Annotated in this window: 82 protein-coding genes, 4 tRNA genes and 1 pseudogene (1 of these 87 running past the window's edge); 47 read left to right on the top strand and 40 right to left on the bottom strand. The window is 69.8% G+C overall.

Annotated features, from left to right (window positions below; genetic code table 11):
• Nucleotides 1–76 precede the first annotated feature (76 nt).
• Nucleotides 77–2410: a Tex family protein gene (locus tag JHY01_RS01470; protein ID WP_307814137.1), complete on the bottom strand. Its 2334-nt coding sequence runs from the start codon at nt 2408–2410 to the stop codon at nt 77–79.
• Nucleotides 2411–2546: 136 nt separating this feature from the next.
• Here JHY01_RS01470 and JHY01_RS01465 point away from each other — a divergent pair.
• The 4 genes from JHY01_RS01465 (at nt 2547) to JHY01_RS01450 (ending at nt 5439) form a co-directional block, all read left to right on the top strand.
• A tRNA-Gly gene (locus JHY01_RS01465) sits at nt 2547–2619 on the top strand.
• Between the two features lie 24 nt (nt 2620–2643).
• Nucleotides 2644–2715, top strand: a tRNA-Val gene (locus tag JHY01_RS01460).
• Nucleotides 2716–2763: 48 nt separating this feature from the next.
• Nucleotides 2764–2837 (top strand) — tRNA-Cys (locus JHY01_RS01455).
• A gap of 559 nt (nt 2838–3396) precedes the next feature.
• A complete protein-coding gene (locus JHY01_RS01450) occupies nt 3397–5439 on the top strand; it encodes a cellulase family glycosylhydrolase (RefSeq protein ID WP_205323810.1) in 2043 nt (680 codons plus the stop codon).
• 92 nt (nt 5440–5531) lie between these two features.
• Here the strand turns inward: JHY01_RS01450 and JHY01_RS01445 are convergent, their stop codons facing one another.
• From JHY01_RS01445 to JHY01_RS01435, 3 genes are all read right to left on the bottom strand, one after another.
• Nucleotides 5532–5732 carry a hypothetical protein gene (locus JHY01_RS01445; RefSeq protein WP_205323809.1) on the bottom strand — a complete coding sequence of 67 codons (201 nt, stop codon included), beginning with the start codon at nt 5730–5732 and terminating at the stop codon, nt 5532–5534.
• A 295-nt stretch (nt 5733–6027) separates the two neighbouring features.
• Complete coding sequence (locus tag JHY01_RS01440; RefSeq protein WP_205323808.1) at nt 6028–7347, bottom strand: PHB depolymerase family esterase; 1320 nt, start codon at nt 7345–7347, stop codon at nt 6028–6030.
• A gap of 110 nt (nt 7348–7457) precedes the next feature.
• Nucleotides 7458–9806 carry a sialidase family protein gene (locus tag JHY01_RS01435; protein ID WP_205323807.1) on the bottom strand — a complete coding sequence of 783 codons (2349 nt, stop codon included), beginning with the start codon at nt 9804–9806 and terminating at the stop codon, nt 7458–7460.
• A 494-nt stretch (nt 9807–10300) separates the two neighbouring features.
• Between JHY01_RS01435 and JHY01_RS01430 the strand changes: the two genes are divergently transcribed.
• The 4 genes from JHY01_RS01430 (at nt 10301) to JHY01_RS01415 (ending at nt 18182) form a co-directional block, all read left to right on the top strand.
• Nucleotides 10301–11005, top strand: coding sequence for a hypothetical protein (locus tag JHY01_RS01430; RefSeq protein ID WP_205323806.1), 705 nt, complete (start codon nt 10301–10303; stop codon nt 11003–11005).
• A 319-nt stretch (nt 11006–11324) separates the two neighbouring features.
• A complete protein-coding gene (locus JHY01_RS01425; RefSeq protein WP_205323805.1) occupies nt 11325–14741 on the top strand; it encodes a discoidin domain-containing protein in 3417 nt (1138 codons plus the stop codon).
• Between the two features lie 405 nt (nt 14742–15146).
• Nucleotides 15147–16826, top strand: coding sequence for an RICIN domain-containing protein (locus tag JHY01_RS01420; protein WP_205323804.1), 1680 nt, complete (start codon nt 15147–15149; stop codon nt 16824–16826).
• A gap of 333 nt (nt 16827–17159) precedes the next feature.
• Nucleotides 17160–18182 (top strand): LacI family DNA-binding transcriptional regulator, encoded by a 1023-nt coding sequence (locus JHY01_RS01415; RefSeq protein ID WP_205323803.1) that lies wholly within the window; start codon nt 17160–17162, stop codon nt 18180–18182.
• 55 nt (nt 18183–18237) lie between these two features.
• Here the strand turns inward: JHY01_RS01415 and JHY01_RS01410 are convergent, their stop codons facing one another.
• Nucleotides 18238–19440, bottom strand: a complete 1203-nt coding sequence (locus JHY01_RS01410; RefSeq protein WP_205323802.1) for a Gfo/Idh/MocA family protein — start codon at nt 19438–19440, stop codon at nt 18238–18240.
• A gap of 110 nt (nt 19441–19550) precedes the next feature.
• On the opposite strand from JHY01_RS01410, the gene JHY01_RS01405 reads away from it, so the two are divergent.
• Nucleotides 19551–20372 (top strand): helix-turn-helix domain-containing protein, encoded by an 822-nt coding sequence (locus JHY01_RS01405; protein ID WP_205323801.1) that lies wholly within the window; start codon nt 19551–19553, stop codon nt 20370–20372.
• A gap of 156 nt (nt 20373–20528) precedes the next feature.
• Here JHY01_RS01405 and JHY01_RS01400 read toward each other — a convergent pair whose 3' ends face one another.
• The 4 genes from JHY01_RS01400 to JHY01_RS01385 form a co-directional block, all read right to left on the bottom strand.
• Nucleotides 20529–22916, bottom strand: a complete 2388-nt coding sequence (locus JHY01_RS01400) for a sialidase family protein (protein WP_205323800.1) — start codon at nt 22914–22916, stop codon at nt 20529–20531.
• Nucleotides 22917–23116: 200 nt separating this feature from the next.
• A complete protein-coding gene (locus JHY01_RS01395) occupies nt 23117–24058 on the bottom strand; it encodes a carbohydrate ABC transporter permease (RefSeq protein WP_205323799.1) in 942 nt (313 codons plus the stop codon).
• Nucleotides 24055–25038, bottom strand: a complete 984-nt coding sequence (locus JHY01_RS01390) for a sugar ABC transporter permease (RefSeq protein ID WP_205323798.1) — start codon at nt 25036–25038, stop codon at nt 24055–24057. Before JHY01_RS01390 ends, JHY01_RS01395 begins: the two co-directional genes overlap by 4 nt.
• Before the next feature lie 80 nt (nt 25039–25118).
• Complete coding sequence (locus JHY01_RS01385; RefSeq protein ID WP_205323797.1) at nt 25119–26813, bottom strand: extracellular solute-binding protein; 1695 nt, start codon at nt 26811–26813, stop codon at nt 25119–25121.
• Between the two features lie 245 nt (nt 26814–27058).
• Here JHY01_RS01385 and JHY01_RS01380 point away from each other — a divergent pair, with 245 nt between their 5' ends.
• Nucleotides 27059–28306, top strand: coding sequence for an ROK family transcriptional regulator (locus tag JHY01_RS01380; protein ID WP_205323796.1), 1248 nt, complete (start codon nt 27059–27061; stop codon nt 28304–28306).
• Between the two features lie 110 nt (nt 28307–28416).
• Entirely contained in the window at nt 28417–30567 is a 2151-nt protein-coding gene (locus JHY01_RS01375) for an alpha-galactosidase (protein WP_374199472.1), read from the top strand.
• Nucleotides 30568–30717: 150 nt separating this feature from the next.
• Here the strand turns inward: JHY01_RS01375 and JHY01_RS01370 are convergent, their stop codons facing one another.
• Entirely contained in the window at nt 30718–30882 is a 165-nt protein-coding gene (locus JHY01_RS01370; protein ID WP_205323794.1) for a hypothetical protein, read from the bottom strand.
• Nucleotides 30883–30905: 23 nt separating this feature from the next.
• Nucleotides 30906–31115 (bottom strand): hypothetical protein, encoded by a 210-nt coding sequence (locus JHY01_RS01365; protein WP_205323793.1) that lies wholly within the window; start codon nt 31113–31115, stop codon nt 30906–30908.
• A gap of 202 nt (nt 31116–31317) precedes the next feature.
• On the opposite strand from JHY01_RS01365, the gene JHY01_RS01360 reads away from it, so the two are divergent.
• A complete protein-coding gene (locus JHY01_RS01360; RefSeq protein ID WP_205323792.1) occupies nt 31318–31752 on the top strand; it encodes a universal stress protein in 435 nt (144 codons plus the stop codon).
• A gap of 111 nt (nt 31753–31863) precedes the next feature.
• Here JHY01_RS01360 and JHY01_RS01355 read toward each other — a convergent pair whose 3' ends face one another.
• Entirely contained in the window at nt 31864–34611 is a 2748-nt protein-coding gene (locus JHY01_RS01355) for an HAD-IC family P-type ATPase (RefSeq protein WP_205323791.1), read from the bottom strand.
• A gap of 214 nt (nt 34612–34825) precedes the next feature.
• Between JHY01_RS01355 and JHY01_RS01350 the strand changes: the two genes are divergently transcribed.
• Nucleotides 34826–35263 carry a universal stress protein gene (locus tag JHY01_RS01350; protein WP_205323790.1) on the top strand — a complete coding sequence of 146 codons (438 nt, stop codon included), beginning with the start codon at nt 34826–34828 and terminating at the stop codon, nt 35261–35263.
• Nucleotides 35264–35393: 130 nt separating this feature from the next.
• Here JHY01_RS01350 and ppdK read toward each other — a convergent pair whose 3' ends face one another.
• Together ppdK and JHY01_RS01340 are read right to left on the bottom strand one after the other, a co-directional pair.
• Nucleotides 35394–38114, bottom strand: a complete 2721-nt coding sequence (ppdK, locus tag JHY01_RS01345) for a pyruvate, phosphate dikinase (RefSeq protein ID WP_205323789.1) — start codon at nt 38112–38114, stop codon at nt 35394–35396.
• Nucleotides 38115–38330: 216 nt separating this feature from the next.
• Nucleotides 38331–38810: an Hsp20/alpha crystallin family protein gene (locus JHY01_RS01340; protein WP_205323788.1), complete on the bottom strand. Its 480-nt coding sequence runs from the start codon at nt 38808–38810 to the stop codon at nt 38331–38333.
• A gap of 309 nt (nt 38811–39119) precedes the next feature.
• Here JHY01_RS01340 and JHY01_RS01335 point away from each other — a divergent pair, with 309 nt between their 5' ends.
• Entirely contained in the window at nt 39120–40094 is a 975-nt protein-coding gene (locus JHY01_RS01335; protein WP_205323787.1) for a phosphotransferase family protein, read from the top strand.
• Here the strand turns inward: JHY01_RS01335 and JHY01_RS01330 are convergent.
• The 4 genes from JHY01_RS01330 to JHY01_RS01315 all read right to left on the bottom strand — a co-directional run bounded on the left by JHY01_RS01330 (nt 40091) and on the right by JHY01_RS01315 (nt 43722).
• Entirely contained in the window at nt 40091–40573 is a 483-nt protein-coding gene (locus JHY01_RS01330) for a DUF4188 domain-containing protein (protein ID WP_205323786.1), read from the bottom strand. The two genes, JHY01_RS01335 and JHY01_RS01330, sit on opposite strands and share 4 nt — an antisense overlap.
• A 111-nt stretch (nt 40574–40684) precedes the next feature.
• Entirely contained in the window at nt 40685–43069 is a 2385-nt protein-coding gene (locus JHY01_RS01325; RefSeq protein ID WP_205323785.1) for a phosphoketolase, read from the bottom strand.
• A 72-nt stretch (nt 43070–43141) separates the two neighbouring features.
• On the bottom strand, nt 43142–43387 hold the full coding sequence (locus JHY01_RS01320) for a hypothetical protein (RefSeq protein ID WP_205323784.1): 246 nt from the start codon (nt 43385–43387) through the stop codon (nt 43142–43144).
• On the bottom strand, nt 43336–43722 hold the full coding sequence (locus tag JHY01_RS01315) for a winged helix-turn-helix domain-containing protein (protein ID WP_240192219.1): 387 nt from the start codon (nt 43720–43722) through the stop codon (nt 43336–43338). Before JHY01_RS01315 ends, JHY01_RS01320 begins: the two co-directional genes overlap by 52 nt.
• Nucleotides 43723–43839: 117 nt before the next feature.
• Here JHY01_RS01315 and JHY01_RS01310 point away from each other — a divergent pair, with 117 nt between their 5' ends.
• The 3 genes from JHY01_RS01310 (at nt 43840) to JHY01_RS01300 (ending at nt 45351) form a co-directional block, all read left to right on the top strand.
• On the top strand, nt 43840–44502 hold the full coding sequence (locus JHY01_RS01310; RefSeq protein WP_205323782.1) for a GNAT family N-acetyltransferase: 663 nt from the start codon (nt 43840–43842) through the stop codon (nt 44500–44502).
• Nucleotides 44499–45161 carry a GNAT family N-acetyltransferase gene (locus tag JHY01_RS01305; RefSeq protein ID WP_205323781.1) on the top strand — a complete coding sequence of 221 codons (663 nt, stop codon included), beginning with the start codon at nt 44499–44501 and terminating at the stop codon, nt 45159–45161. Before JHY01_RS01310 ends, JHY01_RS01305 begins: the two co-directional genes overlap by 4 nt.
• A 114-nt stretch (nt 45162–45275) precedes the next feature.
• Nucleotides 45276–45351 (top strand) — tRNA-Gly (locus tag JHY01_RS01300).
• Between the two features lie 78 nt (nt 45352–45429).
• Here the strand turns inward: JHY01_RS01300 and JHY01_RS01295 are convergent.
• The 4 genes from JHY01_RS01295 to JHY01_RS01280 form a co-directional block, all read right to left on the bottom strand.
• Entirely contained in the window at nt 45430–46074 is a 645-nt protein-coding gene (locus tag JHY01_RS01295; protein ID WP_205323780.1) for a TetR/AcrR family transcriptional regulator, read from the bottom strand.
• A 108-nt stretch (nt 46075–46182) separates the two neighbouring features.
• A complete protein-coding gene (locus JHY01_RS01290; protein WP_205323779.1) occupies nt 46183–47685 on the bottom strand; it encodes an MFS transporter in 1503 nt (500 codons plus the stop codon).
• 265 nt (nt 47686–47950) lie between these two features.
• Nucleotides 47951–48133, bottom strand: coding sequence for a hypothetical protein (locus tag JHY01_RS01285; RefSeq protein ID WP_205323778.1), 183 nt, complete (start codon nt 48131–48133; stop codon nt 47951–47953).
• 134 nt (nt 48134–48267) lie between these two features.
• Nucleotides 48268–49839, bottom strand: coding sequence for a serine/threonine protein kinase (locus JHY01_RS01280; RefSeq protein WP_205323777.1), 1572 nt, complete (start codon nt 49837–49839; stop codon nt 48268–48270).
• A 281-nt stretch (nt 49840–50120) separates the two neighbouring features.
• Between JHY01_RS01280 and JHY01_RS01275 the strand changes: the two genes are divergently transcribed.
• From JHY01_RS01275 to JHY01_RS01250, 6 genes and pseudogenes are all read left to right on the top strand, one after another.
• Nucleotides 50121–51266: a citrate synthase/methylcitrate synthase gene (locus tag JHY01_RS01275; RefSeq protein WP_205323776.1), complete on the top strand. Its 1146-nt coding sequence runs from the start codon at nt 50121–50123 to the stop codon at nt 51264–51266.
• A 63-nt stretch (nt 51267–51329) separates the two neighbouring features.
• Entirely contained in the window at nt 51330–53405 is a 2076-nt protein-coding gene (gene pta, locus JHY01_RS01270) for a phosphate acetyltransferase (RefSeq protein ID WP_205323775.1), read from the top strand.
• A 50-nt stretch (nt 53406–53455) separates the two neighbouring features.
• Nucleotides 53456–54640, top strand: a complete 1185-nt coding sequence (locus tag JHY01_RS01265; RefSeq protein WP_205323774.1) for an acetate/propionate family kinase — start codon at nt 53456–53458, stop codon at nt 54638–54640.
• Nucleotides 54641–54777: 137 nt separating this feature from the next.
• Nucleotides 54778–55233 carry a hypothetical protein gene (locus JHY01_RS01260; RefSeq protein ID WP_205323773.1) on the top strand — a complete coding sequence of 152 codons (456 nt, stop codon included), beginning with the start codon at nt 54778–54780 and terminating at the stop codon, nt 55231–55233.
• Nucleotides 55234–55434: 201 nt separating this feature from the next.
• Nucleotides 55435–55692 (top strand): annotated as a pseudogene (locus tag JHY01_RS27955) (multicopper oxidase domain-containing protein); the annotation flags it as partial.
• A 35-nt stretch (nt 55693–55727) separates the two neighbouring features.
• Entirely contained in the window at nt 55728–55964 is a 237-nt protein-coding gene (locus JHY01_RS01250; protein ID WP_205323771.1) for a multicopper oxidase domain-containing protein, read from the top strand.
• A 79-nt stretch (nt 55965–56043) separates the two neighbouring features.
• On the opposite strand, the gene JHY01_RS01245 is transcribed toward JHY01_RS01250, so the two are convergent.
• Nucleotides 56044–56478 carry an SsgA family sporulation/cell division regulator gene (locus JHY01_RS01245; protein WP_091043033.1) on the bottom strand — a complete coding sequence of 145 codons (435 nt, stop codon included), beginning with the start codon at nt 56476–56478 and terminating at the stop codon, nt 56044–56046.
• Nucleotides 56479–56879: 401 nt separating this feature from the next.
• Here JHY01_RS01245 and JHY01_RS01240 point away from each other — a divergent pair, with 401 nt between their 5' ends.
• Nucleotides 56880–57545: an O-methyltransferase gene (locus JHY01_RS01240; RefSeq protein WP_205323770.1), complete on the top strand. Its 666-nt coding sequence runs from the start codon at nt 56880–56882 to the stop codon at nt 57543–57545.
• Between the two features lie 80 nt (nt 57546–57625).
• Here JHY01_RS01240 and JHY01_RS01235 read toward each other — a convergent pair whose 3' ends face one another.
• Nucleotides 57626–58429 carry an SDR family oxidoreductase gene (locus tag JHY01_RS01235; protein WP_205323769.1) on the bottom strand — a complete coding sequence of 268 codons (804 nt, stop codon included), beginning with the start codon at nt 58427–58429 and terminating at the stop codon, nt 57626–57628.
• A gap of 122 nt (nt 58430–58551) precedes the next feature.
• On the opposite strand from JHY01_RS01235, the gene JHY01_RS01230 reads away from it, so the two are divergent.
• The 7 genes from JHY01_RS01230 to JHY01_RS01200 all read left to right on the top strand — a co-directional run bounded on the left by JHY01_RS01230 (nt 58552) and on the right by JHY01_RS01200 (nt 66381).
• Complete coding sequence (locus JHY01_RS01230; RefSeq protein ID WP_205323768.1) at nt 58552–59856, top strand: sensor domain-containing protein; 1305 nt, start codon at nt 58552–58554, stop codon at nt 59854–59856.
• Nucleotides 59857–59974: 118 nt separating this feature from the next.
• Entirely contained in the window at nt 59975–60616 is a 642-nt protein-coding gene (locus tag JHY01_RS01225) for a response regulator transcription factor (RefSeq protein WP_205323767.1), read from the top strand.
• A gap of 153 nt (nt 60617–60769) precedes the next feature.
• Nucleotides 60770–61735 carry an acyl-CoA desaturase gene (locus tag JHY01_RS01220; RefSeq protein ID WP_205323766.1) on the top strand — a complete coding sequence of 322 codons (966 nt, stop codon included), beginning with the start codon at nt 60770–60772 and terminating at the stop codon, nt 61733–61735.
• 83 nt (nt 61736–61818) lie between these two features.
• Nucleotides 61819–64191 (top strand): excinuclease ABC subunit UvrA, encoded by a 2373-nt coding sequence (locus JHY01_RS01215; RefSeq protein WP_205323765.1) that lies wholly within the window; start codon nt 61819–61821, stop codon nt 64189–64191.
• Between the two features lie 158 nt (nt 64192–64349).
• Nucleotides 64350–64793: a helix-turn-helix transcriptional regulator gene (locus JHY01_RS01210; protein WP_205323764.1), complete on the top strand. Its 444-nt coding sequence runs from the start codon at nt 64350–64352 to the stop codon at nt 64791–64793.
• A 10-nt stretch (nt 64794–64803) separates the two neighbouring features.
• Nucleotides 64804–65208, top strand: a complete 405-nt coding sequence (locus JHY01_RS01205) for a VOC family protein (RefSeq protein ID WP_205323763.1) — start codon at nt 64804–64806, stop codon at nt 65206–65208.
• A 384-nt stretch (nt 65209–65592) separates the two neighbouring features.
• Entirely contained in the window at nt 65593–66381 is a 789-nt protein-coding gene (locus JHY01_RS01200) for a thioesterase family protein (RefSeq protein ID WP_205323762.1), read from the top strand.
• Nucleotides 66382–66573: 192 nt separating this feature from the next.
• Here the strand turns inward: JHY01_RS01200 and JHY01_RS01195 are convergent, their stop codons facing one another.
• From JHY01_RS01195 to JHY01_RS01175, 5 genes are all read right to left on the bottom strand, one after another.
• Nucleotides 66574–67182 (bottom strand): hypothetical protein, encoded by a 609-nt coding sequence (locus JHY01_RS01195; protein WP_205323761.1) that lies wholly within the window; start codon nt 67180–67182, stop codon nt 66574–66576.
• A 181-nt stretch (nt 67183–67363) separates the two neighbouring features.
• A complete protein-coding gene (locus JHY01_RS01190; protein WP_205323760.1) occupies nt 67364–68203 on the bottom strand; it encodes an alpha/beta fold hydrolase in 840 nt (279 codons plus the stop codon).
• 61 nt (nt 68204–68264) lie between these two features.
• Entirely contained in the window at nt 68265–69539 is a 1275-nt protein-coding gene (locus JHY01_RS01185) for a right-handed parallel beta-helix repeat-containing protein (RefSeq protein WP_205323759.1), read from the bottom strand.
• A 122-nt stretch (nt 69540–69661) separates the two neighbouring features.
• On the bottom strand, nt 69662–70459 hold the full coding sequence (locus JHY01_RS01180; protein ID WP_205323758.1) for a metallophosphoesterase: 798 nt from the start codon (nt 70457–70459) through the stop codon (nt 69662–69664).
• A 19-nt stretch (nt 70460–70478) separates the two neighbouring features.
• Nucleotides 70479–72107 carry a helix-turn-helix transcriptional regulator gene (locus JHY01_RS01175; RefSeq protein WP_205323757.1) on the bottom strand — a complete coding sequence of 543 codons (1629 nt, stop codon included), beginning with the start codon at nt 72105–72107 and terminating at the stop codon, nt 70479–70481.
• A 130-nt stretch (nt 72108–72237) separates the two neighbouring features.
• Here JHY01_RS01175 and aceA point away from each other — a divergent pair, with 130 nt between their 5' ends.
• Both aceA and aceB read left to right on the top strand, forming a co-directional pair.
• Nucleotides 72238–73548, top strand: a complete 1311-nt coding sequence (aceA, locus tag JHY01_RS01170; RefSeq protein WP_205323756.1) for an isocitrate lyase — start codon at nt 72238–72240, stop codon at nt 73546–73548.
• Between the two features lie 107 nt (nt 73549–73655).
• Nucleotides 73656–75245 (top strand): malate synthase A, encoded by a 1590-nt coding sequence (gene aceB, locus JHY01_RS01165; RefSeq protein ID WP_374199471.1) that lies wholly within the window; start codon nt 73656–73658, stop codon nt 75243–75245.
• 111 nt (nt 75246–75356) lie between these two features.
• On the opposite strand, the gene JHY01_RS01160 is transcribed toward aceB, so the two are convergent.
• Nucleotides 75357–76478 (bottom strand): hypothetical protein, encoded by a 1122-nt coding sequence (locus tag JHY01_RS01160; protein WP_205323754.1) that lies wholly within the window; start codon nt 76476–76478, stop codon nt 75357–75359.
• A 292-nt stretch (nt 76479–76770) separates the two neighbouring features.
• Complete coding sequence (locus tag JHY01_RS01155; protein ID WP_205323753.1) at nt 76771–77478, bottom strand: FadR/GntR family transcriptional regulator; 708 nt, start codon at nt 77476–77478, stop codon at nt 76771–76773.
• Nucleotides 77479–77620: 142 nt separating this feature from the next.
• On the opposite strand from JHY01_RS01155, the gene JHY01_RS01150 reads away from it, so the two are divergent.
• The 3 genes from JHY01_RS01150 (at nt 77621) to JHY01_RS01140 (ending at nt 80540) form a co-directional block, all read left to right on the top strand.
• Nucleotides 77621–78124: a gluconokinase gene (locus JHY01_RS01150; RefSeq protein WP_205323752.1), complete on the top strand. Its 504-nt coding sequence runs from the start codon at nt 77621–77623 to the stop codon at nt 78122–78124.
• A gap of 48 nt (nt 78125–78172) precedes the next feature.
• A complete protein-coding gene (locus tag JHY01_RS01145) occupies nt 78173–79564 on the top strand; it encodes a GntP family permease (protein WP_205323751.1) in 1392 nt (463 codons plus the stop codon).
• A gap of 124 nt (nt 79565–79688) precedes the next feature.
• Complete coding sequence (locus JHY01_RS01140) at nt 79689–80540, top strand: virginiamycin B lyase (protein ID WP_205323750.1); 852 nt, start codon at nt 79689–79691, stop codon at nt 80538–80540.
• Nucleotides 80541–80722: 182 nt separating this feature from the next.
• On the opposite strand, the gene JHY01_RS01135 is transcribed toward JHY01_RS01140, so the two are convergent.
• Both JHY01_RS01135 and JHY01_RS01130 read right to left on the bottom strand, forming a co-directional pair.
• A complete protein-coding gene (locus JHY01_RS01135; RefSeq protein WP_205323749.1) occupies nt 80723–81913 on the bottom strand; it encodes a M20 family metallopeptidase in 1191 nt (396 codons plus the stop codon).
• A gap of 166 nt (nt 81914–82079) precedes the next feature.
• Nucleotides 82080–83876 carry a bifunctional UDP-sugar hydrolase/5'-nucleotidase gene (locus tag JHY01_RS01130; RefSeq protein WP_205323748.1) on the bottom strand — a complete coding sequence of 599 codons (1797 nt, stop codon included), beginning with the start codon at nt 83874–83876 and terminating at the stop codon, nt 82080–82082.
• Between the two features lie 219 nt (nt 83877–84095).
• Here JHY01_RS01130 and JHY01_RS01125 point away from each other — a divergent pair, with 219 nt between their 5' ends.
• The 5 genes from JHY01_RS01125 to JHY01_RS01105 all read left to right on the top strand — a co-directional run bounded on the left by JHY01_RS01125 (nt 84096) and on the right by JHY01_RS01105 (nt 87148).
• Nucleotides 84096–85094, top strand: a complete 999-nt coding sequence (locus JHY01_RS01125; protein ID WP_205323747.1) for a 2-dehydropantoate 2-reductase — start codon at nt 84096–84098, stop codon at nt 85092–85094.
• 101 nt (nt 85095–85195) lie between these two features.
• On the top strand, nt 85196–85549 hold the full coding sequence (locus JHY01_RS01120) for a YbaB/EbfC family nucleoid-associated protein (RefSeq protein WP_205323746.1): 354 nt from the start codon (nt 85196–85198) through the stop codon (nt 85547–85549).
• Nucleotides 85549–85878, top strand: coding sequence for a hypothetical protein (locus JHY01_RS01115; protein WP_205323745.1), 330 nt, complete (start codon nt 85549–85551; stop codon nt 85876–85878). The genes JHY01_RS01120 and JHY01_RS01115 overlap by 1 nt, the downstream gene beginning before the upstream one ends.
• Nucleotides 85875–86894, top strand: a complete 1020-nt coding sequence (locus JHY01_RS01110) for a hypothetical protein (RefSeq protein WP_205323744.1) — start codon at nt 85875–85877, stop codon at nt 86892–86894. Before JHY01_RS01115 ends, JHY01_RS01110 begins: the two co-directional genes overlap by 4 nt.
• On the top strand, nt 86891–87148 hold the full coding sequence (locus JHY01_RS01105) for a hypothetical protein (RefSeq protein ID WP_205323743.1): 258 nt from the start codon (nt 86891–86893) through the stop codon (nt 87146–87148). The genes JHY01_RS01110 and JHY01_RS01105 overlap by 4 nt, the downstream gene beginning before the upstream one ends.
• A gap of 11 nt (nt 87149–87159) precedes the next feature.
• Here the strand turns inward: JHY01_RS01105 and JHY01_RS01100 are convergent, their stop codons facing one another.
• From JHY01_RS01100 to JHY01_RS01085, 4 genes are read right to left on the bottom strand one after another with little or no spacing between them, the layout of a single operon-like run.
• Nucleotides 87160–88218: an ATP-binding protein gene (locus tag JHY01_RS01100; protein WP_205323742.1), complete on the bottom strand. Its 1059-nt coding sequence runs from the start codon at nt 88216–88218 to the stop codon at nt 87160–87162.
• Complete coding sequence (locus JHY01_RS01095) at nt 88215–88886, bottom strand: response regulator transcription factor (protein ID WP_205323741.1); 672 nt, start codon at nt 88884–88886, stop codon at nt 88215–88217. Before JHY01_RS01095 ends, JHY01_RS01100 begins: the two co-directional genes overlap by 4 nt.
• Nucleotides 88887–88898: 12 nt before the next feature.
• Nucleotides 88899–90545, bottom strand: coding sequence for a serine hydrolase (locus JHY01_RS01090; protein WP_205323740.1), 1647 nt, complete (start codon nt 90543–90545; stop codon nt 88899–88901).
• 47 nt (nt 90546–90592) lie between these two features.
• On the bottom strand, nt 90593–91891 hold the full coding sequence (locus JHY01_RS01085; RefSeq protein WP_205323739.1) for a BNR-4 repeat-containing protein: 1299 nt from the start codon (nt 91889–91891) through the stop codon (nt 90593–90595).
• A gap of 185 nt (nt 91892–92076) precedes the next feature.
• Between JHY01_RS01085 and JHY01_RS01080 the strand changes: the two genes are divergently transcribed.
• Nucleotides 92077–92823 carry a GAP family protein gene (locus JHY01_RS01080; protein ID WP_205323738.1) on the top strand — a complete coding sequence of 249 codons (747 nt, stop codon included), beginning with the start codon at nt 92077–92079 and terminating at the stop codon, nt 92821–92823.
• Between the two features lie 39 nt (nt 92824–92862).
• On the opposite strand, the gene JHY01_RS01075 is transcribed toward JHY01_RS01080, so the two are convergent.
• Nucleotides 92863–94020, bottom strand: coding sequence for a cellulose binding domain-containing protein (locus JHY01_RS01075; RefSeq protein WP_205323737.1), 1158 nt, complete (start codon nt 94018–94020; stop codon nt 92863–92865).
• Nucleotides 94021–94237: 217 nt separating this feature from the next.
• Between JHY01_RS01075 and JHY01_RS27165 the strand changes: the two genes are divergently transcribed.
• From JHY01_RS27165 to argG, 4 genes are all read left to right on the top strand, one after another.
• A complete protein-coding gene (locus JHY01_RS27165; RefSeq protein ID WP_205324039.1) occupies nt 94238–94849 on the top strand; it encodes a glyoxalase in 612 nt (203 codons plus the stop codon).
• A gap of 131 nt (nt 94850–94980) precedes the next feature.
• Nucleotides 94981–95343 carry a hypothetical protein gene (locus JHY01_RS01065; protein ID WP_205323736.1) on the top strand — a complete coding sequence of 121 codons (363 nt, stop codon included), beginning with the start codon at nt 94981–94983 and terminating at the stop codon, nt 95341–95343.
• 190 nt (nt 95344–95533) lie between these two features.
• Nucleotides 95534–95989, top strand: a complete 456-nt coding sequence (locus JHY01_RS01060) for a hypothetical protein (RefSeq protein WP_205323735.1) — start codon at nt 95534–95536, stop codon at nt 95987–95989.
• 165 nt (nt 95990–96154) lie between these two features.
• Nucleotides 96155–97615 (top strand): argininosuccinate synthase, encoded by a 1461-nt coding sequence (argG, locus tag JHY01_RS01055; RefSeq protein WP_205323734.1) that lies wholly within the window; start codon nt 96155–96157, stop codon nt 97613–97615.
• Nucleotides 97616–97668: 53 nt separating this feature from the next.
• Here the strand turns inward: argG and JHY01_RS01050 are convergent, their stop codons facing one another.
• Together JHY01_RS01050 and JHY01_RS01045 are read right to left on the bottom strand one after the other, a co-directional pair.
• On the bottom strand, nt 97669–98322 hold the full coding sequence (locus JHY01_RS01050; RefSeq protein WP_205323733.1) for a maleylpyruvate isomerase family mycothiol-dependent enzyme: 654 nt from the start codon (nt 98320–98322) through the stop codon (nt 97669–97671).
• Nucleotides 98319–99176, bottom strand: a complete 858-nt coding sequence (locus JHY01_RS01045) for an alpha/beta fold hydrolase (RefSeq protein WP_205323732.1) — start codon at nt 99174–99176, stop codon at nt 98319–98321. Before JHY01_RS01045 ends, JHY01_RS01050 begins: the two co-directional genes overlap by 4 nt.
• A 138-nt stretch (nt 99177–99314) precedes the next feature.
• On the opposite strand from JHY01_RS01045, the gene JHY01_RS01040 reads away from it, so the two are divergent.
• A protein-coding gene (locus tag JHY01_RS01040; protein WP_205323731.1) for a LacI family DNA-binding transcriptional regulator crosses the window boundary here: on the top strand, nt 99315–99723 show its beginning. The gene runs 626 nt beyond the window's last position; the window shows 409 of its 1035 coding nt (coding positions 1–409); it begins with the start codon at nt 99315–99317; its stop codon lies off the right edge, out of view.

Genomic DNA, 99723 nt, shown 5'->3' with positions numbered 1-99723 from the left:
GGTCCCCCCGGCCCCCCCCCTTATGGGGCGGCGCGGGGGGTGGCCGGGGGGCGCCCCGGGACTCGCTGCGGTGGGGCTACTTCGTGAGCCCGGCTCGGCGCAGCGCCTCGGCCATCGCGCTCTGCGGGGCCGCCTGCTGACCGCCGCGCTGGCGCGGCTGCTGCCGCCCGTTCCCCTTGCCGCCCTTGTTCCCGCCGCCTTGGCGCTGGCCGCCGCGCGGTTCGCCGCCTCCGGCCGCCACCTCGTCGTCGAGCCGCATGGTGAGCGCGATGCGCTGGCGCTGGAGGTCGACCGAGACCACCTTGACCTTGACCACGTCACCAGGCTTGACGATCTCGCGCGGGTCCTCCACGAACCGGTCGGCGAGCGCCGAGATGTGCACCAGGCCGTCCTGGTGGACGCCGATGTCGACGAACGCGCCGAAGGCGGCGACGTTCGTCACGGCCCCTTCGAGGAGCATCCCGGGCTTGAGGTCCGAGACCTTCTCCACGCCCTCTTTGAAGGTGGCGGCCTTGAACTCCGGGCGCGGGTCGCGTCCGGGCTTCTCGAGCTCGGCGAGGATGTCGGAGACCGTGGGCACGCCGAATCGGTCGTCGGCGAAGTCGCCGGGCTTGAGCTTGCGGAGCGTCTTGGCGTCGCCGACGAGAGCGCCGATCGGCGCGCCGGTGGCGGCCAGGATGCGCTCGACCACCGGGTAGGCCTCGGGGTGCACGGCCGAGGCGTCGAGCGGGTTGGCCCCGCCCGCGACCCGGAGGAACCCGGCGGCCTGCTCGAAGGCCTTGGGGCCCAGGCGGGGCACGCTCAGCAGCGCCTTGCGGTCGGCGAAGCGGCCGTTCTCGTCGCGGTACGCCACGATGTTCGCGGCCACGCTCTCGGAGAGTCCCGACACCTGAGACAGGAGCGGAACGGAAGCGGTGTTCAGGTCCACGCCGACCGCGTTCACCGCGTCTTCGACTACGGCCTCAAGGGATTTCGTGAGTTTGGACTCAGTCAGGTCGTGCTGGTACTGGCCGACGCCGATGTGCTTCGGTTCGATCTTCACCAGCTCCGCGAGCGGATCCTGGAGCCGCCGCGCGATCGAGACCGCCCCGCGCAGGGAGACGTCCATGCCCGGCAGCTCCTTCGTCGCGTACGCCGAAGCCGAGTAGATCGAGGCCCCGGCCTCGGAGACCACGATCTTCGCCAGCTCAGCGGTGCTGCCGAGGGCCTTGATGAGGTCGGCCGCGAGGCGGTCGGTCTCGCGGGAGGCCGTGCCGTTGCCGATCGCGATGAGCTGCACGCCGTGCTTCTTGACGAGCGCGCCGAGGGTCGCCAGTGAAGCGTCCCATTGGTTCTGCGGCTGGTGCGGCATGATCGCGGTCGCGTCGAGGACCTTGCCCGTGGGGTCGACCACGGCCACTTTGACTCCGGTGCGGTAGCCCGGGTCGAGCCCCATCACGGTCTTCGGTCCCGCCGGGGCCGCGAGCAGCAGGTCCTTCAGGTTCGCGGCGAAGACCTTCACGGCCTCGTCCTCCGCGAGCTGCCACAGCCGCATCCGCAGGTCCACGCCCAGCTTGACGAGGATGCGCGTGCGCCACGCCCACGAGACGGTCTTGGCGAGCCACGCGTCGGCGGGCCTGCCCTCGTCGCGAATCCCGAACTTCGCGGCGATCACGGCCTCGCTGTCGGCCCCGTCCGCCTCCGATGCTCCGGGCTCCAGGGAAAGCGAGAGCGCCTCCTCCTTCTCGCCGCGCATGAGCGCGAGCACCCGGTGCGACGGCAGCGTGGTGAACGTCTCCGCGAATTCGAAGTAATCCGAGAACTTCGCGCCCTTCTCCTCGGCTCCGTCGCGGACCCTCGAGACCAGCCGGCCCCGCCGCCACATGCGTTCGCGCAGGTCGCCGATGAGGTCGGCGTCCTCGCTGAACCGCTCGGTGAGGATCGCGCGCGCCCCGGCCAGCGCCGCGGCCGCGTCCGGCACCTCCTTCGCGGCGTCGATGTATGCCGCGGCGGCGGTGTCCGGGTCCTGTGAGGGATCACTCAGCAGGAGTTCCGCGAGCGGCTCCAGGCCGGCCTCGCGGGCGATTTGGGCCTTCGTGCGGCGCTTCACCTTGAAGGGCGCATAGAGGTCCTCGAGTCGCGCCTTCGTGTCGGCGGCGTCGATTTGCGCGGCGAGCGTCTCGGTGAGTTTGCCCTGCTCGGCGATCGATTCGAGCACCGCCTTGCGGCGGGCCTCCAACTCGCGCAGGTAACCCAGGCGCTCCTCGAGGGCGCGCAGTTGCTCGTCGGAGAGGCCCCCGGTGGCCTCTTTTCGGTACCGGGCGATGAAGGGGACGGTGGAGCCGTCGTCGAGAAGCGCGACGGCCGAGCGGACTTGATGGGAGCCGACCGAGAGTTCCTCGGCGATGCGTTGATCGATAGCTTGAGCCACGGGAGGATTCTGCCAGAGTGCTGCGACAACATGGTCCGAAGCCGGAAGCCCCGACCCCCCGGTGGACGCTCGGCCGGGCATTGGGTAAAGTTCTATCCCGTCGCCGGGGGAACGAAAAAGCCCCTGGAAAAGACATGCGGACGTAGCGCAGTTGGTAGCGCGACACCTTGCCAAGGTGTAGGTCGCCGGTTCGATCCCGGTCGTCCGCTCGGAGCTCGAAAGAGCGCTATCCCGGACGATTAGCTCAGCGGGAGAGCACTCCCCTGACACGGGAGAGGTCACTGGTTCAATCCCAGTATCGTCCACCGCCGGTCGGGGTCCAGAATGTACGGTCTGGGCCTCGATCACGTCAGGGTGGGTTGTCCGAGTGGTTAGGTAACGGCCTGCAAAGCCGTGCACACGGGTTCGAATCCCGTACCCACCTCCACATGATCTCCCCGTCGTCTCGGGCCCGGTTCGCGGGCCTTGGCCGACTCCACCCGATCCACGTTTGATCCGCCGTTGGTCCGTGGGATCCGGGGTCGAGAGAGCGCCATGGTGCCGCGGCGTATGGCCTGCTCAGAAGTCATGTCGCCCGATCGGGGCAATATCTCTCGGAGACGAGTTCGGATTGCGCTATCCAACGTCGCATTCGCGCCCGAGGCTGCGCGTCTGCATCCCCGCAGCGCGTCCAGGTCGGACGCCGCGCGGGTTTGGCGTACCCGCCGACCTCCCACTCCTTTGTCAAGGTCAGAAACCAACCAGCGATCACACGCCGCCGCTTGAGAAGGATTGGCCGCCAGTGTGAGTGCCACAGTGTCAAAGTATATCCCTAATGTCTACTTGATGGTTCTATGGCGCCCTGCGGCGAGCGCTTACTTGGTCCTGTTGATTGACAAAGTCATCGGCGGCTGCGTACCGTACTTGACATCGAGCAGAAATCCACATGCCTCGATACATCCGAACCCCTTCCCTTCATGAATCCCATCTCCTGCAAGGAGTCCGAGATGAGTCCAAGCACGGTGCATCGGCGACGGCTGCGCCTCGGCGTGATCGCCGCCTCTGCCGTCACCCTTCTGTCCACCAGCCTCCTCGGGGCGGTCAGTGCCCACGCGGCCCAAGGCTGCGAGGTCGACTACCAGGTCACCGGCCAGTGGTCGGACGGCTTCAACGCCAACGTCGAGGTCACCAACCTCGGCGATCCCATCGACGGCTGGGCCCTCGAATGGGCGTGGTCCGACGGCCAGCGCGTCACGAACCTGTGGAGCGCCAAGGACAAGAGTAAGGACGACGCGGCCAGGGTCGAGAGCTTGGGCTACAACGCCAAGCTCGCGACCGGGGACTCGGCCTCCTTCGGGTTCACCGGCTCCTTGACCGGCGCCAACACCGACCCGACCGAGTTCCGCCTCAACGGCCGCCTCTGCGACGGCACCGTCGGCGAGCCGTCGACCGGCTGGGCCGACGCTGAAGAGCAGGTCGCCGCCATGCAGCCGGGCTGGAACGTCGGCAACACCCTCGACGCGCTCGGCGGCGAGACCAACTGGGGCAACCCGATGATCACCGAGGAACAGCTCCAGACGGTGAGGGCGGCGGGCTACAACTCGATTCGCCTTCCGGTCACCTGGGACGAGTTCACCGGCGAAGGACCGGATTACACGATCGCCCCCGAACGCATGGAGCGCGTCGCGCAGGTCGTCGACTGGGCGATCGCGAACGACCTGCAGGTCATGCTCAACATCCACCACGACTCGTGGATGTGGATCGACGAGCTGCCGAGCGACCACGACAATGTGATGGCCAAGTTCGAGGCGATGTGGACGCAGATCGCGACGCGGTTCAAGGACTACCCGGCCGGGCTGTCGTTCGAGAGCAACAATGAGCCGGCGTTCGAGGGCGTCTCCCACGAAGAAGGCGACGTCTACAACGCGGAGCTGAACCAGGCGTTCTACGACGTCGTGCGCAACTCGGGCGGGTACAACGGCAACCGGCTCCTGATCCTGCCGTCGCTGCACACCAACGCCGATCAGGTGCGCCTGGACCCGCTCAAGACCATGATCGAGGGCCTCGACGACCCGATGGTCGCCGCGACGATCCACTACTACAGCTTCTGGCCGTTCACCGTGAACATCGCCGGTTTCACCACGTACAACGAACAGGTCCAGCAGGACCTCGCCGACTACTTCCAGCGGGCGCACGACACTCTGGTGGCGAACGGCATCCCGGTGATCGTGGGCGAGTGGGCGGTGTTCAACTACTCCCCGCCGTGGGCGCCCGAGCGGATCGAGCAGGGCGAGATGCTGAAGTTCTTCGAGGACCTGCAGTTCCAGGCCCGCGAGAATGAACTGACGACGATGCTGTGGGACGCCGGCCAGTTCCTCAACCGGGCGACCCTCGAATGGCGCGACCCGTACATCGCCGAGCGCCTCCAGACGGAAGTGACGTCGCGTTCGGGGACGACCTCGTTCGACCGGATCTACCTGGAGCAGTCCGGGACCATCACCGACGAGTCACTCACGCTGAACCGCAACGGCCTTGATTTCGAAGGCCTGTGGGAGGGAGATGTGAGACTCGATGAGGGCACCGACTACACGGTCTCGGGCGACACGCTCACCCTGACCGCCGCGGCGCTCACCCGCCTCGCCGGCGACCGCGCCTACGGCGTCAATGCCATTGTCGAGGCCCGCTTCTCGGCCGGATCGCCGTGGCGGATCTACATCAAGACCAACGACCAGCCCGTGCTCTCGGACGCGACCGGAACGACGACCTCGTTCAACATCCCGACCGAGTTCAACGGCGACAACCTCGCCACCATGGAGGCGAGGTACGCCGACGGCACCAACGCCGGGCCCGCGACCTGGACCCCGTTCCAGGAGTTCGGGCACAGCTTCATCTACGACTACGAGGCGGGCACGATCATCCTCAACACGGTGTTCCTCGAAACGCTCAGAGAGGGCGAGCCCGCCACCCTGACCTTCCACTGGTGGGGCAGTGACACCGTCACCTACACGGTCACCAGGACCGGCACGACGGTGACCGGAACGGCCTCGTAGCGGCCGCACCGCTTCCCTTCCTTCACAACGACAACCGCCGGGCCGGAGCCGATGCTCCAGCCCGGCGGGCAGTTCTTTTGGGCGGCTCAGTCCTAGAGCGGCCAAGTCTTCGTCAGTTCTGCGATCGCGTCGGCGAGACCCGAGGCCGCGGTATCCGCCTCCTCCTGCGTGGCGCCCTCGTCGTCCTTCGCGGCCTGGGCCGCGTCGCGCGCGGCGATCAGCGCCGCCGCGTCGCCGAGGAGGACGCCATGCGTGAATGGTGGACCGATCGGGATCCGCGAGTCCCGCCGCACCAGCACTGCCGCCTTCGGTCCGTCGTTGGCCCGTGGGATCCACGGTTGTTGGAGAACCGGATCGCCGTCGTCCGTCCGGCTGCCTTCAATCGAGCGCGTCGGCGGACCAGGTCGCGGTGAGGACGCTGGGCGTGTGCCCGGCCTCGCGGAACGCCTGCTCGACGGCGGGCTCGGGGCTGTTTCGGCCGCCGGTGGCTGCTCGTTGGCATCTCCGCGGTCGGTCCGGTTGGAACGCCATTGACGAGAAGGAGCGCCGGGCCGAAGGCCCGGCGCTCCTTCTACTCATCGCGATCGGCTAGCGAAGGGTCCATTGCTGGTTCGATCCGCCGCTGCAGGTCCACAGGATGATCCTGGTGCCGTTGTTGGTGCCGCCGCCGAAGGCGTCCAGGCAGAGGCTGTTGTGGGCGTTGGTGATGGTGCCGTCGGCGTTGACGTTCCAGCGCTGGTCCGCGCCGCCCGAGCAGTCGCCGATCACGGCCTTGGTGCCCTCGGCCGTGCCCGAGCCCTGCGCTTCGAGGCACTTGCCGTTCACCTGCAACTCACCGGAGACGGTGTGGGTGAACGTCTGGTCGGCGCTGCCGTTGCACTTCCACAGCACCGCTTGCGTCCCGTTCGCCGTCCCTGCGCCGGGGATGTTCACGCAGCGGTTCGAGGCCGCGCCCACGATCTCGCCGACGACCGGCTCGCCGGTGAGGCCGAAGAATCGAAGCGTCTCAAGGGGTTGGTAGGGCAGTCCGTGGTCGACGCCTTCCATGCTGATCGCCTCGACCGGAGCCTGGCCGCCGGTGCCGCCGTAGCGGGTGCGGGTCCAGGTCGGCTCCGGGTGGTCGGTGTAGTCGGCGACCTGGTCGGTGCCGTTGACGTTGGTCCACTGGTCGATCTGCTCCCCGAAGTTCGGGTAGTAGAGCGCCTGGTCCTCGGTGCCGTGCCAGATCTGCATGCGGGGCCACGGCCCGTCGAAACCGGGGTTCGCATCGCGGACCGCGTCACCCCACTCCTGCGGAGTCCGGTCGATCTGGCCGGTCGCGCAGTCGCTGTTCCACTCCGATCCGTTCGTCGTCGCGAAGCAGGTGAACGGCACGCCGGCGTAGACCGACCCGGCCTTGAAGACCTCCGGGTAGACGCCGAGGAGGACGTTGGTCATCATCGCGCCCGAGGAGACGCCGGTGGCGAAGACCCGGTCGGCGTCGGCTCCGTAGGCGGCGATCACATAGTCCACCATGGACTTGATGCTCACCGAGTCGCCGCCGGTCCCCGACAGCGAGGCCTGCGAGGCGACGTCGAAGCACTTGCTCTCGCGGGTCACCGACGGGAAGACCACGATGTAGCCGTACTGCTCCGCCAGTTCGTCCCACTCCATCCAGTCGTAGACGTTGGTCGCGGAGCCGGTGCACCAGTGGCTGGCGACCACGATCGGCGGGTTCGGTGCGACGTTGTCGGGCACGTACACGTACATCTCGAGGTTGCCGGGGTTGTCACCGAAGTCGGTGATCGGCGTGAGCTGTGCGGCATGGGCCGCCTTGGGCGCCATGAACACTGCGAGCGCCGAGGCGAGGGCGAGGGCGATCGCGAAGACCGCCGCCGCGCTGCGGCGCCAAGGTATGACTGTGGACAAGAGCTTGTTCCTAACGTTGTCGAGGGGTCGCCCGTCGGGTGGCGAACCTGCGCTGGGGTACTGACGCGCGGTCTATGGGGCCGCCCCGCCGAGCGCGGCGGCCTGTTCGCTCAGGCGATGTCGCCGTAGACGATGCCGCGGGCGGAGAGATAGACGCGGCCGTAGATGTTCGGGTCGCCGGTGATGGCCGACCCGGCGAAGGCCCATTGGTGCTCGTCGTCGTTGATGCGGTGCCAAGTGATGCCGCCGTCGATCGAGCGGAAGATGCCGTCTTGGCCGCCGACGGTGGCCGAGATGTAGATCGCCGGGTAGCCCCGTCGCGTGGCGGCCTTGCCGAAGCCGACGCCGATCGCCAGGTCGACGGCGCTGATGCGTGTCCAGTTGGTGCCGCCGTCCTTGGAATGCCACAGGCCGGTCGCGACCTCGTCCTTGTCGCTGCGGCCGCCGAGCCAGACGTGGCCCCGCTTGCCGGGCGCGACCCGGAAGTCGTCGACGCCTTCGGCGGGCAGGCCGGTCGCCCCGGTGTCGGCGAAGGTCTTGCCGCCGTCGGTGCTGCGGTAGAACGTGCCGCCTGCGAAGGCGTATACGTTGGCGGGGTCGACGCGGTCGGAGCGGACTCTGGCTCCGGCCGGGAGCCCCTGGACCTGGTTCCAGGTCGCGCCCAGGTCGCTGCTGTGGAACGCGGTGACGGTGGTGTTGGAGGGAGACCACACGATCACCTTGGCGTCGGCGGTGATCGCGACGGTGCCGCCGCTGTTGCCCGGGAGGCCTTCGGGCCGTGTCGCGTCCTGCCAGGTCTGGCCGCGGTCGGTGGAGACGGTGACCTGGCTGGAAGCGTCGCCGTGGACGTCGCCGCTGCCGACGATGACGTCCCTGTCGGCCGCGGCGTAGTCGAGACTGGTGCCGCCCCAGTCGGAGCGGAACATCCGCTCGGCCCGGCCGAGATCGGTGTGGACGAACCCGTTGACGTCGCCCATGGCGGAGACGAGGGTGCCGCCGAGCGCGGCGAGGTCGCGGACCCAGGTCATCTCGATGCCTTCGGCGCGCACGCCGACGGTGAACTGGTCGATCGGCAGGGCGACGCGTTCGCCGGCTGCGTTCTCGCTGACGAGTTCGCCCTGGGCGTCCCACTGGGTCAGGTTCTCGGTGCCCCAGATGGTGGCGCCGGTGCCCCACATGATGCGGTCGGAGTTGTGCGGGTCGATCGCCAGGCCCTCGATCATCCAGCCGTGCTTGACCGCGTATGAGGCTCCGTTGTCGGTGCCGCGCCAGTCCAGCCAGGGCGAACCGGAGCTGTCCATGACGAACCGGTCGGTGCGCTCGTTCTCGCTCACGAGGTCCCAGCTGAGCGACCAGGTGGCGCCGGAGTCGGTGGATCGGAACAGGATCTCGTCGGGGCCCCAGTTGTTGCACGTGGAGGCCATGAGGGTGCCGGGGTTCTGGCGGTCGACCGTGACGGCGCCGAACCCGGGGATGGGGCGGCCCGGGTTGTACGGCGGGGTGACGTCGGTCCACTCGCCGGTCTGGGTCGACAGGCGCTGGATCCGGCCGCCTCGGCCGGACGCGGGCCCGCCGTTGTAGGGCCCGGGGTCATGGCTGGTGATGACGTACAGGTACCCGTTCGTATTGTCCACAGCGGACTGCTTGGGGATCGTGCGGTTCCCGTCCGCATCGCCCAGCGCCTCGGCGGCACCCGGGACCGGAGTCCAGCTCTCGCCGCCGTCCTCGGAGACGTACAGCGGGTCGGCGGGGTCGGCCACGCCCACATAGATCTTGCCGCCGATCTGGTCGAAGTCGATCCAGATGACGCCCTGGTTGTCGGAGAGGTATTCGTTGTTCGGGTCCACGACGAAGTTGCCGGGGTTGGGGAAGGACTCGACCTGCGCCCAGGTGCGGCCGTAGTCGCGCGAGCGCCACAACCCGTTGCCGGAAGGGGCTCCCAGGTACAGCTCGGCGTTGTCGGCGGGGTTCACCACGAGGCGTTCGCCCATGCCGCGACCGGGCATGTTGCCGCCCTGTTTGAACGGCAGCTCCGCGACGCCCCAGGTCTCGCCCTTGTCATCGGAGTACAGGATCGCGCCGTTGTTGCCGTCCCAGCTGATGGTGTAGGCACCGACCGCGGCGTAGACGCGGTTGGTCTCGACCGGGTCGGAGGCCATCGAGACCACGTACTGGTAGCCCCACTTGTCGCGAGGCACCCAGTCGGTCAGCGGCTTCCAGGTCCGCGTCTCCTCCTGCCACCGGAAGGCGCCGGCGACGTCGGTGCGGGCGTAGATCAGGTTCGGCTCGGTCTCGTTGAAGATGATCCCGGGGACGAAACCGCCGCAGTTGACCACGACGTTCTTCCAGGCGTAGGCATCGGCGCATTGCTGGCCGGGTTTGGCGAAGGCCGTGCCGGGCAGGGCTCCGGCCGCGACCGCGGCCGCGCCGAGTGTGGCGGCGAAGGTGCGTCGTCGCATGTTGTGCTCCTTTGTAGACAAAACGGTGAGATGTCGACCTGCGCGGCGGTGCGACCGCGCAGGTCTGCTTCGTTGCGCTGTGGGGACTCGGGGGCAGTGCATCGAGGGATGCAGATCTCTGAACTACTGCGGAGCACAGTACGCAACAACCATCGAGTTTGTCAACTAACAGGATTAAGTAACTGGTAGTCGCTGGACGTTCCGGCCGAGTTGGGGCCGAGACGCCGCTGGACTTCTGCCCGTGGGTGTCCGAACGTCGCCAAGGTCGCCTTCGGCTTCGCGTCAGGGGAAATTGGAGACCGGAGTCAAGGGAGGAACGCTCTTTCCTGGTCGTTTACCTGTCGCGAGCGCACTCGGCCATCCTCGGGCGGTTCGGCGCGAGATGAGAGATATGGACATCGACTTTGTAATGTGGTTACATCAACCTATCGACATTCCTGGATGTATGGATGTCAGCGACCGAAGCCGAGTTCCTCGAGAAAGGCGTGTCCCACATGCAACGCAGATCGCTCCTCGCCGCCGCACTGGCCGCACCGCTGGCCACCGCGGGCGCCGTCGGCACCCTCCAGTCCCCCGCACACGCCGCCGCCTGGTATACCGAAGACGATTGGGGGAAGTGGACGGACGGCGCCTACACGGTCAACAACCACGTCTGGGGCAGTGGCGCCGGCGCCCAGTCCATCTGGGCGAACTCCTACTCCAACTGGGGCGTCTGGGCCGACCACCCCAACACCGGCGGCGTCAAGTCCTACCCGCACGTCAGCTACCAGCTCGGACGCGACGTGTGGAACATGGGCAACGTCTCCGCCAACACCAACGTCACCGTGCCCACCGGCTCGAACCTCGCCTACTGCACCACCTACGACGTGTGGGGCAACGACCACGACCACGAGATCATGATCTGGACCCAATGGCACGGCGCCGTCGGCCCGATCGGGTCCTACGTCACCGACGTCCACCTCGGCAGCCAGAACTGGGCCCTCTACCAGGGCACCAACGGCTACAACGCGGTCTACAGCTTCCTGGCCCGCAACCACACCACCAACACCTGGGTCGACATCACCGCGCACGCCCAGTGGCTGGTGGCCAACGGCCGCATGCCGCGGGTCCGCATCGACGAGATCGCGTTCGGCTTCGAGATCACCTCGTCCGCCGGAGGCCGCAACTTCACCTGCAACAACTACTCGCTGTGGACCTAGAAGATCCAATCGCTGCTGGGCCGGAGTGGACCGCTCCGGCCCAGCAGCGTTTCCCGAGGGCAGCCGGCGTGCCGGTCCCGGGATCGCAGACCGGGAGGTCCGGCAGACCATAGATAACGATATCTAGAAAGTCGCCCATCACGCCAGTTGAAGTCCCGCCTCAGTCGACCTGACACCTTTCCGCCAGAAGCAAACCTCGTCGAGTTGCTGCTCAACCAGCAGTTTGCGATCGCGCGCATGAACCTTGCCAGTGACACTGCAATGAGATATCGTTATCCCTCGATAGAAAACGGTCTCTCGAACGGAGCAGGTACCTCAAATGCATCCCTCCACGGCCGCCCTTCGCGACCGCGCCGCCCTCCCCGGGCGGGCCGGCGCGTTCTTGGCGGCGATGCTGCTGTCCATCGGACTCTTCCAACTCGTCCCGGCCGCCGAACCCGCGGCCGGGCAGGACACCGGGACCTGCGACGTGCAGATCCACTCCACGACAAGCGAAGCCGGATTCAGCCATCCCGGCATCGGGCTCACCGAGCCGATCCTGGAGAACGTGCGCACCCAGCTCGCGGCCGGAGCCGAACCGTGGGCCTCCGGGTTCGAGGCGCTGCAGCAGTCCGGCGCCGCCGGTGAGAACGTGAAACCGTCCAACGCCGGCTCCGACCCGACCAAGCCGCGCACGACCGCGTTCAACGCGGGCACCAGAGGGATGTTCGAGGCGGACGGCCTGAAGTCCTACACACAGGCGGTCATGCACGTGCTCACCGGGAAGGAGGTCCACCGCAAGAACGCCCTGGCCATCATCCGCAACTGGGGGCAGATGGATCCCGCCAAGTTCGAGTACTACACCGACTCGCACATCCACAACGGCATGCCGCTCTTCCGCATGGCCGCCGCCGCCGAACTGCTGCGGTACACCGGCTGCGGCGAGGACCCGGCCCTCGTGCTGACCGACGGCGACGCCCGGGCCTTCAGCGAGAACCTCATCAGGCCCGCCATCGCGACGTTCATGTCCTCCCCGGACCACTTCATGAACCAGCACAACTACCCGCTCCTGGGCTCCATGGCCGGATCGATCTTCATGGACGACGCCGCGCTGTACGAGGAGAAGGTCGAGTGGTTCACCGTCAACGAGACCGCCGAGGACGAGGGCTTCAACGGCTCCATCGCCCGTCTCGCCCGCTGGGTCGACAAGAACGACAAGACCGGTGAGCCCATCGACGACCCCCACGTGCAACTCGTCGAGATGGGCCGAGACCAGGCCCACGGCGGCGGCAACCTCACCAACTTCGCGGCCCTGTCGCGCATGATGATGGCGCAGGGCACGAAGGTGCACCCGGTCGACGGCACGGTCTCGACCGCCGAGGACGCCGTGGGGCCCTACGAGTTCCTGGACGACCGCATCATCAAGGCCGCCGACTACTTCTGGCAGTTCATGTCCGGCCGCGACCCCGAGTGGACGCCCGTGGGATACGCGATCTCACCCGACGGCACGATCCGCGACACCTACGACCACATCGCCGACGGCTACCGCGGCCGGTACGCGACCGCGAGCTTCTGGGAGATCTACTACTACTACAAGTATCAGCGCGGTGCGGACGTCGAGGCGATGGCCCCGTTCTTCGCCGAGGCCTACACCAAACGCCCCACCCCCGTCCAGATCGGGTGGGACGGCCGCGACGGCGGCGGCGACTCGTGGATGTTCGCGCCCGCCGAGGCTGCGGGCGAAACCGCCCGGGTGCCGAACGCCGACCCCGACCTCCTCGAAGTCGAGCAGCGGTACACGCACCTCGCCGGTGACGTCCAGGACGGCGACGGATTCGTGAGCATGGCAGGCGGATCGAAGATCGCCTACCTCAGCGGCGCGAACAACAAGCCGCAGCAGGGCTTCCTCGTCCGCACCGAAGCCGCGGCCGTGATCCACCTGGGCGGCGTCAGCCACGACGACACCGTCCGCCGCGACACCACCGTGACCGTGCCGGACACCGGCGGCGAATGGCGCTACGTCACGGTCACCAGAGGCATGGACAACATCCTGTTCATCGAGACCGAGGGTGCGACGGTCGACATCGACCACATCAACACCAACGCCGGGGCCGAACTCGACGGGCCGCTCTTCCCCGAGGACGCGGCCGACCGGATCGTCGGCTGGTCCGGCGCCGACCTCACGCTCGACCTCGCGGCCGTCGGCCCCGACGACATCACCTACAGTGCCGCCGACCTCCCCGACGGCGCCGAACTCGACCCGGAGACCGGCATGCTGACGTGGACCGGCGATGACTCGGGCACGATCACCGTCGCCGCTGACGACGGCACCAGCGTCGCCGCGCGAACGATCACGCTCGACGCCGCCGCCGACCGCCAAGTCGCGCTGGCGCTGGCCGAAGAGGAGTACGAGCCCGAGGACGGGTACGAATCGGCGACCGAGGACGCCTTCGCCGCCGCTCGCGCAGCGGCCGAGGCGCAACTCGAGGACGGCACGGACGCGGCCTTCGCGACCGCCTTGGCGGGCATGGTCGCCGCGGTCGAAGGCCTGCGCCTGATCTCGCCGAAGGCCGACGTGGACGGCAGTCTCGACTACTCGGAGGTCCTCCACGCCTCCACCGCGGCGGAGCGCACGCCGCTCCTCGTGGACGGGGACAACCAGACCGGCACCGTCTACCCGCAAGCCGTCGACAAGTCGCACGTCTTCGACTTCGGCCCCGACTTCCGGGTGTCGGCTAGGGAGTTCGGATTCCAGAGCAACATCTTCGCCGACCGGCTCGCCAACTCGGCGGTGTACGGCTCGAACGACGGCGTCGACTGGACCCGGCTCACGCCGGGGGTCACGCGGTTCACCCAGGACTTCAACACCCTCGAAGTGGCACCGGAGCTCCGGGACGACCAGTTCCGGTATGTCAAGGTCCAGATGATCGAACAGCTCCCGGACGTCCTCTACGGGATCATCCGCGGCGTGTTCGAAATGACCGAGTTCCACATCTACGGCGAGCGCCACGAGATCGGCAACCAGATCAGGTCCGCCTCCATCGCCTCCGAGGACGCGGTGGCGGGCAAGGTCGCCATCGGCGACACCGTGACCGCCACGGTCATCACGAAGCAACCGGTCGACGCCGTCTCGGTGAACGTCATGGGCGTGACCGCGGAGGCGGCTTCAGCGGACGGCGTCAACTGGACCGCGTCGGTGCCGCTCGAAGGCGTCGAGGCCGGACCGGTCACCTTCACCGCCGACTACACGGTCGACGGTGAAGCCGGGCCCCTCCTTCACGGCACCACCGACGGTTCCAAGTTGTTCGTCGGCGGCAACCGCGATCAGTGGATCGACGTCGCGAACCTCGCCACCGTCCTCGCCTCCGACAAGCAGTGGCCCGGCAACGGGCTCCCCGCCGACGAGATCGGCTACCTGCTCTTCGACGGCGACGAGAACACGGCAGGGGACTTGAACACCGGCGTCGGTTCGTACTACACAGTGGATTTCGGCGCGAATGCGTCCGTACGCCTCGACGAGGTGTTCTTCCTGCCGCGTCTGTGCTGCACGTCCCGGTCCGACGGCACCGTCGTCCAAGGCTCCAATGACGGCCAGACCTGGACCACCCTGACCGAGCCGCTGACGGGCACCGCCGCCGGCGTCTGGCAAGGGCGGGCCGTCGCCGACGACGCGTACTACCGCTACTTCAGGATCTACAACCCGAACCGCTGGCACGGCAACCTCGGCGAAGTCCAGTTCTTCGGGGACTTCGCATAACCACTGGCCACCCCGGCCATGCGCCCCGCCGCGACCGTTCCTCGGTCGCGGCGGGGCGTCGTCTTCGCGGACGGCCCGAGTCCTGTCGCAGGAGGAGGTTCGGGTCGACGGAGCGGGTGAGGGGAGCGCCAGCGGACGGGCCGTTCGGCTTCATGAAGGGGGATAACGATTTCAAATCGAGGCGGCCTGATCAGGCTTGTCAGGGCCAGACCGACGCTCCGAGATACTCATGGATTTCTTGTTCACGCGGTCTCATACGGTGATGATGTTCGACATCGATGAGAACTTGTAGCTCTCTATATTGACATATATAAATGATAACCTTATCTTGGAGATGAAGGAGAGCGCTATCCGACGCGGGTCGCATACCCCGTCCACCCCTCGCCAGAAAGCCGAAGGAGCACCATGTCCGACGACCAGACCGACCGTTCACTGCCGCGCACCGGCTTCAACCGGCGCAACCTGCTGAAGGGCGCGGTCACCGCAGGCGCCCTGGCCGCCGCGGGCGCCGGCGGCCTCGCGATCGCGCAGGCCCAGCAGTCCGATCCGATAGGCGCCCAAGCGTTCGCACACCCCGGCGCGCTCCACACGCAGGCCGACCTCGACCGCATGGCCGCCAAGGTCGACGCCGGCGCCCAGCCCTGGAAGGCGGGCTGGGACAAACTCGTCGCCAACGCCCACTCGCAGAGCACCTGGACGCCCCGGCCGGTCGAGGAGATCGTCCGCGGCAGCACCGACAAACCGCAGAACTACTGGCTGCTCTACAACGACGCGCACGCCGCCTACCAGAACGCCCTGCGCTGGCACATCAGCGGCGACACGGCGCACCGCGACGCGGCGGTGCGGATCTGCAACGCGTGGTCGCAGACGCTGAAGTCCATCTACTGGCCCCCTTCGGACTCGCGTCTCGCCTCAGGCATCTACGGCTACCAGTTCGCCAACGCCGCCGAGCTGATCCGCGGCGCACCCGGCTTCGACCTGGGCCGGTTCCAGCGGATGATGATGACCGTCTTCTACGAGCTCAACAGCGATTTCCTGGTACGGCACAACGGCACCTGCGATACCCACTACTGGGCCAACTGGGACCTCTGCAACATGGCCTCGATCATGGCGATCGGGATCCTGCGCGACGACCGGGCATTGATCGACGAAGCGGTGGACTACTTCCACAACGGCGCGGGCGCCGGGTCGATCGACAACGCGATCCCGTTCGTCTACGACGATCTCGGACTCGCCCAATGGCAGGAGTCCGGCCGCGACCAGGCGCACTCCATCATGGGCATCGGACTCATGGGCGCCTTCATGGAGATGGCCTGGAGCCAGGGCATCGACCTGTACTCCGCCCGCGACAACGCCTTCGCGAAGGCCGCCGAGTACGTCGCGCGCTACAACCTCGGCTACAACGTGCCGTTCACGACCTACCGCAACTGCGACGGTATCGAGCACACCGTCGTCTCCGAAGGCTCTCGCGGGCAGATCCGACCCGTCTGGGAGCTGGTCTACAACCACTACAGCGCCAGGAAGGGCATGCGCATGCCCAACGTCGCGCGCATGGCCGCCCTCGCGCGCCCCGAAGGCGGCGGCGGCGACTACGGCGGCAACTCCGGTGGGTTCGACGCCCTCGGCTGGGGCACGCTCGCGCACCTGCGGTCCACCCCGGCCGTCGTCTCCGGCGCCACCTACTTCCTGATGTGCGAACGCTCGGGAAAGCTCCTCGAGAACGCCCGCTCCACAGTCGACGGGCGCCCTGTCATCCAGTGGGGCGAGAACGGCGGCGCGCAGCAGCGCTGGCGCATCACCGATGTCGGAAGCGGCCACTACAAGCTCGTCTGCGAGCACTCGGGCAAGGCCCTCGACAACGGGAACGTCACGAACGAGGGCGCCCAGGTCAAGCAGTGGACCGACAACGGCGGATCCACTCAGCGGTGGAAGATCACCGATGTGGGCGGCGGCGCGGTCAAGCTCACCTGCGAACGCTCCGGCATGGTGCTCGACAACGGCAACAAGGAAGCCGACGGCGACGTCGTCATCCAGTGGGCGGACAATCACGAGGTGACGCAGCGCTGGCGCCTGATCCGAGTCTGAGGCGTTGGAGCGCTTCACGTCTCGTCGCTCAGCCCCTTGTCGGTGCCGTTGAGGGCGAGGCGCGAGGTGCCGGAAGGGTCGACCTCCGTTGCCCACCTTCGAGAGAAGGTTATCAACGCAATTGATATCCATCAATGGCTACTTCTCGCGAGGGTCGGCAACGGAGGAGGAGGTCGCATTGCACGTGGTCATATTCGCAGTTCAAGGTGAGAGTATGGCAGTTCGTCAGGAGTTGGAAGCCGATCGAATCTCGTTCAGGCAATCGAGATAACGATAATCACGATCGTGATGGTCGAACGCTGTTCGAACTGGTCGTCTCGTATCCTCGAACGCATGACCTCCTCGAAGTCGTACCGCGCCCCCGTCCTCGCCGACGTCGCGAAGGCGGCCGGCGTCTCGGTGCCCACCGTCTCCCGCGTGCTCAACGGGACCAAGAACGTCGCCCCGGAGCTGGCCCAGCGGGTCCTCGTGGCGGTGAAGGAGCTCGGTTACCGGCCGAACAGCGCCGCCCGCTCACTGCGGTTGAGCCAGCCGAACCTCATCTCGATCATCGCGGAGGCCACGACGTCGACCTACGGTTACGCGGGCACGCTGCGCGGGGTCGAGACCGCGGCCCAGCAGGCGGGCATGTCGGTATCGATCACCATCGTCGCCTCCGATGAGGACGAGTCGGTGATGCGTGCGGTCGACCTCGCCCTGTCGCAGCCCATCGGCGGGGCGATCGTGTTGGAGTTCCGTCGCGCCGGTATCAAAGCCTCGCGGGCGCTGCCAGAATCCCTGCCGGTCGTCGCCGCTGGAGGCGGATCGGAGCGCGCGGACGGCACTCTGGCGGCGTTGATCGATGAGACCGCGGGCGGCCGCCAGGTGACGGAATACCTGCTCCGGCAAGGACATCGCACCGTTCACCACATCGCGGGCCCCACTGCGGGAAAGACCTCGGGCCGCACCGAGGGCTGGCGCGCCGCTCTTCAGGACGCCGGTGTCGAAGTCCCGACGGTGATGAGCTCCGAGTGGGACGCCCTCGCCGGTTACCGCTGGGGCGAGCGGATCGCCGGGCGCGACGACGTGACCGCCGTGTTCTGCGGCAACGACGAGATCGCCCTCGGCGTCATGCGGGCCTTGGCTGACCGCGGCATCGACGTCCCAGGTGATGTCTCCGTCGCCGGTTTCGACGGCCATCCCCTCGTCTCGCTCTGGCGCCCTTCCCTGACGACCGTCGAGCAGGATTTCGAGGACCTCGGCGCTCGGGCGTTCAACCTGCTGTCGCGACGCCTCCAAGGCGAAGGCGACCTGCAGTCCTCGGTGGTCAAGCCCCAACTGGTGGTCCGGGAGTCCACGGCGCCGCCGCGCCGCTGATCTCCGCGGCCGGAGGCGACCCGGCCCTGGCGCACGGGCGCGCCAGGGCCGATCGCTACTGCCGCTGCGGAGCGTCGCCGAAGTCGTCGATGCGGAGTCGTTCGCCGCCGCGCAGCGCGGACTCGTGGGCCACGATGCCGGGCAGTGTGTATCGGGCGGCGACCCAGGCGTTCACGCTCGGCAGCCGCTGCTCGTTCACGGCGGTCACGAAGTCGTGCACGAGCAGCTGGTGGCTGCCCATGTGGCCGTTGCCGAGGCCCTTGAACTCGACCGGGAGCCCGGAGGTGTCGTGCACGGGCGCGTGCCCGGAGATGAAGGAGTCGTGCAGCGCCGGGTCGACGTTGGCGAGCACGGGGTCGTCGGCGCCGGTCGCATGGCCGGGCCGCACCAGCTCGGTGAGGTCGTCGAGGGGGCCGGACCGCTCGTGCCAGAACGTCGCGCGCGAGCCCTGCTCGAGGATGCCCTCGGTGCCGTAGAAGGTGAAGCGGGACTCGGGGATCCAGTGGGCGAGGCCGACCCGGCGGAACTCGTTGGTGCGCATGCTCCCGCCGTCGGCGGTCTCGAACAGCGCCGTGGCGTTGGAGAAGTCGTTGCCGAACATGCTCACGGACTTGTCGAAGACGCCGTCGCCGCGCTGGTCGGGCACGCCGATGGCGCTGACGCTGACGGCGTGGGTGTTCCAGGCGCCGAGCACGCCGCCGATGGCGTGGGTCGGGTACTTCATGGGCGGGAAGCTGGCGGTCCGCTTCCAGTCGGCGCCGCCGCTGTACTGGTAGGCGGCGTAGAAGCCGTGGTCCATGTCGTGCACGTAGTCGCCCTCGGCGTAGAAGAGGCGGCCGAACGATCCTTCGGCGGCCTTCTGCCGGGCGAGTACGGTGGCGGGGTGGTAGAAGCTGGTCTCGCCCATCATGTAGGTGAGGCCCGTTTCCTTGACGGCCTCGATGATCGCGCCGATCTCCTCCGCGGTGAACGCCATCGGCACGGCCGAGTAGACGTGCTTGCCCGCGCGCAGCGCCCGTTCCACGAGCGGCCCGTGGGTCCAGCGCTGGGTGAAGATCGCGACGGCGTCCACATCGGAAGCGAGCATCGCGTCGAAGTCGTCCTCCACGCCCGCCAGGCCGAGTTCGCCGACGAGCGCGGCGGAGCGCTCGGGCAGGAGGTCGGTGACGGTGACGCGGGAGACCCCGGGGTGGGCGTTGAACAGTTTCGCGAACGCGCCGGCGAACTGGCCCGCGCCGACGAAGCCGATGGAGAACACAGGAGCTCCTTGGTGATCGAGGATGATCGGTCGTGACCGGTGCCGACCGCTGCGGCATCACCGTATAGGTTCGGATCAGAGAAGTCTTCACTGATTGGAACGAGTCTTTCTTGGATTCTCAGATCGAGCTCGCCCCGCCTGAGCTGGTGGGGTGGGCCGGGCGCCCGGTTCTCATGGACACCGCCCACCAGCACGACGACCTGGAGATCAACTTCGTGGCCGAGGGCGGCACGATGCTCTACCTGTTCGGCGGCGAGCCGGTCGAGATCGGTCCGGGATCGGTGGCGGCGTTCTGGGCGGCCGTGCCCCACCAGCTCGTCGCCAACGCCGCGACGCGCGCGCACTGGGTGCACGTGCCGTTCGCGACGTTCCTCGGCTGGGGCCTGCCGACCGCACTGGTGGGCCGCCTGCTCTCGGGGATGCCGCTCATCGCTCCGCCTTCGGCCGCAATGGATTCGGACCCGGCGAACTTCACCCAATGGGCGGCCGACCTGGCCAGCGGGCGACCTGAGCGCCGCCGCATCCTGCTGCTCGAGGTCGAAGCGCGGGTCCGGCGCCTCGCGCTGGACGCGCCGCAGGCCCCGGCGCGCCGGTACTCGGTAGGGGATCCCGCTCTGCGCCATGTGGTCACGATGGCCCGGCACATCGCCGAGCACTTCCGGGAACCGCTGACGGTCGCTGATGTCGCCGCCGCGGCGCGCTTGCATCCCGGCTACGCCATGGCGCACTTCGGCAAGATCGTGCGCACCACGATCATCGACTACCTCACCCGGTGCCGTCTGGCCGAGGGGCGGCGCCTGCTCGTCACCACCGACCTCCCGATCGCGGCCGTCGCCGCCGATTCGGGCTTCAGCTCGGTCAGCCGGTTCTACGCCGCCTTCAAGACCGAATGCGGCGTACCGCCCGCCGCCTACCGCCGCCAGCACCGATGACGAGCGCCGCCCCGGACCGGTGGCGGCCGACCGAGCCTCCACCGCCCATCGGCTCCGCCGCTGCGATCGCCGGTCTGCGTCCGTGTGTCGTCGGCCGTGTCCAGGCCGAGCGCGACGAGGAAGCCGCCCCGTGGGAACCGGGGCGGCTTCCCTCCCTCAGTCGGCGATGTCGCCGTAGATGATGCCGCGGCCGTTGGTGGTGAGGTAGACGCGGCCGTAGATCTGCGGGTCGCCCGTGATGGCGGACCCCGACCAGGCCCACTGGTGCTCGTCGTCATTGATGCGGTGCCAACGGGTGCCGCAGTCGATGGAGCGGTAGATCGCCGCCTTGCCGTCGATCACCGCCGAGGTGTAGACGGCCGGGTAACCGGATCGCTTGGCGGCCTTCCCGAAGCCGACGGACTCCGCCGTCTCGAACGCGGCGATGCGCTTCCAGGTCGCCCCGCCGTCCTTTGAGCGCCACATGCCGCCCCCGATGCCCTCCTTCTCGTCGCCGCGCCCGGCGAGCCAGACGTGGTTCTTGCGGCCGGGGACGGCCCGGAAGTCCTCGACGGCCGCGGCGGGCAGGCCGGTCGCTCCCGTGTCGGTGAAGGTCTTGCCCCCGTCGGTGCTCCGGAAGAACGTGCCGCCCGAGAACGAGTACAGGACCGAGGCCTTGACGCGGTCGGACCGGATCTTCGCACCGGCCGGAAGCCCCTGGACCGGATTCCAGGTCTCACCCAGGTCGGTGCTGTACACCGGGGTGACCTCGGTACCGCTGGGGGACCACAGGATCGTGGAACCGTCCGCGGTGATCGCGACGGTGCCGCCGTGGCCGTTGCCCGGGACGCCCTCGACGCGCGCGGCGTTCCGCCAGGTCTTCCCGCGGTCGGTGGAGACGCCGACGTGGCCTTTCTCCTCACCGTGCACATTGCCGGTGCCGACGACGATGTCCGGGTTCGACTGGGCGAAGTCGACGCTGGTGCCGGTGGACCAGTCGGTATCGATCATCGGTTCGGCCCGGTCGAGGTCGGTGTGGACGAAGCCGCCGACGTCGCCGACGGCCGAGACGAGCGTCCCGCCGAGCGCCGCGAGGTCGAGGACCGCGCACTCCTCCAGGCCTTCGACCCGCACGCCGACCGTGAACTGCTCGACCGGCAGTGCGACGCGCTCGCCCGCCTCGTTCTCGCCGATGAGCTCGCCCTGGGAGTCCCACTTCGTCAGTTCCTCAGTGCCCCAGATGGTGGCACCGGTGCCCCACATGATCCGGTCGGAGTCGTGCGGGTCGATCGCGAAGCCCTCGATCATCCACCCGTGCTTGACCGCGTATTGCGGCCCCTGGTCCTCGCCGTTCCAGTTCAGCCACGGGGAGCCCGTGCTGTCCATGGAGAACCGGTCGTGGCGGTCCTGGCCCTCGGCGTAGTCCCAACTGATCGACCAGGTCTGCCCGGAGTCGGTGGAGCGGAACAGGATCTCGTCGGGGTACCAGTTGTTGCACGTGGAGGCCATGAGAGTGCCGGGGTTCTGACGGTCCACGGTGACACCGCCGAAGCCGGGCATGACGCCCCTCGGGTTGTACCCGGGGGTGACGTCGGTCCATTCACCGGTCTGGGTCGAAAGCCGCTGGATCTTGCCGCCGTCGCCCGAGGCGGGCGCGCCGGTGAAGGGGCCCGCGTCCCAGCTGGTGATGACGTACAGGTAGCCGTTCGTGTTGTCCACGGCAGCCTGCTTCGGAATGGTGCGGTTGCCGTCGGCGTCGCCGAGCGCCTCGGCCGCACCGGGGACGGGCTTCCAGGTCGCGCCGGCGTCCTCGGACACGTACAGCGGGTCGTCCGGGTCGGCCACGCCCACATAGATATTGCCGCCGATCTGGTCGAACTCGATCCAGATCACGCCCTGGTTGTCGGCGGTGTAGGGGTTGGCGGGGTCGACGACGAAGTCGCCCGGGTTGGGGAAGGACTCGACCGCCGCCCAGGTACGGCCGTAGTCGGTGGAGCGCCATAGACCGTTGCCGCTGGGGGTGCCCAGGTACAACTCGGCGTTGTCTGCCGGGTTGACGACCAGCCGCTCGCCCATGCCGCGGCCGGGCATGTTGCCGCCCTGCTTGAACGGCAGCTCGGCGACGCCCCAGGTCTCGCCCCGGTCGTCGGAGTAGAGGACCGCGCCGTTGTTCGGGTCCCAGTCGATCGTGTACGTGCCGACCGCGGCGTAGACGCGGTCGGGCTCGACCGGGTCGGTGGCCACGGAGATCACGCCGGTGTAGCCCCACTTGTCGCGGCCCACCCAGTCGAGGAGCGGCTTCCAGGTCCGCGTGTCCTCCTGCCAGCGGTAGCAGCCGCCGATGTCGGTGCGGGCGTAGATGAGGTTCGGCTCGGTCTCGTTGAAGACGATACCGGGCACGAAGCCGCCGCCGTTGATCGCGGCGTTCTTCCAGGTGTAGACGTCGCTCTTCTTCTTGTCGCGGTCGTTGTCGCCGGCCCAGGCGGGCAGGGTGCCGACCGCGACCGCCGCGGCTGCGGCAGCGGCACCGACTGATGCGGTTGCGGTGAACGTGCGTCGTCGCATGATGTTCTCCTTTGCGTTGGTTGTGAGAGGAAGGGTCATCGCCCGGACCGCGGAGGCGGTCCGACGGAAGCGTTCGATTGCGTTGCCCGGCATCGGTCATCGCAGCAGTGCGGGGCGGGCGCGGGGGAGCGGGGACATGGGCGTCCGGGCCCGGCAAGATCCGGACGCCCTCCCCTTGCGGACCCTCACAGACCGCGGGCTCAACCTTTGATGGCGCCGGTGATGACGGCTTTCGTGAAGTGTTTCTGGATGAAGGGGTACATGATCACGATGGGGACGATGGTGCAGACGACAACGGCCATCTTGAGTGCGGCGGTGGGTGCGGCTTCGCCCCTGGCCTGGTACTGGGCGGCGGCCTGGGCGCCTTCAGGGAGACCCTGGGTGGACATGAGCATGCGCTGCAGCACGACTTGGATCGGCTGGGTCTCCAGGCCCGGGGTGTAGAGCACGGCCTGGAAGTACATGTTCCAGTAGCCGACGGCGTAGAACAGGGCGATCACGGCCAGGATCGCCTTCGACATCGGCAGCACGATCCGGAACAGGGTGCGGAATTCGCCGGCGCCGTCGATCTTGGCCGCGTCGATCAGCTCGCCGGGGATCGAGTTCATGAAGAACGCCCTGAGGATGATGATGTTGAAGGTGCCCACGGCCCCGGGCAGGATCAGCGACCAGTAGGAGTTGAACAGGCCGAGGTTCTGCACGACCAGGAACGACGGGTACATGCCGGGTCCGAACAGGAACGTGAGCAGGATCAGCCACAGGATCGGGCGGTGCAGCAGCGATCCGGTCCGCGAGAGCGCGTAGGCGCCGCAGATGGTCAGGGCCATGCTGATGGCGGTGCCGACGGCGGTGAGGGTCAGGGTCAGCAGCAGGGAGTCGGTGAGCGCGCCGCCGGAGAAGATCTCGCGGTAGGCCTGGACCGAGACGTCGGTGGGCAGGATCAGCAGGGACCCGCCGGCGCGGTTGAGGGCTTCCTCGCTGGCGAAGCTGGTGGCGACCACCGCCCAGATCGGCAGGACGATCGCGGCGGCGTAGCAGACCATGAACAGGGTCTTGACGGCTTTGCCGGCGAGCGAGGGCTCTTCGTCCCAGACGGGCCGGTTCTTGGTGCGACGGCGGGGTTTGATGTCGATGGCGGTCATGACTTCTGGTAGATCCCTTGCTCTCCGAGGCGGTGCGCGATGTTGTTGGACACCAAGATGAGGATCAGGCCGATGACGCCCTTGAACAATCCCGCGGCGGTGCCGAAGGACTCGCCCTGGTTGCCGATGATCGACTGGTAGTACACGTAGGTGTCGAGCACTTCGGTGGCCTGGTAGCCCACGGCCTGGCGTTGGAGCTGGTACTGCTCGAAGCCGACGGTGAGGATCCCGCCGATCTGGAGGATCAGCAGCAGAATGATGACCGGCCGGATGCCGGGGAGGGTGATGTGCCACATGCGCCGCCACCGGCCCGCGCCGTCGGAGGCCGCGGCCTCGTACAGGCTCGGGTTGATCGAGGCGAGGGCGGCCAGGAAGATGATCATGCCCCAGCCGGCGTCCTTCCACGCCCACTGCATCCAGACCAGGAGCAGGAACGTGTCGGGGTTGGAGGTGAAGTTCAGCCGTTCGCCGCCTGAGCCCATGATCCAGTTGGAGACCAGGCCGTCGGCGCCGAGGACCTGGACGAACACGGTGACGACCAGCACCCACGAGAAGAAGTGGGGCAGGTAGACCACCGACTGGAACGTCGAGCGGACCTTGAGGGAGATGATGGAGTTCATCGCCAGGGCCAGGACGATCGACAGCGGGAACATGAACAGCAGGTTGAGCACGGAGAACTTGAGCGTGTTCAGCAGTGCCGGAGCGAAGTACGGGTCGTTGAACACCCGCGCGAACCACGCGAAGCCCACGAACGGGTTCTCCCAGAACGGCCGGTAGGGGCTGTAGTCCATGAACGCGATGATGTTCCAGGCCGAGGGCCAGTAGTGGAACACCATCAGGTGCGCGACCACCGGGAGGGCGAGCAGCAGGAGGGGCCAGTCGTGGCGGAGGCGCTGGACCACCGTGCGCTTGCGTCTGACCACGGGCGGGCGGGGGGCGTCGTCCGTGTCCGGTGGTGCCGTGCTCTGGAGTGTTGCCATCGCTTGAGATTCCAGTCGTGTAGTTCCGGGTACGGGCGGGGGGGGGGGCCCCCCCGCCCCCCCCCCCCCCCACCAGGGCGCTACTCGTCGCCGTAGACGTTCTTGTACGCCTCGGTGTAGTACTCGCGGGCGACCTCGCCCCCGTTCTTCATGTACGTCTCGACCATCTCGGGGATCGAGGAGAGCTCGGCGCGCCCGTAGGCGACGTCCTGCTGCTGGTCCCAGAGGGTCGTGCCGGCGGCCTTCGCCTCGGCGGGGGCCTCGATGCGGATGCCCTGGAAGGGGGGCTCCACGAAGTACTCCTTGATCGAGGCGTTGTACTCGAAGCGCGCGGCGACCATGTCGGGGTCGCCGGTGAGGAACGTGTCGACCTGGCAGGCGAACGCCTTGAGGTTCACCGGGTTCTGGACGACCTCGCTGCCGACCGCGGTGTAGGCGGGGTTGCCGTCGGCGTCCATCTCGAAGTGCGTGCCTTCGACGCCGTAGTTGAGCAGCTCCCACTCCGTGGTGCCGTACGGCGCCGCGGTCCAGTTCGCGACGTCCAGGATCTCCTCGACCTGCTCTTTGGAGAGGCCCTTGTTGAGGAAGGTCCAGCCGCCGATCCCGGCGGACACCGGCACGATGGGCGTGCGGCCCTTCGCGGCCAGCGGCGGGAGCGGGGCGACCGCGCCCTCGGCCTCGCCCTTCTTCACCAGCAGGTTGTAGTCGTTCCACCGGACGAGGTTGTCCTGGGTGAACATGACCTGCCCGGCCATCTGCATCGCGGCGGCGTCGAGGGTCCCGGTCGGGGCGTCCGGGTGGATGAGCTTCTCGTCCCACAGCGTGCGGCGGAACTCCATGAGTTCGGTGAACTCGGGCAGCTCGATGTTGTTGATCATCTTCTTCTGCTCGGGGTCCCAGTTCCAGCCGTCGATGCCGCCGAGGCCGAACCACTGGCCGAGGAACCAGTCGAGCCCGGCGAAGGCCCAGCGGCCGTTCGCGTCGTCGGACCAGGCGCGGCAGACCTCGAGGAGCTCTTCGACCGTGGTCGGCATGGCCAGGCCCTCGGCCTCCAGGAGGTCGGTGCGGGCGAGGATGCCGTTGCCCTGACCGCCGCTGTAGTTCATGGGGATGCCGTAGATGCCCGCGGTCTCGGGGTCATCGGGGTCCTTGGAGAACACGGCCTGGCCCCAGGCGGCGGACGGGATCGCCGCGAGCAGCGGCCAGCGGTCGGCGATGTCGCCCTCCACGATCTCGGAGAGGTCGTAGAAGCTGTTGACGACGGTCTCGCGGAAGTTGCCGAAGGAGCCGGTCATCCAGTTGAACAGCGCGATGCCGTCGCCGTACTCGTCGGCCTTGATCCACTGCACGGCGGTGTCGCCGTAGGTCATGCCGTCGCCCTGGCGGAGCTTGAGCACGGTGCCGCCCCAGGAGTCGGCGAGCGTCGCGAAGTACGGGTCGTCCTGCGCGGGGGCGGCGCCCCAGCACGGCACGGTGATCTCGTAGGTGCCCGTGCCGGAGGGCAGGTCGGTGACGGCCTGGGCCGGGTCGGGGTAGGAGGTGAACGCTGACGGGTGGTGCGGCGGCTCACCGACCAGGTCGGGCTGGACCGGCAGCGGCCATTCCTCGTGGTCGGGCAGGAAGTCGAAGCCTTCGCTCTCCTGGGTGGAGCCGCCGTCGGATTCGATGCCGGCGCAGGCGGCGAGCGGAAGGCCCGCGGCCCCCGCGGCCCCGAGCCCGGCGACCTTGAACAGGGAGCGGCGCTTGAAGGGCGCGCTTTCGGAGGGAGTAGCCATGGAGCTGACCTCGTTGTCGTAGAGGGACTAAGGGGAGCCCAGGTCGAGGGTGTATCGAGGGATGCGCATCCCTGACCTGGTGCGATGTACGGTACGCAGATGTCGTCTAGTTTGTCAACTAGACGTACCAAGTATTGGCGGCACGTCGGGTGGGAAAATGGTTATGAACTAGACATATAAGGGCACACATCGGTGAATGAGCGCCCCGATAACGTTGGCTGAGTACAAACCGAGGAGAACGCCACATGCAGACGACGTCGCCACCGCGGGCCGAGGGCCGCCCGCCTGGGGGTCCGCTCAGCGGACTGGAGCGCAGCGCCCTTCGCGAGCTGCTGATCCACGGTCCGAAGTCGCGCGCGGAGATAGCGCGGACGATCGGCATCTCGCGGACGAGTCTCACGGTGGTCATGCGCGCGCTGATCGAGCAGGGCCTGGTCACCAGTGGTGCGATCGAGCTGCGCGGGGCGACCGGCCGGCCCAGCGAGGTTCTCCACATACGCCCCGAGGGCAGGCGGTTCCTCGGTGTCAAGCTGACCAGCGACAGGCTCTTCGCCGTCGTCACCGACCTCAAAGCGCAGGCCCTCGCCGAGTTCGACGAGCCCCTGGCGTCGCGGAAGGTCGAGAACGTCGTCGCGCAGATCGGCGGCGCCTACGAGCGCCTCTCGGGCGAGTACCCCGGCATCGCCGCGGCGGGGATCGGTCTCGCCGGGGACGTGGCCTCCGCGGGCGGGCGCCAGATCGTGCTGGAATCGCCGTTCCTCGGCTGGCGCGAAGTGCCGCTGGCCGACCTCGTGAGCGAGCGCCTGGGCGTGCGCGCCGCCGCCGAGAACGACGTCCGCGCCCTGACGGTGGCCGAGCACTGGTTCGGCGTCGGCGTGGGGTACGAGTCCATGGTGCTCATCACGGTCGGTACCGGGATCGGGGTCGGCATCGTCGTGGACGGGAAGGTCGTGACCGGCGCCAACGGCAGGGCCGGCAGTCTCGAGCACCTGCCGGTCGACCCGAGCGGGCCGCGGTGCGAACGCGGCCACCGCGGCTGCCTGGCCTCGTACCTCTCGAACGCGGCGATCGTCGGCGCCCTGCGCACCCCGGGCCTGGACTACGCGAGCGTCGTGGACCTCGCGCGAAGCGGCGACCCCGCCGCCAGGCAGGCGTTCCGCGACGCCGGGCACGCGCTCGGCGTTCTGGTGGCGACGCTGGCGAACACCGTGGACCCCCAGAAGATCATCGTCACCGGCGACGGCATCGCGGTGACCGAGTTCGCACGGAACGAACTCGACGCCGCGGTCGAGGCCGGCCGCCACCCCGACAGCGCGCCGATCACCATCGACATCCAGCCGTTCGAGTTCGACGAGTGGGCCCGGGCCGGGGCCGTGCTCGCGATCCGGGACTTCCTGGGGCACGAACCAGAGTTAGTACTCTCTGTTGACAAAGCCATGCGACTTGTCGATACTTGGACGGCCCCGAACCCGTCCATCGAGGAGTCCGCATGACCGAACCGCGAGCCGTTGCCGAAGCCCCTCACTTCAGGCAGACCGACCCGGCGCCGAGCGAGGCCGCTGTCGGCGTCCCCGACGGCCTCGACGACGGCGGGAAGACGCGGATGCTCTGGGCCGGGGGCGTCTCCGTGGTCGTGCACCTGCCCGAGCAGGGGCTCCCCGAAGTGCTGCACTGGGGTCGGGACCTCGGGGACCTCAGCTACGGGGACTTCGAGCAGCTGCGTCGGGCCCGCACTCGCCCGGTTTCGCCCAGCGCGCTCGACGCCCCCTGGCCCCTCACCCTGGTGCCGGGCGAGCAGGACGGTTGGGAGGGACGCCCCGGCCTCGCCGCGCACCGCGCAGGCCAGGCCCAATACCCCCGGTGGACCGTCGCCGACTCGGGATTCGAAACCGACGTCGACACTGGGACGCTGCACCTCCGAGCCGAAGCCCCCGGCCTCCTCCTCCGCAGCGAACTTCACCTGGACGACGCCGGAGTCCTCCGCATCGCGCATGAACTCGTCAACACGAGCGATCAGTGCTTGTCGCTCGCGGCGCTCGAAGCCGTGATGCCCGTGGACGACCGGGCCGCCGAGGTCCTCGATTTCACCGGCCGCTGGACCCGCGAACGCGTCCCTCAGCGCGGCCCGCTCGCGCAAGGCAGCCGCGTGCGCGAGACCCGGCGCGGCCGCACCGGCCACGACGCCCCGTTCGCCCTCATCCTGGGCACCCCCGGCTTCGACGCCGCCGCAGGCGAACTGTGGGCGGTGCACCTCGCCTGGAGCGGCGACGCCGTCTACCGCCACGACGCCCTCCCCGAAGCGCGGACCGTCCTCGGCGCGGGCCCGCTCATGCGGCCCGGGGAGATCGAGCTCGCGCCAGGCGAGTCCTTCCGCACCCCCGACGCCGTGTTCGTCTGGAGCGACCGGGGACTCGACGGCCTCGGTGAGCGGTTCCACCGCTCGCTGCGGGCCCGGCCCTCGCACCCTCGCGAGCCCCGCCCGGTCGTGCTGAACACTTGGGAGGCCGTCTACTTCAAGCACGACCTCGACCGCCTGGAGACACTGGCGCGCAGGGCCGCCGGCATCGGCGTCGAGCGGTTCGTGCTCGACGACGGCTGGTTCCTCGGCAGGCGCGACGACCGCGCCGGGCTCGGCGACTGGACCGTCGACCCCGCGGTCTGGCCGCAGGGCCTGCACCCCATCGCGCGGACGGTCCGCTCCCTCGGCATGCAGTTCGGCCTATGGTTCGAGCCCGAGATGGTCAACCCCGACTCCGACCTCGCGCGCGAGCACCCCGAGTGGCTGCTCCAGCCTCCGTCGACGCGAGCGTGGCGCGGGCAGTACGCGCTCGACCTGACCCGCCCCGAGGCGTTCGACCACCTCCTCGGCTCGATCTCGGCGCTCGTCGGCGAATACGAGCTCGACTACATCAAGTGGGACCAGAACCGCGACCTCATCGAGGCCGTCCATGATGGACGAGCGAACGTCCACCGGCACACTGAAGCCGTCTATCGGCTCCTCGACCGGCTCCGCGCTCTGCACCCGACGCTCGAGATCGAATCCTGCGCCTCCGGTGGCGCCCGCGTCGACCTCGGCATCCTCGACCGCACCGATCGGGTGTGGGCATCCGACACCAACGACCCGCTGGAGCGCTTGGCGATCCAGCGGTGGACGGAGCTGCTGCTGCCCCTCGAACTCATCGGCTCGCACATCGGCCCGCCGACCGCCCACACCACCCATCGGGCGGCGAGCCTGGACTTCCGGATCGCGACCTCGCTCTTCGGCTCCGCGGGCATCGAATGGGACATCACCGCCTGCACGCCGGACGAACTGGACCGGCTGCGCCGCGCGATCACCTGCTACCGCCGCCTGCGCGGCCTCCTCCACACTGGCACGCTCAGCCATCCCGACACCGGCGACGACGGAACCACCGCCACCGCCGTCGTCAGCGACGACCAGAGCCACGCGGTCATGCGCATCGCCCGGCACGCCACCGGGAACCGCGCCCTCGCCACGGCACTCCGCGTCCCAGGTCTCGATCCCGGACGCCGCTACCGGATCGCGCCCGTGCTCGAGCTGCCGGTGCCGCGTGGACTCGACGAGGCGCCCCCGCCTTGGCTGGAGCACGGCGCCCTGCTGCTCCCCGGCGCGGTGATCGCCGATGTGGGGCTGCAGCTCCCGCTCCTCGCGCCCGGAGAGGCGATCATCCTCGAAATGCTCGCTGAGCCGCTGCCGAATGCCTTCGGATCAACCGGGACTCATCGAGAGCCATGACCGAAGTGGAGCAAGGGCCTCCATGAAGAACGGCATCGACCTCTCGAGTGATGCCTCCGGCGACCAGGCGTCGCTCGAGGTCTGCGGAACGTAGCGCCGGGTGAACTGATTTCAGGGACACGACGCGGCCGGAGCGGCCGAGGAATCGCGTCACCGCCGTCGCTTCGCGGTGTTGCCGGCGTGCGCTGCGGACAAGTCGAGGGCGACGGCCAGGATCAACGTGCCGGCCCAGGCGTTGACCGGGTCGAAGAGCAGTGGATCATTGCCGCCCACGAGATTGGCGATGAACCAGACGATGAACCAGATGAGTGTCACGACCGGTACTCCTCTCAGGTTGCTCAAAGCTCATTGTCGCCCGGCGGCTCGGGTCGTACCCCCGGTCTGCGGTGATCGCCGCGTACGGCGCCCATGATGACGGCGATCAGCAACGGACAGGCCGCCAGGAACATGCCGATCAGGATCAGAGTGGGGGAGATCCCCGCGTAGAGCAGCGCCAAAGCGCCGAGCGACACGGTGACCACGTAGGCGGTCGGGCGTTCGATCTGCATGGCGGTTCGCCTCCTCCGTCCAGCTTTCGCCCGCTCGAAGCGGCGGGGCAGGGTCGAAGGTCCCGTCTCGAACGTCCGTCGGCCCCGGCACCGGGCACCGCAGGCGGCGCGGTGACCGCGGGCCCGCGGAACCAGGACGTTCGGCTCTGGTCCCGTGCTCCCGGAGCGGCGAGGCTGGGGGTTCGAGAGGAAGGAGCGGGCCATGCCGGAACGCAAGCAGGCGAAGCGGATCGTCGTCGGGGTCGACGGATCGGCGCCGTCGAAGGAAGCGCTCGCATGGGCGATGGAGCACGCCGAGGAGTCGGGATCGTCGGTGCTGGCCGTGCTGGCCTGGCATATCCCCGCCAACTACGGGACCGCGGCGATGGTGCTGCCCGCGGCGGAGTTCGCCGATGAGGCGCGGCGGGAGCTCGAGAAGATCACGGACGAGTCCGCGGCGGAGCGGCCGGGGGTCCGACTGGAGCGCCGCGTCGTCGAGGGGCACCCGGGGAAGGTCCTGCTCGACCTTGCCGAGGACGCCGACTTGCTGGTGGTCGGCTCCCGCGGGCACGGCGGATTCGTCGGGGCCCTCATCGGCTCCGTGAGCCAGTACTGCGCCACCCACGCCCGCTGTCCGGTGGTGATCATCCGGCCATAGGGCCGCGACTGCAACGGGGCGGCACGCGCCGCCCCGTTGCTCTTCGTCTGGAGCGCGCCTTCTCCGGTGACGCGATGCCGGCGGGACGGGTTCCGTCCCGCCGGCGTCGTCTCAGGTCGTCGGGACCGATGCCCCGAGCCGCTCGGTACGGCGGTTCTGGATCCGCTTCTCCACGGCCACTACGAGACTGGTCACCGCGGCGATCAGGAGGATGCGCAGCCACACGTCGGGGCCGATCGGGGCGGTCTCGAACACGGCGTTCATCGCCGGCGTGTAGGTGATGGCGAGCTGGGCGGCCGCCTGCACGGCGAGCCCGACGATGATCCACCGGTTGGAGAACAGGCCGATCCGCCACGCCGAACGTGTCAGCGACCGGCAGCTGAACAGGTAGAAGGCCTCGACGGTCACGAACACGTTCACCGCCGCGGTCCGCGCTTCGGCGATGCCCGCGCCGTTCGCGAGCTCCCAGTTGAACAGCCACCACGAACCGGCCACGAGCAGTACCGACACCAGCGCGGTCCGGAACAGGATCGCCCCGGTGAGCAGCGGTTGCCCCGGCCGCCGCGGTGGCCGGGTCATGATCCCCGGTTCCTTCGGCTCGAACGCGAGCATCAGGCCCAAGGCGACCGCGGTCGTCATGTTGATCCACAGGATCTGGCTCGGCAGGATCGGCAGGGCCGCGCCGAAGAGGATCGCGGCCAGGATCACGAGTCCTTCGCCCAGGTTCGTCGGGAGCGTCCAGGTGATGAACTTGGTGAGGTTGTCGAAGACGCCGCGGCCCTCCTCGACGGCGGCTTCGACGGTCGCGAAGTCATCGTCGGTCAGGACCATGTCGGCCGCCTCCTTGGCGACGTCGGTGCCGCTCGCGCCCATGGCGACACCGATGCCGGCCTGCCTGAGCGCGGGGGCGTCGTTGACGCCGTCGCCGGTCATCGCGACCACGTGCCCGCTCTCCTGCAGGGCGGCGACGAGCCGCAGCTTCTGATCGGGAGCGACACGGGCGAACACCGCGGTCCGCTGCACCGCGTGAACGACCGCGTCGTCGGGCAGCGCCGCGAGTTCGGCGCCGGTCAGGACGGCCCCGTCGCCGTCGGCGAGCAGGCCGACCTTCCGGGCGATCGCGGCGGCGGTAGCCGCGTGGTCGCCGGTGATCATCTTCACCGAGATGCCCGCCGACCGGCAGGCCGCGACCGCTGACGCCGCCGCTTCGCGGGGCGGGTCGAGCATGGCCTGCAGCCCGGTGAGGACGAGTCCGTCGAGTGCGTCCTCGTCGAGGTCGCCCCAGTCGGAGGTTTCCGGACCGGTCGCCGGGCGCACCGCGGTCGCCAGCACGCGGAGCCCGCGGTCGGCCAGGTCCGCCGCGGCGCCCGTGACGGCGAGGTGGTCGAGGGGCCGGACCGCACCGTCCGCGTCCATCTGCGTGCCGCAGCGTTCGACCAGCCGCTCGACGGCGCCTTTCACGAGTACGAGCCGGTGCCCGTCGCCGCGGCGATGGGCGGTGGCCATGAACTGCCGTTCCGAGCTGAAGGGGATCGTGGCGACGCGCGGCAGGTCCGCACGGGCCGCGTCGGCATCGAGTCCCGCCTTCGCGGCGGCCACCAGCATCGCGCCTTCGGTGGGGTCGCCGATCACGCTCCATTCGCCTTCGTGCCCGGTCACGTTCGCGTCGCTGCAGACCGCTCCGGCGAGCAGCGTCCAGTGCAGTGCCCGGTCGTGTTCGGTGCCGACCGCACTGCCCGAGCCGTCGTGAACCGCTCCCGCGGGCGCGTAGCCGGAGCCGCTGACCTCGTACCGCGCGCCGGGCGTCCAGATCGCCTGCACCGTCATCTGGTTCTCGGTGAGCGTGCCGGTCTTGTCGGTGCAGATCACCGTGGTGCTGCCGAGCGTCTCGACGGTCGGCAGGCGCCGGATCACCGCCCGCCGCCGCGCCATTCGGGCCACGCCGATCGCCAGCGTGACCGTCACCGCGGCGGGGAGCCCTTCCGGGATCGCGCCCACGGCGAGGGCGACGGCGGCCGTGAACGTCGCGACCGCGTCATGGCCGCGCAGCAGCCCGATCGTGAAGGTGACGGCGGCCAAGGCCAGAATGGCGACGGTCAGGAGGCGGCTGAACCCGGCGAGCTTCGCCGTGAGCGGCGTCGCCAGGGTCTGGGCGGCGCCGATGAGCCGGTGGATCTCGCCCAATTGCGTGGCGGTGCCGGTCGCGCACACCACGCCGGTGCCGGATCCGGAGGTGACCAGCGTGCCCGAGTAGCCCATGTTGCGCCGGTCGGCCACCGGAAGCGCCGCCGGCAGCGAGTCCACCTGCTTCTCCACCGGTTCGGATTCGCCGGTCAGCGCCGACTCGTCGACCCGCAGCCCGATCGAGTGCGTCAGCCGCAGGTCCGCGGGGATCTTGTCGCCCGCCTCGAGCCTGACGAGGTCGCCGGGCACCAGCACCTCGGAGGGCACGCTCCGCTCCCGCCCGTCGCGTACGACCCTGGCCTGCGTGCGGACCATCGACCGCAGACCCGCGAGTTCCGCCTCCGCCTTGGACTCCTGGATGAAGCCGATGACCGCGTTGACGACCACCACCCCGAAGATCACGGACGAGTCGACGTACTCCCCGAGGACGGCGGTGACCGCCCCGGCGGCCAGCAGGACGTAGATCAGCGGATTGTGGACCTGCCGCAGGAGGCGCACCAGGACACCGGCGCGCACCGCCTCGGGCAGGCTGTTCGGCCCGGTCCTGGCGAGGATCGCCATCGCGGCCTCGCTGGACAGGCCGGACACCGAGTCGGTCGCCAGCAGCCGCAGCGCCGCTTCGGCCTCCAGCTCGTGATAATCGCGCGACACGCTCGTGTCGACCGCGGCCGTCACGGGAGATCCCGAATGCGGTCCGGGGCGGTTCCGATCTCCGGGCGCCGTCGCGACCCGTCTCGCGCTGTTCGTCTCGATTCGCTCATGTTGTCAGCTTGAACGACTGGAAAGCGGTTCATCAGGGACGATGGTCCCGATCCGGATCGCGATCGTCCCTCGCCGGAGCCTCAGGCCCCGCATAGATTGCATCCAACGAGCGAGTAAGGAGACAACGATGGTGGAGAACAAGAGCGAACGGGTCGTGGTCGGCATCGACGGCTCGCCCGCTTCGCTGGAGGCACTGCGGTGGGCGATCGCGTACGCCGAGCGCACCGGGGCCGAGGTCGAAGCGCTCCACGCCTGGCAGATCCCGACCACCTACGGGACACCGGTGGAGGTCGTCCCCGGTGAGCGCTTCGCGGAGACGGCCGAGCGGGCCCTGAAGGGATCGGTCGCCGAGGTCCTCGGCGACCGGACCGCCCCGGTGGTCGTTCCCGTGGCCGAGATGGGATACCCGCCCAAGGCGCTGGTCGAGCGCTCGAAGGAGGCCGACCTGCTGGTGGTCGGCAGCCGGGGCCGAGGCGGCCTGGCCGGGACCCTTCTCGGCTCGGTCAGCCTGCACTGCGTCACGCATGCCGCCTGCCCCGTCGTGGTGATCAGGGCCGCGGAGTAAACGCACGTCGAAGGGGCGGACCGGCAGGTCCGTCCCTTTCCCTGTGCGGTCACCGAGGTGCGGCGGCCGGCCCGGCCGCCCACCGGCGGGCCCGCTCCGGCCCGCCGGTGGGCGTCACCGTCGATACCGATCAGCGTTTCGCGGCGCGTGGACGGGCGTCCGGGCCGGCCTTCGCGGCCACGGCGGCCCTGCCGGCCTCGAGCCGCGCCACGGGAACCCGGAACGGGGAGCACGAGACGTAGTCCAGACCGACCCGGTCGAAGAAACGAACCGAGGACGGGTCGCCGCCGTGCTCGCCGCACACGCCGATCGCGAGGTCGGGCCGGACCGCGCGGCCTTCGTCCACCGCGATCGACACCAGGCGCCCGACCCCCACCTCGTCGAGGGACTCGAACGGCGACGCCGCGAAAATCCCCTTCTCGAAGTAGACGGGGAAGAACGAGCCCTCGACGTCGTCGCGCGAGAAGCCCCACGTGGTCTGCGTCAGGTCGTTGGTGCCGAACGAGAAGAACTCGGCGCGCTCGGCGATGCGGCCGGCGGTGAGCGCGGCCCGCGGCAGCTCGATCATCGTGCCGATCTTGGCGCTGATCGCGAACCCGGCCGTCTCGGCGACGTCGTCGAGCACCCGCTGGATCTCCTCGCGCATCAACTCGAACTCCTCGGGGCCGCCGATGAGCGGCACCATGATCTCCGGCCGCGGGTCGCCGCCGGCCCTGATCCGCGCCGCGGCCGCCTCGGCGATCGCGCGGACCTGCATGGCCACCAGGCCCGGCACGACCAGGCCCAGCCGCACCCCGCGCAAGCCCAGCATCGGGTTCTGCTCGTGGAGGCGGCGGACGGCCTGCAGCAGCCGGACATCGCCGCCGTCGACGGCGCCCCGCTCCTCGGCCAGCGCCACCTTGACCGAAAGGTCGGTGAAGTCGGGCAGGAACTCGTGCAGCGGCGGGTCGATGAGCCGGATCGTCACCGGCAGCCCGTCCATCGCCGCGAAGATCCCGACGAAGTCGCCCAGTTGCATCGGCAGCAGCTCGGCGAGCACCTTGTCCTGCTCCGCCGCGGACTCGGCGAGGATGAGCTCCTCGACATGGTGTCGGCGTTCGCCGAGGAACATGTGCTCGGTGCGGCACAGGCCGATGCCCTCCGCCCCGAACTGCCGGGCCCGCGCCGCGTCGGCGGGCGTGTCGGCGTTGGCGTGGACGCCGAGGCGCCGGTGCTCATCGGCGTAGACCATCATGCGGGCCACCGCTTGGAGCACCGGGTCGAGGTGGCGCTCATCGGCGTCGAGGCGGCCTTCGAAGTATTCGACGACCGCCGAGGGCACCACTTCGATCGCGCCCGCGTAGACCGCACCGGTCGTCCCGTCGATCGAGATCAGGTCGCCTTCGCGGACGACGGTCCCGTCGGGGGCGGTGAACCGGCGCTCCTCAGCGTCGACCTCGAGGGTGTCCGTGCCGACCACGCAGGTCTTGCCCATGCCCCGGGCGACCACCGCGGCGTGGGAGGTCTTGCCGCCGCGGCTGGTGAGGACGCCTTCGGCGGCGATGATGCCCGGCAGGTCGTCGGGGCTGGTCTCGCGGCGGACGAGGATCACCGGGCCTTCGTGGCGTGTGGCGGCGGCCGAGTCGAAGACGGCCGCGCCGACGGCCGCGCCCGGCGAGGCCGGCACGCCGTTGGCGATCGGTTCGCCGTCGCTGTGCGGGTCGAACTGCGGGAACATCAGCTGTACGAGCTGCTCGCCGGTCACGCGGCCGAGGGCCGTCTTGACGTCGATGAGCCCGTCGTCCAGGAACTGGACCGCCAGTCGGAAGGCGGCCGCCGCCGTGCGCTTGCCGACCCGGGTCTGGAGCATCCACAGCTTGCCGCGCTCGATGGTGAACTCGACGTCGCACAGGTCCCGGTAGTGGCCTTCCAAGACCGACATGACGCCCAGGAGTTCCTCGAAGGACGCGGGGTCGATCCGTTCGAGCTCCTGAAGGGGCACGGGGGTCCGGGTCCCGGCGACGACGTCCTCGCCCTGGGCGTTCGCGAGGTAGTCCCCGTAGACGCCGGGCGCGCCGGTGGCGGGGTCGCGGGTGAAGGCGACGCCCGTGCCCGAGTCGGGCCCCAGATTGCCGAACACCATGGACATGACGTTGACGGCGGTGCCGAGGTCGTGCGGGATGTGCTCGCGAGCGCGGTAGACACGGGCGCGTTCGATGTTCCAGGAGGAGAACACGGCCCGGACGGCCATGTCGAGCTGCTCGCGGGGATCCTGGGGGAAGTCGCGGCCGGTCGCCTCGCGGACGATGCGCTTGTAGGCGGCGACGACCTCGCGCAACGCGGCCGCGTCGAGGCCGTCGTCGCCGGCGACGCCGCGGGACCGCTTGACCTCGTCCAGCGCGGTCGCGAACTCGCCCGGGTCGATGCCGAGCACGGTCGCGCCGAACATCTGGACGAGCCGGCGGTAGGAGTCCCAGGCGAACCGCTCGTCGCCCGCGGCCGCGGCGAGCCCGTCCACAGAGGCGTCGTTGAGTCCGATGTCGAGGACGGTCTCCATCATGCCGGGCATGGAGTACTTCGCGCCCGACCGGACCGAGACCAGCATGGGGTTGTCGGCGGCGCCGAGCCGCATGCCGCGCGCGCTCTCCAGCCGCTTCAGGTGCTCGCCGATCTCCTCGGCCAGACCCGGCGGCTCCTTGCCGTCGGTCAGGAACCGCCGGCACGCCTCGGTCGAGATCGTGAACCCGGGTGGGACGGGCAGGCCGAGATTGGTCATCTCGGCGAGGTTCGCGCCCTTCCCTCCGAGCAGGTCCTTATGGTCCATGTCGCCTTCGGCGAACCCGTACACGTAGCGTTGCCTGGTCTCGTTCATCGCACCGATCTCCTCGCCGTTAGTGTCTCCTCTCAATTGGAGGACGTCCGGCGAAACCGCGTACGAGGCGGCGACGAACGCGCTGCGGCGATCGAGCGGTTCACCGCCGACCCGCGCGAAACGGCCGAGACCGACGGCGCGGCGCACCGCTGAGATCTTCAGGGGACGCGCGAACGGCCCCGGGGAGACCCCGGGGCCGTCGGCTTCGGCGCGTGCTTACTCGGCGTCCTCGGACGTCGCCTCGCCCTCGATCTCGGCCTTGGGCTCGACGCCCTTGATCGGGATGCGCTGGGCCTGCGGGGCCGGCTTGACGGCGCCCGAGATGCGAATCGTCAGGATGCCGTCGGCGACCTCCGCACTGAGCTGGTCGGCGGTGATGCCCTCGCGGAGCTGGAACTCGCGGCGGAACGAACCCCCGGCGAGTCCGCGAACGAGGTAGCGGTCGCCCTCGGCGGCTTCGCGCTGGCGGCGCTCAGCCGTGATCGAGAGGCGTCGGCCTTCGAGCTCGACGGTGACGTCCTCAGGGCTCACGCCCGGGACGGCGGCGGTGACCACGAGGTCCTCGCCTTCGGTGTAGACGTCGGCGCGCAGCGAATACTGGGTCGAGCCCCGGCCGAAACCGGCTCGGACGAGCCGCTCGAATTCGCGGTCGAACTGCCGGAACGCCGCGTAAGGGTGCTGGTAGCGAACGATCATGGTGGCTGTCTCCTTCCTCAGGATTAGCACTCGGTGGTGGAGAGTGCTAACGACCTGTACGACACCCGGCCGGATCCGAATATTTCTGCCGTGTCCCAGATCACACGGCATTGCCGCGCGGTGGCGGGTCCCGGGCGTGGTTCACCAGGTCGTCCTTGCCGAACCTCCGCACCGGCCGCTCGCTCCTCGACGTGAGCCCCGCGGCTCGACCACAGCCGGTCTTCCACGCTGTGCGCCCGCGTCCCACCAGGCAAGAGCGCCATGGTTTCCCGCTTGCGCCGGAGTCGCTCGCCGCCGCAGACTGATCCGATGGAAATCGCGATTCGCCCCAAGCTCGACCGCGCCGACGTCGAGGAGCTCGCCCGGAAGCACCTCCCGGGACCGGTCGAGGTCGTCGGCCATGAAGAGTTCAAGGACGGGTTCTTCAACGCCGCGCACGCATTGGCGCTCGCCGACGGCCGCCATGTGGTCGTCAAGGTCGCCCCGGGCAAGGAGCACAAGCTGCTGCGCTACGAGGTCGACCTCATGGCGACCGAGATCGAATGCTTCGAACGCGGCCTCGCCGCGGGCGTGCCGATGCCGGCGCTCCACTACGGCGACCCCGAAGGGGGCGTGATGATCATCGACCGGCTCAAGGGCACCGTGCTGCCCAGGGCCCGCGACGAGATCTCCGAAGAGGACTTCCTGGCGCTGCGACGGGAGATCGGGGCCTTGAGCGCGCGTTTCGCCACGGTCACCGGGGAGCGGTTCGGCTACCCGCGCAAGAGCGGTCGCACGGTCGCCGACTCCTGGTCGGCGTCGTTCCAGGCGATGATCGACGACGTCCTCGCCGACATCGCCGAGAACGGCTCGCCGCTGCCGCGACCGGCCGAGGAGATCGCCGCGATCGTCGCCGCCGAGCACGAGCTGCTCGACGAGGTGACCCGGCCGGCGCTCGTCCACTTCGACCTGTGGGACGGCAACGTCTTCGTGGAGCGGGACGAGTCCGGTTGGCGCGTCGAGGCGTTCATCGACGGCGAGCGGGCCTTCTACGGGGATCCGATCGCCGAGATCGTCTCGCTGGCGTTCGGCGCCGAGGACGAGCAGGCCGCCTCCGTCGAAGGATTCCTGGGCCGGGCGATGACCGCGGGGGAGGAGCGGCGGCTCGCCCTCTACCGGGTCTACCTGATGCTCATCCTCATCGCCGAATGCGAGGTGCGCGGCTTCGACGAGGAGCAGACGTCGCACCAGCGCGGCTGGTCGACCGAGAGCCTGCTCAAGAACCTCGCGCTGCTGGAGTCCTAGGCGGCCGTGCCCGCCGAGTGGTCGTGGTCGTCGGGGTCGGTGCGGGTCGCGTCCCGCTCCTTGGTGGCGCGGGCGAGGCCGTACGGCGGCATGTTGATGTACGAGGTGTCGTAGTCGCCGGCGCGGACCTTGTAGAGCTCGTGCCACAGGCCGACCTCGCCGTTGCTCTTCACGTTGCGGTTGAACCACTTCCAGAAGCCGCGGTGGGCGTGCGCCTGCGAGTGCGCGTAGCGCTCCAGGTGCTCTTCGCTGCGCCAGTACTGGACGACCATGATCACGCGGCCGCCGATCATGGTGCGCGAGTCGAGCAGACCGAGGTCGGGCTCGGCTTGGAGTTCGCGGAGCATCTTCGGCATCGACGCGAACACCGGCACCCACTTGCGGAATCTCCAGAACTTGTTGATCCGCATGCCGACCGTGAAGACCACGAGGTCCTCGCCGTAGTCGACCACGACGCGACCGGGCCTGACCTTCGCCACGTGCAGTCCTCCCAAGGGGTTGCGAGCATGCCTCCCCTCAGAGACTAACGAAGCGTGTTCACCTCGTGTCAAGCCGTTGGACGGATCCGGCTGCGCCGCTTCGGTATCCGTCTAGTGCGGCCACTGCCATTCGGCCACCGCGGGCAGGTCCTCGCCGTAGATGCGGGTGTGCTCGCGGGCGGCGTGCCGGGCGTCGACCATCCGCTGCCGCAGGCCCGCCGCGTTCTGGCCGAGGCCGGGCACGCGGTCGATGACGTCCATGACGAGGCGGTACCGGTCGAGGTCGTTGAGCATGACCATGTCGAACGGCGTGGTCGTGGTGCCCTCCTCCTTGTAGCCGCGCACGTGGAGGTTCTCGTGGTTCCGGCGTCGGTAGGTGAGCCGGTGGATGAGCATCGGATAGCCGTGGAAGGCGAACAGCACCGGCTTGTCGGCGGTGAAGATCGTGTCGAACTGGCGGTCGCCGAGGCCGTGCGGGTGCTCGGAGTCGGGTTGGAGCCGCATGAGGTCGACGACGTTGACGACGCGGACCTTGAGCCGGGGCAGGGCTTGGCGCAGCAGGTCCGCCGCGGCCAGCACCTCCAATGTGGGCGCATCGCCGGCGCAGGCGAGCACGACGTCCGGTGACTGCCCGTCGTCGGTGGAGGCCCACTCCCAGATGCCGAGGCCCCGTTCGCAGTGGCGCACGGCCTCGTCCATGCCCGTGTACTGCAGCGTGGGCTGCTTCCCGGCGACCACGACGTTCACGTACTGGCGGCCGCGCAGGCAGTGGTCCATGATGGACAGGAGCGTGTTGGCGTCCGGCGGCAGGTAGACCCGCACGACCTCGGCCTTCTTGTTCATGACGTGGTCGATGAACCCGGGGTCCTGGTGCGAGAAGCCGTTGTGGTCCTGGCGCCACACGTGGCTCGACAAGAGGTAGTTGAGCGAGGCGATCGGCCGGCGCCACGGGATGCCGTTGGTGGTCTTGAGCCACTTCGCGTGCTGGTTGAACATCGAGTCGACGATGTGGATGAACGCCTCGTAGCTGGTGAACAGCCCGTGCCGGCCGGTGAGCAGATAGCCCTCGAGCCAGCCCTGGCACAGGTGCTCCGAGAGCGCCTCCATGACCCGCCCGTGCGGGGCCTGGTGCTCGTCCGTCGGCAGGATCTCGGCCGTCCACTGCCGATCGGTGGTCTCGAACGCCGCGTCGAGCCGGTTCGAGGCGACCTCGTCGGGCCCGAAGAGGCGGAACCGGTCCGGGTTGGCGCCGATGACGTCCCGGATCCACCTGCCGAGAACCCGGGTGGCCTCGCCGACGGTGCGGCCGTGGCCCTCGACCTTCAGGCCGTATTCGCGGTAGTCGGGCAGCACCAGGTCGCGCAGCAGCAGGCCGCCGTTGGCGTGCGGGTTGGCGCTCATGCGCCGCGCCCCCTGCGGATGGAGGTCGAGCAGTTCGGGCGCGGGCCCGCCCATGGCGTCGAACAGCTCCTCGGGCCGGTACGAGCGCATCCACTCCTCGAGCATCGCCAAGTGGTCGGGGTTGGTGCGCACCGCCGCGAGCGGCACCTGGTGGGCCCGCCACGTGCCCTCGACGGGAACACCGTCCACTTCGTCGGGTCCGGTCCATCCCTTCGGAGTCCGGAGGACGACCATCGGCCAGTGCGGCCGCACCGGCTGCCCGTTCACGTTCCGGCGCGCGTCGGCGCGGATCTCGGCTATCCGGTCGAAGCAGGCGTCGAATGTGGCCGCCAGCTGCTGGTGGACGCTCGCGGGGTCGCTGCCCTCCACCATGAACGGCTCGTAGCCGACGCCGCGGAAGAACGACATCCGGTCCTCGTCGGAGATGCGCGCGAAGATCGTCGGGTTGGCGATCTTGTAGCCGTTGAGGTGCAGGATCGGCAGGACCGTGCCATCGGTGACGGGGTTGAGGAACACGTTCGAGAACCACGAGCCGGCCATCGGGCCGGTCTCGGCCTCGCCGTCGCCCACGACGCACGCCACCGTCAGCTCGGGGTTGTCGAACGCGGCCCCGTACGCGTGTGAGAGCGCGTAACCGAGTTCGCCGCCCTCGTGGATCGAGCCGGGCACGTCGGCGGCCACGTGCGAAGGAATGCCGCCGGGGAAGGAGAACTGGCGGAAGAGCCGCTTCATGCCCTCTTCGGAGTGGTTCACCGAAGGGTGCAGTTCCGGGTAGGTGCCCTCGAGCCAGGTGTTGGCGACGATCGCGGGACCGCCGTGACCGGGCCCGGTCACGTAGATCATGTCGAGGTCGCGGGCGGCGATGCAGCGGTTCAGGTGCGCGTAGATGAGGCTCAGGCCGGGACTGGTGCCCCAGTGGCCGAGCAGGCGCGGCTTGACGTGCTCGGGGCGCAGCGGCTCCCGGAGCAGGGGATTGTCGAGCAGGTAGATCTGGCCGACCGTGAGGTAGTTCGCGGCCCGCCAGTAGGCGTCGATGCGGGCCAGCTCGTCGTCGGTCAAAGGCGCTGTGGCGAGGCCGGATCGGGTCGTGTCCATGCGTCCGAGGGTGCCGTATCGGGCGCGCCCTAACCGCGATTCACGCGAATTCTTCGCACGGCGCTCGCGGCGTCAGTCGACCTCTTTGAGCATCCGCTCCACGGACGCCAAGCGGCCCTTGATCTCCGCGAGCGAAGCCTTGACCTCGGCCGCGTCCAGATTGGCCTTGGCCGCGAGCTCGCGGTAGCCCTCCTCGCGGGCGGCGGAGGCCTTGGCCTTCGCGGTGGTGGCGAAGTAGAAGATGACCGCGACGATCACCACCACGATCAGCAGGAAGAATCCGAAGACGAACAGCATCCCGGCTTGTTCAGTGGGCATAACGAGGTTTCCCTTCTCGGGTCGGTCTCGGGCAGGGTCGGCAGCGCCGACTTCACGATCTGCGGCGTGATCTCCAGGGCGAACGGGACCGCCTCGAAGTACTTGACGGCCTTGCCGTCCTCCGAGAGCTCCAGCGAACCCCTCACCAGGCCCGCGGCCTGGAGCTTCTGCAGGTGCATGTGGAGCAGCGGGCGACTCATCCCGAGCTGGCGGGCCAGGAGGCTCACGTACTGCCTCCCGTCCGCGAGCGCGCCCAGAATGCGCAGCCGGTGCGGGTTCGCCAGGGCCGAGCAGGCCGCGAGCAGGGCCGCGCCGGTCAACTCCTCGGACTCCATGAAAACCATCCTTGTCGTATGTCAGGAAATTCTGACACATGTCAGCGGCAACTGCAAACCCCGGCCCGGCAGGTAATCCGATTGCCCGGCCCCGCGCCGACCGGAAGAATCTGCCCCATGCTCGCCGACCACTTGCCGATCTACCGGCTGCGCCTCAGGACCGAACGCCTCGAACTGCGCCTGCCCGCGACCTTCGACGAGATCGCCGCCCTGGCCGATGTAGCCGTGGCCGGTGTCCACGACCCCGGATTCATGCCGTTCGGCATCCCGTGGACCGCGGGCAGTCCCAAGGCGGTCGCCCGCGGCGTCGCCCTCTGGTACCACCGTGCGATCGGACGCTGGGACGAGCAGGGCTGGACGCTCCCGTTCTACGTCTTCCACGAGGGCGAACCGATCGGTGTGCAGGACATCAAGGGCCAGGAATTCGCCGCCACGCGCGAGGTCAGCACCGGCTCATGGATCGGCCGCGCCCACCAGGGCAAGGGACTCGGCAAGGAAATGCGCGCGGCCGTCCTCCACTTCGCGTTCGCCGGACTCGGCGCGGACTACGCGACCAGCGGCTCATACGACGGCAATGCCGCCTCTGCCGGTGTCTCACGCAGCCTCGGCTACCGCGAGGACGGCATCAAACTCCCTGTGGTGCAAGGCATCCGCCGCACGGAACAGCGCTGGCGGCTCTCCCGCGAAGACTGGGAGGCGAACCGCGAGCACGAAGTCGCGATCGACGGGCTCGACGACGACGTACTGGACATGCTCGGCCTCGCGAAGGAAACCTCATGACACTCACCGACTACCTCCCCGTCTACCGCCTCCGCCTCCGCACCGAACGCCTCGAACTGCGTTTGCCGGACCTCGACGACCTCGTCGCCCTAGCCGACCAGGCCGCTGCCGGCATCCACGGCCCGGAGTTCATGCCGTTCGAGATGCCGTGGACCGAATGCGAGCCGATCGAGCGCGGCCGCCGGACCCTGCAGCACCAGATGGGTGTCATCGCGGGCATCGCCTCTGAACGGTGGATGCTGCCGCTCGTCGCCGTCCACGACGGCGGGGTCGTGGGCATGCAGGAGGTCGGCGCGACGGCCTTCAAGGCGACCCGCGAGGCCACCACCGGCTCGTGGCTCGCCCTCGCGCACCACGGCAAGGGCTTCGGGACGGAGATGCGCGCCGCCGTGCTCGATTTCGTCTTCAACGGGCTGGGCGCCGACTTCGCGCTGAGCGCATCGTTCGAGGGCAACGGGCCCTCAGAGGGCGTCTCGCGCAAGCTCGGCTACAAGGCGGACGGCATCGACCACAAGGTCCTGAACGGCGTCCGCCGCCAGGACAACCGGTGGCGGCTCTCGCGCGAGGACTGGGAGGCCCACCGCAAGCACGAGGTCGCGATCGAAGGCCTGGACGCCGAGGTCCTCGCGATGCTCGGCCTGGACGACGCCGAGGCGTGACCGCAGTGGGGCGCCCAGGCGTGAGCCGCGCCCCAATCGGTACCAAGGCCCTATCAAGTCCCGGTGAACGATGCGCTAAAGTAATCACCGTTCCCCGGTCAACACCGGAGAAATGCGGACGTAGCGCAGTTGGTAGCGCGACACCTTGCCAAGGTGTAGGTCGCCGGTTCGATCCCGGTCGTCCGCTCCACATGAAAGGCCCGGCCGGATGGCTGGGCCTTTCTTCTTGCACCGAATTACGGGCCGCCCGAACGGGCGGCCCTTTCGCTTACGCCTTGGCGTCCTTGGGGACCCAGCGCAGATTCATCTCCTCCTCTGTGGGCGGCGAGGACGGGAGCGGGGCCCTCGCGGGGGCCCGCAGCGCCTGCAGATACAGCTCCAGGCTCCGCAGCCGCACGTCGCGGGTCCGCTCGGCGTCGCCGATGTCGATCGAGGCCAGCGACTCGGTGATCATGATGATGTCGCCGATCAGGGCGTCCTCGCGGATCACGCCGGTCTCGTGCAGCTTCCGCATGAGCGCGTCGTTCAATTCGGCCGCCGCCGCGCCCGCCTGGAACATGTCCGGCGTCGGCGTGAACGTCCCCGCCAGCTTGACCGTGATCGACGCCGTGTCGGCTGCGACGATCTGCCTCATGAAGCGGCAGAACGCCTCCCACATGTCGCCCTCGGAGTCGACCGCCTCCTGCACCAGCTCGACATGCTTGGCCAGACCGTCCCCGCAGAGCTTGCGCAGCAGGTCCTCCTTGCTCGGGTAGCGCCGGTACAGCGCGCTGATGCCCACCCCGGCTCGCTTGGCGACCTCCGCGATCGGCGCCTCCGGGTTCGCGACGAACACCTCGTGGGCGGCTTCGAGGATCAGCTTGTCGTTGCGGGCGGCCTGCGCTTTGCGCCCGCTCAGCGGCTTGTCGGTCATGACGGCATCCTATCCGGAACAGAGCGATTCATTCTGCTGCACCTTCCTCGCGTACGCCCGCGACCGGCCGTACCCGCGCGGGCCCGACCGGTCGAAGGACGCGACTTCCTAGTGATCGGCCTTGGCCTGCTTCGGCAGCCCGAAGGCCACCAGGAACGCCACCACCGTCAGGCCCGCGGTCAGTCCGGTGACCAGCTGGGCCGCCCCCATCGACTCGGCCGCGCCGCCGCCGATGGCGAACTGGCTGAAGAAGACCGTGCCGAGACCGGCCACGCCGAGCGCCGCCGCGCCCTGCTGGAAGGACTCCAGGAGCCCCGAAGCCGAGCCGACCTCGTGGTCTTCGAGGTCGCCGGTGATGATGCCGAAGAGCGGCACGAAGATCATGCCCATCCCGATGCCGTAGACCAGCAGCGCCGGGGCGAGGGCCCAGGTGCCGGGGGCCGCGGCCGCGCCGAACTGGAACCACAGCACGACCAGGCCGGCGATCATCACGACGAGACCGAGGTGGAGGACTTTCCGCCCGAGCTTCGGGGCGAGGCCCGCGCTGGCGCCGGATCCGATGAACGCGCCGACCGCCCAAGCGGCCATGGCCAGGCTCGCCTGGAGCGGGCCGAAGCCGAGACCGAGCTGGAGGAACAGGCCCACCGCGAGCGAGAACCCGGTGATCGAGCCGAAGAAGACGACGACGAATGCGATGCCGGAGGTGTACGAGCGCTTCTTGAAGACGCTCATCTCGATCAGCGCGGACCGGTTGGAACGGGCGCGCTTGACCTGGTTGCGGGCGAAGAGGGCGAGCACCGGGACGGCGGCGACGAGCATGGCGATCGACCAGGCGGGCCAACCGAGTTCGTGGCCTTCGACCAGCGGGACGAGCAGCAGGCTCATGCCGACAGCGGCGACGACCGCACCGCCGAGGTCGAGCTTGAGGCCCTTGGTGACCGGGGCCCCGGCCGGGAGGGTCTTGGCGCCCAGGACGAGGGCGGCGACGCCGAGCGGCAGGTTGAGCAGGAAGATCGAGCGCCAGCTGGTGCCGAACAGGTCGGCGTCGACGAGCAGGCCGGCCACGATGGGCCCGGCGATGGAGGCGAGGCCGATCATCGGGCCGAAGAGGGCATAGGCCTTGCCCATGTCGCGGCCGAACATGTCGCGGATGAGCCCGAAGCACTGCGGCACCATCACGGCCGCGAACGCGCCCTGGACCACGCGGGCGACGAGCAGGAGCTCGATCGTTCCGGCGGCCCCGCAGGCGAGCGAGGCGATCAGGAAGCCGACGAGGCCGACCATGAGGACCTTCTTGCGGCCGAACATGTCGCCGAGGCGTCCGCCGGTGAGGAGGCCGACCGCGAGGGCGAGGGTGTATCCGGCGGCGAGCCACTGGATGGTCGAGGCGGTGCCGCCGAGTTCGGTGCGGATCGCGGGGGCGGCGACGTTGACGATCGAGGCGTCGAGCAGGTTGAGGAGGGTCGCCGCGAGGATCGCGATGAGACCGAGCCAGCGCCGGGGGTAGACGGCGGGCGCTTCGGCCGGACCGGAGACGGTCTCGAAGGTGTCGAGGGACGCGGCGCGTGCGGGCGCGGCCTCGGTGGTCGGGGTTTCGGCGGTGAAGGTCACGGTTGCCTCCGGGTTCTCGGTGTTAGTGGAACGGAACGCTTGATTCCACTATAGCAGACCGGAATGATCTGTTCCACTAGGAGGGCCGAGCAATCGTGAAGAGAACACGATGACGGGTTCGAGCAGCGAAAACGCCCGGTCGATCACCGACCGGGCGAGGGAGTATGCAGGCATGAGCCTTCAGGACGGGCGACGCTCGCGAGCCGTGAATGTGCACGGCGACCACCCCGACTCAGGGGCGCGACGGCCTCTCGCCGCACGCGGATCAGGTCTGCTGCGTCCCCTTGAGCAGCTCGAAGATGATGATCATCGCGACCGCCGCGATCACCAGCCACAGTGTGGCCTTGCGGAACTTGTGGCGGGCGCCCGGTGAGAACCACATGATCGCCGCGATGATGAGCAGCACACCGACCACCACGCCCGGCGCGGAGCTGATTCCTTCGTCCACCTTGATCCCTATCCCGTCGATGCGACCGTGTCCCGACCGTTCTACCGGTCGCTCACCCAATCATTCAGGCCCGGGCCCGGCCGGTCAACCTATTCGCCCCTGCGGCGCGGTGATTCGCCGAACCCGTTGCCGGGTCACAGCATGCAGCTCGTGCCCTCGGCCTGGCGCTCGTGGAAGTACACAGTGATCTGCGCGCCGTACTCGGCGGTCTCACCGGCGCCAGGGCTCTGCTGGATCACCGTGCAGTGCGCAGGCTCAGGGGTGATGTAGTAGTAGCCGACCGCGGCGACCACATTCGAGAACCCGTCGGCGTTCAGCTCGTCGCGGGCGTCGAACGTGGTCTGGCCCCGCACGTCCGGCACTTCGCCGCTGCCCTCCTTCACGGGTGCGTCGTCGGAGTCCTCGTCGCCACCGCCGCCGGTCTGCCCGCCGGTCGCTCCCCCGTCCTCGGAACCGCCCTCCTCGGAACCGTCGCCGTCGCCCTCCCCGCCGGACTCCTCGGCGGCGCCGGTCGTCTCGGCCGCGGACTCGGAAGCAGCGGCGCTGCCGGTCGCGGACGGGTCCTGCGCCGAGGCCGCGTCCGATGCCGAGGCCGCCCCGGTGGGCGTCGTGTCCTCCGCGCCATCGGCGACCTTCCCATCGCCCGCGAATGGATTCAGCGCCAAGACCGCGATCACCGCCAGCGCCAGTACGACCGCGACCCCGACGAGGATCATGCGGCGCCGTCGGCGCGGTGCCGCTGCGGGCGGCTCGACCGCCGGCTGCGAAGGCGGCGTCACCGGCGGGTCCGCCGGAGGCGTGAACGGCGCCTGCGCGACCGGGACGTCCACGGTGCGGGCCTCCATCGAGGACCCGACCGCCGGGGGCGTCGCGACCGGATGCTCCCCGGTCGTCGCCGCCCGGGCCGCCGCCGCGAGGACGTCGCCGGACTCCCAGCGCTCCTCAGGGGACTTCTGCAGCGACCGGGAGACGACCCCGGCGACCTCGGCGGGAACGTCGGCGGGCAGCGCCGGAGGCTCGGAGTACAAGTGGCCGTGGATCACCGCGGCCGGATCCTCCGCGTCGAACGGCGGTGTCCCGGCGAGGCACTCGTAGGCCACGGCCCCCAGCGAGTACAGGTCGGACGCTCCGCTGACGCCCTTGTCCCGCAACTGCTCCGGCGAGACGTACGGCGCCGTCCCCAGCACCTGGTCGCTGGGGGTCAAGCGCGCCCGGTTCGCGAACAGCGAGATCCCGAAGTCCACCACCTTGACCCGGTCGTCGGCGTCGACGAGGATGTTGCCCGGCTTGATGTCCCGGTGCACGATCCCGCGCCGGTGCGCGGCCGCGAGCGCCTCGGCCGCCTCCGCCATGATCCGCATCGTCCGTGCCGGGTCGAGCCGCTCCTCCCGATGCAGCAGCTCCGCCAGCGAGACGCCGTCGACCAGCTCCATCACCAGGAACACGACCGTCCGGTCGCCGTCGGGCTCCTCACCGAAGTCGTAGACCTCCACGCACCCCGGGCCCTTCAGGCTCGCCAGGGTCTTCGCCTCCCGCTCGAAGCGGTCCCGCGGGCGCTGCGAGGCGTCGAGGCCCGCGTGCAGCACCTTGACCGCCACGGTGCGCTCGAGCCGCTCGTCCTCGGCCCGCCACACCGAACCCATGCCGCCGGCGGCGATGACGCGGTCGAGACGGTAGCGGCCGGCGATGAGCGTTCCGGAGTCCACGGGCAATCCTCGTTCGGGGTGTCCATTTTCGCGCGAACCCCTGCGGGCCATGGGGAGAGGGAACCGGCGGCTCGCGGTGTCGGCGCTGCTGTCGGGCAGGACGTCCACTCTAAAGCGCCCCCGCCACGGCCCCGCCTCCGCCCGGACGGTGACGCGGACCCGGGCGGCCGTTCAGGTCCGCGCCGCGCGAAATCCCGTAGGCTGTCTAGCGAACCGGGGCGGCGATCGCGACAGCAGACGTCACCAGGCGGCCCACAGGCGCGCCGGACGAGGAGTAGCCAATGACCGAATTCATCGAAGTCCCCAAAGGCCTGGACCGTGTCATCGTCGCCGACACCGAGATCGGCGACGTGCGCGGCGACGAGGGCTTCTACCACTACCGCGAGTACAACGCCGTGGAACTCGCGCAGCGGTGCTCGTTCGAGCAGGTCTGGTACCTCATGACCCACGCCGCGCTGCCCACCCGCGCCCAACTCGACGAGTTCAAGTCCCAGGTCGCCCCCTACCGCACGCTCACCCCCGAACTCCGCGAGCTCCTGCCCCACCTCAAGGGCTCGACGCCGCTCGACGGCCTCCGCACCGCGCTCTCCGCCGCGTGCGCGTCCCGGCCCATGAAGCCCCTGCTCGACATCGACGAGGCCGCCCGCGCCGACGACGCGCGCTTCGCCTGCGCCGTCACGCCCACGATCCTCACCGCCATGTGGCGCATCGATCAGGGCCTCGAACCCCTCGACCCGCGCGCCGACCTCGGCTACGCCGCGAACTACCTGTACATGATGACCGGCGAAGTCCCCTCCGAAGACGCCGCGCGCGCGGTCGAGCACTATCTCATCCTCACCATCGACCACGGCTTCAACGCCTCCACGTTCACCGCCCGCGTCATCGCCTCCACCGGCGCCGACCTCGGCGCGGCCCTGGTCGGCGCGATCGGCGCGCTCTCCGGCCCGCTGCACGGCGGCGCGCCCGCCCGCGCCCTCGACGCCCTCGACGCCATCGGCGGACCCGACAACATCGACGGCTGGATCCGCGGCGAACTCGACGCCGGTCGGCGCATCATGGGCTTCGGCCACGCCGTCTACAAGACCGACGACCCGCGCTCGCTGCACCTGCGGGACGTCGCCGACGGACTCGACGGCGACATCGTGGACTTCGCCAAGACCGTCGAACGCCGCGTCGTCGAGATCCTCGCCGAAGTCAAACCCGGCCGCAAGCTCTACACGAACGTCGAGTTCTACGCCGGCGTGGTCATGGAGCTCGCCGGGGTGCCGCGCACCATGTTCACGCCCACGTTCACCACCAGCCGCGTGGTCGGCTGGTGCGCCAACATCCTCGAACAGGCCCGCGACTCCAAGATCATCCGCCCCAGGGCCCGCTACGTCGGCACACCGCCGCCGCAGCCCGTCCCCGAAGACGGCTACGCCGACTGAGAGGACACGGGCGCAAGCTCACAGGTGAGCCGCCGCGCAGATACGCTGCGCGGCTCGCACGGGATGGATAGCGTTGGAGCCGTGGCTCAAAGTCTCTACCTCGCCAGTCTCGACCCCGGCAGCGGCAAGTCCGCCGTAGCGGTCGGCGTCATGGACCTGCTCACCCGGCGCGCCGGGTCCGTAGCGGTGTTCCGCCCCATCGTCCGCGACGACAACACCCTCGCCGGCGACCCGATCATCACCCTCCTCCGCGACCACTACCGCCTGCCGAGCCCTTACGAGGCCTCGGTCGGCGCCACCTACTCCGACGTCCGCGCGGACGCCGACGCCGCCCTCACCCAGATCGTCGAGCGCTACCACGCGCTGGCCGACGCGCACGACGTCGTCCTCGTCGTCGGCTCCGACTACTCCGATGTGGGCGCTTCGGTCGAGTTCACCTACAACACCCGCATCGCCGTGAACCTCGCCGCGCCGATGCTCCTGATCATCACCGGTTTCCACAAGAGCCCCCCGGACATCGCGGCGGCGCTGCGCTTCGGCGTGGCCCAAGCCGAAGCCGACCACGCGACCGTGCTCGGCACCATCGTCAACCGCGTCGACGCCTCCTACGCCGACGTCGTGAAGGCCGCGCATCCCGGCACCGGCGTGATCGTCGAAGACCCGGAGATCGAGGCCCCCACCGTGGGCGAGCTCATCGAAGCCGCCGACGCCACCCTCATCTCCGGCGACCCCGAGGTCTTCACCCGCACCGTCGGCGACGTCGTCGTCGCCGCGATGACCCTCCCCAACCTCCTCACCCGCCTCGCCGACGACAAGGCCGTGATCCTCCCCGGGGACCGCTCCGAAGTCCTCCTCGGACTCCTCGCCGCCCACCTCGCCGAAGGCACGCCGAGCCTCTCGGCCGTGTTCCTCACCGGCGGCATACGACCGGAGCCGCAGATCCTCGACATCGTCGCCGGACTCGACTCCCGCCTGCCGATCGCCTTGGTGCGGCTCGACACCTTCGACATGGCGAACCTCGTCGGCGACGTCTCCGGCTCGCTCGCCGCCGGCGGCCAGCGCAAGATCACCCGCGCCCTCGAGGACTTCGCGGCCGGTGTGGACGGTGCCGACCTGCTCGACCGGCTCGCGCTGGCGAAGCCGACCGTGGTCACGCCGATCATGTTCGAGCACGCGATGATCGGCCGCGCGAAGGCCCTCGACAAGCACATCGTGCTGCCCGAGGGCGCCGAGCCGCGCATCCTCAAGGCCGCCGAGATCCTCACTCGGAGGGACGTCGCCCGCCTGACGCTCCTCGGCGAGGAGTCCGAGATCCGCTCGCAGGCGGCGCAACTGGGCGTGGACCTGGGCGGGGTCGCGATCCTCAACCCGGGCGACCACGAGATCCGCGAGCGCTTCGCGAAGGAGTACGCGCAGCTGCGCGCCCACAAGGGCGTCACCGTTGAACAGGCCTACGACACGGTCGCCGACGTCTCCTATTTCGGCACGATGATGGTCCACACGGGCATGGCCGACGGCATGGTCTCGGGCGCGGTGCACACCACGGCCCACACGATCCGGCCGTCGTTCGAGATCATCAAGACGAAACCCGAAGTGGCCGTGGTCTCCTCGGTGTTCTTCATGTGCCTGGAGGACCGTGTGCTCGTCTACGGCGACTGCGCGGTCAACCCGAACCCCGATGCCGAGCAACTGGCCGACATCGCGCTATCCTCTGCTGACACCGCCATCGAGTTCGGCGTGGAACCGCGCGTGGCGATGCTCTCCTGCTCCACCGGCACCTCGGGCCACGGTGAAGCCGTGGACAAGGTCCGGGCGGCCACCGAGATCGTCCGGTCCCGCAGACCGGGTCTCCCGGTGGAGGGTCCCATCCAGTACGACGCCGCCGCCGATGCCGGCGTCGCCGGAACGAAGCTGCCCGAATCGCAGGTGGCGGGGAAGGCCACGGTCTTCATCGTCCCCGACCTGAACACCGGCAACAACCTGTACAAGGCCGTGCAGCGTTCCGCCGGGGCGATCGCGGTGGGCCCGGTGCTCCAGGGCCTGCGCAAGCCCGTGAACGACCTGTCGCGGGGCGCGACCGTGCCCGACATCGTCAACACCGTCGCGCTGACCGCCATCCAGGCGAGCCGGCCCGATTGAGCTCCGGAAGGCCTGAGCTCCCGCGGGCCCGAGCGCGAGAAAGGAATGCCATGAGCGCACCGGTCCTGGTGATCAACTCCGGGTCTTCGTCGATCAAGTACCAGCTGGTCGACGGTGAGACCCTGGAGGCCTCGACTTCGGGCGTCATCGAGCGCATCGGGCAGTCGGAGTCGATCCTCACCCACAAGCACGCGGGCGAGAAGCACCAGACGACCACGCGCCTCGCCGACCACGCCGCCGGGCTGGAGGCGATGGTCGCGGTGTTCGAGGAGCACGGGACCCCGCTTTCGGGGGCCGGGCTCATCGCGGTGGCGCACCGGGTGGTGCACGGCGGTGAGCGGTTCGTGCAGCCGGTCGTCGTGGACGACGAGGTCGAGCAGGCCATCGAGGAGCTGGCGGCGCTCGCGCCGCTGCACAACCCGGCGAACCTGGAGGGCATCCAGGTGGCGCGCAAGCTGTTCCCGAAGCTCCCGCAGGTCGCGGTGTTCGACACGGCGTTCCACGCGACGATGCCCGAGCGGGCGCACCTGTACGCGGTGCCGAGGGCTTGGCGCGAAGAGCACGGGGTGCGCCGGTACGGGTTCCACGGCACCTCGCACGCGTACGTCTCCCGCAAGGCCGCCGAGCTGCTCGGCAAGAGCCCCAAGGAGGTCAACGTGATCGTGGCCCACCTCGGCAACGGCGCCTCGGTGTCCGCCGTGGAGCGCGGGCGCTCGATCGACACGTCGATGGGGTTGACGCCGCTGGAGGGCCTGGTCATGGGGACGCGGTCGGGCGACATCGACCCGGCGATCGTGTTCCACATGCACCGCCGGACGGGCGCCTCGTTCGCCGACCTGGACGCGGCGCTGAACAAGGAGTCGGGGATGCTCGCCCTGACCGGGCAGATCGACATGCGCGTAGTCGAGGCGGCCGCCCGGTCCGGCGACCGGTCGGCGCAGATCGCCCTGGAGATCTACTGCTACCGGATCCGCAAGTACATCGGCTCGTACATCGCCGCGCTCGGCGGGGCGGACGCGATCGCGTTCACCGCCGGGGTGGGGGAGAACAGCCCGGAAGTGCGCGCGGGCGCGCTCGGTTCGCTGGTGGCGCTCGGCGTGCACCTCGACGAGGCCGCGAACGCGGCGGGCGGGCCGGTCATCTCGACGCCGCAGTCGCCGATCACGGTGATGGTCATCCCCACCAATGAAGAGGGCGAGATCGCCTCGCAGACGGCGGCGCTCCTGCGTTCTTGACACCTGACCGCCCGCGCGGGAACCCGCGCCTCGGAAACGGGGCGCGGCTCCCTGTCTTCCCCGAACTTCGACACTCTCAGTGTGCCTATCATCACGTTGGGCAACGGTTGAGTCGCCCCCGAGCAGGAGGCACCCGAATGAGAGTCGTCTACCGCGTCCTCGCGTACGTCATCGCCGCTGAGGTAGCACTTCAGGCCGCGTTCACGGCCTACGCCGTCGCCGGCCTCGCCATCTGGGTCGAGGACGGCGGCGTGCTCGACGCCGCCGTCATGGAGAGCGAGGACCCTCCGTTCGACGAGGCCGTCGGGTTCATGCTCCACGGCATCAACGGCATGATGGTCGTCCCGGCCCTGGCCCTGATACTGCTGATCATCTCGTTCTTCGCCAAGGTCAAGGGCGGCGTGCTCCTCGCAGTCCTGGTCCTGGCTTGGGTGATCGTGCAGGTCCTCCTCGGCATCTTCGGCCACGAGGCGGCGATCCTCGGCCTGCTGCACGGCCTCGTCGCGTTCGCGGTCTACGGGACCGCGTTCATGGCCGGGTACCGCGCCAAGCGGCCCGCACCGGAGGCGGCGGCCGGGGATGCGCCTCAGTAAGCGCGCCAAGACCCTCGCGGCCGCGGCCGCGGCCGTCGCGGTCCTCGCGCCCGTCGCCTGGTTCTGGCAGGCCAGTCTGCTGCCCGAGTCCTACTCGGTCGCGGACATGGGCGGCCACGACCACGGCGGCGGGTCGCCCGGCGGCGGCGGGGAGACCGTTCCCGTCGACGAGCTCACCGTTCCCGACGACCCGAAGCGGACGTGCGCGCCACCCTCACCGCCGAACGCGGGCGCTTCGCGCTCGCCTCCGGCCGCGAGGTGGACGGCTACACCCTCAACGGTGTCTCGCCGGGCCCGGAGATCCGCGCCGAGCAGGGCCAGCTCGTCGAGGTCGTCCTCGAGAACGCGGACGTCCCCGACGGCGTCACCCTCCATTGGCACGGCGTCGACGTGCCCGGCGCCATGGACGGTGCCGCCGGGGTCACCCAGGACGCCGTCGGCGCCGGCGAGTCGTTCGTCTACCGGTTCGTCGCCACCTGCACGGCCATCACGCCGTGGTGCTCTCCCGCGACGGGGTCGCCGCGACCGGCAGCCCCTGGTGGGTCGATTCACTGGAGGTGCGCGACGGCGAGGCGTACGAGGTCGCCTTCGTCGCGGACGACCCGGGGATCTGGATGGACCACTGCCACAACCTGCCGCACGCCGTGGAGGGCCTGGTCGCGCACCTGCTCTACGAAGGGGTCAGTGAGCCGTTCCGCATCGGCGGGCCCGCCGGGAACCGCCCGGAGTGACCGCCGCGCTGCGGGGACGCGAAAGGGCGGACCGGGAATCCCGGTCCGCCCTTTCCCGCTGGTATGGCGGATCGGCGCGTCAGACGCCGCCGGCCAGGAGCTTGGTGAGGGTCGTGTCCATGTCGACATAGCCGGATTCGCGGCCGCGAGGGACGAGGCTGTAGGCCCGGCGGAGGAACCGCTGCACGACGCCCCGGTTGATCTCGAACAGCGCGTTCCCGTCCGGTGAGGACAGTGCCAATGCGACCGACTCGCCCCGCGGGGTGGTCCAGGGCCACACGCGCACGTCGCCGATCCCCGTGGGCTCTTCGAGCCCCTTCGCGAGCAGCTCCCGCGAGAAGGACCACGCCACCTGGTCGGCGTCGGTGCCGTCGGGGTGGAACATGACGCAGACGGCATAGGGATCGTCCGGGTCGTAGCGCAGGCTCGCACGCACGCTCACCGTCGCGAAGTCGGGCGCGACGAGCCGCATGGTGGTACCGATATCGACTGTCGCCGATCGTGCCATGCTCATAGCGTTACCCCCCCAGTGTGCGACCGGCTCCCCCCGAAGACGGCCGTCATTCCAATCCGCCGCCGCACCGGAGGTCCGGAACTTCGGCCGCGAACAAGTCGTGATTCAGGTCTATCATTCAAGCCCTTGCACCGTACGAGGATCCGCAAGACCGAGACCGGCGCGTTCCCCTGATAAGGGGGCAAATTCTGACAAAAGACCACGGTCGATCATCGTTCTTTGTCGTAATTACAACAACGTCCTTCACCCTTTAGCGGTACTATTCCCGACCGCCAGTCCGGGTAGTCGCAAATCGCCGTTACGACTCGGTTGCGAATCCCGGAAATCATCGGTGTGAATCGGGCGCGACGGCGGTGATAGCGTTTGACCGACGTTCTCGGACTCCTCGGAAGGGGCGAACCATGGGCCAGGCGCAATGGACCGAAGTCGACACGTTCCTCACCTCGCTGATCGTCGGTGAGGACGAGGCCCTCACCGAGGCGACCGCCGCCGCGCAGCGGGCCGGGCTGCCGCCGATCTCCGTGTCGGCCGCCCAGGGGAAGCTCCTGTACCTGCTCGCGAAGACGCTCGGCGCGAAGCGCGTGCTCGAGATCGGGACGCTCGGCGGCTACAGCGCGATCTGGATGGCGCGGGCCCTGCCCAAGGACGGGCACCTCGTCAGCCTCGAATACAGCCCCCGGCACGCCGAGGTCGCGAGCGGGAACATCGCCCGCGCGGGACTCGTGGGGATCGTCGAGATCCGTGTCGGCGCCGCCGCCGAGAGCCTCCCGAAGCTGGCCGCCGAAGGCGGCGAACCCTTCGACATGGTCTTCATCGACGCCGACAAGGGCGGGTATCCGGACTATCTGGACTGGTCGCTCCAGCTGACGCGGCCGGGCGGACTCATCGTGGCCGACAACGTGGTGCGCGGCGGGGCCGTGGCGGACGGGCTCAGCAGGGACCCCAACGTGCAAGGCGTGCGGTCCTATCTGGAAAAGGTGGCGGCGGACCCGCGACTGGAAGGCACCGTCATGCAGACCGTGGGCGTCAAGGGCTACGACGGCCTCTCGATCGCCCGGGTCGTCTGAGCGCGCCACTTCTTCAGGTGACTCGGCGGCCGCGATCGAAGCCGACGAAACCAGTGAAAGCCGACGGCGGTCAGCTGAAGTCAGCGGCGCTGGTAGTCCGCGAAGCGGCGCAGGACCAGGCCGATCAGGCGGGTCATGAGCCGCCGCGGACGCCTCGGCAGCAGATGCGCCTCAGGCCAGTTCTTCCAGTCCGGCACCACGTAGCCCTTGTCGCCGTCGAGCGCCCGCAGCGACTGCCGCACGATCGACTCCGGGTCGGCCAGCAGCCAGCCCAGGCGCCGCTCGTCGTACTTGATCCCGTTCGCGATCGGGAAGTCCGTGTCCACCGGACCCGGGCACACCGCCAGCACCTTCACGCCCGTGCCCTTCGTCTCGACCCACAATCCGAGGCTGTAATTCACGACGAACGCCTTCGTCGCCGCGTACAGCGCCATGTACGGCTGCGGCTGGAACCCCGCCATCGACGACACGTTCACCACCGCCCCCGACCCGCGCGCGACCATCCCCGGCAGGAACCGCTGCACCAGATCGGCGACCGCCACCACGTTCACCATCGTCACATCGCGGTTGTAGTCGGCGTCGATCTCCGCGTCCCGGCCGAACGTGCCGATCCCCGCGTTGTTCACCAGCACCTCGACCGCGATCCCAGCCGCCGCCACGGCCTCCGCGATCCGCTCCGCAGCGCCCGGAACCGCCAAGTCCTGCACCGCCACCCGCGCCTCCACGCCGTACGAGGCGCGCAGCTCCGCGGCCAGCGCCTCGAGCTTCGCCTCCGACCGCGCCACCAGGACCAGACGGTGCCCTCGCGCCGCCAACTGCCGCGCGAAGGCCGACCCGAGACCCGCCGAAGCGCCCGTGACCAGCGCCCACGTTCCCTCGGCCATACCGGTCCCCCTCTGCGATAATGGAAAGGCAGGCCCCAGCCTAGCGAGCGGCACGGCCGCAGCGGTCGCGCCGCAGGCAGCGGCGGGGAAGACAGAAAAGCAGCAGGTAGGCTTGCCGCACCATGTCGATACCGGCCAATCCCATCACGCGGCGTCTGGCCCTCCCGGGCTGGTCGGTCCTGCGATTCAGCCTCACCCTCGTAGCAGGGGCGCTCCTGGCCGCCGCGATCGTCACCGGCGTGCTCGTCGTCTTCTGGATCGGCATCCCCGTCGCCGTCTTCGTCCTCCTCGCCATCCGCATCTGGGCCAACACCCAGCGGCGCGTCATCGGCGAGCAGCTCGGCGTCCACATCCCCGTCCCGTACCGGCCCCGCGCGAAGGGCCGCTTCGACCAGCAGGCCCTGTGGCTCATCCGCGAGGCCGCCACCTGGCGCGACTTCGCCTGGCTCGCGATCGACGCGACCCTCGGGTTCGTCGTCAACCTCCTCTACCTCGGTGTCTTCGGCATCGCCGTCTACTACCTGGTGCAGCCGCTGCTGCTCGCCACGGTCTTCCACGCCGCGCCGAGCCCGTTCGTCAACGACTTCGGGTTCTACGAGTTCGACACGCCCGCCAAGACGCTCATGCTCGTGCCGTTCGCGCTGGCCTGCGGCGTCGCCTGGTGGCGCTGGGGCGAACTGTTCCTGCGCTGGTACGCGCACCTCGGCGTACTGCTGCTCGGGCCCACCGCGAAAGCCCTGCTGACCGAGCGGGTCTCGGAGCTGCGGCAGGCCCGCGACCAGACCGCCGGCCATGCCGCGGCCGAGCTGCGCCGGATCGAACGGGACCTGCACGACGGCGCGCAGGCGCGCATCGCCGCGCTCAGCCTCACCCTCGGCATGGCCGAGGAACTGCTCTCGCAGCAGCGGCCCGACCAGGCCGCGGCGCTCGTCGGCGAGGCCCGGCAGGCCTGCTCGGATGCGCTGGAGGAGATCCGGCAACTGGTGCGCGGCATCCACCCGCCGGTGCTGGCCGACCGGGGCTTCACCGGTGCGCTGCAGGCGATGGCCCTCGACCACCCACTCCCGGTGTCCGTTGTGGACCGTCTGATCGACAAGCTGCCCGCGCCGCTGGAGGCCGCCGCGTACTTCGCGACGAACGAGGTCCTCACCAACATCACGAAGCACGCCGAGGCCACCCACGTGCAGGTCGTCGTCAACCGCGACCAGGACCAGGTGGTGATCGAGGTCCGCGACGACGGCGTCGGCGGCGCGTCCTTCTCCGCCGGAGGCGGACTCGACGGTGTGCGCCGACGCCTCGCCGCGTTCGACGGCACGGTCAAGGTCGACAGCCCCGAAGGGGGCCCCACGATCGTCACCATGACCATCCCCGCCGCCGCGGTGGGGCCCGGCAGCGCCCATAATGCGGCGAGGCAGCAGCCGGGCTGAGGCGGGCAAGGCGGCGTGTCACGCGTGACATGTCATATGACACAGCGCATGGCACCGAACCGATGCCGCCGCCGACCGGAGACGTTGCATGATCGAGCTGAACAACTAGGAGTGCCAGATGGACGTCGTCCTCGCCGAAGACCACTCGCTCCTGCGCGACGGACTGACCCGCATGCTCGAAGCCCACGACTTCCACGTGGTCGAGGCGGTCGACAACGGACCCGCGCTCGCCGCCGCCCTCCTCAAGCACCGGCCCGACGTGGCCGTGGTCGACATCCGCCTGCCCCCCACGTTCACCGACGAGGGCCTGCGCGCTGCCATCGAGGCCCGCCGCCACATCCCGGCCCTCCCGATCCTCGTGCTCTCCCAGTACGTCGAGCAGCTGTACGCGCGCGAACTCCTCGGGGACCGCCGCGGCGGCGTCGGCTACCTCCTCAAGGACCGCGTCTCCAACGTCGCCGAGTTCATCGAGGCCCTGCGCCGCGTCGCCGCCGGCGGCACCGCCATGGACCCCGAGGTCGTCGCCCGCCTCCTCGGCCGGCAGCAGAACCGCCTCGACGCGCTCACCCCGCGCGAGCTCGAGGTCCTGGGCCTCATGGCCGAAGGCCGCACCAACGCCGCGATCGCCGCGAGCCTGTTCATCACCGAGAAGGCCGTCGGCAAGCACTCCGCGAACGTGTTCCGCAAGCTCGGCCTCGGCCAGTCCGAGGACGACAACCGCCGCGTCCTCGCCGTCCTCGCCTACCTCGAAGGCAACTGACCGCACCGGGGAAGGGGCCTACGCCCCCTGTGACGAGGGGCATCGGCGGCCCGAAACGCACCGATCCGCCCCACTGCGCACGAGCCCGCACGAGACGACGATTGCAGTGCCGTTCGAACGCACCGTCGGACGAATCGAAAGCGAGGACGTGCGATGGCGACCATCACGCAGACCAGCCCCCCTCCCGCCTCCCCGGCGGACAAGGCAGGGCCCAGGCCCATCCACGGCGACGTGCGCGACGCCGGTCGCCAGTCCCTCATCTACCTCTTCCTGCTCGTGCCGATGGCCGCGCTCGCCGCCGCCGTCCCGCTCGCATGGACGACCGGCCTGCTCAGCTGGACCGACATCGGCATCGCCGTCGGCTTCTACCTCCTCACCCTCCACGGCGTCACCGTCGGCTTCCACCGCCTCTTCACGCACGGCTCGTTCAGACCGAACCGGCCCGTGAAGATCGCGCTGGCGATCCTCGGCAGCATGGCGGTGCAGGGCCCGCTCATCACCTGGGTCGCCGACCACCGCCGCCATCACGCGTTCTCCGACAAAGAGGGCGACCCGCACTCGCCGTGGCTGTTCGGCACCTCCTCGCTGGCCCTGACCAGGGGCTTCTGGCACGCGCACATGGGCTGGATGTTCCAGCCGCGCAATACCTCCAACGAGGAGCGCTTCGCTCCGGACCTCCGCCGCGACCGCGACCTCGTCATGGTCGACAACCTGTTCTGGGTGTGGACGGTGGCGACGTTCTTCCTGCCGGCCGTGCTCGGCGGGCTCATCACGATGTCCTGGACGGGCGCGCTGACGGCGTTCTTCTGGGCGAGCCTGGTCCGCGTCTCCGCGCTGCACCACGCCACGTGGTCGACGAACTCGATCTGCCACATGATCGGCGAGCGCCCGTTCAAGAGCCGCGACAAGGCCGCGAACTTCTGGCCGCTCGCGCTGCTCTCCGGCGGCGAGTCCTGGCACAACTCCCACCACGCCGACCCGACGTGCGCGCGCCACGGCGTCAGACGCGGGCAGATCGACACGTCCGCCCGGATCATCTGGTTCCTGGAGCGCGCGGGCTGGGCCTCCGACGTCAAGTGGCCGCGGCCCGAACGGTTCGCGAAACTCGCCGCCGAATAGCGTTTTCGCAGGCGGAATGCGCGGGGTCGATCCGGTCAGGAATCGAGAAGCGAGCGTCGGACCGTCCCTCTAGAGTGGCGATCATGAGCAAAGCCGTGAAGCCCTCCGATATGCACGACGCCGACCGCCACGACATGATCCGTGTGCAGGGCGCCCGCGAGAACAACCTCAAGGATGTCAGCGTCGAGCTGCCGAAGCGCCGCCTGACCGTGTTCACCGGCGTCTCCGGCTCGGGCAAGAGCTCACTCGTGTTCGACACGATCGCCGCCGAGTCGCAGCGGCTCATCAACGAGACCTACAGCGCGTTCCTGCAGGGCTTCATGCCCACCCTGGCCCGGCCCGAGGTCGACGTGCTCGACGGCCTGACCACCGCGATCATCGTCGACCAGGAGCGGATGGGCGCCAACCCCCGCTCGACGGTGGGCACCGTGACCGACGCCAACGCGATCCTCCGGGTCCTGTTCAGCCGGCTCGGCTCCCCGCAGATCGGACCCCCGATCGCCTTCTCGTTCAACGTCCCTGCCCGCAAGGCCAGCGGCGTCCTGACCTCCGCCACCGGCGAGAAGACCATCGTGCGGGAGGCGGTCTACCACGGCGGCATGTGCCCCAGGTGCGAAGGCCGCGGCAAGACCTCGGACATCGACCTCACGCAGGTCTTCGACGAGACCAAGTCGATCGCCGAAGGCGCGATCACCGTCCCGGGTTACACGGCCGACGGCTGGATGGTGCAGACCTACCGCGAATCGGGCTTCTTCGACCCCGACAAGCCGATCGCGAAGTACACCAAGAAGGAGCTCCACGACTTCCTCTACAAGGAGCCCACCAAGATCAAGGCCAAGGGCATCAACATCACCTACGAAGGCCTGATCCCCAAGATCCAGAAGTCGATGCTGTCCAAGGACCTCGACGCGCTCCAGCCGCACCTCCGCGCCTTCGTCGAGCGGGTGGCCACGTTCGCGGACTGCCCCGACTGCGGCGGGACCCGTCTCAGCGAATCCGCCCTGTCCTCGAAGATCAAGGGCGCCAACATCGCCGACGTGTGCGCCATGCAGATCACCGACCTGGCCGAATGGGTCAAGGGCATCGACGAGCCCGCGCTCGCGCCGCTGCTGCGGGCGCTCAGCGAGAACCTCGACTCCTTCGTCGAACTCGGTCTCGGCTACCTCAGCCTCGAACGCCCCTCCGGCACCCTCTCGGGCGGCGAGGCCCAGCGCATCAAGATGCTCAGGCATCTCGGCTCCTCGCTCACCGACGTCACCTATGTCTTCGACGAGCCCACCATCGGACTGCACCCGCACGACATCCAGCGGATGAACAACCTGCTGCTCCGGTTGCGCGACAAGGGCAACACCGTGCTCGTGGTCGAGCACAAGCCCGAGACGATCGCCATCGCCGACCACATCGTCGACCTCGGCCCCGGCGCGGGCAGCGGCGGCGGCGACATCTGCTACGAAGGCACCCTCGACGGGCTGCGCTCCAGCGACACCGTCACCGGCCGCCACCTGGACGACAAGGCCTCGCTGAAGGACACGGTGCGCAAACCCGCCGGCGCCATGGAGATCCGCGGCGCGACCACGAACAACCTGGACGATGTGGACGTCGACGTGCCCACGGGCGTGCTCACCGTCGTCACCGGCGTGGCGGGCTCCGGCAAGAGCTCCCTGATCCACGGCCACCTCGCGGGCGAGGACGGCGTGGTCGTCGTCGACCAGAGCGGCATCAAAGGCTCCCGCCGCTCCAACCCCGCCACCTACACCGGCCTGCTCGACCCGATCCGCAAGGCCTTCGCGAAGGCCAACGGCGTGAAGCCGGCGCTGTTCTCGGCCAACTCCGAGGGCGCCTGCCCCACCTGCAACGGCAACGGGGTGATCCTCACCGAGCTCGGGTTCATGGAGACCGTCTCCACGCCGTGCGAGGACTGCGGCGGGAAGCGCTTCGAAGCGACCGTCCTCGAATACCACCTCGGCGGCCGCGACATCAGCGAAGTCCTCGCCATGTCCGTCGCCGAAGCCGAGGCGTTCTTCGGCGACGGCGAGGCCAAGACCCCTGCCGCGCACAAGATCCTCCTCCGCCTCGCCGACGTCGGACTCGGCTACCTCACCCTCGGCCAGCCGCTCAACACCCTCTCCGGCGGCGAGCGGCAGCGCCTCAAGCTCGCCACGCACATGGGCGACAAGGGCGGCGTCTACATCCTCGACGAGCCGACCACCGGCCTCCACCTCGCCGACGTGGCGAACCTCCTCGGCCTGCTCGACCGGCTCGTGGACTCCGGCAAGACCGTGATCGTCATCGAGCACCACCAGGCCGTGATGGCCCACGCCGACTGGATCATCGACCTCGGCCCGGGTGCCGGCCACGACGGCGGCAGGATCGTCTTCGAAGGCACGCCCGCCGACCTCGTGGCCGACCGCTCCACCCTGACCGCCCAGCACCTCGCCGAGTACGTCGGCGCCTGACCGGCACCTACCCGACCGCACGCCCGCGACTCGTCGCGGGCGTGCGGCGCTTCCGGCCGACCCCCTCCGGAGCGGACGCCCGATGCCCCCCGAGGCCGGGCGCCCGCCTGGAGGCGTCGCCATTGGCCGGAGGTTGCACGCGGTGGCACAATATGCCCGTGACCAGCCGACCGACCTCAGCGCAGCGCCTGCGCGACCTCGCGCTCCTGCGGCGAGTGCGCGACCGCATCGACCGCGAGTACACCGAACCGCTCAACGTCGAGGCCCTCGCGCACGGCGTCCACATGTCGGCCGGGCACCTCAGCCGCGAGTTCAAAGCCGCGTACGGCGAATCGGTCTACTCGTACCTGATGACGCGGCGCATCGAACGCGCGATGGCCCTGCTGCGCATCGGCGAGATGAGCGTGACCGAGGTGTGCTTCGCGGTCGGGTCCTCTTCGCTCGGCACGTTCAGCACCCGGTTCACCGAACTGGTCGGCATGCCGCCGAGCGTCTACAAGGAGAAGGCCGCCGCCGCGACCGAGGGCATCCCGGCGTGCGTCTCCAAGCAGATCAGCAGACCGATCAGGAATCGAGAAGCACCCGGCACCGCCAAGAAATAGGCTTGCCCGCATGGACATCAACATTTACCAGGCCTACCTGCCGCAGAACGATCCTGAAGCCGCCCTGGAGTTCTACCGGGACGTGCTCGGCTTCGAAGTCCGGAACGACGTCGGCTACGAGGGCATGCGCTGGATCACCGTCGGGCCCGCCGGGCAGCCGGACGTCTCCATCGTCCTGCACCCGCCGGCGGCCGACCCCGGCATCACCGACGAGGAGCGCGCCACCATCGCCGAGATGATGGCCAAGGGCACCTACGCCTCCATCAACCTGTCGACGCCCGACCTCGACGAGGTCTTCGCGAAGCTCCAGGAGACCGCCGAAGTCGTGCAGGAGCCCACCGACCAGCCGTACGGCATCCGCGACTGCGCCTTCCGCGACCCGGCGGGCAACATGGTCCGCATCAAGCAGCAGTAGACGAAACGGCGACCACCGCGCCCGGCCTCCGGCCGGGCGTTCGGTGCGCGGACGTTCGCACCCGTTGTCGGACGGGCATGGCGAGATGAGCGCATGGCCCCCGCCTCCCCGGACCCCGACCGGCTCCGCCTCCTCGCGCGTGCGGGCGTTGAGCATGGCGCCCAAGCGCGGTCGGGACCGCACATCTGCTGTTCGCCGACCGGTCCGGGGCGGCGCCGACGGAAGCGGCCGTGCGGAACGCAGTCGTAGCGGTCGTGGGCGGTGCGGTGCGGGTTCGATCCCGGGCGTCGGGCGGTGGAGCGTCGGGGCGGGTACGTTCGCCTGAGTTCTGCCGTGAATCTCGGCGGCGCCATTGCGCTCGCCGGACGCTTTGAGGAGTCGATGATGTCCGAAGCCGCCTCTGCCTACTTCCTCCGGCTCGACTCGAGCCGCCTTCGGCCGACCGAGTGGACCACCGGTGCGTGGTCGACGACCGAGCAGCACATCAGCCCGATGAACGGGCTGATCACGCATGCGGTGGAACGGTTCTGCGCCGAGCGCGGGCCGGACGGGATGGCCATCGGCCGGATCGGCGTCGACATCCTCGGCGTGCTCGGGATCGAGCCGTTCGAGGTGACGGTCTCGGTGGTGCGGCCCGGCCGCACGATCGAACTGCTCGAAGCGGTCGTGGTCTCGGCCGGTCGCGCGGCCGTGAGGGCCCGGGTCTGGCGGGCGGCCTCATTGGACACCGCTGCTGTGGCGGGCGGCGAGGTCGAGCCGCTGCCGGGCTTGGCGCAGTCGGAGGCACTGGACCTCACGGAGGTCTGGCCGGGCGGATACATCGGCTCGGTCGAACTCCGCTCAGTCGGCGCGGTGAAGCCGGGCAGGGCCGCGGCCTGGGCCAGGACGCGGGTGGACCTGGTCGAAGGCGAACCGGCGAGCGACCTGGCCCGATTGATCGGCCTGGTCGACACGGCCAACGGCATCTGCGTGCGGCAGCGCATCGACGAGTGGCTGTTCCCCAACCTGGACTTGACGATCCACCTGCTGCGCCAGCCGGTCGGCGACTGGCTCGGACTCGACACGACCGTGGTCTTCGGCCCGGCCGGGCACGGGGTGACGAGCAGCGTGCTGCACGACGAGACCGGGCACGTGGGCTACGCGAACCAGACGCTGACGATCCGGCCGCGGTAGGGCCGTCGCGGGTCGGTCGGGGCTGTGTCACACGTGACATGTCATGTGGCACAGCGGCCAGAGCGGGTCTCCGGGTTTCGGCGGCAGCGAGCGACGCGTGACATGTCATATGGCACTGGGTGCAGCGGAGCTGTGCCCGTGGAACCGGCCGGGGCCGCGGGGCGCCCGGCCGGGTACTGCACGTGTGGTCGGTCAGGCGGTCTTCGCGAAGACCGCGAGCGCGGCGTCGAGGTGGGACAGGGCCGCTTCGATGCTCGGTTCGGCGTCGGGGTCGCCCGCGATCGCCTGGAAGGCCTGTGCTCCGGCGGCGAGCTCCTTCCCGAAAGCGTCGAGATACGGCTGCGTCTTCTGGTCCTCGAAGCACTCGCCGGCCTTCGGATCGAACCAGCCGACCTGGTCGAGCGCGATCTCGTGCTTCTCGATCACCTTCGCGGCGTGCAGGAAGTATTCGACCGACGCCCATCGCATCTCCTCGGCCGCGTCAGGGTCCTGGACGAAGCGGGATTCGGCGAGGAGCGCGAAGCCCTTGCCGAAGTAGGCGTTGAACTCGTGGAATACGGCCGGGTCGACCAGGTCGTCGAGGATGTCGATGGAGAGGAGGCACTCCGGGCATCCGCCGGGAGGCCACTCCCACTCGGGTTCGAGGATGGGGATCTCCCACGTGTAGCAGTCCTCCGGGAGGCCCTTGAAAGGGCAGATCGTGATCGTGGCGCCGCCCGCTTGGGCCGGCGCGGGGACGATGAGGACGGCGGACACGGCGAGCGCGACCGCGAGCAGGAAACGTTGGACGACGAGGCGCATGGGCACTCCTTGTACGGGGGTCGTGACCGCCTCAGTATGCGATCGCTTCACGTCAGCGGGGGTACGCGATGCGTCCCGACCGGGAACTCCCGCGTCCTATTGGGACTTAAGGCCGATTCGGCGGCCTTTGCGGCGCCGAATCGGCCCGAAGTTGGCACACGGTGTGCCGTTGCGGATCGGGTCAGGCCATGCCGGCGAGGATCGCGGCGGCGCGTGCGGGGCGGACGAGGAAGCCGACGTGGCTGGTCTCGATGGTGTGCACGTCGAAGGTGTTCTCGGGGGTGAGCGCGTCGGCCTCCTTGATGAAGAGGTCTTGCAGCTCGATGGGGATCGAGGTGTCCTGCGTGATCCGGATGTAGCTGCGGGGCAGGCGGCCCCAGGTGGCGGCGTTCGCGAGGTCGTCCGGGCCGCCGGCGTCGAGGCTCTCGTCGGGGGTGAGGGTGCCGAGGAAGACGCGGAACTCCTCGTCGCTGCCATCGGCGAGCATCGACTCCTTCAGCGCCGCAAGGAGTACCGGGTCGGCGGTGCGCCAGTTCATGCGGACCGCGCCGAGGCGGGCGGGGTTCGCGGCGGACACGCCGGCGACTTTGTCGAGCACGCACGCGGCGGCCTCGGGGAGGTGCATGTACTGCCTCGGCTCGTGCTCGACGCAGCACCAGGCCGAGACGTAGACGAGGCGGTCGATGAGCTCGGGGTGGCGGTTGGCGACGGCGGTGAGGGTGAGGCCGCCGCGGCTGTGGGCGACGGCGATGACCGGGCCGTGCTCTTTGGCGCGCCGGAGGATCGCGACCAGGTGGTCGATGTTCGCCTGGAGCCCGACGCCGTCGAGGTTCGACGGCGCCTCGGCCAGCTCCGCCGCGTCCTGGGTCTGGTACGAGGAGGGGACGCCCGCCTCGAACCCGTGGCCCGGCAGGTCCACCGCGAGCGAGCGGTGGCCCAGGAGGGCGAGCTCTCGCTGGAGGGGGGCCCACGTGAACGAGTTGGCGTTGGAGCCGTGGATGAGGACGAACGTCGGTGTCATCCGGTGATTATCGCATCGGAGCGGACGGAGGGCCCTGCCGCGAATGCGGCAGGGCCCGTGCTCAGGCGAAGGTGGCGCCGAGGTCGGGATGGCTCTTGGGGACGAGGAAGTTCGTCGACGGCATCGAGCCGTCGGCGGTGCGGGCGCCGGTGATCACGGAGGTGCCGGTGTCGGCGAGGTCGGCGTCGACCCACTTCGACTTGATGTCCCAGGAGTTGCCCGACCCGGTCGAGGGGCCGAGCGCGACCGGGGTGGCGTTGTTGACCGCGAGGTTCGCCGTGAGCTTCGCGGTGGAGGCGTCGAAGTCGAAGCCGGTCTTGCCGTTCTTCCAAGCGGTGGAGCGGCTGATCTGGAGCGTGCCGGGATTGCCGTTGTCGGTGAAGCCGTGCGCGGAGTTGCGCCAGGCCATCGAGTTGACGACGACGTGGTCCGCGGCGGGATCGGGGTCGCCGCCGCCGAGTTTGAAGCCGTTGCCGTCCCCGGAGTAGTTCGGGAGGTTCCAGCGGTCGTAGCCGTTGCCGTAGGCGACCGAGTTCTCGATGCGGATGGGGGAGAGGAACTCCCAGGCGTCGAAGCCGTCGTCGGCGTTGTTCCACAGGCGCGCGCCGATGACGGTGTTGCCGGTGCCCGAGCCCTCCTTGACGGCGAGGCCGTCGGCGCTCTCGCCGTTCTTGCGCGGGTCGCGGTTGCCGTAGGCGTCGAGGTTGACGATCCGGTTGTTCGAGGAGGCGCCCTGGAGGTGGAGCCCGGACTCGTAGTTGTCGCGGGTGATGAGGCGGTCGTAGACGTTGTTGCTGCTGTCGAGCGCGAAGATCGCGTACGGGCCGTGGATGATCTCGAGGCGCTCGAAGCGCCAGTGGTCGCCTTCGACGTGGAGGGCGCCGCGGTCGGCGCGGGGGATCGAGGAGCCGACGGCGCCGGGGGTGTGCGGCATGTTCTCGCCGTCGATGACCACCTTCTCGGTGCCATAGGGGCGCATGGTGATCGGTGCGGAGGCGGTGCCGTTGACGTTGATCTGGACGTTGGTGTTCGGGGCGTAGGTGCCGCCGCGGATCTGGATGACGGTGCCGGGGGTCGCCTTGTCGACGGCGGCCTGGATGGTCTTGAGCGGGGCCGCGACGGTGCCGGGGTTCGCGTCGTTGCCGTTGGCGGCCACGGTGATCGTGGCGGTCTGCGCCGAGGCGGCGCCGGTCCAGGCGAACGCGGCCGCAGCCGCGGTGAGCGCCGCGAGCGCGAGGACCGCGTTCCGGGCCCAGGAGCGGCGGGCCCGGTCGGCGGGCGCGGCGGGTCCGCCGCGTGCAGCGCGCGCGACGGCGCGCGTCGGTTCGGTGGTCATGTGAGGGTCGCTTTCTCGAGTGCCGGTGCGAGAATCGGAGAAGACGCTTGCCAACGCCGACCTCACGGTAACCGCAATCATCGAGAAGTGTCAATATTTATGGTAGGTTGTCCGACGCGCGGTCAGGCGCCGCAGTGGCGATGCCGGTGGTAGACCGGCGGGCGGTCGTCGTGCTGCCTGCCGCGGTAGACCCCGGTGCGCAGCTCCACCTCCCAGTACTCCGAGGAGGGCATCCCCAGCTCGCGGGTGACGGCCAGCTCGGCCTCGACGTCGTAGGGCACGCGCACGAACTGCACCGAGAACGGACCCGGTTCGCCTGAGCCGTAAGCGCCCTCGAGAATCACATACGAGGGCACGGGATCGCCGAGGCAGTTGCCGACGCTGCCGACGTTGAACAGGGTCCGGCCGAGGTCGTTCTCCAAGTACGGGTCGTGGATGTCGCCGTAGCCCACCACGTCCGGCGCCGGTCCGTCCCCTGTGGCCTCGGTGTTGGCGAACATGCCGAGGAACTCGGCCTCGTCGTGGTCGCAGAACACGCGGTGGAACACGCTCTTCGCCGAGGCGTGGAAGACCCGGACGCACTTGCCGCTCATGCGGAAGTCGTAATTGAACGGCAGGTCCCACAACCACTTGCGCCGCCCCTCGCCGAGCCGTTCGTGCCACCAGTCGAAGGGGTCGCCTTCGGGCACCCGGTCCGGCGCGCACATCGTCGCCTCCCAGTTGCCCTGCACGTGGACCTCGCAGCGCTCGCGGGAGAGGTCGACGCATTCGGCGCCGCGCGGGCCCTTGCCGATCGTGTCGCCGAGATTGAAGATCCGCGTGACACCGCGAGCGTCGAGGTCCTCGAGGACCGCCTGGAACGCGGTGAGGTTGCCGTGGACGTCGGAGACGAGCGCGATGCGGTCAGGGGAGAGGGCCATGTCCGCAAGTCTGCCATCGTCACTCCTTCGAATGACGCTCCAGGAACTGGTAGACCTCGGTCTCGTCCACCCCGGGGAAGGAGCCCAACGGCATCGCGGCGAGTTGGGAGCTGGCGGCGCGGGCGGTGGGCCAGGCCTGGCCCGACCAGGAGTCGGCGAGGGCCCGCGGCGGGTTGCGGCAGCAGTCGGGGTCGGGGCACTTGGAGACCGAGCGGGCCTTGGTCTCCTTGCCGCGGAACCACTTCGCGGACTCGTAGGGGACGCCGATGCTCAGGGAGAAGAGCCCGTCGGCGCTGCGCTCGGTCCGGGCGGTGCACCAGTAGGTGCCCGTGGCGGTGTCCGTGTACTGGTTGAATGCGTTGAACTTGTCCGGGACGTCGAAGACCTGGCGGCTCGTCCAGTAGCGGCAGATCGGCTGGCCCTCGATCGCGCCGGTCGGGTCGGCCGGGAACGCCACGTCGTCGTTCTCGTAGGCCTTGAAGATGATCCCGGACTTGTGGACCTTCTGGAAGTGGGTCCTGATGCCCAGGTGGTGCGTGGCCAGGTTCGTGAAGCGGTGGGCGGCCGCCTCGTAGGAGACCGCGAAATTGTCGCGCAGATCCTCGACCGCGATCTCCTTGCCCTTCATCGACTGGCGCAGGAACGCCACCGCGCTCGACTCCGGGATCAGCAGTGCCGCGGCGAGGTAGTTCGTCGCCACCCGCTGCCCCAGGAACTCCAGGTACGTGCGCGGCACCTCGTGCTGCAGCACATGGCTGGCGAGCGCCTGCAGCAGCACGGTGCGCGGGTCGTGGGAGCCGGTGCCCACCTGCGTCAGGTAGATCCGGCGGTGCTTGAGGTCGGTGACCGAGCGGGTCGAGTGCGGCAGGTCGTCCACGTGGTGCAGGGTGAAGCGCAGGTACGCGGCGAGATCGGCGATCTGGTGCTGCGAGAGCGGACCGCCCGCGTAGCCGACGCCGGCCAGGAGCGTGCGGGCCTCGGCCTCGATGTCGCCGAAGTAGTTGTCCTTGTCCCGCATGCGCCGGCGCAGTTCGGTGTTGGCCCTTCTGGCCTCCTCGGGGGTCGCCGTGTGGAGGTTGGCCTGGCGTTCGACCTCCCGGTGGAGGCCTACGAGCGCTTCGAGGATCTCGGTGGGCGTGCGCCCGGACGGCTTCACGTTCGGCAGGCCGAGCGCCTGGTACTGGGCGCTGCGCTGCGCGCGTTCGAGCGCGATCTCCAAGGCGACGCGGCGGTTGGGCGGTTCGGCGCCGAGCAGTTCGTCCGAGGAGACGCCGAGCGCGCGGGCGAGCGCCCGCAGCATCGACAGCTTCGGCTCCTTCTTGCCGTTCTCGATGAGGGAGAGCTGCGAGGCGGCGGAGCCGACGGCCGCGCCGAGGTCGTCGAGGCTCATCTCGCGTTGCTTCCGCAGGTGGCGGATCTGCTTGCCCAGGCTGATGAGGTCCACGGTGCCGTCGTCGGCGGCCAGCTCGGCGGCCTCGGCCGCGCCCCAGGGGCGGCGGGCGGCCCCCGGATCGGCGGAATCGCCGTTCTTCGCGGCCGCGCGGGCGGCCTTGGGGCGCCCGGCCGCGCGTGGGTTACCGCTGCCATGGGTACTGGTCTGGGCGTCGGTCGCGCCTGGGACGGAGCCGCTCGCGGACAGGTTCGTCATTTCCCCAGTATTGCGAAGAACTGCCGATCTTTCCACTCGAATCCGCTACTCAGGCGTGGGCGCAGATGAAAGATTGTTGTTACCTGCAAGTAATGGCCGCGATTGCGGCCCCGAATGCTCGGAGCCGACGATGAACGACACCAACCGCGAAGCGAACTTCGACCTCGCCGCCGAACGGCTGGCCCTCGAGTGGGCCTCCGATCCGCGCTGGGCCCACACGGTGCGCGACTACACCGCCGCAGACGTGGTCCGCCTCCGCGGCCGCGTCACCGAAGAGCACACCCTCGCCCGCCGCGGCGCCGAGCGCCTCTGGTCCCGGCTCACCGAGGACGCCGCCACCGGCGGGTACACGCACGCGCTCGGCGCGATGACCGGCGGCCAGGCCGTCGAGCAGGTCAAGGCCGGCCTCCACGCCATCTACCTCTCCGGCTGGCAGGTCGCCGCCGACGCCAACCTCGCCGCCCAGACCTACCCCGACCAGTCGCTCTACCCGGCCAACTCGGTCCCGCAGGTGGTGCGCCGCATCAACAACGCCCTGATGCGCGCCGACCAGATCGAGGCCTCCGAGGGCCTCCAGAGCGTCGAGGACTGGCTCGTGCCCATCGTGGCCGACGCCGAAGCCGGGTTCGGCGGCCCGCTCAACGCCTTCGAACTCATGAAGGCCATGATCAACGCCGGCGCCGCGGCCGTGCACTGGGAGGACCAGCTCGCCTCCGAGAAGAAGTGCGGCCACCTCGGCGGCAAGGTGCTCATCCCGACCGCGCAGCATCTGCGGACCCTGAACGCGGCGCGGCTCGCCGCCGACGTGGAAGGCGTCCCGACGCTCATCATCGCCCGCACCGACGCCGAGGCCGCCACCCTCATCACCTCCGATGTGGATGAACGTGACCACCCGTTCATCACGGGCGAGCGCACCGCCGAGGGCTACTACCGGGTGCGGGGCGGCATCGAATCCTGCATCGCCCGCGCCAACGCCTACGCGCCCTACGCCGACCTGCTGTGGATGGAGACCGGCACGCCCGACCTCCAGGCCGCCCGCACGTTCGCCGAAGCCGTCAAGGCCGAGCACCCCGACCAGATGCTCGCCTACAACTGCTCGCCGTCCTTCAACTGGAAGCGCCACCTGGACGACGACACCATCGCCAAGTTCCAGCGCGAACTCGGCTCCATGGGCTTCACCTTCCAGTTCATCACGCTGGCGGGCTTCCACGCCCTCAACCACTCCATGTTCGACCTCGCCCACGGCTACGCCCGCGACGGCATGACCGCCTATGTGGAGCTCCAGGAACGCGAGTTCGACTCGGAGGATCGCGGGTACACCGCCACCAAGCACCAGCGCGAGGTCGGCACCGGCTACTTCGACCGCGTCACCGCCGTCCTCAACCCGCAAAGTGAGACGCTCGCGCTCGCGGGCTCCACCGAAGCGGGACAATTCCATTAGCTGCCCTGCGACCTGTCCGCCGAGGCGGAGTCCGCACCGCCGGACTCCGCCCGCCACAAGAGGAGAACCAAGTGGTTACTTCAACCGAGACCCGTCACGACACGGGCATCGCGGTCAACGGGCCCGCCGTCGACCGCCAGGACGAGATCCTGACCCCGGAGGCGCTGGCGTTCGTCGCCGCCCTCCACCGGGCCTTCGCGCCCCGCCGCCAGGAGCTGCTGCAGCGCCGCCAGGAGCGCCGCAACAAGATCGCCAACGGCGTCGACCCCTGCTTCCTGCCCGAGACCGAGGCCGTGCGCGAGGACTTCTCCTGGAGCGTCGCCACTCTCGCCCCTGGCCTGGAGGACCGCCGCGTCGAGATCACCGGCCCCTGCGACCGGAAGATGACGATCAACGCCCTCAACTCCGGCGCGAAATGCTGGATGGCCGACCTCGAGGACTCCTCGACGCCCAACTGGCACAACGTGGTCGACTCGCAGGTGAACCTCCGCGACGCCATCGAGCGCCGCATCGACTTCACCAGCGATCAGGGCAAGGAGTACCGACTCCAGGGCGAGACGCTCACCGACCTGCCCACGATCATCGTGCGCCCGCGCGGCTGGCACCTCGCCGAACTCCACGTGAGGGTCGACGGCGTCCCCGTCGCGGGCTCCCTCGTCGACTTCGGGCTGTACTTCTTCCACAACGCGCACCGGCTCATCGAGCTGGGCCGCGGCCCGTACTTCTACCTGCCGAAGCTCGAATCGCATCTCGAGGCGCGGCTGTGGAACGACGTGTTCGTCATGGCTCAGGACCTGCTCGGCATCCCGCAGGGCACGATCCGCGCCACCGTCCTCATCGAGACCATCACGGCCGCGTTCGAGATGGAGGAGATCCTCTACGAACTGCGCCACCACTCTTCGGGGCTCAACGCCGGGCGCTGGGACTACATCTTCTCGGTCATCAAGAACTTCCGCGAGCGGGGACCCCGCTTCGTGCTGCCCGACCGCGACCAGGTGACCATGACCGCGCCGTTCATGCGGGCCTACACCGAGCTGCTCGTGCGCACCTGCCACCGGCGCAGCGCCTCCGCCATCGGCGGCATGGCCGCGTTCATCCCCAGCCGCAGGGACGCCGAGGCGAACGCGGTCGCGATGGAGAAGGTGCGGGCCGACAAGACCCGCGAGGCCGACGACGGCTTCGACGGCTCCTGGGTCGCCCACCCCGACCTGGTGCCCGTGGCCACGGAGGTCTTCGACGAGACCCTCGGCGGCCTGCCGAACCAGATCGAGAAGCAGCGCGAGGACGTGGTGCCGAACGCGGCGGCCCTGCTCGACGTCGCCTCCACGCCCGGCGAGATCACCGAGGCCGGCATTCGCAAGAACCTCGAGGTCGGCGTGCGGTACATCGAGTCGTGGCTGCGCGGCAACGGCGCGGCGGCGATCAACAACCTCATGGAGGACGCCGCGACCGCCGAGATCTCGCGCTCGCAGATCTGGCAGTGGATCAACGCCGAGGCCAAGACGGGCGACGGGCGGACGGTGACGCGCGGCTGGGTCGAGCGGCTGCTCAAGGACGAGTTCGCGCGGATGGAGCGTTTCGGGGGCGACCGCTTCGACGACGCGCTCTCGGTCTTCACCGAATGCGCGCTGGGCGAGGCCTACCCGACGTTCCTCACCATTCCGGCGTACACGAGGTTCCTCGCCAACGGCGGCTGACCCGGGCGTCGCACCCTGCAGACCCCCTTGAGATGGTGGGGCCGGACCGTACCCGCACGGTCCGGCCCCACCGCGCATTCTAGATATATCGGCGTCGATGTTTTCAATGGTTCAGCGGCGTCGGCGGTCGATGCGCTTCGAATGCCGCGTTAAACGCCGCCCGGCCACCGACTCGGCGGTCCGCATCGGGGATTGGGCTGCGGCGTAGGCGGAGTGGTAGAGGTGGCGCATCGAGCGGATCGCCGAGCGCACCTCCTGGAGGTAGCCGCTCGCGGTGTGGTGCTTGCGGAAGTGCGGCTCGGGGAGGGTGGCGGGGTCGACGCCGACGGTGTCGACGATGCAGCCGTAAGGGAGTCCCATGTGGGTGATCGCGTCGCAGTGCTGGAACGCCGTGTAGGGCGCGGAGGTGACGACGAGGACGCTGTCGCCGGGCGCGAGGTCGACCACGCGGTCGGCCCAGAACCGGCACGTGTCCACAGTGTCCGCTCGGCGCCGGCCGGGCTGCGAGGACGGCGCTGCGACGGCCCGGATCGTGACCCGGCCCGCCGGGTAGGTCGCGACCTTCCAGGCCCGGCCCGGGTCGCGGAGCGGGTCGCCGCCTTCGTCGACGAGAGGGTCGCCGCTGATCCTGAAGGCGCGCTTGAGGCTCGCCTCGATCGCGTCCACTTCGTACCCGCCGCAGTCGAGGCCGCTCAGCACCGCGGATTCGAGGTCGGGTTCGCCCAGGGGCCGGAAGCCGCCGACCCCGGTCACGTGGTCCGCGCCGATGCCGCTCTCGAGGAGCTCGGCGGCGAAGCGGGTGCGGAACAGGCAGGAGGCGACGAGGCCGCCGAGGACCAGCACGTGCGTGTAGTGCGCCAGGCGCGGCCTCGCCGCGGCCCCGAGGCCCAGGGCGAGCGCCGCCCTGGTGGCGGTGTGCTCGTGTTCGGGGGTGAGCGGCTGGGGCGCGGTCTCGTGGCGTTCCCGCCCGGCGCGGAAGTCCCAGTGGTCGGCCGAGAAGGCCTCCAGGTAGGCCAAGTCCTCCGCGGTGCCGGTGCCGGGGAGTCTCCCGCCGAACAGGGCGAGGAGCCGGTGCATCGGCTCGGAGCCGGTCCAGGCGGCGACATCGGCGAGGAGCGAGTGCGGGCCTTGGCCGTCGTAGTGCGGCAATCGCACTGGTTCGAACTCGGGCATGGCTGGTCCGATCTGCGGTGGTGTCGCGGCCTTGTGGGCCGGGGCGGTGTTGTGGCACATGCTATGCGGTTACTGACCGTGCCTCACTGGTCAGACCAGGAGAAACGCCGTGTCGCCGCACAAATACGGTTCGGCCGGACGTGTTCGACCTCGGTCGGAACGCCTGCGCATGTGTCACAAGGGACTACTGTGGTGTCGGTCTGCTGCTTGCCATCGGGGGTGTCGTGAATGCCTTTCTGGGTAGGTGACGCGTGAGGTGCTACGGCAAGTTGCAAACGCCTGGGTGTGGCGGTGGGCACGAAGGACACCACTGCGGAGAGCAGTGATGTGTCACATGGCACCGGGAACGGGCTCAGCCCGGGAGCATCGCCGAGCGGACTTCGACCAGGAGTGCGCGCATGGCGGTCTCGGCCTCGGCGGATCGGCCGCCCGCGACCGCCGCTGCGACCGCTTCGTGCAGGTCGAGGGCCTGAGGGACCGGTTTGTGGGGCATGAGGCCGAGCTGGGTGCGGCCGCGCAGGACCGCCGCGACCACGTCGGCCAGCGCGCCGAACATCTCGTTTCCGCTGGCCTGCAAGAGGAGCGCATGGAATTCGACGTCGCGTTCCATGAACTCGGTCAGCTCGGCGGCTTCGCCGAGGCGTCGGAGGGTGGCGGCGAGCTCGACGACGCGGGAGCGCTGGGCGGCCGTGGCGGCGCGGGCGGCGGCGCCCGCGGCGAGGGGTTCGACGGCGATGCGCAGCTCGGTGAGGGTGCGGAGCTGGGCGCCGCGGGCGGGGCCGGAGAGGCGCCACCAGATGACCTTGGGGTCGAAGACGTTCCAGTCGGCGATGGGGCGGACGGTGATGCCGACGCGGCGGCGGGATTGGACGAGGCCCATGGATTCGAGGATGCGCATGGCCTCACGGGCGACGGTGCGGGAGACGCCGAAGCGCTCCTGGATCCCGTCGAGGGTGAGGACGTGTCCGGTCGGGAGCTCTCCCGCGGCGATCTCCATGCCGAGCTTCTCGAGGATGGGGTCGTGGAGGCCGGAGCCGGACTGGTTGCGGCGTTCGATCATGCGCTCGCCCCGTGCCGGTGGTGCCGTGTGTCCCTTTGCCTGTCGCCCATGTCGGAATCCTATACGGGCCGAGTTTGCATCAGGGTGCAAATGGTGTTACCTTTCCGTTGATTAAGTACTACCTTTCGATGAGGAGGGGTCCATGGCGACGACCTGCCTGGTGGTCATGGGGGTCGCGGGCTCGGGCAAGAGCACCGTCGCGCGGCTGCTCGCCGATCGGCTCGGCCGGCCCATGGCCGAGGCCGACGAGTTCCACCCGGAGGCGAACATCGCCAAGATGAGCGCCGGGATCCCGCTCACCGACGCCGACCGCGAGCCGTGGCTCGTGGCGCTCCGGGACTGGATCAGCGATTACGACGCGGCAGGACAGGGGACCGTCGTCACCTGCTCCGCGCTCAAGCGCTCCTACCGGGACCTCCTCCGCGGCGCGACCGCCCGCGTCCGCTTCGTCCACCTCAGCGGCACCCGCGAGGTCATCGGTGAGCGTCTGGCCTCCCGCAGCGGGCACTTCATGCCGCCCAGCCTGCTCGACTCCCAGTTCGCCGACCTCGAACCGCTCGGCGACGACGAGGACGGGATCACCGTCGACGTCGCCGCCGCTCCCGAGCAGATCGCCGACCGCGTCTGCGCCGGGATCGAACCCTAGCGCCCAGCGCTGTCGACCCCCCGTTTGTAAGCAAAGGAGCTTTCAACCATGGAAATGGAATGGACTCAGACCCTGGGAGCGGGACCGCTCCTGGGGATCGCCGCCGGAGCCGTCGCGCTCCTGCTGGTCCTCATCATCTGGCTGCGCGTCCACGCGTTCCTGGCGCTGGTCACCGTCTCGGTGCTCACGGCGTTCGCGACGGGCATCCCGGCCCAGTACGTCATCCAGACGCTCACCACCGGGTTCGGGGCGACCCTCGCGAGCGTGGCCCTGCTGGTGGGCCTCGGCGCGATGCTCGGGCGCCTCGTCGAGGTCTCGGGCGGCGCGAAGGTGCTCACCGACATGCTCATCGACAAGTTCGGTGAGCGGCGCGCCCCGCTCGCGCTGGGCGTGGCCTCGCTGATCTTCGGGTTCCCGATCTTCTTCGACGCCGGGCTCGTCGTCATGCTGCCCATCATCTTCGCGGTGGCGCGCCGTCTCGGCGGCGGCGTCCTCACGTACGCCCTGCCCGCCGCGGGCGCGTTCTCGGTGATGCACATCTACGTGCCCCCGCACCCCGGCCCGGTCGCGGCGAGCACGCTGCTCGGCGCCGACATCGGCCTCGTCGTGGCGCTCGGCCTCCTGGTCGCGATCCCCACCTGGTACCTCACCAGCTACTTGTACGGCCTGTGGATCGGCAGGCGCATCGAGCTGCCCGTCCCGGACGTCCTCTCCGGCGGCCCGCAGGTCGAGGAGCCTCAGAACCCGCCGAAGGCCCGCGCCGTCATCCTGCTGCTGCTCCTGCCGCTGGTGCTGATCTTCCTCGACACCGGTCTCAACACCGCCGGCTCGGTCGGCTGGCTCGACTCCGAGGCCGGGTGGTTCAACGTGGCCCGCGCGATCGGCGCGACTCCGATCGCGCTGCTGATCACCGTGTTCGTCGCGAGCTACGTGCTCGGCGCGCGGCGCGGGAAGTCCCGCGCCTGGGTCGAGGACCTGCTCAACAATGCGCTCGCCCCGGTCTGCGCGATCATCCTGATCACCGGCGCGGGCGGCATGTTCGGCGGCGTGCTGCGCGCCAGCGGCATCGGCGACGCGCTTTCGGGCGCGCTTTCCGACATCGGGCTGCCGGTCGTGGTGGCCGCGTTCCTCATCGCGACCGCGCTGCGCGTCGCGCAGGGTTCGGCGACGGTCGCGTTGACCACGGCGGCGGGCCTGGTGCAGCCGATCGTGGCCGGGGACGGCTTCAACTCGGTCGAGCTGGCGGCGATCGTGATCGCGATGTCGGCCGGTTCGGTCATGCTCAGCCACGTCAACGACTCCGGGTTCTGGCTCGTGGGCCGCTTCCTGCAGATGGACGTCAAGACCACGTTCAAGACCTGGACGGTCATGGAGACCACCATCGGTCTCGTGGGCTTCGCGGGCGCGGCGCTGATCTTCGCCCTGGCCGGCGCCGCCTAGCGCGGCTCGAGGGAACCGGCCTCCGCGGCGGTCGGCGGGACGCAAGGGGGTCCCGTCGACCGCTCTTCCAGACCCGGTGTTACCGTACGATGTACGGAGTAGTGTGGCGGGAGGAGACCGGCTGATGAGAACTGTGGCAGTCGCCAAGGGCGCCTATGGGATCGCGTTCGCCGCGGACGGGACTACCTGGTTCACCGCGGCCGAGGCCGCCCGGGTCGGGCGCGTCACCGAGGGCCGCGAGCCCGAATACCGGGAGCTCGAGGACGGGTCGCAGCCGACGGTCGTCGCCGTCGCGCCCGACGGGTCGGCCTGGTTCACCGAGTACAAGGCCGACCGGATCGGACGCCTCGGCGCCGACGGCGAACTCAGCGAGGTGCAGCTGGCCGAAGGCTCAGGGCCGTACGGCATCGCGGTCGACCGTTCGGGCGCGGTGTGGTTCACCGAGACCGCCACCGACCACATCGGCCGGATCGGACCGGACGGGGAACTGCGCCGGTTCGCGATTCCGCACCGAGGCGGATTTCCCTCGGCCATCGCGGCCGCGCCGGGAGGCGACCTCTGGTTCACACTGAACGCCGCGGCCTCGGTCGGCAGGGTCGACACCGAAGGCGCGGTGACCGTGATCCCGCTCGAGCTGCAAGGCGTCGCGCCGGTCGGCATCGCGGCGGGCGCGGACGCGGTGTGGTTCGCCGACATCATGGGCGACCGGGTCGGGCGGATCGACAAGGACGGCACGATCACGGCGGCGGCGCTGAGCGAGGGCGCGAAGCCGCACGCGGTGGTCGCGGACGCCGAAGGCGGCTGCTGGTTCACCGAATGGGGCGGCAACCGGATCGGGCACGTGACCGCCGACGGGAAGGTCACCGGCCACGATCTGCCAGTGGCGAACAGCGAACCGCACGGCATCGCGATCGCGCCGGACGGCACGGTCTGGGCGGCACTGGAGATCGGGCAGCTGGTGGGTCTGCAGGCTTAAGGCCGTCTGCCATCCCGAGCCCCCACCCACCCAGAGGGGCAGTGACTGTAGGGCCGAGCGTGGCAGCCGAGTCCGACAGAAAACCGGCGAAATCACCGCCCGAGGACGCAGATTCACCCGATCGAGCGGGATCGCATGGGCGGCCCGCTTCGCGGGCCGCCCTCTTCCTATTGCGCGCGTTGCTAACCGCGGGCCATGCGCCTGACCGCCAGCTCGGCGAGCAGCGCCGATCCGTCCGCCAGGACGCCGTCGTCGAACGCCGCCCGCGGGGAGTGGTTCGACGCCGCCTCGTTCGGGTCGTCCTGAACGGTCGCCCCGTAGAACATGTAGCTGCCCGGCACGTTCTCGAGCACCCGCGAGAAGTCCTCCGAACCCATCACCGGGTTCGGCATCTCCATGTACCGCTCCGCCCCGAACAGATCCTTCACCGTGGCCTCCACGAACGCCGCCTCATCCGCGTCGTTCACCGTCGCCGGGTACTCCCGGTCGAACCGCACCACCGCCGTCAGCCCGTGCGCCGCCGCGATGTCCTCGGCGAGCTTCACCGACTCCTTCTCGACCTGGTCGAGCGCCTCGGCCGAGAACGTCCGCACCGTCGCCTCGAACTCGGCCCTGTCCGGGATGATGTTGTGCCGCGTCCCGGCATGGAACGTCCCCACCGTGATCACGATCGGCTCGAACGTCGAGAACCGGCGCGTCACCAGCGTCTGCAGTGCGGTCACGATCTCCGCCGCCACCGGGATCGGGTCGAGCGTCGCGTGCGGGCGCGAACCGTGCCCGCCCTTGCCGACCACGGTCACGAACAGCCCCGACGAGGCGGCCATCATCGGCCCCGGCCGCGTCGTGAACACCCCGCGCGGCACCATGTCCGAGATGACGTGCAGCCCATAGGCGGCGTCGGCCTTGCGACCGGCCGCCTCCAGGACACCCTCGGCGATCATGTGGCCCGCGCCGTCATGGCCCTCCTCGCCCGGCTGGAACATGAACACCACGTCCCCGGCGAGCTCGGCCCGATGCGCCGCGAGCAGCCGCGCCGCGCCCACGAGACCCGCCGTGTGCAGGTCGTGGCCGCACGCGTGCATCGCGCCCACATGCTCCGACCTGAAGTCCACGTCCGTCTCCTCGGTGACCGGCAGCGCGTCCATGTCGCCGCGCAGCAGCACCACCGGCCCCGGTTTCCCGCCGCGCAGCACCGCGGTGACGGCCGTCGAGCTCTGCCCGAGGGTGATCTCCAGCGGCAGGCCCTCCAGCGCCGCGAGCACGGCAGCCTGCGTCTCAGGGAGGTCCAGGCCGATCTCGGGGATCCGGTGCAGCTTGCGCCGCAGAGCGATCAGCTCGGGTGCGATCGCTGCGGCCGCTTCGCGGAAGTCCATATGCACTCCTGACATCGGGGATGGTCGCTACTAGCCGGACGGCAAGGCCGCCTGGTGAACGCAATACTGCCACGTCCCACCCGGGCGCCGACAGGCCTTTTCGCAGGCCGAGAACGACAGCGGCGCCGCGGCTCCGAAGAGCCCCGGCGCCGCACTGCTCGCGTCCCTAGAAGACCGGGGTGCCCTCGCGGGTCAGCACCCAGTCGACCGACGCGAAGTCGGCCGGGTCGAGGCGGTTCTTCTCGGTCACCCACTCGATGATCCGGGTGCGGATCTCGATCGACTCGCTCCAGATCTCGGTCGCCGCGGCCACGTGCGGGAAGTTCCCGCCGCCGTTGGCCCGGTAGTTGTTGACCGCCAGCACGAACCGCTGGTCGTCGGCCAGGGCCGCGCCCTGGAACCGGAGGTTCGCGATGCGCGAGCCGACCGGCTGCGCGATGTCGATCTCGTAGGTCAGGCCCGAGACGTAGTCGTAGTTGTAGTCGGGGCGGCCGCCCGCGCCCGTGATGTTGTCGGTCTTCGCGGCCGGGTCGACGATGATCTCGGCGCCCGCCGGCGTCTGCACGAAATACTGCGCCGAGTACTCCAGGTACGCCCGGATCTCCGCGCCCGTCATCAGTTTCGCCACGAGCGTGTTGTCGTAGATGTACAGGCCCGAGAGGTCCTTGATCTTGACGTTCGCGGCCGGGAGCTCCGCCGTCCGCGAGAACGGCGAGGCCTGCGCGATCACCGGCAGGTCCGCGTACTCGGTGCCCGCCAGCGCGGCCGTGACCGTGTCCACCTGGACCTTCGCGATGAGGTCGATGATCGGTTCGTCCTTGTAACGGGCCTCGGCGGTGGTCAGGAGGACCACGGCCTCCTTGGCGACGACCTGGTTGACGTAGGTGACGACCTCGTTGTGCTCGTCGGCGAGGATCGCGCCGATCTCCTCGTCCTCGACGGCGGTGTTGGAGTTGAGGACGGAGGCGGAGACCGACTCCACCTTCCACTTCCCGCGTTCCAGGACCAGGTCGAAGTCGAAGAGGGTGAGGCGCTGGCCGTAGCAGAGCGGTTCGGAGAGCACGACTTCGCGGCCGTCGGGGCCGGTGACGCGGGATTCGGGGACTTCGATGTGGGCGTGGCCGACGAGGATCGCGTCGATGCCGGGGACCTGCTGGGCGACGAGTGCTGAGGCGTTCTCGATGCCGAGGCCGGTGGAGGTGTCGTAGGCGGAGGTGCCCGAGGTGCCGGAGTGGGCGGAGACGATGACGACGTCGACGCCCTGCGCCTTGAGTTTGGGCACCCAGTGGGCGGCGGTGGACTCGAGGCTGGGGAAGTCGAGGACGCCGTCGACGTAGGCCTTGTCCCAGATGGTCACGCCCGGGGTGCAGAGGCCGAGGACGGCGACCTTGACGTCTTTGCCGCAGGGGGTGCGCAGGCGCTGGATGTGGTAGGGCGGGAAGGCGGGTTCGCCGGTGGCGGTGTCGACGACGTTGGCGCCGAGCAGCGGGAACTCGCATTGGGAGTCGAATTTGGCGAGGGTGTCGAGGCCGTAGTTGAACTCGTGGTTGCCGAGGGCCGCGGCGTCGTAGTGCATGGCGTTCATGGCCTGGGCCATGGGGTGGACGGGGCCGGCTTCGGCGGCGATCGGGTCGACGCGCGCGTAGTAGTAGGCGAGGGGCGTGCCTTGGATGGTGTCGCCGGCGTCGATGAGGATGGTGTTCTTCGCGCCGCGTTCGTCGCGGATCTGCTTGACGAGGGTGGCGACGCGGGCGAGGCCGCGGGTGTTCCCGGCGGCGTCGCTGTAGGCGGCGTCCTTGAAGTAGTCCCAGTTGAAGATGTTGCCGTGGAGGTCGGTCGTGCCCATCACGGTGAAGGAGTAGCGCTTGGGCTGCTTGGCCTCGGCGGGTGAGGCGGCGGCGACGGCAGCGGCCGCCCCCGCGGCGGCCGATGCTCCGAGAAGGGTCCTGCGGTTGACGCTCATGTGGTACTCCAGTCTGCTGCGCCGAGGGATTCGAGCAATATGTGAGGAGTATTGCACCTGGCCAGGGAGGTCATCCCATGACCCCATATTGAACGCGGAATGTCGATCCCGAAACGTTTCGGCCCGATCGGCCCCGCTCCGCGTCGCGGGCAGGGCACCTGAACGCGGTGGCCGTTCTCGTCCGCCGCGCGCGTTGGGCGGGCGCAGTAGCATCCGGGGATGATCTGCGTGTTCGGCGCCGGGAGCATCGGCTGCTATGTGGGAGGCAGGCTCGCGGCCGCCGGAGCCGAGGTCGTGTTCGTGGGGCGGCAACGGATCATCGGCGAGGCGGCCTCGCACGGGCTCACCCTGACCGACCTGCACGGTAGCGAGAGCCGCGTGGACGCGCCGCGTTTCGCGACCTCGCCGACGGCCGCCGCCGGAGCGGAGCTCGTGCTCGTCACCGTCAAGTCCGCGGCCACGGCTGCGGCCGCAGAAGCCCTCGCACCGCAACTGGAACCGGGCGCCGTCGTCATCAGCTTCCAGAACGGGCTGCGCAACGCGGACGTCCTGCGCGAGCGCCTGCCTCAGGTGACCGTGCTGCCGGGAACGGTCGCCTTCAACGTGGTCCACTCCGGACCAGCCCGCTTCCACCAGGGCACCGCGGGCGGTCTCGGCGTCCAATCCCATCCGGCACTCGACTCCTTCGGGCCCGCGTTCGCCCGCGCCGGGCTCACGCTCGCCGACGAGGCCGACCTCCAGGGCGTTCAGGCCACGAAGCTCCTGCTCAACCTCAACAACGCCGTCAACGCGCTCTCCGGCCTCCCGTTGAAGACCGAGCTGTCGCAGCGCGCCTACCGCCGCTGCCTCGCGCTCGCCCAGCGGGAAGCGCTCGCCGCCTACCGGGCCGGCGACATCCATCCGGCGAAGACCGCCGGGCTCGACCCGCGCCTGCTCCCGGCCCTGCTCGGCTTGCCCGATGCGCTGTTCACCCGCGCGGCCGCGACGATGCTCGCCATGGACCCGCTCGCCCGTTCCTCCACTTGGGAAGACCTCGAGGCCGGAAGACCGACCGAAGTGGACTATCTGAACGGCGAGATCGTCGCCCTCGCGGCCGAGCACGGCGCCGCCGCGCCCGTCAATGAACGCCTCACCGCGCTCGTGCACGCCGCCGAGGCCGGCGGACGCCGCGACTGGAGCGGCCCCGAGCTGCTCGCCGAACTGCGCCGCGCCGCCTGAACCCGCGCCCCGCCTTGTTCAAAAGCGTGACACCGCTGGTTCACTCTCGTTGGCTAGCTTGACAACCGCACCACCAGACTCGGCGACGGCGAAGGAAGACGATGCGCACCCCCGAAGAGATCATGCAGGACCTGGAGCACCGCGTTGCCGTGATCCAGGAGCAGGCGAGCCGCGCCGAGCAGGCGCTGGCGGCATCGGAGACGACGCTCGCCGGTGACGAAGGCGCCGTCCATGTCACCGTGAACGCGGGAGGCGCGCTCACCGGGCTCCGCTTCTCCAACGAGGCCAAGCACATGTCCGGCACCGGACTCGCCGAACTCGTGCTCGACACGTACAAGCGGGCCGTCGAGGAGTCCGGTCGGAAGACCGCGGAGATCATGTCCGACCTGCTGGGAGGGGACCCGGAGGCGATGGGCCTGCTCCAGTCGTTCACCGCGCCGAAGGCGGAGGACTGATGGTCCAGGTCGACCCGCAGGCGCTGCGCGAGCATGCGGCGCGACTCGCGAACGGTCCCATGGCGAGGGTCAGGGCCGCGGCCGACGCGGCGAACACCGTGCGCCTCGGTGACGAGGTCGCGTACGGCATCGTCTTCGCCCAGGTCATCCCGCCCGTCCTCGACCTGTTCCTCGACGACGCCGGAGCGGCCCTCAACGCCGCCGACGACCTCGGCCTCGGCTTCGCGGAGGCCGTGAACGACACCGCGATCCAGCATTTGGCCGCCGACCAGGAGGTCGCGGCCCTCTTCGACGAACTCGGCAGGGAACTGGACGGGCACACCCCATGACCAACCCGCTCATCGAAGGTCCGACCGCGACTTCGGATCTCCAGGGCACCAAGGTCGTCGGCGGCCTTGCCAAGACCGCCACGGCCTACGGCGCGGCCTTCACTGCGGAGGACTTCAGCTTCATGGACGCCGGGGTCGCCACCGCCACCACCGCGATCGATGTGCTCTCCTTCGTCGCCAACCCCTTCAAACACCTGCTCCAGGCCGGGGTCGGCTGGCTCTTCGAGCACATCTGGTTCCTGCGCGAACCCCTCGACTGGGTCGCCGGCAACCCCCAGGCGATCGAGGGCCTGGCCCTCACCTGGAACAACATCTCGATGGAGATGAGCACCGCCGCCGACGAATGGGCCGCCGAGCTCACGAGCGTCGAGGACTGGGACGGATTGGACGCCGCCGCCTACCGGTCCGCCGCGGCCGGGTTCGAGCAGGTCCTGCGCTCCAGTGCGGCAGCGGCGGCGACCACCGCGAACGGCGTCAACATCGCCGGCGTCGCCGTCGGCATCCTCCGCACGATCTTCCTGGAGATCATCACCAACTTCATCGCCGAGGCGATCATGTGGGCGCTCAGCGCCCTCGCCACCGCGGGCTTCACTTTCGGCGCGACCCTCGCCGCCGCGATCGCCCGGATCGTCTCGAAGGCCGTGAGCGTCTTCGCGAACCTCGTCGGCAAGCTCGGTCAGCTCATGTCGAAGTTCGGCCGCTACATCGCCTCGTTCCGCAAGTTCGGCAGCCAGTCACAGGGTCTGAAGCATGCCATGGACACCGCCACCGACCAGCTGCTCAAGGGCGCTTCGAAGGCCTTGATGAATGGCGGTCGCATGACCATGAACGGTGCCCACAACATCCGCATGGAGTCCCTCAAACCGCTCTCCAAGAGCCTCGACCCGCTCAAGAACAACTGGGGCAACCCGATCAACACCCAGAAGGTCCTCAAATACTCCGCTACCGAGCTCAACCGCGGCCGCAACAACGACGACCAGATGGAGCAGGACCGGAAGGAGAACGGAGGCCCTTGATCTGGATCGTCCTCATCCTCGTCTGCCTCGCGGGCGCCCTCTACTTCAGCGTGCGCTCGGCACGGCGGGAGCTCCATGAGGGGATCGACGCCCTTGAACGGCATCCGCCCGACCTGTCGAAGCTGACCGGCGCGCAGCGCGCCGAATATGAACGGCTCCTGGCCGCGCACCGCCGCGCCGAGACGGCGGAGGAGGCCGAGCGTGCCGCCGTCGAAAAGCTCAGACGCGAGCAGGACGAGCAAGAGGGGCGTTGAGCGGACGGCCGCTACGCCTCCTTGGCCGGGAGCGTCAGCCGGAACCGGCAGCCCCGGCCGGAGTCGAGGAGCTCGACCTCGCCGCCGTGGGCCTGCGCGATCTGCCGCGCGATCGGCAGCCCCAGGCCCGTGCCCGAGGCCCGGCCGCCGCGCCAGAACCGTTCGAAGACCCGTTCCCGTTCGGCCGCAGGGATACCCGGCCCCTCGTCGGTGACGACCACGGCGATCCCGGCCGCCGAGCGCTCGATCTCGACCTCCACCGCCGTGCCCTCCGGGGCGTGCTTGACGGCGTTGTGGACCAGGTTCGCGACCGCGCGGTGGACGCTCGGGCCGTCGACCGGGGCCTCCGCCGAGGCCTCGCCGCGCAGTTCCAGGCGGACCGAACGCGACGCGGCGAAGGCCGCCACTTCCGCGAAGACCTCGCGCGCCAGCGCCGTCACGTCGGTCGGGCGCCGGTCGATGACGCGGGCCCGCCCGCGCGCGTCCACCAGCAACTCGCCCACGGCGTCCCGCAGCCGTTCGGCGGCGTTCCGGCTGCGCTCCAAGCCCTCCCGGTAGAGCTCGAGGTCGGGTTCGGGGTGGCGCAGCACCACATCGGCGCCGGTGATCAGGACGGCGAGGGGGGTCCGCAGTTCGTGGCTGGTCTCCTCGACCAGCCGCCGCTGCACCTGCGCCGAGCGTTCGAGGCGGTCGAGCATCGCGTCGAACGCGGCGGCGAGCCCCATCGCCTCCGTGGTGCCCTGCGCGCCGCCCACCCGCAGGCTGAGATCGGAGGCCTCGATCCGTGCGGCCGCTTCGCGAATCCGCTCGAACGGCCGCACCGCCCGGCCGGACCACCACCATGCGAGCGCCGCCGTGACCGGCAGGAGCGCGATCACGGTGCACCACGCCCATCCAGTCGGATCCACATCGGACGATGCGACCGTCCGGGTGGTGCCGTCGGGCGCGGTCTCGGTGAACTCGTTCCGGTCGAGCGAGGTCACCGCGAACACGAGCACCACCGGCAGGTAGATCGCGAGCGCCCCGGTGAGCGCGAGCCTGGCGCGCAGCGAGCGCAGCAGCCCGATCACGGCGCCTCCCGCAGGACGTACCCGACACCGGTCACCGTGCTTATCGGGCCGGGCTCGCCCAGCTTGCGCCGCAGGCGGCTCAGGATCACCCGCACTGAGGCGGTGAACGGGTCGGCGTTCGCGTCCCAGACGTGTTCGAGCAGTTCCTCGGCGCTCACCGTCCGGCCCGCGTAGTGCATGAGGTATCGCAGCATGGAGAACTCCCTCGGGGTCAGGTCCAGTTCGACACCGCCGCGCCAGGCCCGGTGCGCGGCGGTGTCGAGCCGCAGGTCCCCGACCGCGAGGACCGCGTCGTGCGCGTCGGTGCGCCGGGCGAGGGCGCGCAGTCTCGCGGCCAGCTCCTGGAAGCTGAACGGCTTGACGAGGTAGTCGGCCGCGCCCGCGTCGAGCCCCGCCACCCGGTCGTCCACGGCGTCGCGGGCGGTCAGCACGAGCACGCGGCGGGGGCGGCGCAGCGCGGGGTCGGTCCCGAGCCGCCGCAGCAGCTCCAGGCCGTCCCCGTCCGGCAGTCCGAGGTCGAGGCAGACCGCGTCGAAGTCGTTGCAGCACAAGAGCGCTTCGGCCTCGGCGCAGGTCGCCGCGAGGTCCACGGCGTAGGCCTCGCCCCGCAGGCCCATCGCGAGGACCGGGCCCAGGTCGCGGTCGTCCTCGACCAGCAGGATGCGCACGCCTTCCCCTCTCTACCGGCGGGCTTCGACGGTGCCCGCCGGTCCGGTCGCGGTCATCAGGTCGTCCTCGAAGGACACCCGGACGCCCGCTCCGGCACCGGCGAGGTCGGCTTGGCGGTACTCGCCGTCGCCCGTGGGGACCAGCGTAAACGCGGGCGGCTCGACCCCGAGCGAAACGGCGCCCACCCCGCCGTGCCCGTCCAGCGCGTACCAGGCGAGCACGTCGTCGTCCGCGGTGCCGATGCGCGCGTAGGTGCGCAGTTCACCGTCCTCGACGGCGGTCCCGGCGAGTTCGACCCGCTCGATCGGGCCGAGGTCGGCTTCGATCGCCTCGCGTTCCTCCCGGCCCGTGTCGGTCTCGCCGTTCAGAAGCGCGAGCACATCGTCCTCATGGGCGGCGACGTCCTCGGCGCTGAACTCGCCGGAGGAGAACAGGGCGGCCACCGCGTCGGCGCCGTCCGCCGCGATCTCGAGGCCGTCCGCCTGGGCGGTGACGTGGAATCTCGATCCGGAATCGAGCGTGTAGACCCCTTCGCGCGCTTGGAGTTCGGCGGGGTCGACCTCGGCCCGGCCCTCGGGGGCGGGGATCGGCTCGCCCGCGATGAGCGCGGGGCCGATCGCGTCGACCAGCTCACCGGCGACGACGCCGTCCGTGTTCGAGGTGACGGCGATGGAGGTGCCGCTCTCGGGCAGCCAGGCCGCGACCGCGTTGTGCCCGGTGTCGCCGCCGCCTCCCGAAGCGGTGATGATCGGGACGCCGAACATGTCGGGCCCGACGGACACCCATCCGGGGATCTCCATGGTGCCGTCGCCGTTGTCGAAACCGGTCTCCAGCAGCAGGTCCATCGCGTCCTCGGAGACGACCGCGCCGGTGAAGAGCCCCCTGGTCCAGGCGCCGAGCTCGGCGGCGGTCATCGCCAGGTCGCCGTTCCCGGCGAGCGCCCAGTGCGGCCCGGCGAAATCGCCGTTCTCCGAGGACGATCTCCCGTCGACGGTGCCGACCGCGCGCGGCCCCGGCGCGGCGGGCTCGCCGTCCCAGAACCCGCCGATGCGCTCACCGCCGACCTGGAGGATCTCCTCGGCCAGGTATGAGCGGTAGTCGCCCGTAGCCTCGTCCACGATGAGCGCCAGCAGCGCGTACCCGGCGTTCGAGTACAGGAACTCGGTGCCGGGCTCGAACGCGGAACGCAGGCCGCCCACGGCCGCGACGGCGTCCTCGCGGTCGAGCGGCCGGTGGTCCTCGCCGTGGGCGCCATCGAGGCCGCTCGTGTGCAGCAGCAGCTGCTCGACAGTGGCTCCGGCTGCGGGGCCTTCGAGGCCGGGCAGGAGATCGCCGGCGCGGTCGTCGAGCGCGAATTCGCCCGCGTCCACGAGGTCGACGACCGCGGCGGCGGTGAACGCCTTGCTGATCGAGCCGATCGCGAACACCGTCTCGTCGGCGTTCGGCGTCGACTCGTCCGCCAGGCCGAACGCGGCCCGGCAGTCGAGGCCCGCGCCGTCGCCGATCGCCAGCGCGCCGCTGAACCCGGCATCGGCCCAGCGGCTCAGCGCGCTCGTGAACGCGGTGTCGCAGCCCGCGCGCTCGGTCTCGGTCTCTGGTTCGGCGCTGCAGGCGGCCGCCAGCAGGGCGGCCGCGAGGAGGGCGGAGATGCGTCTCATGCGCCGAACCGTAGGCGCGGCGCTGTGAACCGGGTGTAAACGAGCGGTCAGGAACGGGGGAGGTCCAGGAGGACGACCTCGCAGCGGTAGTGCTGGGAGGCCGTCATGGGGCCGCGGAACCACAGGAGCGGGGTGCGGGACGGGTCGCCGGGGGCGACGATCGGCCGCAGATTGTCCACTTCGGAGTTCTCGGTGACGGGCGTCCAGGCCCAGAACCTGCCCGCGGCCGCGGCGCGGCCGTGGAAGATCTCGCGGCAGGGGAGCGTCGAGCCGTCGCGCGGGTCGATCGGGGTGGAGATGTAGACCGAGCCGGGGTCGTACGGGTCGATCGCGGCGAGGCCCGTGTAGTCCTCCTCGTGCGGCATCAGGCCCGGCCCGGCCTTCGCGAGCTCGTTGACGGTCCATTCGCCGCCGGGCGCCATGCGGGCGTAGAAGAACCGCAGGTCCGGGGCGGCCTTCCGGCGTCCGAGTTCGAGCTCCTCCTCGCCGGCGCGGGCGGTGAGGATCGCGGCGACGCCGCCGTTCGCGGTGGTGCGGATGTCGGTGGTCCAGCAGTGCGAGATCCGCGTGCCGCCCCAGCGCGAACCGGCGGCGAGCACCGTGGTCAGGCCCTCCTGCGAAGGCGCCTCCCCGCTGAGTGCCTCGGGGTCGAGGACGGTGCCGTCGCTGCGGTGGAGCGCGCCGTGCTCGAGGTAGCCGTGGTAGATCGAGTTGTCGAAGTCCCGCGGATGGTGGTCGGTGGTGACCAGGTGGAGGCGGTCACCGGCGGCGGCGTACCGGGTGTAGCCGTTGACGTAGCCGACCTTGGGGCGGGTGAAGAGCTTGCCCGCGTAGGCCCAGGTCTCGCCCTCGTCGTCGGAGACGATCGCGCACTGGTCGTCGTTCACCGCGCGGGCGAAGCAGTACAGCCGCCCGTCCATGGCGCGCAGGTTCGAGTAGGTGACGCCGCGGCCCTCGGTGTGGGGGCTCCAGTCGAAGCCGCGCTCCGGGCCCCAGACGGTGGGGTCGTTCGGTTCGCTGATGCGCCAACGGGTCAGGTCGTCGGTCTTGTGCTTGGTGTAGACGGCGAGCCATCGGCCGTCGGTTCGCCGCCACAGGGCGGGCACGTCGTGGTCGTCGGTCTCGAACCGCTCATGGAGCACCGCGATCCGGGAGGTGCCGGTGCGCAGGTCGACGACCGCGAGTTCGACGTTGCCCGATCGGGCTTCGCCGCCGGGGCCCTCGGCGGCCGCGATCGATCCGACGACGAGCTGCTGCGTCTCGGGGTCGACGAGGGCGCGCTCGTCCTGGAACCAGCACCATGCGCCGTTGTCATTGACGACGATCGGCTTGGCGAACCGGGGCATGACGGCCTCCTTCGGCTGGTCCGCACGGCGCGGACTCATCGAAGACCGACAGTATCGGAAAGCGGTATCCAGGCGTTGCGCGGCCCGACCGCATCCAACGGCTTGCCACCAAAGATGCAGGCCCCCAACCGAAACTCGACCACCAGACCGACGCGCCCGGCAGCGCCGCTCCATACGCTCGGCACATGGACCTCGCACTCGCGGCCTCCCTGGCGGCCCTCGCGCTCATCGACTCGACCAGCTTCGGCACCCTTCTCATCCCGATCTGGCTGCTCCTCGCCCCCGGCCGCGTGCGCGCCGGGCGGATGCTCGCCTACCTCGCCACCATCGTCGCGTTCTACTTCGCCGTCGGCCTGCTCATCGCCGTCGGCGCCACCACCTTCATCGATGACATCGGCGCCCTCCTCGACACCCGGCCCGCACTGTGGACCCAGCTCGTCCTCGGCGTCGGCCTGCTCGTCCTCAGCTTCCGCTTCGACTCCAAGCAGCGGCACGGCGAGAGCGGGCGCGTGGCGCGCTGGCGCGAACGGGCCCTCGGCATCGATGCGGCCGAAGGCGAAGGCGCGACCCGCACCCGGGCCTCGGTGCTGCCGCTCATGGGCCTCGCGCTCGCGGCGGCCACGATCGAGGTCGCCACGATGCTGCCGTACCTGGCCGCGATCGGGCTGGTCACCTCCGCCGGGATCGGGGCCGCGGGGATCACGCTCACGATGGCCGGGTACTGCCTGGTGATGGTGCTGCCGGCGCTGGTGCTGCTCGCGGCCCGGCTGGTCGCGCGCAACGCCGTGGAGCCGCTGCTCAAGCGGATCAACGACTGGATGGTCAAGAACGCCGCCTCCACGACCGGCTGGGTGCTCGGCATCGTCGGCTTCCTCGTCGCCCGGGACGCGGCCTGGCGGCTCGACCTGTTCGAGCTGCTGCTCAACCGCTAGCAGGACGCCCCGGCGATCGCTCGCCGGGGCGCCGCCGCTTCAGCAGCCGATCCGCTCGGGACCGAAGGCCACGTCGTCGTACCAGAGGGTGTCCGCGTCGTTCCCGTAGCTCTCCCAGCCGAGCCGCAGATCGACGAGATCGGGGTTCCAGTCCGGCTTCGCGAGCCACTGCGCGTCCACGTCATGGGTCGGCGCGCCGTCCACGACCAGGCCCTCGACCGCTTCGCCGTCGACCCAGGTGGCGAGCCCGCCGCCGCTGATCCGGAACTCGACGCACGTCCAGGCCGCCACCGGCAGCGGCCGGCTCAACGCCACCCCGGCCGGGCTCTGGGCCGGCAGCGTCGCGTCGTCGGACTCCCGGTTCCATTGCAGCGCACCGTTCTGCCCGCCCAGGCGCAGATCGGCGCCGGCGTCGGCCCGGTCCTGCATGGCGATCATCGTGGTGTGGTTCTGCGGCTGCGCGGTGCCGTGCCGCATGTAGACGCGGAACCATTGGGCGTCGGCCGGGAGGTCGCGGCCGATGAACACGTGGTTGCAGTAGGTCGCGCCGCCCTCGATGCGGATCGAGGTGCCGCCGCTGTTGGCGACCGCCTTGTCCACGGCCGCGGTACCCGTGCCGGTGCAGTCGGCCGCGCCCACGGTCCAGTCGCCGCCGGGGACGGTGCCGGTCTGGTCCTCGAAGTCGTCGCACACGGCCCCGGCCGGGCAGTCGACCGGTCCGGGCGGATCGGTCGTCGGGTCCTCGCTCGGCGTCTCACTCGGGGTCTCGGACGGCAGGCTGACGCCGCCGCATTCGATCCCGTCGAGCGAGAACGAAGGCGGCTGCACCGCGCCGCCGGAGACGATCATCCCGAACAGCTCGCGGGTCTGGCCCGAGGCGACCGCGCCGTTCCATCCGACGTCGGAGCCGGTGAACCGCGTTCCCGACTGCTCCCAGTCGACGTTCCAGGCGCTCTGGACCGAGGCGCCGCCCGCCAGGTCGAACGCGAGGGTCCAACCGTTCACCGGCTCGCTCCCGGCCGTGAGCGCCACGGCGGCCTGGTGGCCGCCGTTCCACGAGCTCACAACGGTGTAATCGATCCGCTCGCAGGCGTCGGCGTGCGCCGGGCTCGCCGCGACCACCGCGATCGTCCCCGCGGCGAGCGCCCCGCAGGCGGCGGTGACGGCCAAGAGCCGCCGAGTTCGCATGACAGGCATGCACTGTCCTCCTCTGGTCGGGTCCGCACCACCCCAACCCGACGGCGGACTTGCCCCGTATATCGACTTTCATGAATATATACCCGTTTCGGGCGTCTGAGAAGGTCCGCGGAGTGATCAGGAATCGAGAAGCGCAGGGGGCGCCGGCGGAAATATCGTTGTGGACATGAGCAAGACCAGCACTTTCGCACACAGCGTTTATCTCAAGGAGCAGACCGTGAACGCCATCGAGACCGTGACCCTCGAAGTCGACGACACCGCCGCCGCCGAAGCCTTCTACGCCGCCGCCTTCGACCTCGGCACCGACTCCTGGCTGCGCGTGCGCACCGCCAAGGACCCGAGCAGCGGCTTCCGCGGCTACGCGATCTCCCTCGTGGTCGCCCAGCCCGGCACCGTCGACAGCTTCACCGAGACCGCCCTCGCCGCCGGGGCCACGGCGATCAAGGGCCCCGAGAAGAGCCTCTGGGGCTACGGCGCGATCCTGCGCGACCCGTGGGGCGCGATCTGGAAGATCGCCACCTCGCAGAAGAAGCAGTCCGGTCCCGTGACCCGCGAGGTCGACTCCGTCAACGTCGGCATCGGCGTCGCCGACGTGGCCGCCACCAAGCAGTTCTACATCGATCACGGGCTCAAGGTCGCCAAGAGCTTCGGCCGCAAGTACATCGAGTTCGAGGCCCCCGAGGGCGCCGTCTCGCTCTCGCTCTACAGCCGCAAGTTCGCCGCCAAGGCCGCGTCCGTCGACCCCGAGGGCTCCGGCTCGCACCGGATCGTCCTCGGCGGCGCCGAGACGTTCACCGACCCCGACGGCTTCGAGTGGGAAGCCGCTTAGGGGCGCAAGCGGAACGGCGCGGGCGTCCGGCCCGTGCCGCGGCGGCGGGGACGGGTGCGGCAACCCCGCTCGGACGAAACGGCGGCCTCGGGCTGCTAGCGTGGCCGGAAATCACGCGAACGGAGAACCCGATGACGGCACGACGAGCACTCGCCGCCCTCGCCCTCGGCGCGCTCCTGGCGCTCGGCGCCTGCAGTGAGGACGGCGGGATCGAGATCCCCACCGACTCGCCCAGCCTCCCCGACTGGGAGTCCTCCCTCGACGAACTCGCCTCCGAGCTCCCCACCGATCTCGCCACCGACCTGTGGGAGGTCGTCCCGGACGCTTCGCCCGAGGAGATCCTGCAGAACGTCCAGGAGATCTGCGGCCAGGTCGCGGCCAACGCCGACGAAGAGCGGCTCGCCCGCGACGCCGCCGAGCTCTTCGGTGTCGAAGAGGCGGAGGGCCCGACCATCGTCGAGACCGTGAAGCCCTACTGCGACGTGGTCGGCTAAGACGCCCGCTCCGGGAGGCGCGGTGCCCAGCCGCACGGTGCCTCCCTCTTGGACGGCCCCGGATATATGTGCCTGAAAGTGCACTGAAGTCTGATTTCTGGGTCTCTGGTGAGGAAGCACCCACCCTTGTCGCCGAAACGAGCGGTCCGGGCTTTGCGGGAACCCCATGGCGGGCGGCTACCGTTGAAGGATGACCTACAGCTATCTCTCGAGCGACGCTGCCACTGCCGTCATCGAGTCCAAGTATCCCAAGGCGCAGCGTCTCGCCGCGCTCTCGGACATGCTCGACGCCGAACTGCTGTGGGACCACGATGCCCGTACGTTCGTGTACGCCGTCGAGTGCTGGATCGAGGGCACCGGTTACGGCACCCGCCTCCACACCTGCGCGGTCTGGAACGTCACGGCCGACAAGGACCTGGCCTTCGGGTTCTCTCGCGCGTCCAAGAGCGCCGACCCCGAGCTCGTCTCGGCCGCCGCCAACGAGATCCTCGACATGGTCGCCGCCGGCGTCGCCGCCGCCGACGACGCCGCGGCCTCGGTCGCGATCGCCGCGGTCCTCCACAGCGGCCTGGCCGAATCGCCGTCCCGCAAGCCCATGTTCGCCGCGCTCCGCGCGCAGCAGGCCGCCCGCACGCCCGCGGTCTGACCACCATCGCAGCGGGCCGCCCTCGATCGAGGACGGCCCGCTTTTCGCTGCCCGGGAGTGAGCCTCGCCATGATGGCGGTGCGTCGAGCCTGGTCGCGGCCGTTCGCCCGAATCGGGCCCGACCCCGGGTTGCATGAAAATGCAGCATCATGCATACTCATAACCATGTCTAAAGTTCTCTCCTCGCTCCCCGTCGGCGAACGCGTCGGCATCGCCTTCTCCGGTGGCCTGGACACCTCGGTGGCGGTCGCCTGGATGCGCGAGAAGGGCGCGGTGCCCTGCACGTACACCGCCGACATCGGCCAGTACGACGAGCCGCAGATCCACACCGTCCCCGGCCGGGCCGAGGCCTACGGCGCCGAGGTCGCGCGCCTCGTCGACTGCAGGGCCGCGCTCGTCGAGGAGGGCCTGGCCGCCCTCGCCTGCGGCGCCTTCCACATCAAGTCCGGCGGGCGCACCTACTTCAACACCACCCCGCTCGGTCGGGCCGTGACCGGCACGCTGCTGGTGCGGGCCATGCTCGAGGACGACGTGCAGATCTGGGGCGACGGCTCCACCTACAAGGGCAACGACATCGAGCGGTTCTACCGCTACGGCCTGCTCGCCAACCCCTCGCTGCGGATCTACAAGCCGTGGCTCGACGCGGGCTTCGTGAGCGAGCTCGGCGGCCGGACCGAGATGTCCGAATGGCTCGCCGACCGGCGGCTCCCGTACCGGGACAGCACCGAGAAGGCCTACTCGACCGACGCGAACATCTGGGGTGCGACCCACGAGGCCAAGACCCTCGAGCACCTCGACACCGGCATGGAGATCGTCGAGCCCATCATGGGCGTCAAGCACTGGGACCCGGCCGTCGAGATCGAGACCGAGGACGTCCGGGTCGGTTTCGAGCAGGGCCGGCCGGTCACCATCAACGGCAAGGAGTTCGGCTCCGCCGTCGACCTCGTGCTGGAGGCCAACGCGATCGGCGGGCGGCACGGCCTGGGCATGTCCGACCAGATCGAGAACCGGATCATCGAGGCCAAGAGCCGGGGCATCTACGAGGCCCCCGGCATGGCGCTCCTGCACGCCGCCTACGAGCGGCTCGTGAACGCCATCCACAACGAGGACACCCTCGCGATCTACCACGCCGAAGGGCGGCGGCTCGGACGGCTGCTGTACGAGGGCCGCTGGCTCGACCCGCAGGCGCTCATGATCCGGGAATCGCTGCAGCGGTGGGTCGGCACCGCCGTCACCGGCGAGGTCACCCTGCGGCTGCGGCGCGGCGAGGACTACTCGATCATCGACACCTCCGGTCCCGCGTTCAGCTACCACCCGGACAAGCTCTCGATGGAGCGGACCGAGGACTCGGCGTTCGGCCCGAACGACCGGATCGGCCAGCTCACCATGCGGAACCTCGACATCGCCGACTCGCGGGCGAAGCTCGAGCAGTACGCCGGGATCGGCATGGTCGGCAGCGGCCACCCGACGATGATCGGCGCGGCCCAGGCCGCCTCCACGGGCCTGATCGGCGCGATGGACAAGGGCGGGGCGATCGCGATCGCCTCGCGCGGCCATGAGGCCTCCGACAATGAGCCGCTCGACGAGCTTCTCGACCACGCCGCGATCGAGTTCGGCACCGACTGATGCGATCACGAAGGCGCCCCGGAGTCCTGTGACTCCGGGGCGCCTTCGCGTCTTCAAGCCCGCCCTGCCAGTACCGCCGCGCCCGGCCCGTCGAGCTCGTCGAAGGACGCGCGCCGCCCGTTCACGGCCAGGAGCAGCGCGAGGGCCGTGCCGCGCGCCTCGGGGCCCTCGCCGATCGCCACGTCCGCGTCGACGGCGCGCAGCCTGATCGGGGCCACCAGCTCCTTCGCGCCGCCCATCGACGCCGAGAGGCCCGTGTGCGTGCGGAGCGCACCGACGACCGTCTCCTGCGGATAGTCGCGCGCGATGCCCAGCGGGCGGCGGATGTCCTCGCCGTGGACGACCTCCTCGACGAGCCGGGTGCCGAGCGGTCCCGGCGGCGTCGCCGTCAGCGGGGCCGCCCTGCGGAGCCGGTGCAGCGTCTCGAGCGGCGTGCCGCCCTTCTCCTTCGCCGCGCCGCTCGCGGTCTGGCGGTCGAAGTCGAAGCGCGCCTTGGCCATCCGGGTGAAGAAGCCGATGCGGGTGGTCCGGTAGGTGTCGACCAGGTGGGCGACGACGTCGTGCACGGTCCAGCCCTCGCACAGCGATGCCCGCTCCCACTGCTGCGGGTCGAGGGCCGCGAGGTCCTCGATGAGCGCCGCGCGCTCGGCATGGACCAGGGACCAGACGCCCCGCTTCATCGCGCCTCCCCGGGCTCGGTCGGTCATGCGTCCAGGACCTCGCGGAGGGCCGCCGCGAACTCGTCGGGCTTGCCGGTCTGGCCGTACTCGCCGCCGAGGAAGCCGCCGTGGTCGCCGGGGAACGCGACGGGCGCGGTGCCCAGCTCCTCGGCCACGGCCTGCGCGGCGCGGGCCGGGAGGATCTCGCCCGAGTCGGCGCCCACACCGATGACGATGCGGGTGGAGGCCGCGCGCAGTGCGTCGAAGTCGTGCTCGAAGGCGTTGCAGGTGACCATGTTCTGGCCCAGGAGCGGGTCCTCGCGGTCGCCGTCGTCCTCGGTCGGCAGTCCGAAGGCGGCCGGATCGGGGTCGGGCTGCTCGAGGTGCGCCGCCGTGAACGGGCCCTGGTGGGAGACCAGGGCGATGAACTTCGCCATGGCCGGGCCGAAACCGGCGGCCAGGTAGGTGTCGCGGACGTCCTCGCAGAACTTGAGGATCGTCTCACGGTCGGGCAGCGCGCTCGACGCCGGCGGCTCGTGGGCGACGAGGGTGCGGACCTGCTCGGGGTGCTTCGCCACCAGGGCGAGGGCGTTCACCGCGCCGCCGCTGCTGGCGAACAGGTCGACTGGTCCGCCGCCGATCGCGTCGATGAGCCGGTGCAGGTCGTCGGCGTGCTCGGCGACCAGGGTCTCGGCGGCGCCGTCGGTGCGGCGGCTGCGCTCGGAGCCGCGAGGGTCGTAGGTGACCACCCTGCGGTCGGTGAAGTGGCTTGCGAGCGTGCCGAAGCCGGGGGCCGCCATCGGTGAACCGATGAGCAGCAGGGTCGGCTCGGCGCCGTCGCGCACGTCGTAGTGCAGGACGGCGCCCGGGGCGTCGATGGTGTGGCTGTGCGGTTCGGTCATGGCGTCTCCTCGTATGCGGCGGGTGTCACCGGTACTGACGACAAGCGTCCGCCGAATTCATCGCCGGGTTTGACCGTCGCTCGTTTTTATGCTTAAAATCTGTCGCACGCCGGAACGGACTCAGAGAGGAGACGGCGAATGAGCGGCAAGAGGCGCGGTGCCCGCAAAGCGAGCATGTCCGACGTCGCCGACCTCGCCGGGGTCTCCGCGATGACCGTCTCGAACGTCATCAACCGCCCCGAGGTCGTCTCCGCCGTCACCCGCGAGAAGGTGCACGCCGCGATGCGCGAGCTGCGCTACCGCAACAATCTCGTCGCCCGGAGCCTGCGCCTCGCGCAGCCGCGCCAGATCGCCTACGTGCTGCCCGCCCAGGACGTCGGCGGCAACCAGTACATGGACGCCTTCGTCCACGACCTCGCCGCGAGCTGCCAGGCCGCCGACCGCAACCTCACCCTCGTCGCCGAACGGGGCGAAGCGCTCATGTCCGCCTGCGAGGACCTCTACTTCGGCCAGTCCGCGGCAGGGTTCGTCATCTCCAACCTCGAGC

This window comes from Glycomyces sp. YM15 (assembly GCF_016918015.1).
Classification (GTDB): Bacteria; Actinomycetota; Actinomycetes; order Mycobacteriales; family Micromonosporaceae; genus Glycomyces.
This window is presented reverse-complemented; position numbering and strand designations above follow the sequence as displayed.

What these genes read in the sequence shown, in the direction of transcription:
- JHY01_RS01065 (WP_205323736.1), top strand. Translation starts at nt 94,981, where the DNA reads ATGACGGCACGACGAGCACTCGCCGCCCTCGCCCTCGGCGCGCTCCTG.
- JHY01_RS01360 (WP_205323792.1), top strand. Translation starts at nt 31,318, where the DNA reads ATGCCGGAACGCAAGCAGGCGAAGCGGATCGTCGTCGGGGTCGACGGA.
- JHY01_RS01265 (WP_205323774.1), top strand. Translation starts at nt 53,456, where the DNA reads ATGAGCGCACCGGTCCTGGTGATCAACTCCGGGTCTTCGTCGATCAAG.
- JHY01_RS01275 (WP_205323776.1), top strand. Translation starts at nt 50,121, where the DNA reads ATGACCGAATTCATCGAAGTCCCCAAAGGCCTGGACCGTGTCATCGTC.
- pta (WP_205323775.1), top strand. Translation starts at nt 51,330, where the DNA reads ATGGATAGCGTTGGAGCCGTGGCTCAAAGTCTCTACCTCGCCAGTCTC.
- JHY01_RS01205 (WP_205323763.1), top strand. Translation starts at nt 64,804, where the DNA reads ATGGACATCAACATTTACCAGGCCTACCTGCCGCAGAACGATCCTGAA.
- JHY01_RS01435 (WP_205323807.1), bottom strand. Translation starts at nt 9,806, where the DNA reads ATGCGACGACGCACCTTCGCCGCCACACTCGGCGCGGCCGCGGTCGCG.
- JHY01_RS01415 (WP_205323803.1), top strand. Translation starts at nt 17,160, where the DNA reads ATGACCTCCTCGAAGTCGTACCGCGCCCCCGTCCTCGCCGACGTCGCG.
- aceA (WP_205323756.1), top strand. Translation starts at nt 72,238, where the DNA reads ATGAACGACACCAACCGCGAAGCGAACTTCGACCTCGCCGCCGAACGG.
- JHY01_RS01185 (WP_205323759.1), bottom strand. Translation starts at nt 69,539, where the DNA reads ATGACCACCGAACCGACGCGCGCCGTCGCGCGCGCTGCACGCGGCGGA.
- JHY01_RS01385 (WP_205323797.1), bottom strand. Translation starts at nt 26,813, where the DNA reads ATGGCTACTCCCTCCGAAAGCGCGCCCTTCAAGCGCCGCTCCCTGTTC.
- JHY01_RS01295 (WP_205323780.1), bottom strand. Translation starts at nt 46,074, where the DNA reads ATGACCGACAAGCCGCTGAGCGGGCGCAAAGCGCAGGCCGCCCGCAAC.
- JHY01_RS01320 (WP_205323784.1), bottom strand. Translation starts at nt 43,387, where the DNA reads ATGCCCACTGAACAAGCCGGGATGCTGTTCGTCTTCGGATTCTTCCTG.
- JHY01_RS01395 (WP_205323799.1), bottom strand. Translation starts at nt 24,058, where the DNA reads ATGACCGCCATCGACATCAAACCCCGCCGTCGCACCAAGAACCGGCCC.
- JHY01_RS01060 (WP_205323735.1), top strand. Translation starts at nt 95,534, where the DNA reads ATGACCTACAGCTATCTCTCGAGCGACGCTGCCACTGCCGTCATCGAG.
- JHY01_RS01450 (WP_205323810.1), top strand. Translation starts at nt 3,397, where the DNA reads ATGAGTCCAAGCACGGTGCATCGGCGACGGCTGCGCCTCGGCGTGATC.
- JHY01_RS01115 (WP_205323745.1), top strand. Translation starts at nt 85,549, where the DNA reads ATGGTCCAGGTCGACCCGCAGGCGCTGCGCGAGCATGCGGCGCGACTC.
- JHY01_RS01160 (WP_205323754.1), bottom strand. Translation starts at nt 76,478, where the DNA reads ATGTGCCACAACACCGCCCCGGCCCACAAGGCCGCGACACCACCGCAG.
- JHY01_RS01195 (WP_205323761.1), bottom strand. Translation starts at nt 67,182, where the DNA reads ATGCGCCTCGTCGTCCAACGTTTCCTGCTCGCGGTCGCGCTCGCCGTG.
- JHY01_RS01240 (WP_205323770.1), top strand. Translation starts at nt 56,880, where the DNA reads ATGGGCCAGGCGCAATGGACCGAAGTCGACACGTTCCTCACCTCGCTG.
- JHY01_RS01245 (WP_091043033.1), bottom strand. Translation starts at nt 56,478, where the DNA reads ATGAGCATGGCACGATCGGCGACAGTCGATATCGGTACCACCATGCGG.
- JHY01_RS01110 (WP_205323744.1), top strand. Translation starts at nt 85,875, where the DNA reads ATGACCAACCCGCTCATCGAAGGTCCGACCGCGACTTCGGATCTCCAG.
- JHY01_RS01125 (WP_205323747.1), top strand. Translation starts at nt 84,096, where the DNA reads ATGATCTGCGTGTTCGGCGCCGGGAGCATCGGCTGCTATGTGGGAGGC.
- JHY01_RS01045 (WP_205323732.1), bottom strand. Translation starts at nt 99,176, where the DNA reads ATGACCGAACCGCACAGCCACACCATCGACGCCCCGGGCGCCGTCCTG.
- JHY01_RS01235 (WP_205323769.1), bottom strand. Translation starts at nt 58,429, where the DNA reads ATGGCCGAGGGAACGTGGGCGCTGGTCACGGGCGCTTCGGCGGGTCTC.
- argG (WP_205323734.1), top strand. Translation starts at nt 96,155, where the DNA reads ATGTCTAAAGTTCTCTCCTCGCTCCCCGTCGGCGAACGCGTCGGCATC.
- JHY01_RS01180 (WP_205323758.1), bottom strand. Translation starts at nt 70,459, where the DNA reads ATGGCCCTCTCCCCTGACCGCATCGCGCTCGTCTCCGACGTCCACGGC.
- JHY01_RS01155 (WP_205323753.1), bottom strand. Translation starts at nt 77,478, where the DNA reads ATGATCGAACGCCGCAACCAGTCCGGCTCCGGCCTCCACGACCCCATC.
- JHY01_RS01400 (WP_205323800.1), bottom strand. Translation starts at nt 22,916, where the DNA reads ATGCGACGACGCACGTTCACCGCAACCGCATCAGTCGGTGCCGCTGCC.
- JHY01_RS01215 (WP_205323765.1), top strand. Translation starts at nt 61,819, where the DNA reads ATGAGCAAAGCCGTGAAGCCCTCCGATATGCACGACGCCGACCGCCAC.
- JHY01_RS01340 (WP_205323788.1), bottom strand. Translation starts at nt 38,810, where the DNA reads ATGATCGTTCGCTACCAGCACCCTTACGCGGCGTTCCGGCAGTTCGAC.
- JHY01_RS01145 (WP_205323751.1), top strand. Translation starts at nt 78,173, where the DNA reads ATGGAAATGGAATGGACTCAGACCCTGGGAGCGGGACCGCTCCTGGGG.
- JHY01_RS01430 (WP_205323806.1), top strand. Translation starts at nt 10,301, where the DNA reads ATGCAACGCAGATCGCTCCTCGCCGCCGCACTGGCCGCACCGCTGGCC.
- JHY01_RS01200 (WP_205323762.1), top strand. Translation starts at nt 65,593, where the DNA reads ATGTCCGAAGCCGCCTCTGCCTACTTCCTCCGGCTCGACTCGAGCCGC.
- JHY01_RS01325 (WP_205323785.1), bottom strand. Translation starts at nt 43,069, where the DNA reads ATGGACACGACCCGATCCGGCCTCGCCACAGCGCCTTTGACCGACGAC.
- JHY01_RS01135 (WP_205323749.1), bottom strand. Translation starts at nt 81,913, where the DNA reads ATGGACTTCCGCGAAGCGGCCGCAGCGATCGCACCCGAGCTGATCGCT.
- JHY01_RS01220 (WP_205323766.1), top strand. Translation starts at nt 60,770, where the DNA reads ATGGCGACCATCACGCAGACCAGCCCCCCTCCCGCCTCCCCGGCGGAC.
- JHY01_RS01175 (WP_205323757.1), bottom strand. Translation starts at nt 72,107, where the DNA reads ATGACGAACCTGTCCGCGAGCGGCTCCGTCCCAGGCGCGACCGACGCC.
- JHY01_RS01130 (WP_205323748.1), bottom strand. Translation starts at nt 83,876, where the DNA reads ATGAGCGTCAACCGCAGGACCCTTCTCGGAGCATCGGCCGCCGCGGGG.
- JHY01_RS01425 (WP_205323805.1), top strand. Translation starts at nt 11,325, where the DNA reads ATGCATCCCTCCACGGCCGCCCTTCGCGACCGCGCCGCCCTCCCCGGG.
- JHY01_RS01420 (WP_205323804.1), top strand. Translation starts at nt 15,147, where the DNA reads ATGTCCGACGACCAGACCGACCGTTCACTGCCGCGCACCGGCTTCAAC.
- JHY01_RS01140 (WP_205323750.1), top strand. Translation starts at nt 79,689, where the DNA reads ATGAGAACTGTGGCAGTCGCCAAGGGCGCCTATGGGATCGCGTTCGCC.
- JHY01_RS01075 (WP_205323737.1), bottom strand. Translation starts at nt 94,020, where the DNA reads ATGCCTGTCATGCGAACTCGGCGGCTCTTGGCCGTCACCGCCGCCTGC.
- JHY01_RS01375 (WP_374199472.1), top strand. Translation starts at nt 28,417, where the DNA reads ATGCTCTGGGCCGGGGGCGTCTCCGTGGTCGTGCACCTGCCCGAGCAG.
- JHY01_RS01260 (WP_205323773.1), top strand. Translation starts at nt 54,778, where the DNA reads ATGAGAGTCGTCTACCGCGTCCTCGCGTACGTCATCGCCGCTGAGGTA.
- JHY01_RS01120 (WP_205323746.1), top strand. Translation starts at nt 85,196, where the DNA reads ATGCGCACCCCCGAAGAGATCATGCAGGACCTGGAGCACCGCGTTGCC.
- JHY01_RS01150 (WP_205323752.1), top strand. Translation starts at nt 77,621, where the DNA reads ATGGCGACGACCTGCCTGGTGGTCATGGGGGTCGCGGGCTCGGGCAAG.
- JHY01_RS01305 (WP_205323781.1), top strand. Translation starts at nt 44,499, where the DNA reads ATGACACTCACCGACTACCTCCCCGTCTACCGCCTCCGCCTCCGCACC.
- JHY01_RS01310 (WP_205323782.1), top strand. Translation starts at nt 43,840, where the DNA reads ATGCTCGCCGACCACTTGCCGATCTACCGGCTGCGCCTCAGGACCGAA.
- JHY01_RS01190 (WP_205323760.1), bottom strand. Translation starts at nt 68,203, where the DNA reads ATGACACCGACGTTCGTCCTCATCCACGGCTCCAACGCCAACTCGTTC.
- JHY01_RS01350 (WP_205323790.1), top strand. Translation starts at nt 34,826, where the DNA reads ATGGTGGAGAACAAGAGCGAACGGGTCGTGGTCGGCATCGACGGCTCG.
- JHY01_RS01230 (WP_205323768.1), top strand. Translation starts at nt 58,552, where the DNA reads ATGTCGATACCGGCCAATCCCATCACGCGGCGTCTGGCCCTCCCGGGC.
- JHY01_RS01365 (WP_205323793.1), bottom strand. Translation starts at nt 31,115, where the DNA reads ATGCAGATCGAACGCCCGACCGCCTACGTGGTCACCGTGTCGCTCGGC.
- JHY01_RS01380 (WP_205323796.1), top strand. Translation starts at nt 27,059, where the DNA reads ATGCAGACGACGTCGCCACCGCGGGCCGAGGGCCGCCCGCCTGGGGGT.
- JHY01_RS01335 (WP_205323787.1), top strand. Translation starts at nt 39,120, where the DNA reads ATGGAAATCGCGATTCGCCCCAAGCTCGACCGCGCCGACGTCGAGGAG.
- JHY01_RS01390 (WP_205323798.1), bottom strand. Translation starts at nt 25,038, where the DNA reads ATGGCAACACTCCAGAGCACGGCACCACCGGACACGGACGACGCCCCC.
- JHY01_RS01085 (WP_205323739.1), bottom strand. Translation starts at nt 91,891, where the DNA reads ATGCCCCGGTTCGCCAAGCCGATCGTCGTCAATGACAACGGCGCATGG.
- JHY01_RS01225 (WP_205323767.1), top strand. Translation starts at nt 59,975, where the DNA reads ATGGACGTCGTCCTCGCCGAAGACCACTCGCTCCTGCGCGACGGACTG.
- JHY01_RS01080 (WP_205323738.1), top strand. Translation starts at nt 92,077, where the DNA reads ATGGACCTCGCACTCGCGGCCTCCCTGGCGGCCCTCGCGCTCATCGAC.
- JHY01_RS01050 (WP_205323733.1), bottom strand. Translation starts at nt 98,322, where the DNA reads ATGACCGACCGAGCCCGGGGAGGCGCGATGAAGCGGGGCGTCTGGTCC.
- ppdK (WP_205323789.1), bottom strand. Translation starts at nt 38,114, where the DNA reads ATGAACGAGACCAGGCAACGCTACGTGTACGGGTTCGCCGAAGGCGAC.
- JHY01_RS01090 (WP_205323740.1), bottom strand. Translation starts at nt 90,545, where the DNA reads ATGAGACGCATCTCCGCCCTCCTCGCGGCCGCCCTGCTGGCGGCCGCC.
- JHY01_RS01315 (WP_240192219.1), bottom strand. Translation starts at nt 43,722, where the DNA reads ATGGAGTCCGAGGAGTTGACCGGCGCGGCCCTGCTCGCGGCCTGCTCG.